75 protein-coding genes are annotated in these 95621 nt (G+C 57.6%); 42 read left to right on the forward strand and 33 right to left on the reverse strand.

Annotated features, from left to right (window positions below; translation table 11 throughout):
• Positions 1–705: 705 nt before the first annotated feature.
• The 3 genes from AC2FIR_RS20315 to AC2FIR_RS20325 are packed head-to-tail and all read left to right on the forward strand — an operon-like array spanning position 706 to position 4209.
• The gene (locus tag AC2FIR_RS20315) at positions 706–1668 is read left to right on the forward strand and encodes a UDP-glucuronic acid decarboxylase family protein (protein WP_170617067.1); all 963 of its coding nucleotides are present in this window, start codon (positions 706–708) and stop codon (positions 1666–1668) included.
• 7 nt (positions 1669–1675) lie between these two features.
• A complete protein-coding gene (locus AC2FIR_RS20320) occupies positions 1676–3187 on the forward strand; it encodes a hypothetical protein (RefSeq protein ID WP_496716810.1) in 1512 nt (503 codons plus the stop codon).
• Entirely contained in the window at positions 3184–4209 is a 1026-nt protein-coding gene (locus AC2FIR_RS20325) for a glycosyltransferase family 2 protein (protein ID WP_170617042.1), read from the forward strand. Before AC2FIR_RS20320 ends, AC2FIR_RS20325 begins: the two co-directional genes overlap by 4 nt.
• Before the next feature lie 36 nt (positions 4210–4245).
• On the opposite strand, the gene AC2FIR_RS20330 is transcribed toward AC2FIR_RS20325, so the two are convergent.
• From AC2FIR_RS20330 to AC2FIR_RS20345, 4 genes are all read right to left on the reverse strand, one after another.
• Positions 4246–5055, reverse strand: a complete 810-nt coding sequence (locus AC2FIR_RS20330) for an FkbM family methyltransferase (protein WP_496716811.1) — start codon at positions 5053–5055, stop codon at positions 4246–4248.
• Between the two features lie 65 nt (positions 5056–5120).
• Entirely contained in the window at positions 5121–7082 is a 1962-nt protein-coding gene (locus AC2FIR_RS20335; protein WP_496716812.1) for a hypothetical protein, read from the reverse strand.
• Positions 7083–7326: 244 nt separating this feature from the next.
• Complete coding sequence (locus AC2FIR_RS20340; RefSeq protein ID WP_496747156.1) at positions 7327–8685, reverse strand: sensor histidine kinase; 1359 nt, start codon at positions 8683–8685, stop codon at positions 7327–7329.
• Complete coding sequence (locus AC2FIR_RS20345; RefSeq protein WP_170682290.1) at positions 8675–9340, reverse strand: response regulator transcription factor; 666 nt, start codon at positions 9338–9340, stop codon at positions 8675–8677. The genes AC2FIR_RS20340 and AC2FIR_RS20345 overlap by 11 nt, the downstream gene beginning before the upstream one ends.
• Positions 9341–9507: 167 nt before the next feature.
• On the opposite strand from AC2FIR_RS20345, the gene AC2FIR_RS20350 reads away from it, so the two are divergent.
• Complete coding sequence (locus AC2FIR_RS20350; protein WP_496716760.1) at positions 9508–11385, forward strand: asparagine synthetase B family protein; 1878 nt, start codon at positions 9508–9510, stop codon at positions 11383–11385.
• A gap of 10 nt (positions 11386–11395) precedes the next feature.
• Here AC2FIR_RS20350 and AC2FIR_RS20355 read toward each other — a convergent pair whose 3' ends face one another.
• On the reverse strand, positions 11396–12895 hold the full coding sequence (locus AC2FIR_RS20355) for an NAD(P)/FAD-dependent oxidoreductase (RefSeq protein WP_496747152.1): 1500 nt from the start codon (positions 12893–12895) through the stop codon (positions 11396–11398).
• A 656-nt stretch (positions 12896–13551) separates the two neighbouring features.
• On the opposite strand from AC2FIR_RS20355, the gene rfbF reads away from it, so the two are divergent.
• The 6 genes from rfbF (at position 13552) to AC2FIR_RS20385 (ending at position 20038) form a co-directional block, all read left to right on the forward strand.
• Positions 13552–14325 carry a glucose-1-phosphate cytidylyltransferase gene (gene rfbF, locus AC2FIR_RS20360; protein ID WP_170617050.1) on the forward strand — a complete coding sequence of 258 codons (774 nt, stop codon included), beginning with the start codon at positions 13552–13554 and terminating at the stop codon, positions 14323–14325.
• Positions 14307–15392: an NAD-dependent epimerase/dehydratase family protein gene (locus AC2FIR_RS20365; protein WP_496716762.1), complete on the forward strand. Its 1086-nt coding sequence runs from the start codon at positions 14307–14309 to the stop codon at positions 15390–15392. The genes rfbF and AC2FIR_RS20365 overlap by 19 nt, the downstream gene beginning before the upstream one ends.
• Positions 15389–16621, forward strand: coding sequence for a methyltransferase domain-containing protein (locus AC2FIR_RS20370; protein ID WP_496716763.1), 1233 nt, complete (start codon positions 15389–15391; stop codon positions 16619–16621). The genes AC2FIR_RS20365 and AC2FIR_RS20370 overlap by 4 nt, the downstream gene beginning before the upstream one ends.
• Positions 16621–17499, forward strand: a complete 879-nt coding sequence (locus AC2FIR_RS20375) for an NAD-dependent epimerase/dehydratase family protein (RefSeq protein ID WP_496716764.1) — start codon at positions 16621–16623, stop codon at positions 17497–17499. The genes AC2FIR_RS20370 and AC2FIR_RS20375 overlap by 1 nt, the downstream gene beginning before the upstream one ends.
• On the forward strand, positions 17496–17897 hold the full coding sequence (locus AC2FIR_RS20380) for a GtrA family protein (RefSeq protein WP_170617056.1): 402 nt from the start codon (positions 17496–17498) through the stop codon (positions 17895–17897). Before AC2FIR_RS20375 ends, AC2FIR_RS20380 begins: the two co-directional genes overlap by 4 nt.
• 104 nt (positions 17898–18001) lie before the next feature.
• The gene (locus tag AC2FIR_RS20385) at positions 18002–20038 is read left to right on the forward strand and encodes a B12-binding domain-containing radical SAM protein (RefSeq protein ID WP_496716765.1); all 2037 of its coding nucleotides are present in this window, start codon (positions 18002–18004) and stop codon (positions 20036–20038) included.
• A gap of 24 nt (positions 20039–20062) precedes the next feature.
• Here the strand turns inward: AC2FIR_RS20385 and AC2FIR_RS20390 are convergent, their stop codons facing one another.
• A complete protein-coding gene (locus tag AC2FIR_RS20390; RefSeq protein ID WP_496716766.1) occupies positions 20063–22114 on the reverse strand; it encodes a glycosyltransferase family 39 protein in 2052 nt (683 codons plus the stop codon).
• A complete protein-coding gene (locus tag AC2FIR_RS20395) occupies positions 22111–23109 on the reverse strand; it encodes a glycosyltransferase (RefSeq protein WP_496716767.1) in 999 nt (332 codons plus the stop codon). Before AC2FIR_RS20395 ends, AC2FIR_RS20390 begins: the two co-directional genes overlap by 4 nt.
• Positions 23110–23336: 227 nt before the next feature.
• On the opposite strand from AC2FIR_RS20395, the gene AC2FIR_RS20400 reads away from it, so the two are divergent.
• Positions 23337–24842, forward strand: a complete 1506-nt coding sequence (locus AC2FIR_RS20400; RefSeq protein WP_496716768.1) for a PepSY-associated TM helix domain-containing protein — start codon at positions 23337–23339, stop codon at positions 24840–24842.
• A 49-nt stretch (positions 24843–24891) separates the two neighbouring features.
• On the opposite strand, the gene AC2FIR_RS20405 is transcribed toward AC2FIR_RS20400, so the two are convergent.
• Positions 24892–26328 carry a lipopolysaccharide biosynthesis protein gene (locus AC2FIR_RS20405; RefSeq protein ID WP_170682298.1) on the reverse strand — a complete coding sequence of 479 codons (1437 nt, stop codon included), beginning with the start codon at positions 26326–26328 and terminating at the stop codon, positions 24892–24894.
• A 305-nt stretch (positions 26329–26633) separates the two neighbouring features.
• On the opposite strand from AC2FIR_RS20405, the gene AC2FIR_RS20410 reads away from it, so the two are divergent.
• The 6 genes from AC2FIR_RS20410 (at position 26634) to AC2FIR_RS20435 (ending at position 33333) form a co-directional block, all read left to right on the forward strand.
• Positions 26634–27560, forward strand: a complete 927-nt coding sequence (locus AC2FIR_RS20410; RefSeq protein ID WP_496716769.1) for a glycosyltransferase family 2 protein — start codon at positions 26634–26636, stop codon at positions 27558–27560.
• Between the two features lies 1 nt (position 27561).
• On the forward strand, positions 27562–28536 hold the full coding sequence (locus tag AC2FIR_RS20415; RefSeq protein ID WP_496716770.1) for a lysylphosphatidylglycerol synthase transmembrane domain-containing protein: 975 nt from the start codon (positions 27562–27564) through the stop codon (positions 28534–28536).
• A complete protein-coding gene (locus AC2FIR_RS20420) occupies positions 28533–29972 on the forward strand; it encodes a protoporphyrinogen/coproporphyrinogen oxidase (RefSeq protein WP_480813993.1) in 1440 nt (479 codons plus the stop codon). Before AC2FIR_RS20415 ends, AC2FIR_RS20420 begins: the two co-directional genes overlap by 4 nt.
• 3 nt (positions 29973–29975) lie before the next feature.
• Positions 29976–30719, forward strand: a complete 744-nt coding sequence (locus tag AC2FIR_RS20425) for a polysaccharide deacetylase family protein (protein ID WP_170808184.1) — start codon at positions 29976–29978, stop codon at positions 30717–30719.
• A gap of 94 nt (positions 30720–30813) precedes the next feature.
• Positions 30814–31785, forward strand: a complete 972-nt coding sequence (locus AC2FIR_RS20430) for an NAD-dependent epimerase/dehydratase family protein (RefSeq protein WP_496716771.1) — start codon at positions 30814–30816, stop codon at positions 31783–31785.
• An 18-nt stretch (positions 31786–31803) separates the two neighbouring features.
• Entirely contained in the window at positions 31804–33333 is a 1530-nt protein-coding gene (locus tag AC2FIR_RS20435; protein ID WP_496716772.1) for a GMC oxidoreductase, read from the forward strand.
• Positions 33334–33349: 16 nt separating this feature from the next.
• Here the strand turns inward: AC2FIR_RS20435 and AC2FIR_RS20440 are convergent, their stop codons facing one another.
• Together AC2FIR_RS20440 and AC2FIR_RS20445 are read right to left on the reverse strand one after the other, a co-directional pair.
• On the reverse strand, positions 33350–34459 hold the full coding sequence (locus AC2FIR_RS20440) for a formylglycine-generating enzyme family protein (RefSeq protein WP_496716773.1): 1110 nt from the start codon (positions 34457–34459) through the stop codon (positions 33350–33352).
• Complete coding sequence (locus AC2FIR_RS20445; RefSeq protein WP_496716774.1) at positions 34446–35768, reverse strand: glycosyltransferase family 4 protein; 1323 nt, start codon at positions 35766–35768, stop codon at positions 34446–34448. The genes AC2FIR_RS20440 and AC2FIR_RS20445 overlap by 14 nt, the downstream gene beginning before the upstream one ends.
• 262 nt (positions 35769–36030) lie before the next feature.
• On the opposite strand from AC2FIR_RS20445, the gene AC2FIR_RS20450 reads away from it, so the two are divergent.
• A complete protein-coding gene (locus tag AC2FIR_RS20450; RefSeq protein WP_496716775.1) occupies positions 36031–37134 on the forward strand; it encodes a glycosyltransferase family 4 protein in 1104 nt (367 codons plus the stop codon).
• 14 nt (positions 37135–37148) lie between these two features.
• On the opposite strand, the gene AC2FIR_RS20455 is transcribed toward AC2FIR_RS20450, so the two are convergent.
• From AC2FIR_RS20455 to AC2FIR_RS20465, 3 genes are all read right to left on the reverse strand, one after another.
• A complete protein-coding gene (locus tag AC2FIR_RS20455; RefSeq protein WP_496716776.1) occupies positions 37149–38780 on the reverse strand; it encodes a GMC oxidoreductase in 1632 nt (543 codons plus the stop codon).
• A 3-nt stretch (positions 38781–38783) separates the two neighbouring features.
• On the reverse strand, positions 38784–39704 hold the full coding sequence (locus AC2FIR_RS20460) for a glycosyltransferase (protein WP_170682248.1): 921 nt from the start codon (positions 39702–39704) through the stop codon (positions 38784–38786).
• 97 nt (positions 39705–39801) lie between these two features.
• Entirely contained in the window at positions 39802–40854 is a 1053-nt protein-coding gene (locus AC2FIR_RS20465) for a Gfo/Idh/MocA family protein (protein ID WP_170682249.1), read from the reverse strand.
• 156 nt (positions 40855–41010) lie between these two features.
• Here AC2FIR_RS20465 and AC2FIR_RS20470 point away from each other — a divergent pair, with 156 nt between their 5' ends.
• The 4 genes from AC2FIR_RS20470 to AC2FIR_RS20485 all read left to right on the forward strand — a co-directional run bounded on the left by AC2FIR_RS20470 (position 41011) and on the right by AC2FIR_RS20485 (position 45534).
• Positions 41011–42099, forward strand: coding sequence for an NAD-dependent epimerase/dehydratase family protein (locus tag AC2FIR_RS20470; RefSeq protein WP_496716777.1), 1089 nt, complete (start codon positions 41011–41013; stop codon positions 42097–42099).
• Between the two features lie 67 nt (positions 42100–42166).
• A complete protein-coding gene (locus AC2FIR_RS20475) occupies positions 42167–43342 on the forward strand; it encodes a glycosyltransferase family 4 protein (protein WP_496716778.1) in 1176 nt (391 codons plus the stop codon).
• Between the two features lie 222 nt (positions 43343–43564).
• A complete protein-coding gene (locus tag AC2FIR_RS20480) occupies positions 43565–44935 on the forward strand; it encodes a nucleotide sugar dehydrogenase (RefSeq protein WP_170816111.1) in 1371 nt (456 codons plus the stop codon).
• A gap of 395 nt (positions 44936–45330) precedes the next feature.
• Positions 45331–45534 (forward strand): hypothetical protein, encoded by a 204-nt coding sequence (locus tag AC2FIR_RS20485; protein WP_170616960.1) that lies wholly within the window; start codon positions 45331–45333, stop codon positions 45532–45534.
• Between the two features lie 84 nt (positions 45535–45618).
• On the opposite strand, the gene AC2FIR_RS20490 is transcribed toward AC2FIR_RS20485, so the two are convergent.
• Complete coding sequence (locus AC2FIR_RS20490; RefSeq protein ID WP_170682253.1) at positions 45619–46626, reverse strand: replication initiator protein A; 1008 nt, start codon at positions 46624–46626, stop codon at positions 45619–45621.
• A gap of 387 nt (positions 46627–47013) precedes the next feature.
• On the opposite strand from AC2FIR_RS20490, the gene AC2FIR_RS20495 reads away from it, so the two are divergent.
• Positions 47014–48441: an AAA family ATPase gene (locus AC2FIR_RS20495; RefSeq protein WP_496716779.1), complete on the forward strand. Its 1428-nt coding sequence runs from the start codon at positions 47014–47016 to the stop codon at positions 48439–48441.
• 77 nt (positions 48442–48518) lie between these two features.
• Positions 48519–49541, forward strand: coding sequence for a ParB/RepB/Spo0J family partition protein (locus AC2FIR_RS20500; RefSeq protein WP_496716780.1), 1023 nt, complete (start codon positions 48519–48521; stop codon positions 49539–49541).
• 22 nt (positions 49542–49563) lie between these two features.
• Here the strand turns inward: AC2FIR_RS20500 and AC2FIR_RS20505 are convergent, their stop codons facing one another.
• From AC2FIR_RS20505 to AC2FIR_RS20515, 3 genes are all read right to left on the reverse strand, one after another.
• Entirely contained in the window at positions 49564–51366 is a 1803-nt protein-coding gene (locus AC2FIR_RS20505; RefSeq protein ID WP_496716781.1) for a hypothetical protein, read from the reverse strand.
• Positions 51367–51820: 454 nt separating this feature from the next.
• Positions 51821–53809, reverse strand: a complete 1989-nt coding sequence (locus tag AC2FIR_RS20510) for an acyltransferase family protein (RefSeq protein WP_496716782.1) — start codon at positions 53807–53809, stop codon at positions 51821–51823.
• A 178-nt stretch (positions 53810–53987) separates the two neighbouring features.
• Complete coding sequence (locus AC2FIR_RS20515; protein WP_496716783.1) at positions 53988–55379, reverse strand: arylsulfotransferase family protein; 1392 nt, start codon at positions 55377–55379, stop codon at positions 53988–53990.
• Between the two features lie 521 nt (positions 55380–55900).
• Between AC2FIR_RS20515 and AC2FIR_RS20520 the strand changes: the two genes are divergently transcribed.
• From AC2FIR_RS20520 to AC2FIR_RS20540, 5 genes are all read left to right on the forward strand, one after another.
• On the forward strand, positions 55901–57364 hold the full coding sequence (locus AC2FIR_RS20520; RefSeq protein WP_496716784.1) for a glycosyltransferase family 39 protein: 1464 nt from the start codon (positions 55901–55903) through the stop codon (positions 57362–57364).
• A gap of 191 nt (positions 57365–57555) precedes the next feature.
• A complete protein-coding gene (locus AC2FIR_RS20525; RefSeq protein ID WP_496716785.1) occupies positions 57556–58233 on the forward strand; it encodes a hypothetical protein in 678 nt (225 codons plus the stop codon).
• On the forward strand, positions 58149–58499 hold the full coding sequence (locus AC2FIR_RS20530) for an arylsulfotransferase family protein (protein WP_496716786.1): 351 nt from the start codon (positions 58149–58151) through the stop codon (positions 58497–58499). The genes AC2FIR_RS20525 and AC2FIR_RS20530 overlap by 85 nt, the downstream gene beginning before the upstream one ends.
• 148 nt (positions 58500–58647) lie before the next feature.
• Positions 58648–59166, forward strand: a complete 519-nt coding sequence (locus AC2FIR_RS20535) for a hypothetical protein (protein ID WP_496747164.1) — start codon at positions 58648–58650, stop codon at positions 59164–59166.
• A gap of 123 nt (positions 59167–59289) precedes the next feature.
• Positions 59290–60657 (forward strand): sulfotransferase, encoded by a 1368-nt coding sequence (locus tag AC2FIR_RS20540; protein WP_496716788.1) that lies wholly within the window; start codon positions 59290–59292, stop codon positions 60655–60657.
• A gap of 155 nt (positions 60658–60812) precedes the next feature.
• Here the strand turns inward: AC2FIR_RS20540 and AC2FIR_RS20545 are convergent, their stop codons facing one another.
• Both AC2FIR_RS20545 and AC2FIR_RS20550 read right to left on the reverse strand, forming a co-directional pair.
• Positions 60813–62066, reverse strand: coding sequence for an arylsulfotransferase family protein (locus AC2FIR_RS20545; RefSeq protein ID WP_496716789.1), 1254 nt, complete (start codon positions 62064–62066; stop codon positions 60813–60815).
• 244 nt (positions 62067–62310) lie between these two features.
• Positions 62311–63318, reverse strand: coding sequence for a glycosyltransferase family 2 protein (locus AC2FIR_RS20550; RefSeq protein ID WP_496716790.1), 1008 nt, complete (start codon positions 63316–63318; stop codon positions 62311–62313).
• A gap of 95 nt (positions 63319–63413) precedes the next feature.
• On the opposite strand from AC2FIR_RS20550, the gene AC2FIR_RS20555 reads away from it, so the two are divergent.
• The 3 genes from AC2FIR_RS20555 (at position 63414) to AC2FIR_RS20565 (ending at position 64532) form a co-directional block, all read left to right on the forward strand.
• Complete coding sequence (locus tag AC2FIR_RS20555) at positions 63414–63662, forward strand: glycosyltransferase (protein ID WP_496716791.1); 249 nt, start codon at positions 63414–63416, stop codon at positions 63660–63662.
• 41 nt (positions 63663–63703) lie between these two features.
• Positions 63704–63982 (forward strand): glycosyltransferase family protein, encoded by a 279-nt coding sequence (locus AC2FIR_RS20560; RefSeq protein ID WP_170825336.1) that lies wholly within the window; start codon positions 63704–63706, stop codon positions 63980–63982.
• Between the two features lie 166 nt (positions 63983–64148).
• A complete protein-coding gene (locus AC2FIR_RS20565) occupies positions 64149–64532 on the forward strand; it encodes a GtrA family protein (protein WP_496716792.1) in 384 nt (127 codons plus the stop codon).
• A gap of 145 nt (positions 64533–64677) precedes the next feature.
• Here the strand turns inward: AC2FIR_RS20565 and AC2FIR_RS20570 are convergent, their stop codons facing one another.
• On the reverse strand, positions 64678–66432 hold the full coding sequence (locus tag AC2FIR_RS20570) for a glycosyltransferase family 39 protein (protein ID WP_496762992.1): 1755 nt from the start codon (positions 66430–66432) through the stop codon (positions 64678–64680).
• Between the two features lie 267 nt (positions 66433–66699).
• Entirely contained in the window at positions 66700–67929 is a 1230-nt protein-coding gene (locus AC2FIR_RS20575) for a right-handed parallel beta-helix repeat-containing protein (RefSeq protein ID WP_496716794.1), read from the reverse strand.
• 499 nt (positions 67930–68428) lie between these two features.
• On the opposite strand from AC2FIR_RS20575, the gene AC2FIR_RS20580 reads away from it, so the two are divergent.
• The gene (locus tag AC2FIR_RS20580; protein ID WP_496716795.1) at positions 68429–70399 is read left to right on the forward strand and encodes a right-handed parallel beta-helix repeat-containing protein; all 1971 of its coding nucleotides are present in this window, start codon (positions 68429–68431) and stop codon (positions 70397–70399) included.
• 142 nt (positions 70400–70541) lie between these two features.
• Positions 70542–71339, forward strand: a complete 798-nt coding sequence (locus tag AC2FIR_RS20585) for a sulfotransferase family 2 domain-containing protein (protein WP_496716796.1) — start codon at positions 70542–70544, stop codon at positions 71337–71339.
• A gap of 6 nt (positions 71340–71345) precedes the next feature.
• On the opposite strand, the gene AC2FIR_RS20590 is transcribed toward AC2FIR_RS20585, so the two are convergent.
• Positions 71346–72206: a capsular polysaccharide synthesis protein gene (locus AC2FIR_RS20590; RefSeq protein WP_496716797.1), complete on the reverse strand. Its 861-nt coding sequence runs from the start codon at positions 72204–72206 to the stop codon at positions 71346–71348.
• 252 nt (positions 72207–72458) lie between these two features.
• On the opposite strand from AC2FIR_RS20590, the gene AC2FIR_RS20595 reads away from it, so the two are divergent.
• Positions 72459–73178: a sulfotransferase family 2 domain-containing protein gene (locus tag AC2FIR_RS20595; protein ID WP_496716798.1), complete on the forward strand. Its 720-nt coding sequence runs from the start codon at positions 72459–72461 to the stop codon at positions 73176–73178.
• 32 nt (positions 73179–73210) lie between these two features.
• Positions 73211–74557 (forward strand): O-antigen ligase family protein, encoded by a 1347-nt coding sequence (locus AC2FIR_RS20600; RefSeq protein WP_496762995.1) that lies wholly within the window; start codon positions 73211–73213, stop codon positions 74555–74557.
• Positions 74558–74571: 14 nt separating this feature from the next.
• Here the strand turns inward: AC2FIR_RS20600 and AC2FIR_RS20605 are convergent, their stop codons facing one another.
• Genes AC2FIR_RS20605 through AC2FIR_RS20625 form a run of 5 tightly spaced genes read right to left on the reverse strand, consistent with a single transcriptional unit; the run spans position 74572 to position 79907 of the window.
• The gene (locus AC2FIR_RS20605) at positions 74572–75252 is read right to left on the reverse strand and encodes a polysaccharide deacetylase family protein (RefSeq protein ID WP_496716800.1); all 681 of its coding nucleotides are present in this window, start codon (positions 75250–75252) and stop codon (positions 74572–74574) included.
• Complete coding sequence (locus AC2FIR_RS20610; RefSeq protein WP_496716801.1) at positions 75249–76292, reverse strand: lipid II:glycine glycyltransferase FemX; 1044 nt, start codon at positions 76290–76292, stop codon at positions 75249–75251. Before AC2FIR_RS20610 ends, AC2FIR_RS20605 begins: the two co-directional genes overlap by 4 nt.
• Entirely contained in the window at positions 76292–77236 is a 945-nt protein-coding gene (locus tag AC2FIR_RS20615) for a sulfotransferase (protein WP_496716802.1), read from the reverse strand. The genes AC2FIR_RS20610 and AC2FIR_RS20615 overlap by 1 nt, the downstream gene beginning before the upstream one ends.
• Entirely contained in the window at positions 77233–78285 is a 1053-nt protein-coding gene (locus tag AC2FIR_RS20620; RefSeq protein ID WP_496716803.1) for a glycosyltransferase family 2 protein, read from the reverse strand. Before AC2FIR_RS20620 ends, AC2FIR_RS20615 begins: the two co-directional genes overlap by 4 nt.
• A gap of 32 nt (positions 78286–78317) precedes the next feature.
• Entirely contained in the window at positions 78318–79907 is a 1590-nt protein-coding gene (locus tag AC2FIR_RS20625) for an oligosaccharide flippase family protein (protein WP_496747160.1), read from the reverse strand.
• A 293-nt stretch (positions 79908–80200) separates the two neighbouring features.
• Between AC2FIR_RS20625 and AC2FIR_RS20630 the strand changes: the two genes are divergently transcribed.
• Complete coding sequence (locus AC2FIR_RS20630) at positions 80201–81463, forward strand: nucleotide sugar dehydrogenase (RefSeq protein WP_170619788.1); 1263 nt, start codon at positions 80201–80203, stop codon at positions 81461–81463.
• Complete coding sequence (locus AC2FIR_RS20635) at positions 81456–82706, forward strand: glycosyltransferase family 4 protein (RefSeq protein ID WP_496747158.1); 1251 nt, start codon at positions 81456–81458, stop codon at positions 82704–82706. Before AC2FIR_RS20630 ends, AC2FIR_RS20635 begins: the two co-directional genes overlap by 8 nt.
• 256 nt (positions 82707–82962) lie before the next feature.
• Here the strand turns inward: AC2FIR_RS20635 and xrtD are convergent, their stop codons facing one another.
• From xrtD to AC2FIR_RS20660, 5 genes are all read right to left on the reverse strand, one after another.
• On the reverse strand, positions 82963–84585 hold the full coding sequence (gene xrtD / locus AC2FIR_RS20640) for a VPLPA-CTERM-specific exosortase XrtD (protein ID WP_496716805.1): 1623 nt from the start codon (positions 84583–84585) through the stop codon (positions 82963–82965).
• A gap of 128 nt (positions 84586–84713) precedes the next feature.
• Complete coding sequence (locus tag AC2FIR_RS20645; protein ID WP_496716806.1) at positions 84714–86291, reverse strand: hypothetical protein; 1578 nt, start codon at positions 86289–86291, stop codon at positions 84714–84716.
• A 12-nt stretch (positions 86292–86303) separates the two neighbouring features.
• A complete protein-coding gene (locus AC2FIR_RS20650; RefSeq protein ID WP_170682281.1) occupies positions 86304–86918 on the reverse strand; it encodes a polysaccharide biosynthesis/export family protein in 615 nt (204 codons plus the stop codon).
• A 112-nt stretch (positions 86919–87030) separates the two neighbouring features.
• Positions 87031–89490, reverse strand: coding sequence for a tetratricopeptide repeat protein (locus AC2FIR_RS20655; protein ID WP_496762997.1), 2460 nt, complete (start codon positions 89488–89490; stop codon positions 87031–87033).
• 67 nt (positions 89491–89557) lie between these two features.
• Positions 89558–90247, reverse strand: a complete 690-nt coding sequence (locus tag AC2FIR_RS20660; protein WP_496716808.1) for a sugar transferase — start codon at positions 90245–90247, stop codon at positions 89558–89560.
• 747 nt (positions 90248–90994) lie between these two features.
• On the opposite strand from AC2FIR_RS20660, the gene AC2FIR_RS20665 reads away from it, so the two are divergent.
• The 4 genes from AC2FIR_RS20665 to AC2FIR_RS20680 all read left to right on the forward strand — a co-directional run bounded on the left by AC2FIR_RS20665 (position 90995) and on the right by AC2FIR_RS20680 (position 95023).
• Positions 90995–91771: an ExeA family protein gene (locus tag AC2FIR_RS20665; protein ID WP_480442077.1), complete on the forward strand. Its 777-nt coding sequence runs from the start codon at positions 90995–90997 to the stop codon at positions 91769–91771.
• 73 nt (positions 91772–91844) lie between these two features.
• On the forward strand, positions 91845–93314 hold the full coding sequence (locus tag AC2FIR_RS20670) for a GumC family protein (protein WP_496763001.1): 1470 nt from the start codon (positions 91845–91847) through the stop codon (positions 93312–93314).
• Between the two features lie 31 nt (positions 93315–93345).
• Positions 93346–94173, forward strand: a complete 828-nt coding sequence (locus AC2FIR_RS20675; RefSeq protein ID WP_170617034.1) for a CpsD/CapB family tyrosine-protein kinase — start codon at positions 93346–93348, stop codon at positions 94171–94173.
• Complete coding sequence (locus tag AC2FIR_RS20680) at positions 94154–95023, forward strand: glycosyltransferase family 2 protein (protein ID WP_170817358.1); 870 nt, start codon at positions 94154–94156, stop codon at positions 95021–95023. Before AC2FIR_RS20675 ends, AC2FIR_RS20680 begins: the two co-directional genes overlap by 20 nt.
• Before the next feature lie 65 nt (positions 95024–95088).
• On the opposite strand, the gene AC2FIR_RS20685 is transcribed toward AC2FIR_RS20680, so the two are convergent.
• Positions 95089–95621 (reverse strand): VPLPA-CTERM sorting domain-containing protein (locus AC2FIR_RS20685; RefSeq protein ID WP_496763007.1); only part of this gene is annotated, 533 nt, incomplete at its 5' end.

Raw genomic sequence — 95621 nt, forward strand, 5'->3', positions numbered from 1 at the left:
TGTCAGCGCGCTGGCTGATCCGGCCATCATTACAGCTGCGATCAGTCCCGCAGCCATCATTTTCAAAGATTTAAGCATTAATTCCCACCCTCGACCTTTGTACACACAATTACACGCATCTTTGGCGTGGCACCTAATTTCAAAATTTTTACCGTAACTTTCGTGGATTGCGAAGGGTTTTCTGAAAAAATGTGTCTTTTTTAGGGCATTAGGGCGCATCGTGTAACATAATGCGACTATTTGATTAGGTTTGTTTCTCTTGTGTGAACGAATATGCGGCGAATCTGGCATTTGCGAGGCGCCGAGTCGGATCGCGCCCGCCGGGTTTCGCAGATGTTCGCGGCACTTTTTTCCGAACCAGAGGATCGTATCCTTTTGGAAAAGTTAGGAAACAATCGCCGCCAGAGCGGCCAATTGTCCACGAAAAAATTCCCTCAGATCGCCTTCGATCACGCCTGACATGGAAAATTCACCCAAGCGCGCGGCCCGCCATATTTCTCCTTCGACGCACGGGAAGTTTCGTGTAGCGTTGAACTGTTATTGTACCAAGTTCAGGCACGCATTCTCGATCGGGATTTCAGTTCGGCCGTTTGTTTAAACAGTGCCTGCCTATTAGCAAGGAGATGATGCGGATGGGTGGTGAGCCAGAGATGGTGAAAGTGACCGGGGACGCTGATGAACGCGCCTGATTTTGATCCCAACGACATGCATCTCGACGCCAAACGGATCCTGGTGACAGGCGGGGCCGGGTTTCTGGGCTCGCACCTTTGCGCCACCCTGCTGGAGCGCGGGTACGAGGTTTTATGTGTCGACAACTTCTTTACCGGGCGGCGCGGGAACCTGCGTCATCTTCTGAGCAATCCCCGGTTCGAGGTCATGCGCCACGATGTGACCTTCCCGCTCTATGTCGAGGTGGACGAGATCTATAATCTGGCCTGTCCCGCCTCGCCGTTTCATTACCAGCACGATCCGGTGCAGACGACCAAGACGGCCGTGCATGGCGCGATCAACATGCTGGGGCTGGCCAAGCGGGTGGGTGCGCGCATCCTGCAGGCCTCGACCTCGGAAGTGTATGGCGATCCGCAAGTCCATCCGCAGACCGAGGATTATGTGGGTCACGTCAATCCGATCGGGCCGCGTTCATGCTATGACGAGGGCAAGCGCTGCGCCGAAACGCTGTTCTTTGACTACAACCGGCAGCACGGCCTGCCGATCAAGGTGGCGCGGATCTTCAACACGTACGGGCCGAACATGCACCCCGATGACGGGCGCGTGGTGTCCAATTTCATCATGCAGGCCCTGGCGGGTGAACCGATCACCATCTATGGCGACGGCAGCCAGACCCGGTCCTTCTGTTTCGTCTCGGATCTGATCGACGGGCTGATAAAGCTGATGGAATCGCCCAAGGACGTGACCGGGCCGATCAACCTGGGCAACCCGGTCGAACTGAGCATCCTCGAACTCGCCGAATCCGTGATCCGCCTGACCGGCTCGAAATCGGAACTGGTGTTCCGCCCGCTGCCGCAGGACGATCCGATCCAGCGCCAGCCCGACATCACCCGGGCCCGCGAACAGCTGGGCTGGGCGCCCCGGGTGCCGCTGGAAGAGGGGCTGAAGGCGACGATCACCTATTTCGAGCGGACCGCCATGGCGGTGAAGAACGTATAGGGCGGCAATGACGGCACAGGACGCCTCAGAAAGATCGTCCCGACGGTTTTGGGCCTTTGTCCTGCTGGCCGTGACGGTGATCGGCTGCCTGTCGGTTCTGGCGATCAACCGGGGGCCGCTCTACTACTTCGACACCGGCAGCTATTTTCGGCAGGGCGATGCGGCGCTGTCCTTGATTTTGCCCGAGCCGAAACAGGATGGCGAGGAGGCCGGAGCTGGCAATGCCGGCACCAAAGGGTCTGGCAAGAAAGACCAGACGACCGGCGGGTCCCGTTCGATGGTCTATGCGCTGCTGGTTGCCGCATTCTGGCGTGCCGATGCATTGGGCGGGGTTGCGATCGTTCATCTGGCGATGCTGCTGCTTGCGGTCTGGCTGACGATGCGGGTGTTGCAGCGCAGCGCACAGACCGGGCGCAGCACGCTTCAACTGGTGAGCCTTCCACTGTTGGCCGCCGCGACGACCGCGCTGCCTTTCTATGTCGCCTATGTCATGCCGGACATTTTCACATCGGTGATGCTGATCCTGATTGCGGCGGTTGTTGTCGCGGGTCGTTACATGCATCCGCTGGAATGGCTGGGGGCGCTGGCGCTGGCCGGCTTTGCCATTGTGCTGCACCCTTCGCATCTGGGGATTGCCGTGCTGATGGTACCCTTTGCCGTACTGGCGGCCCTGCTGCGCCTTGGGCAGGGGCGGTGGCTTGCGGCAGCGTTTGTCGCAGGGCTGGTCGTTCTGGCCATTGCCGAGCGCAAGGCGTTCGAATTCGCGGCCGAGACCGTCACCAAGAAAGAGGTGCTTTACACCCCTCACATCACCGCGCGGCTGATTGTGGATGGTCCCGGGCTGGCCTATCTCAACGATGTGTGCCCCCGGGACGATCTGGCGACCTGCGCCCTGCACGAGGCGCTGTCCTGGTCCGATGACCCTTACCGCCTGACCGCCACCCACATCATTTTCGAACGCTCTGAAAATCTCGGGTCCTTCCGGTTGATGCCGATCGAGGATCAGCAGGCCGTGGCCGCCGAACAGCGTGCCTTCTTCCTGAAGGTTCTGGCGGCGCGCCCCTTTGGCACGATCCTGGCCCTTGGCGGCAATGCGGCAGAGCAGTTGGGCATGAACAGCATCAAGATGACCATCCCGAACGAGGCTGTCATCCGAAATGCGAAATCGCTTTCGGGGCTGCCCGAGGCGCAGCTTGCGGTTCTCGACAATATTGTTCTGACCCGCGATCAGCCCTGGCTGAGCCCGGTCAATTCCATCCACGCGACGATCTACCTGATCTCGGCGATTGTCGTGATCGGGTTGCTGCTGTGGCCCGGACGGGTTGCCCCGCCGCTGAAACTGTTTGCGCTGTTCATCCTGATCGGAATTGCCGTCAATGCGCTGGTTTGCGGCGGTGTTTCACAACCCGCGGACCGCTATGGTGCGCGCGTGATGTGGCTGCTGCCCTTTACGGCGGCCTTTCTTCTTCTTGTTCAGCGGTCAGGACCGCCGCGCGCCACTGCCGGAGACCCCACGTGACTTCAGACCAATCCCTTTCCATCAGCGTGATCATGCCCGCCTACAATGCGGAACATCTGCTGCCCCGTGTCCTGCCCCCCCTGATCGGGATGCTGAACACCGGCCAGGTGCAGGAGGTCCTGGTAGTGGATGACCAGTCCCCCGACGGCACCGCGGCGCTGGCCCGCGAAATGGGGGCGAGCGTTCTGACTACGCCGGTCAATGGCGGGCCGGGGGCGGCGCGCAATCTGGCCGCCGAACATGCCACGGGTGACATCCTGTGGTTCGTCGATTCCGATGTCATCGCCTGGCCGGACGGGGCCGAACATATCCGCAGCGCGATGTCCGAAGACAATGTCGGGGCGGTGTTTGGCTCGTATGACGATGCGCCGGACGGGCAGGCCTGGTTTTCGCGCTACAAGAACCTGCTGCACCGCTATCACCATCAGCGCGCACAGCGCGAGGCCCGCACCTTCTGGGCCGGCTGCGGCGCAATCCGCCGCGATGTGTTCAACGAGGTTGGCGGGTTTGATGTGAAAACCTACGAAGTCCCCTCGATCGAGGATATCGAACTGGGCTACCGGATTGCGGGAACCGGGCGGCGCATCCTTGTCGAGCCCCGGCTGCAGGGCAAGCACCTGAAGGTCTGGACCATGCGCAACAGCCTGAGCACCGATATCTTCTGCCGCGCCCTGCCCTGGTCGCGGCTGATGATTTCACGCGAGGGGCTGACCGATGATCTGAACACCTCGATGGCGGAACGCATCCGGGCCGCGCTGGCCGGGCTGTTGCTGCTGTCGGTTCTGGTGCTGCCCTTCTGGCCGGGGTCGTGGCCCCTGCCCGTGTTGCTGCTGGCCGCTGCTTTTGTCGCCAATTTCGATCTGGTGCGCACGATGGCGGGCCACGGAGGCCCGTGGTTTGCATTCAAATGCCTGCTTTATCATCAGGTCTATTACGTCTACTCGGCCACCGTCTATGTCTGGTGCCTGTTCGAATATCACGTGCTGGGACAAAAGCAGAAGCTGCGCGTCACGCGAAACTGACAGATCGCGTGACATTGCCGATCAATCGGGTTGGGATCAGAACTGTTTGGCGGGCAACTGTTCGAACGGCAGTTTCTCGATCTGATCGAAACGCGAGTTGCTTTCGTGCACGTAGAACGTGTCGTAAAGCGAATTGCGCACGAAATGATAGCCATTGGCAAACAGCAACTCATTCAGTTCGGGCGTCGGGCGTTCGATTGTCATCGCCAGGAAACGGTATTTGTCGAACGGGAAGTTGCGCATGATCCGCGTCTCGGACCCTTCGACATCCAGGCTGAAATAGTCGATGTCCTTGGGGGCGTTGTAACGATCGAACACCTCGTCCAGCGGCACGGCCTCGACCGTGACGACCTTGCCCTTTTCCCGGAACCGGGCCAGCTTTGCGGCGCGGCGCTCGGTCATGTTGTCGGCCTCATCCACCAGCAGGCTGCTACGCTGGCCGTCGATCATGAATTCCAGCTGACCCGGTTCGGGGTCGACCGCCAGCGGGACCGGGGTGGCTGAACGGTGGTGCCAGTTGATGATCTTGTTGTAATTGACTGGATTGGGCTCGATCAGCAGCCCGGTCCAGCCATAGTGTTTTTCCAGAGCGAAAGTGTTTGAATCGGAAAACCCGTCGGCGGCGCCAAGCTCGACAAAGAACCCGTTGCGCTTGCCGTTGAAGACCTCGTTGATCACCCACATGTCCTGTCCCCGGTCCGAGACGCGTTTGGGCAGATAGCCAAGATTGTTCATGGCGAACCGGCGGCTGAAATTCCGGGTGCTGACCACGCCGATATACGCGAAATAGGCTGGTTTCTGGAGGAGCGGATAGGTTTCAACCAGCTTGGTAAGATTCTGCTTCATAAAGTTCTCCACTTAACCGCCCGCTCTTGGCTTTTCGGGCAAAAACATTGTTGCACAGACATCGGCTATCTTAACCCTGCAATTTTCGCGATATCCCACACCGGGTACAGCGTTTCACGCGTTCCGCGTCCGAAAATTGTGTCGAATGGCACGTGATAGACACGCGCAATGCTGACCGGAACGTCGGTGGTCCCAAAGTCGCTTTCGTAAGCCGCGCGATCGCGTACCACCAGGATCCGGCCTTCGACCGGTTCACCTATCATGGTCTCCCCGTCTTGCGGGGGTTCGGATGCGGGGCGTATGAAATAGTCGCTGGCGGTGCCGGCCGGTGCCGGCATTCTGGCATGCACATAAACCGAGAGCCCGCCAGCCATGTAACGGCTTTCTATCTCGGCCTGTGTCCAGATCGGCGGGAAGGCCTCACCAAGCAGCGCCTGCACGACGCGCATCTCGTCCAGATCGGGGAACGGGGCGGCCTCGGTCTCGATGGCGATGCGGTGCCCCAGATCCCGTGTCTGGGTAAACGGGCGCAGAGTTTCCGGCCAGCTGATCCAGGCACTGACCGCCAGCCCGGCCAAAGCACAGGCCAGCGCCTGTGCGGGCGCGGCCTGAACCGGACGCAACCGCCAGAAAATGATCAGCGGAATGACTGCGGCGGGCGCGAAATGGTGCGGCAGAATGCGATAGGCCTGAACATAGAAGAACAGAACATAGGCGATAACGGTCAGGGTCAGGGCTTTGGACAGCTTGTCCTGCCAGCGCCACGCCAGCAGGGCCAGCCCGGGCAATATCCCGCAAGGCAGCAGCCAGAACAGGAACCGTCCGGTGTCAAAGATCGTGACGAAACGCAGGCGGCGCAGAATGCTGCCCGTGTTGAACTCGCTGGACGCACTGGTCAGTCCCGACGACCGCAGAACCATTTCAAGCAGGGATGCCAGGACCACGACGCCAAGGGCGATCACCCCTCCGGTGATCACCTGCCGGAACGGCAGGGGCCGGGTCAGCAGGAAAAAGGAAATCAGGAAGAAGCCAATCAACAAAATGCCGTTCGGCGCGGTCAGCAACGCCAGCGTGGACACAACCGCCATCCAGCCGAATTTCCGTTCGGTAAAGAACAGGATATACCCCAGCACCCCCAGCAGGATCATCGGTTCGCGCGTCATGGGCAGGGCGATATCGGCGAAATAGGGGTTGTAGGACGGATTGAACGCCATCACGAAGGAGAACAGCAGCAGCGCCATTCCCAGCCCCAGAACGGCCCATACATCGGTGCGCCCGTCCGGGCTGCGCACAAACCCCAGCATGACCCCGAACAGGATCGAGATGCCCGGCAGATAGGCAAGGCGGATGGAGGCTTCGTAAGGACCGAAGAACCGCATGAACCCGGTTTGCAGGAAGGTTTCCGTCACCATCTTCGGGGTCGGATATCCGCCGATCCCGCCGGAATCCGGCGGCCAGAACGGCAGCCCGCGGGTAATGAAAAGCATCGCATTCAAGAAGCTGTGGGCCCCGTCATCATTCAGCGCCTCCCAATAGAACTTGGGCGTCATCAGGATCAGCACCGCCAGCGGCAGCAGGATCATCCCGGTGACATCCCATCCCCTGCCCCGAAAAATATCCGGACCGGAGCGGGCCGAGACCAGGCCAATGCCGGGCAGGCAGAGCAGAACGACCAGAAAGCTGAAGGCCGCCCCCGTCATGGAAATGCCGCTGATGGCCTGCACCGCCGCGGCAGCGGCGGGCACACCAAACAGGGAAAACGTAAACCCCTTGAGCAGCCAGTGTTCGAAACGGTCCCCGGGCGCGGCAATTCCCAGCGCCAGAAGCAGACCTGGCGCAACAAATAGCGCTGACGCCGACAGGACGACCAGTGGTATCCAGATATACAAAAACAGAGCGTCACCGGGGATGAAGTATGGCGATGGCCCGTCCGCCAGAGCAGTCTTTGCCGCCAGTACCGCCGCCGCATCCTGACCAGCCAGCACAATGCCAACCGACACAATGAGAAATATTAAAAGGCGCAGCACCATCACGTCTTAATCAAACTCACAAAAATACAACAGTCGATGATTGTTCAATGAAAGGCATATTATGCACTAACTACTCAACTAAATAAAACGCCCTTCAATCAACCAGTTTACTGATAACATGTAACTCTCAGTGCATTGCGAGTTTTGTGTCAATTGGGTCGATTGCACATGCAACTGGACATCAATGCGTCAAATACCGGGGCATTGATAAACTCAGGGAAACAAATGAACTCCGGTCGCGTTACTCCTGTTCCTCAACCCTTCCAGGCAGCATGACCGTCACCCGAGCACCACCCAATGACGATGTCCCTATATGAACTGACCCGCCATAAAGCTCAGCAATATCCTGAACGATCAAAAGACCCAGCCCATGTTCATTGTCACCCTCACTTCTGGACCCGTGTGAAGGCGACTTTGGCATTGTCTGACTGTGTTCCATACCCGGTCCATCATCTTCTACACATAATGCGATCATACCCTGCCCGTTTGTGGGGGCTGATATGCGCACACAGATTTCAGCCCAATAACAAGCGTTTTCAAGCAAATTTCCGAGGATTTCCTGAATGTCCGCCACTTCCCCGAGGAACAGCGTTCCCGCGTTGACGTTGTTTTCGATTTCAGGCATTCGATCCCTGAAAATGACACCAAGCGCATAGATCACGTCTTCGGCGCTGTACCGCACGGACGAAGATTTCCCATAAGGGCGTTCGGTTCGCGCGCGGCTAAGGTTGCGCTTGATGACCCGTGTTATCCGGTCAACAAGGTCAGCTACCTGATCACGCTTGTTGCTGTTCAGACCTTCGGCGACACGTATCAATGCCGCCAGCGGCGTTTTCAGCCCATGCGCCAACTCCGCATTTTTCCTGCGGGTTTTTTCGAGGTTCATATTGTTGCGCCGATGCAGCTCGCGCAATTCCTCGACCACGGGGACAAGGTCAGGCGGCCAGTTCTGCCCATCAATAATCGTATCATTCTCACGCATAGCTTTGACCGACCCGCTGAGCCGCTTGAGTGGTCTGAGACCCCGGTTCACCGTCGAGTAGACCGCAACCGACACCATCAGGGCGAGGCCAATAAATATCAGAGCGATTAGCCTGACCGCATGGTCTATCTCTTCAGTGACGCGTTTCATAGGCGCTGCGATCCGAAAAATCATTCCATCCTCGGGCGCTGTTCCAGGGAACGCCTGCGACAGGCCACGCACAATGCCACCCTCCGGGCTTTCGAAGTTTCCTTTCCCCGCGTTCGGGACGGCCAGAAGCTGGCTGTCTTTATCGACCGGCCCCAGCGAGGGCGACTGCAACAGAATTCTGGGGGGGGCGTCGCCCTGATCCTGCGTCAGTTGCCAAAGCCAGTTTTCACCAGCAACGTCATAAAGCCCGCGCCCAACGGGTCCGGACAGTTTGGTCTGTGCTCCGCTCAGAGTAATCCTTCCGGATTCGATCAACAAATCCTGGGCAAGCAGCAGATCAAGCTCAACAATCTCATATGTCCGGTAAAGCAGAATGCAGATTGTGGCCCCAACCCCAAGGATGGCGCAACAGATTGCGATTGTCGCAAGCGAAACACGTCGCGGAATCGTGGCCCACTCATGTGTCATCTGTGGGTATCCGATAACCGTGCCCGCGTACGGTTTCCACAAGTGACGCGGATATCTTACGACGCAGACGCGAGATGAGAACATCAATCACATTCGAGTTCAGATCCATGTCTTCGGCATAGATATGTTCGATCAGAGCCGCGCGGCTGACAACCGAGCCAGCATGCCGGGCCAGATGCTCCAGAGCGCGGAATTCAAAAGCTGTCAGTAACACGTTGCGCCCTTTATAAAAGGCAGCCCTTTCACCGGGCAAAACGGAAAGATCCCCGAGATCAATCGATGGCGTCCCACGCCCGCTTGCCCGCCGCACCAAAGCTTCGAGACGGGCCAAGAGCTCTTCAGAATGAAACGGTTTTGACAGGTAATCATCCGCACCGCTTCGCAGGCCCGAAACGATGTCATTCCAGCTGTCGCGCGCCGACAGGATCAAAACCGGGGTCGCCATGTTGCGGCTGCGCCATTCGCGCAGGATCGAAAGCCCGTCCAGACCAGGCAATCCCAGATCCAGGACGATGGCATCCCAGTCTTCGGTTTCACCCAGAAACAGTGCGTCACTACCGTTTTCTGCCAGCTTTACGATATCTCCCCGTGTGCGCATCAGACGGTCAAGATCGTTGCGCAGCGTTTCGTCGTCTTCAGCAACTAGTATTTTCATCAAACCCTCACACTGGCACCGGCACTGAACATGAATGGAGAATGACAAGACCGGACATGCACCATTCACGCCCCTCAATTTATATTCGACCAGACCCGTTGTCGAAAGGATCCGTTCGCCGCGAACGGAATTTTACCCGCTAACCCCCTGTGATGCCGGAGTTTCGAATGAGTGGCTTGTTTGGTATCTGTACTGAGGACGGCGCGCGAACCCCTGACAACATACGGGTTCGGAAAAGCGCGTTCTCTATCCGCCACCGTGGCCTGGATGCCTGTAATATTCTCGTGGAACCAGGCCTGGGCTTGGCGCAGCAACCTTTTAGCGATTCAACGGGTCTCTACAGCCTCGTTTATAGCGGCGAAATCCATAACATCAGACCTCTGCGCGCCATGCTCGAGAAATTGGGCATCGCGTTCCGGACAGCCTCGGATACCGAAGTCGTTCTACACAGCCTGATTCAATGGGGAGAAGATGTGCTGATCCGGTTCGAGGGGATGTTTGCGCTGGTTTTCATTGACCGGCGGACCCACCGCCTTTTGCTGGCCCGGGACCGTTTCGGAACAAAGCCCCTCTATTGGATGCAGGGCATGACAGAAGACGGCCCGGCTTTTCTGTTCGCCTCGGAAATAAAAGCATTTGAGCCTTGGATGACCCTCCAGCCTGACTTCGACACGATGGCCGGATACCTGCTGGGCTACAGCAATCCGATCTGCGGTTCGACCTTTTATCAGAAGGTCCAATGCCTAACGCCCGGAGCCCGCCTGTGGTATGATGGATCAGGCGCGATCGACATTGCGCCTTTCTTCCATTTGACCAATTTTCTTAATCCTGACGAGATGGCGCGGCTCGATAATCTGCCAACTGCCGAGATCGTTGATGAATTTGCCGATCTCATGCACCGGTCCTTGGCCGCGAATCTGCATGCTCGTGGACAGAGCGGGGCCTTCTGTTCGGATGGGGTCGAGACCTCTCTGATTGCGGCCATCTCTGCGACCCAACACCACAAAATTCCCTTAATCCACGTCAATACAGGAGGCAATCGGACCGGGACAGAGGCGGCCCGGGAACTTACCAAAAGCCTGAAACTGGACCTACATATCGCCGAAGTCGAAGAACAGGATTTTATCGACATGATTCCGCAGGTCATGCGGCACTGCGAAGCCCCGTTCACTTCGCGCTCCAACGGGGCAGCGCTCATAAAGGCATCCCGGCTTGCCGCTGATGTGGGGATAACGGGATTATTGTCGGACGGTGGATCTGATGAATTATTCATTGGTTCTCAAATGTTTGCGAAGAAATATCTGGTGAATGGTTGCAAACAGAGGATCGACGCACTCATGCCCGGGATAAGACCAATACTGGTGGGTCAGACAGAGGAAACACGCAGTGTTCTGAATAGCCCCATAAAACCCGAGGATACGCTGGCGATAGACCGTAGTCTTGAAGCCTTGCCCAACAGGTTCAGAAATCACGGTAAACAGTGGGTGCTGGAGCACATGCACGAACCTCTGCGCGCGCTTCTGCATCACAATGAAGCAATGTGGATGGCTGCCGGGGTCGAAATGCGGTTTCCGTTTCTAGACACCCGGATTGCCCGTTTCGGGATCAACCTCCCGACGCGCTACAAGCTCAAGGCGTCACCGTTTGCTTTTGACAAAGCCCATCCCTTTATCCGCACGAAATGGGTCGCTCGGGAAGTCGCCAACCGACATATTCCGCACACCCTCAGTCGGCGCATTGGAAATGGGCTCGGGGCCACTGTATTTCAGCGGCTGGAAATCCGCGCCAACTACTTCAGAAACGGCCAGTTGCAGGACCTGTTCAGCCTGACCCTCGCTCAAATGGAAGAAACGATCCGTGGTGCGGACCCCGACCTGAAGCTACGGTTGCTGCTTACCGAAGTCTGGTTGCGGTGCCGGTTGGACCATCAGGACGAAGCGCGGGAAATCGCCAGATTGCGCGATCACGTCAGCATCCTGCCAGACGAATTTCGTCCGGACTCATCAACCGGTGGCAAGCCCGCAAACGCTGTGGTCCCCGGCTAAAGACAGGGACTCAGGTCGCCGTTCTGTTACGGAGGGTTTGGTTTGGTTCCGATTTCTTCTTGCTGTCGGCCTCGAACTCCTCGTGATAGGACCGTTCGACATTCACATCCCAGACATCGTTGTTTTCACCCATGATGTTGCGGGCGGCATACATCGCCGACAGCATCGAGTGATCCTGATTGTTGTACCTGTGCAGGCCATTGCGGCCGACAGTCTGGAAGTTCTCAAGCGTCTTCAGCCAGCCGCTGACCGTGTCCAGGGCATCCTTGTATTCGCTGTCATAGACCGGATAGGCCTTGGGCTGCCGGATGACCGCGCAATCGATGACGTCACCGGCCTTGGCCAGATTGAGTTTTTCAAGCTCTTCGCTGGCGAGATGTTTGAGATCCTCGTCCGCAGATGACCACAGCCCGTCGCCTTTCTGGCAGAAATATTCCATCCCGATCGAAGCGGTGTTCTGGTCGGGCAGCATTTCCTTGGACCAGGCCCGGAAATTCTGGATACGGCCAACCTTCACCTTGGGACTGTGGATATAGATCCAGTTGTCCGGGAACGGGTCGGCGTGATCCAGGATCAGCGTCACAATCAGGAAATCGCGATACCGCAACCGGTCCGCGGCCTCGATCACTTCGGGTGGCGGCGGCGGGTCGAAGGCGTGGATCAGGTCGCGCACCGCCATCGAGTTGATGAACTCTGCGCCTTCAACACGCTCGGTGTGCTTTTCACCATCTTCCGTCCAGTGGCATACTTCGATCGACGTGACGCGATTGCCATCGCGGTTCACCTTGGTCACTTCGGAATGGGTTTCGACCGAACCACCCTTTTCCCGGATCAGGTCGCGGGTTTTTTCCCACATCATGCCGGGCCCCAGACGGGGATACTGGAATTCCTCGATCAGGCTGGCCGTGTCATTGGCGCCCGAAATCGCGTTCCAGACCGCCTTGGGCAGGGACAGGTTCTTGATCCGCTGCGCGGCCCAGTCGGCGCGGATTTCCGAGGGCGGGATACCCCATACCTTTTTGGTATAGCTGTGGAAGAAATGCATGTATAACCGCCCGCCAAAGCGGTTGATCACCCATTCTTCGAACGTATCTTCCTGCGGCTTGGGGCGCAGCTTCCATTTGATGAAGCTGCCTATGATCTTGTAGGTCTCATAGGGACCGATATTGCCCAAAGCGTTGAAAATCCGCAGCGGATAATCATAGAACTTGCCGCGGTAGAAAATGCGGCTGAGGCGCTGCACGGTGATGAAATCATCCCCCATCACCTCGTGCCACATATCCTCGACTTCGCGCACCTTGGTGAAGAACCGATGCCCGCCAATATCGAAGCGGTATCCTTTATGTGTTTCGGTTCGTGAAATACCCCCCACCATATCCGAGGCCTCAAAGACCCGGGGAACATGCGTATCACTCAGTTTCTGGAGTTCGTAGGCAGCCGTCAGACCGGCCGGTCCACCTCCGATGACTACGACTGGAACAATATCTTTTGGCAAATCACTAACATCCATACAAAAACCCTTGTTTCAGGGTACAAGAGGTTACCGTCGATTCACAACAAATTCCTAATGGGCCCAAAAAGGCAAATCCCACTCGCCATGTCTTTCCCTCTCGGACGGGGAAAACGGGGGCATGAATAAGCAGGCGGTGGCGGTGTCCGAACCCAAAGTGCCGGAACACCGGTAAGCCTCGACCACCTCTTGTGAAAGCGGATATCCGGCGTGCGAGGGGCGCAGCCCCAGCCGCCTTTCAGGTAACAGATGAGACACCCAACATATTGAATAGTAATACAGTTATTCACCCCAAAAATTGCTTTCACGCCCTTGGAAACCGCCCTTGCCAATCCCGAAACGCACCTGCGGCGGGCATCACATATCCGACCTGTCCTGCCACCCATTCAGGCCGCGGAATGTGTTGCGATTTGCCCCTGATCCCGGTGCGGAAAGGGGCGTCAACAATACCGCCCGATCCGTCATATTGTGCATGCCCAAGTGCCAGAGTGTCCGGAAATCGGATGCATCATGACTCGGAGCCTTGTGAATCTTGACATGGGCGCAGCGCTCCCGTCCTACTGCTTGCGAGTGTTTGTAGGATCAAGTCACATCTGGTCCGGGTTCGGGGCCTGAAGATTGGTGGCTGGCTTCGTTGTTAACGAGGGAGCAATTTTATGAAGTGCGTTATTCTGGCCGGCGGCTTGGGAACCCGGCTCAGCGAAGAAACCGTCAGGATCCCGAAACCCATGGTCGAGATCGGAGGCAAACCGATCATCTGGCATATCATGAAAATCTATGCCGCCCATGGCATCACCGATTTCATCGTCTGCCTTGGTTACAAGGGTTACGTCATCAAGGAATATTTCGCGAATTTCTTCCTGCACAGTTCAGATGTCACAATCGATCTGGCCAGCGGCGGGCTTGAGATTGCCAACAGCAAGTCGGAACCGTGGCGCGTGACGCTGGTCGACACCGGCGAGGACAGCCAGACCGGGGGGCGGCTGCGCCGCGTCATGCATCTGCTCAAGGATGAAGAGGCCTTTTGCATGACCTACGGGGACGGGGTCGGGAATGTCGACATCAGCTCGCTGGTCGCGTTCCACAAAAGCCACGGCAAACGCGCCACTCTGACAGCGGTCGTGCCGCCAGGGCGTTTTGGAGCACTGGAACTGGCCAGCGACCAGATCGAACGTTTCGCCGAAAAGCCGGGCGGTGACGGTGGCTTTATCAATGGCGGGTTCTTTGTACTGCATCCTTCGGTCGGTGAACTTCTGGACAACGATGGCGCGATCTGGGAACGCGCCCCGCTTGAGACACTGGCCGCAGACGGCGATCTGATGGCGTTCCGCCATAAAGGCTTCTGGCAGCCGATGGATACGCTCCGCGACCGTCGCCAGCTTGAAGCGCGCTGGCAGGAAGGCAATGCTCCATGGAAGGTCTGGGAATGAAGCTGGGTTCCTCTCCGAAAATCATCCTGCTTGGCAATCTGGGTTATATCGGCCCGGTGGTGGCGTCGGCCTTGCGGAAATCTTATCCCAACGCCAACCTGATCGGCCTTGATCCCGGGTTTTTCTCGGACCGGCTGACCACACATGACGCGTGGCCTGAACGGGTTCTGAACCAGCAGATCATCGCGGATATCCGCGACATCGACGCATCGCTGTTCCAGGGGGCCGATGCGGTTGTCGCGCTGGCGGCGATCTCGAACGATCCGATGGGCGCACGGTTTGAAACCGTCACCACGGAAATCAATCAGGACGCCATCGTCCAGGCGGCGCATCTGGCCGCCGAGGCCGGAGTGTCGCGCTTTGTGTTCGCCTCCAGTTGTTCGGTTTACGGGTTCGCCGAAGGTGATGCCCGGTCCGAGGATGCGCCCCTGAACCCGCTGACCGCCTATGCGCGCAGCAAGATCGGAACCGAGCGCGCGCTTGAGGCCATGGATACGCCGGGGATGCTGCGCACCGCATTGCGCTTTGCCACCGCCTGCGGCCCGTCACCCCGGCTGCGGCTTGATCTGGTCCTGAACGATTTTGCCGCCTGCGCCATCACCGCAGGCAAGATCACTGTCTTGAGCGACGGCAGCCCGTGGCGCCCGCTGATCGATGTGCGCGACATGGCGCGGGCCATCGACTGGGCGATCACCCGGACCGAAGATGCCGGGGGCCAGTGGTTGGCGGTCAATGCCGGGTCGGATGTATGGAATTACCAGATCCGCGATCTGGCCCAGGCCGTTGCCGAGGCGGTCCCCGGGGCCAGCTATTCGATCAACCCCGACGCCTCGCCCGACAGCCGTTCCTACCGGGTCGATTTTTCGCTTTATAGGCAGCTCGCGCCTGCGCATCAGCCGGTTCAGACGCTTGAAAGCACCATCCGGGATCTGCTGCAACTGCTGAATGACATCAACTTTGGCGATGCCGATTTCAGATCGTCACCGCTGATGCGGCTGAAGGCGCTTGAAGAGCATATCCGCAATGGCACGCTGAGCGAGGATCTGCGCTGGAGGATGCCGCAATGACACAACCCGTTTGCCGGAGCTGTGGTGCAGCCCTGACCCAGACGCTGGTCGATCTGGGGCTGTCGCCCCTGGCCAATTCCTATGTGCCGCCCGAACGCGCGGACACGGCCTGCCCGCGGTACCCGCTGCATGCCTGGGTCTGCAACGACTGCTATCTGGTGCAGGTCGAAGACGCCGTGCCTGCGGATGAGATTTTCAACGCCGACTATGCCTATTTCTCCAGCTATTCGGACAGCTGGCTGGCCCATGCCAGGGCCTATGTCGAGAAGATGGTCGACCGGCTTGATCTGGGACCGGATGACCTGGTGATCGAGATCGCCTCGAATGACGGGTATCTGCTGCAGTATTTCGTTGAAAAGGGCATTCCGGTTCTGGGGATCGAACCTTCGGGCAGCGTGGCGGCGGCCGCCGAAGAAAAGGGCGTGCGCACGCTGGTTGATTATTTTGGCGAAGCGCTGGCGCAAAAAGTTGCTGAAACCGAGAAACCTCCGGCGCTGATCACTTCGGCCAATGTGCTGGCGCATGTGCCTGACATCAACGATTTCGTTGCGGGCATCGCCACCCTTCTGACGGGTGATGCGGTTTATACGGTCGAGTTTCCGCACCTTCTGAACCTGATCAACGAAGTGCAGTTCGACACGATCTATCACGAACATTACTCCTATCTGTCGCTGCTGGCGGTCGAGAAGATCTTTGCCAAGGCGGGCCTGCGCGTCTTTGACGTCGAAGAACTGCCCACCCATGGCGGGTCGCTACGGGTGTTCGCCTGTCTTGAAGGGGCCAGCCATCCCGAAGGACCCGGTCTGGCCAAGGTCCGTGCGGATGAAGTTGCGGCACAGTTCGACCGCCCGGAAGGCTACATGAACTTCACCACTCAGGTCGAGGCGCTGCGCGACGGGCTGCTTGCCTTCCTGCGCGAGGCCAAGGCCCGGGGCGACACCATCGCCGCCTATGGCGCGGCGGCCAAGGGCAACACGCTGCTGAACTATGCCGGGATCGGCCCCGAGCTGATTTCCTACTGCGTCGACCGCAATCCGGCCAAGCAGAACACATTGCTGCCTGGCAGCCATATTCCCGTGCACGGGGTTGAGGCGCTGCGCGAAGCACCACCCAATTACGTACTGATCCTGCCGTGGAACATTCGGGACGAGGTCACGGACCAACTGGCCGACCTCAAGGCCCATGGCACCCGGTTCGCGACCGCCGTGCCGGAGGTCAGGATCAGCTGATGGCGCGGGTTCTGCTGACTGGGGCGACCGGATTGATCGGTCGCGCGACAGCTTCGGCCCTGGCGGCAGCCGGGCACGAGGTGGTGACGCTGGGCCGGACAGGTTCAAGCGACATCACCTGCGATCTGCTGGACCCCGCAGCGGTCACCACGGCCCTTGAGGGCGCCCACGCCAGCCGCCTGTTGCATCTGGCCTGGCATGACGGCGCCCGCGACCGATGGACGTCTCCGGCCAATCTGGACTGGATGGCCGCCACGTTGCATCTGGTGCGCGAATTCGCCCGCATCGGCGGGCAGCGGGCGCTCTGCGCCGGCAGTTGCGCGGAATATGACTGGTCGGTGCCGGAACTGACCGAGACAACGCCTTTGCGGCCACACACCCTGTACGGGGCGGCCAAGGCCGGGACCGGGCTGGCGCTGTGCGCGGGGCAGGACGCGCTTGGCCTTTCACTGGTCTGGGCACGTATCTTTTTCGTCTATGGGCCGGGTGAACCACCGGGACGCCTGTTCGGCGACCTGATTTCAAACCTCAGGGCGGGTCGGCCGGTGGATTGCACCGACGGCCTGCAAGAGCGGGACTTCCTGCATGTCGGTGATCTGGCGCGCGCGCTGTCACACCTGCTGGAAACCGATGTGACCGGCGCGGTCAATGTCGCCAGCGGCACCGCAATCCCGGTGCGCAAGCTGATTGAAGAGGTCGCCAACCAGATGCATCACCCTGACCTAATCCGGCTGGGGGCCATCGCCCGCGCGGCAAACGACCCTGCCCGGCTGGCGGCGGATGTGACCCGGTTGCGGCATGAGGCCGGTTTTGCGCCGCAACATGACATCGCCTCGGGCGTGGCTGATATTCTCAGATCCGAAGGGGGACAGACGTGAAGAAACTGCTTGTCCCCCGAAAGAAGTCTTTCATGCGCTTCGCCATGGTCGGCGTGCTGAACACGGCGTTCGGCTATGCGCTGTTCACCGTTCTCAGCCTGTCCGGCCTGCCCCCGCAGATCGCGCTGATCATCTCGTTCTCCGGCGGGGTTCTGTGGAATTTCATGACCCATGCCCGGCTTGTGTTCGACACCAGGGGCATGGGACGGTTGCCTTATTACATCCTGTCCTACCTGGTGGTGTACGCCTTCAACGCCCTGTCGCTGGAGGGTCTGCTGTCCATGGGATTGCAACCGATCGTTGCGCAGGGGCTGATCGTTCTGCCCGCCGCCATTCTGGCCTTCATCCTGATTTCCCGGGTGCTGACAGACCGTTTCCCCTGGCAGCCGGAGGTTTGAAAATGCGTGAAAACAATACCCCGGCACCTCTGCCATCAAAGAGCAACCCGACCGTGGAGTCTGAAAATTTGACATAGACACTGTCCCGCAAGGATAATTTACAGATGCGTCTTTATCTCGCCGATCTCGGCCACAACCTCGTTACCGCAACGTCGGACACCTATCCGCTGGGTGTCGGCAATCTTGCGACCTTTGCCAAAGCCTATGCGAAAAGCCCGACCCCGATTGAGGTCGCGATCTTTCGTGACCCTGAGGAGCTCAAGGTCGCGATCGACACGGCCACCCCGGACGTGGTCGGCTTTTCCAGTTACTCCTGGAACCACCATCTGGCCCTGTCCTTCGCCGACTATGTGAAAGCGGTCGATCCCGGCATCCTGACCCTGATGGGCGGACCCAACTTTCCGCTGACCGAGGAAGAGCAGGAAAGCTGGATCCGGACCATGCCGCAGATCGACATGCATGTGCGCGGCCCGACCTATGAAGGCGAGCGCGCTTTCCTGAGCACGCTGCAACGTTTCATCGATGTCGGCGGCCGCCGCGAAGGCATGTGGGAAGAAGCGGTCGACGGCGCGCTTTACGTACATCCCAACACCGGAGAGATCCTGCGCGGCGGCGAACCGCCCCGCATCCGCGATCTGGACGAAATCCCCTCGCCCTATCTTGCCGGGCTGATGGACAAGTTCTTTGACACCGGCCTGTTTGCGCTGATGCAACTGGCGCGGGGCTGCCCGTTTACCTGCGCGTTCTGCAATTCGGCGGTCAAATCGAACTCGAAAGTGTTCCGTCATTCGTTCGAGCGGACCAAAGCCGATCTGGACTACATCGTGGCCCGCATCAACCATGCCAGCCCGCTTTGTTTTGCCGACGACAATTTCGGCATGTACCTGCAGGATGAAGAGGTGGCCGATTATCTGGGCCATCTGATGGAGAAATACGACTGGCCCAAATACATCCGCACGACCACGGGCAAGAACCGGGGTGACCGGATCATCAAGGTGATGCGCAAGGCCAAGGGCCGCTTGCCGATGACCTCGTCGGTGCAATCCCTGAATCCGGAGGTTCTGAAGAACATCAAGCGCGACAACATCAGCCTGGATACCTATACCGAGGTGCAGCAGGAACTGCACGCCAACGGTATGCAATCCTATGGCGAACTGATCCTGTGCATGCCGGGCGAGACCCGGGAATCCTTTATGGACGCGGTGGATCAGCTGATCGAAACCGGTGTTAGCCGGGTGGCCGCGCATCAGCTGATGCTGCTGCATGGCGCACCGCTGGCCAACCCGGACAGCCGCGAGAAATTCGGTTTCAAAACGCTCCATCGCGTGGTTGCCCGGTGCCTTGGCCAGTATACCGGCCCGACGGTCGTCGAAACCGAGGAGATGGTGGTTCAGTCCGAAAACTTCTCGTTCCAGGACTATCTGGACACCCGCGTTTTCCATCTGCTGCTGACGATTTTCTACTACGAGGACAATTTCGAAGAAGCGTTCCGGCTGGCGCGGTCCCGCGGCATCCGGCCCTTCCTGATCGTCAAGCACATGCAAGACATTCTCGATCAGGCCCCGGAACCGTTCCGGGATGCGGTGGCCGGCTATCTGGAAGAGAACCAGCAGGAACTGTTCGAGACCCGCGCCGATTGCGTTGCCTGGGCGCAGGAAAACTACGAGGGTCTGATCAGCGGTGAACTTGGGGGCAATCTGCTCAGCAAGTACTCGATGATTGGCCGGTTCATCGTGCTGGACGAAGCGCTTGCCTTCCTGAAACGGTCCATCAGCGATCTTCTGGACAAGGACGACCACGAAGCGCACGCGATGCTCGACACGATCATCAATTACTACAGCGCCGTGATGCTGCACGTGCCGTTTTCCGAAACCCTGGAACACGAACCCGTCTGGAGTTCGTCCTTCGATGTCGAAGCCTGGCGGAGTTCGGGCTACGAAGGCGTGCTGCAGGATTATCAGTTCGACGCGCCGCGCGAGTTCCAGACACAGGTCGATCCGCGTGTGAAAACGACCCTGTTGTCCCGGATCGAAACCTTTGGCGAACATGCCTCGGGGTTGGGGCGGTTTACGCGGACGATGTTTGCCAATGACTTCAGGCGCAACTTCGTGAATGCCGAAAACCAGCACGCCGCCGAATAGGCCCCGGACAGAACGCTGAACGCGCTACTCGGCATCCGCCAGATAGACGACCTCGCGCCCCGGGAAGGCCGCGATCACGGCTGCGTTCTGATCGGCCCCCAGATCGCGCAGGAAGATCGGCTTGTCCTGCGGCAGGAACGGATCGTTCAGATACAGTGCTGACCCGATATCACCTTTGGTCGAGACGAAGACCAGAGCGTTGCCCAGTTCTGAGGCCTGTGCCAGCCGTCTGATGTCACCGGTAAACCCGCCATATCCGTCATATTTCGAAACGCCGCGCCACGAGGTGAAGCTGACAACCGAGACCGCGCAAAGCAGCAGAACGACACAGTGCAGGCGACCGCGATACCGATCCGGCAGCCGGTCGTTCACCGCCTCGATCCCGGCGGCGGACAGCACCAGAACCGGCAGCAGCGCCGTATGCCAGTAGCGCGGCCCCAGATAGAACGTGCCGGTAAACCAATAGAAGAACAGCACACCCACAAGGGCCACAAAGATCACCAGCATGGCCCGGTCGAACCCGGTCAGGTGCTTGCGCCAGATGAACACGATCCAGATCGGCACCAGCGACCCGAAGGTCCAGCCCAGCAGTTCGAGGTTGAGCGAAGCAATCCCGTTGACCAGGTTCAGCAGGCCCTCGGCCGGGCTGTGGCCAACCCAGATATCCAGCGCGCCCCAGCTTTTGGCGGGTGGCCCCACATTGGGTCCGAAACCGAACGCGTTTTGCGTGTCGGGCCAGAGACGGCTGAGGTAATCGGATTGCGGGGTCAGCAGCGCATCACCGGTGATCCCGTAATTGAGCAGCAAAAAGACGGAGCCCGACAGGACACCGCCCACGGCGCAGGCCAGCACCTGACCGATCCCTGAAGGCAGGCGGCGCAGCAGCCACAGGCCCGTCAGCCCGCCCACGATCAGCCCGTCCAGCGGCCGGGTCACAAAGCCCCATCCCAGCGCAAGCCCGGCCACAAACGCCAACAGGATCGCCCCGCGCGCCGAAGCCTCTCTGGCGCGGATCAGGCACCACCAGGCCAGCAGCACCACGACCAGCATCACGGAATGCGTCATCAGCGTGGCCCCGATGGCCAGCACCCAGGGCGAGGTCGCCATCAGCAGCGCGACCAGATCCGCGCGTTCCCGGCTGACGGCGCGGCGGACAATGTCATGGGCCAGCCAGACCGAAATCCCGGTCAGGATCGGATTGATCACCCAGGGTGCTCCGATCAGAACACCCAGGCTCAGAACAATGGCCCAGCCCTGCGCCGGAACGCTGATCCATTTGCCCTCATGCGCTTCGAGAAGATAATACTCCAGTGCAGGCTGCGCCGCTTCGGGCGGGGCCGGAGCCCAGAGCGTACCCGCCGCAAAGGTCCGCGCCTGAAAAAGATAGGCCAGTTCATCCTCGACATGGGGCACACGGTCGAACGCCGTCCAGGCGAGGATTGCGCTGGCCACCGCGGCAAAGACCGCCAGAGCGGCAACCGGGATACGCGGCATGTGATCGGGGCCCGCCACGGCGAACATGGCGACCAGCGTGGCCATCTGAACAAGGGACAGCGCACCGCCGACACCAACCTGCAGCCCGAAGGCCATGTAATAGCCATAGGCCACGTAAGGCGTTGCGGACAGGCAGAAGACACCGACCAGAACCATCAGAACAAACAGGCGCAAAATGCCCGCCCCGGCGACAAGACCCCTGATAGCCTCGCGGCCGGCAGGGCGCATCAGAACAGCGCCCGTCAGCACCGCCTGCGCGGCCAGTATCATCAGCATGATCAGGTTTTCAGGCGGGTTGGCGGAAATCTCAAGCCGCGGAAACCAAAGCGGCTGGGTCAGCCACAACCGGGCGGAACTGCCCAGAAGAACCAGTGCGGCCAGCGCCCCGAACAGGGGCAGCCCGCGCAACCAGAAGACCCCGATCAGAACCACCGCAGCCGCCGCCATGACCGTAAACCACAGGCGCAACTCGGCCAGCGTGGCATTGGTAACAGGCGCGTCCATGGCCCAGGCGGGACCTGCGCAAATGCAGAACACAAGCGCAAGGCAGCGCCATTGCCACCGGTTTGTCTGCGCGATCATGCCAGATGCTCTTCTTTGGCCAGGGCCGGATCCCGCGCGGGACCTTCGATATTGATACGTTCCTGTTCCGTAACGATGGGACCGCCGCGCACCTGATTATGGATCGAGGTGATGTATTCCCCCAGCATCCCGATGAACAGCATCTGGATACCCGACAGGAAGAACAGGGATACGATGATGGTCGTTGTCCCGCGCGGCGCCTGATCGGGATTGACGAAAAACAGCACCACAGAGATGAGCGAGAACAGGATACAGGCAATCGCGATCACCAGCCCGCTGATCGTGCAGAACCGCATCGGGGCCCGCGTGAAGGAGAAGATCGCATTCAACGCCTGATCGACCAGCGCCATCAGGCTGTGTTTCGACAGCCCCTTTGCACGGGCTTTCCAGACATAAGGCTTGATGATCCGACGGAAACCGCAGCTTGCGATGATGCCGCGGATGTAGGGATAGTGGTCCCTATGCGCCAGCACCGCCTTCAGAACCTTGCGGTCGATCAGTTGGAACTCTCCGACCGACGGTTCCAGCCAGACATCCGACAGACCGTTGACGATCCGGTAGAAAAGCCCACGCGCATTGCGCATCACGAACCCTTCCTCGCGGGTGCTGCGGGCACCGGCCACTACGTCATAGCCGCTTTCCCACAGTTCGACGAATTCCGGGATCAGCTCGGGCGGGTCCTGCAGATCGACCGGCAGCATGACGACGACCCCGTCACCGGTCGCATAGCGCAGCCCGTTGAAGGTTGACCGGAACACCCCGAAATTGCGGGCATTGACCACCACCTTCACATCCTGATCCTTTGCGGCGATCTCGCGCAGGATGTCCACGGTCCGGTCAGAGGAGGCATTGTCGATGAAAATATGCTCGCGCCTGTAGCCCGGCAGTTCCGTGTCGAAAATCGCCTTTACGGTTTCATAACAATTCGCCACGTTGTCTTCTTCGTTGAAGCATGGCGATACAATGGAAATTGTCTTCATAGCTTTATTTAACATCAAACAGCACCGCTTACCCCACCAATACCCAGGTATAATCATAACATCCCGCGAAGTTCGGGATTCGCACAACACCTAACCTGCAGGAATATCGTGAAATAATGTATGCGAACTGCCACATAGAGGGCTAAATCCCCCTTGTCCGGCAACTATTCCGCCCTGCTATTGTTTCTTGTGCATTTACTCCGTTTAGTATGCCCGGGCATTGTAAACCGACAGTTGTTCAGATGAATCGTAAAATCCGTAGTTCGCTCTTCAAATTTCACACCTGGCTGGGCCTGCACCTGTCGCTGTTTTTCCTGTTCATGTTTCTGACCGGTACACTGCTTGTTGCCGCGATCGAGATTGAAAAGATCGGTCGCCCGGACATCTGGACCATGATGGCCAAGGAAGATCGCACCGCCAGTTTCGGCATGATCTATGATGGTATCAAAGAGACCCATCCCGAAAGCAGTATCTTTCTGGTGATCAAACGCCAGACACCATGGTTTGTGGATCACACTCTTGGTCGCACGGGATGGGGCGAAAAGGTGGGGTTCTGGACAGACCCTGCGACAGGAGCGGTTGTAGGAGAAACACGACCCCTGGGCTTTCGCTCAATCCTGCGCGACCTGCATGACACGTTTCTGACGGAACAGCGGATTCTCTTCATGCTGATCTGCGCCACATCGGTCGTGCTGCTGTTTCAGATCATCAGCGGCCTCATCACCTATCGGCGCTTCTGGAAAGGGTTCTTCCGCTGGCCCAACAATTCGGGGGAGGTGCGTTCCTGGGCCGGAAGAGCGCACCGGTTGACAGCCGTCTGGACAGCCCCACTGCTGATCCTGATCTCTGTAACCAGCTTCTATTTTCTACTGGGCAGTCTGGGCTTTGACGGCACACGCCCGAAACCCGAAGCGCCAAGCCCACGCGACGCGGCACTGCCGGCCAATTTCGATTCTGCCCTCATCGCTCAGGCTGAAGCGCGTGCCCGTGCTGCTCTGCCGGGCCTTGAGCCGCTCCTCATGTTCGTGCCCGAAAAGAAAACCGACAGCCTTGGTTTCTCAGGACCAGTAGAGGGCTATTCGGGTTTCTTTGGCCCCGGAAGCGTGTCCATCGATCCGGTAACCCTTGAGGTTCTGGGCGTCTTCACGCCAAATGATGTCAAAGGTTTTGCCTATTGGAAGCCTTTGATGAACATGCTGCATTTCGGAACTTGGGGCGGTGCGTTCTCGATGGCGCTTTGGATTGTACTCGGGCTGATCGCCTCTGGCCTCGCCTATACCGGAGCCTTGATTTTCGCCACCCGCCAGACCCCCGATACGGTGCATCATGGTTCACTCAGGCGCATATGGCACGGTCTGGGGTGGACCAGATGGGCCTATGTGCTGTTGCTCGCGGGTATTTTATTCACTGCCTTTTATCGCTTTGGCCCGGATTCTTACGATAAAACCAGAGCGTTCCCGACCAACGCACCTGGCACGGTTGCTCGATTAATTATGAACGCCCCTCTCAGGCGTGGCGCGCCTCTCGACATCGAGTTGCTGATCGGCGGGCCGGATGTTCAGTCCGCAGAAATCGAGATTAACGGTGAGGTGGCACCAACGGTTGATTTTGTGCAATATGATGACAAGGCTAGAGCCTATTTTCAGCTCAACCCCGCTGAAACAGAAAACAACATTGTTGCTCACCTAAAAAAATCTGATGGAGAGGAAAAGACCGTCAGTTTCCGCTTGGGTGCACCGATTTGGTAGCAGCGCGCGCTCCGCTCATCAACCAGTATGGGCGGCGCATCATTTTGCACTATCCCCTGGCTTCTTGCGTGCCGGTTTCGGGACCTGTTTCCTCTTTCAGGTGCGCCATTGCGATCAGCAGGCGCAACCTGTCGCGCAAGAGCAATACGGCCAACAGGCAATAAACAACAATCCCGGTTATAGTACCGGCTAGAAGGATCAGAAGCTGAGACACACCTTCCATTTGCCAAACAACTCCAAGCACCACCGCTGCCATTCCTGCCGATAGCAGAAGCGGCGCAAGATGCTGCCGCATCAAAGCCATGCCAGACAGCCCCGCTATATGTCCCAGATTGGCGAATTTGAGGGGCCAGATCAGTAGAAAAACCACCACGAAACCGGCTGTGACAACCGGCAACCCATATGGTGCCAGCACCACGATCACTGCCACTGCCAACGCTACTTCGACCCAGGACAGGACCGCAAGACGCCCGGCCTGACCTGCCGCCAGACAAAAGGTCTGCTGCACCTTCTCGACGCACAGATACATGCCAAATACCGACATCAGGCTCAGAACCGGGGCCGCCGGAGCCCATTTCTGACCGAACAGCAGCACCAGCGCCGGTTCCGACAGAACCGCCAGCCCGGCAAAGGCCGGAAAGGCCAGAAACCCGGTCAGGCGCATGACATCCATCAGCAAATCCGCCGCCTGGCCGCCATCGCGTGCCGCCGCGCCAAAGGCGGGCTGCGCGACGGTACGCAGCGGAGTGATCATGAGGAACGAGGCAATCTCGATCACCCGCCAGGCAATCGCGTAATACCCCGCCTGCACCGGCCCCAGCATTGCGCCGATGATCACCGCGGGCGACTGCACCGCAGCCAGTTCCGCCGCGCGCAGTCCCAGGATCCGATGACTGAAATGCAGGATGGCGCGCATGTGATCCCGTGACACGTCAAAGGCCGGCCGCCACGACACCGCGCCCCAGGCCATCACGATATTGGTGGCCGTCATCGCCAGCCGCTGACCGACCAGGCTCCAGACCCCATATCCCGCCAGTGCCATGCCAATGCCCACGACCCCGCCGACCGCCGCCCCCAGCGCCGCGCGGATGGCCAGAACCCGGAACCGCATTTCGCGGCGCAGGATCGCCACCGGCACCGCCGTCAGCGAGATCATCAATATTGTCGGGGACAATCCGATCAACAATCTTCCCGCAACCGGCTCATTGTAGAAATTCGAAACCGGTACCGCGCCCAGATAAAGCACAATTGTCAGAACCACCCCCAACAGCGCCAACAGCCAGAAAACCGAATTCAGCCGCTCGGGTGACAGGGCATCATGGGTCAGCAGAATGTCCGAGATCGTCTCGCGCACCAGGAATTCGGAAAACAGCACGAAGGCCGCAACCATCGCCAGCAAGCCAAAGGCCTCGACCCCTAATATGCGGGCAAGAATGGCAAAAATGATGAAGTTGAACGCCTGCTCGACCCAGATACCGGCCGACATCCAGGCAACTCCGCTGCTGAAACTCTGCCGCCCTGACATCCGTTTCCTTCCTGCTACCCGAGCCCCGCCATGTGCCAGACGATTCATGCCTCAAACACTCACACCTGCTGCGTGCATTATACGTAAATACAAACTTGACGTCTTAACGGTCGAATTTGGTCAAACTTATTGTCTATGTTCAGTCTGTACGTGTTCGAATACTATACGCAATACAGGGCATTATGCCCGTCACGTTCCACGCGCCATGCAAATCTTGCAACGGGGCTGGGGCAGGGACTATTGAGTGAAAAAAGGTTTTCATTTTCATGAATAAAGTCGCAAAGCCGATGGAGACGAACAGCGCCACACCCGAAGAGCTGATCGCATCGGAAACCGTCGGCATGAGCCTGAGTGTGGTCATCCCCGCCTATAACGAGGAAAATGCCGTTCGTCACACGGTCGAGGATGTGCGCGCCCATCTCGAGCCGCTGAATATCCCTTACGAAATTATCGTGGTGGACGACGCAAGCCAGGACAACACCCGCGCCGAGGCCAAGGCCAGCGGCGCCACCGTCACCTATAACGACGTCAATTCCGGCTATGGTGCCAGCCTCAAGCGCGGGGTACGGATGGCGCAGCATGAGTATGTAGCCATTCTCGATGCTGACAGCACTTACCCCGCGCGCTATCTGCCGGGCATGCTGGCCATGTGCCGCGATCAGGATATGGTCGTGGGTGATCGGGGGGCTGCGATGAAGAACGTGCCGCTGTTGCGCAGACCGGCCAAGAAATTCCTGTTCGCCTTCGCCTCGTTTCTGGCCGAGCGCAAGATCAACGACCTCAACTCGGGCCTGCGCGTTTTCCGCAAATCCGAACTGATCCCGTTCCTGCCGCTTCTGCCGCAGAATTTTTCCTTCACCACCACCATCACACTGTGCATGACTTCGAACGGCAAGCGGATGATCTATACGCCGATCGAATATGGCAAACGGGTGGGTAAATCGAAGATCCGGCCGATCGACTTTCTGAACTTCATCATCCTGATCCTGCGCATCAGCACGCTGTTCAACCCGCTGCGCGTTTTCATCCCGCTGGGTCTGGCGTTCTTCACATTGGGTACGGTGAAGCTCATCATCGACATGTTCTACTGGAACCTCAGCGAAACGGCCGTGTTCTCGTTCCTGGCGGCGATCATGATCTGGTCGCTGGGGCTGATCGCCGACATGATCTCGCGGCTGCATCTCAGACCGTGACATGAGCTGCAAACTGCTTTCCGACCCAAGTCAACGGCGCTGGCTGATCCGGCTGACCGGGTCCGCTCTGGTGCTGGCGATCCTGTTCTGGGTTCTCCCGGCCGAGGCGATCGTGGCGGCGCTCAAGGCAATCCCGATCTGGGTTTTCCTGTGCGTGCTGGTCCTGTTCCTGCTGGCCCATGTGGGTGCGGCGCTGAAATGGTGGCTGTTGCTGAACCGCGGGATTTCGCCCCTGCTGGCCATCCGGGCGCATTATGCCGGTCTGGCCGCCAATCTGTGCCTGCCCGGTGCAATCGGCGGCGATGCGGTAAGGGCCGGGATGACACAGGCGGCGATGAAGGACGGGGCGCAGGTCGTCGCGGGCGCAACCGTCGACCGGCTGATCGACATGGTCACGCTGCTGACCCTGTCCTGTCTGGGTCTGGTCCTGACATCGGAAAGAGCGGCGGGTGGCCACATGATCGCGCCGGTGGCACTGGTCCTGCTGGTGGCGCTGGCGGGTATGGTCGCACTGCCGCGCCTGCTGCCCCTGCCCTGGCGCTATGTCCCGTCTCTGCCCGGTAAGGGCTTTGCGCATCGTCTGGCAGACGCGCTGGCCGGACTGGGGCGTAAACCCGGCACATTGGGCATCGCCTTTATCGCCTCGGTGCTGATCCAGCTGTTGCTGGTCCTGCTGGCTTGGTGGCTGGCCATCGCAGCGGGTATCGATGTGGCCGCCGGGCCGTGGATTTTCGCTTGGCCGCTGGCCAAGATCATCGCGGTACTGCCTTTCTCGCTAAACGGGCTGGGCATACGCGAGGCGACGCTGGCAGGTTTTCTGGCCCCCTTTGGCGCCAGCGCCCCGGCGGTCGTGGCCGCCGGGCTGGTCTGGCAGGTCGTGTTGTTTACAGCGGGCGGGTTTGGCGCGCTGGTTCTGACAATGTCCGGAATGCGGTTTGGCGTTCCGAAAAATTCCCAAAAGGAAAAGTGCAAGTGACGGATGTTTCCCGACCCGAAGGGGGCGACAAGCCTCATATCATCATTCTGGGTGCCGGACCCGCCGGTCTGGCCGCAGCCCATGCCCTGACTGGCCAGGCCCGCATCACGGTGATCGAACGCGCCGCCATCGCGGGCGGCAACTCGGCCTCGTTCCCGATCGAAGGCGTGATCTGCGATTATGGCTCGCACCGGTTTCACCCGGCGGCAGAGCCCGAGGTGCTGCAGGACGTGAAAACACTGCTGGGCGATGATCTGCTGCTGCGCCCCCGGCACGGGCGTATCCGGCTGGGCGGCAAATGGATTCACTTCCCGCTGAAACTGACCGATGCGCTGATGCGTCTGCCCAAACCCTTTGCCGCGTCGCTGATCGGGGACATGGTACTGAAGCCGTTTCGCAAGAAAAGCACGGGGCCCGAGACATTCTCGACCGTGCTTTACGACGGGCTGGGGCCGACGATTTCGGACAATTTCTATTTTCCTTACGTGCGCAAGCTCTGGGGGCTGGACCCCGAGAAACTGGCAGTGACACTGGCGGAACGGCGGGTCGGCAGCGGTTCGGTCGGCAAGATCCTGATGAAGATGCTGCGCCTGCTGCCGGGGCTGCGCAGTGAAACTGCGGGGCGGTTCTTTTACCCGCGCAAGGGGTTCGGACAAATCTCGGGCGCGATGCTGGAAAGCGCGCGCGCAAATGGCGCCACCTTCCTGTTCAACACCGAGATCACCGCCATCGACCGGGACGGCAACCGCATCACCGGCCTGACGATCCGCGACGAAGATGGCGAGCGGCACCTGACCGGCGATCTGATCCTGTCGACCATTCCGCTGACCGGGCTGACGCGCCTGATCGACGCCCCTCCGGCGGAAGTGGTCGAGGCTGCCCGCGCGATCCGCTTCAGGGGCATGATCCTGCTGTATCTGGTGCTGGAAACAGACCAGTTCACCGAGTTCGATGCGCATTACTTCCCGGAACTGTCGATCCCGATCAGCCGGATGTCGGAACCCAAGAACTACAACGCCAGTGGCGAGCCGAAGGGCGTCACCGTTCTGTGTGCCGAGCTGCCCTGCGATCCGGATGAAAAATGGTGGTCCATGTCCGATGAAGAGCTGGGGCAGGAGTTCGCCAAATGGCTGGGCCAGCTGGGCTTGCCCGTCACGGTACCGGTGCGCCGCTGCGAAACCCGGCGGCTGAGCCATGCCTATCCGGTTTACGATGTGGGTTACGAGGCGCGGTTCGATACGGTTGATCAGTGGCTCTCGGATCTGGACGGATTGCTCGTATTTGGAAGGCAGGGATTGTTTGCCCACGACAATACGCACCACGCCTTTGCCATGGCCTATGGCGCGGCGGATTGCATCGACGGCAAAGGCAGTGTCGATCGCGCGAAATGGAACCGGTATCGCGAGGTCTTTGCCACCCATGTGGTGGAAGACTGACCCATGTCCGCCTGGCAGGCTGATATCCTGATGTACCATTCGATCTCGGATGCGCCGGGGCCCACCTCGATCGCACCCGACATCTTTGCCGCGCAGATGCAGGCGCTGGCCGCATCGGGCCTGCCGGTGGTGACGCCGGATGCGCTGGCCAACCCGCCTGCCCCCCGCGTGGTCATCATCAGTTTCGATGACGGGTTTGAAGATTTCGCCGATACCGCATGGCCGATCCTGCGCGATCACGGCTTCTGTCCGATCGTCTATCTGCCATCGGGCCTGATGGGCGGCACCGACAGCTGGGCCGGAGGCAACATCCCCGCCCGCCCCCTGATGGGCTGGGACCGGGTTGAAGCCCTGGCCGGTGAAGGCGTCCGTTTTGGCGCGCACAGCATCAACCACCCCAATCTTGCAGCGCTGGATCCGGAAACGCTGGAAGAAGAGATCTCGGGATCGGGACAGGATATCGCCGCCCGGCTGGACCAGCCCATCCGGCATTTCGCGCCGCCTTACGGTGCGACAAGCACAAGCGTGCGCCGGCAAATCGCGCTGCATTACGACACGTCGGTCGGCACAAGGCTGGGCGTTGCCGGGCCGAAGGATGACATCCACGACCTGCCCCGGCTCGAGATGTTTTATTTCACCGACATTGCCCGCTGGCGGGCGCATCTTGACGGGCGCGGCGGGCCGTATCTTGCAGCGCGCAAACTGATGCGGGGCGTGCGCGCGGCAATACGCGGAAACCCGTGGTGAACAGGTCTTTTTCCACCTGCGGCTATGGCCGGATGCGCAGGGCGGGTTGTACGATCCGGCATATCGGTTCTCAACAAGTGACAGGTACGAACATATGCATATTCTGATTACCGGAGGCGCCGGGTTCATCGGCTCTCACCTGACGGAACGGCTGATCGGGGATGGTCATACCGTCACTGTTCTTGATGACCTGTCGACCGGGCTGATGTCCAACCTTGGCGCCGTCGCCGACCACCCGGATTTCACCTTTGTCGAAGGCAGCATCCTTGACCGTCAGCTGGTGGCCGATCTGGTTGGCCCGGCGGATATCGTTTTCCATCTGGCGGCGGCTGTCGGGGTCAAGCTGATCATGGACGAACCCAGCCGGTCGATCCTGACCAATGTTGCAGGCACCGAGAACGTGCTGGATGCCGCGCTGGTGGACAAGACGCATACCTTCATCGCCTCCAGTTCCGAAGTCTACGGCAAAAGCACGAACTTCCCGTTTCAGGAAGAGGGTGATCTGACCATCGGCGCCACCCGCAACCTGCGCTGGTCCTATGCCTGCGCCAAGACACTGGACGAGTTTCTGGCGCTGGCCCATGCACGTGAATCCGGCCTTCCAGTCACGATCCTGCGGTTCTTCAACACCACCGGCCCCCGGCAGACGGGGCGCTATGGCATGGTGCTGCCGAACTTCGTGAAATCCGCGTTGGAAGGCGCGCCGCTGATGGTGCACGGCACCGGCGAGCAGTCACGCTGTTTCGGCCATGTGGCCGATGTGGTCGAGGCCATGTGCCGGCTGATGACGCTTCCCGAAGCGCGCGGCGATGTTTTCAATGTCGGCACCGATCAGGAAGTCACGATCCGCGCTCTGGCCGAACAGGTCATCCAGACAACCGGGTCTGTTTCGGAAATCCAGTGCGTGCCTTACGAAACGGTCTACCCCGAAGGGTTCGAGGACATGCAGCGCCGCCTGCCCGATGTCTCGAAACTGCAGCGGGTCACCGGGTTCCGTCCGATGCGGACGCTGCAGCAGATCATCGATGACATTGTCGCCGAAATGAAGCATCCGGTTTCAGCATGAGCGGTCAGGTCCTGTCCCGTGACTGACCTGGTCATCGGCTCGGGGCCGTCGGGCGTGTCCGTGGCCATGGCCCTGCTGAGCCGGGGCCGTCAGGTTCTGATGCTGGACGGGGGCCGCCGGCTGGACGCCCCCGCCCGGGAACGGCGCGACGGGCTGGCCGCCAAAGACCCGGATACCTGGACCGCTGCCGATGTACAGAGCTGGCAGGCCCCGCAATTCGACACCCCGCCCGGACAGGTGCGCCGGTTCGGATCGGATTTCGCCATGGTTCCGGGGGCAGAGACGCTGGTATCGCCCGAGCGGATCGGGTTGCGCGCCTCACATGCAGCTGGTGGGTTGTCCAACCTCTGGGGCTCGGCGGTTCTGCCCAACCGCGCCGAGGACATCGCCGACTGGCCGATCGGAATTGATGACCTGTCACCGCATTACCGCTCGGTCGCGGAATTCCTTCCCATAAGTGGTCGGGTGGACGCATTGCAGACCCTGTTCCCCGCCCTTTCCATGCAGGAACGCGCGCCCCTGACCCCGTCGCCCCAGGCCGAGCGGCTGCTGGCGCATCTGGATCGGCGCAAAACCCGGTTGACGGAACTGGGTGCCCATGCCGGAGCTGCGCGGCTGGCTGTCGGGACCGGCTGCCGGTATTGCGGCCAGTGTCTGCATGGCTGTCCCTGGGGGCTGATCTATGCATCCGGCCAAACGCTCGACACTCTGCGCCGCCACTCGGCCTTTCAATACCGCACCGGCCTTGTCCGCCACTTCGATGAACACCCCGATCAGGTCACGGTCACGCTGGACGATGGCGAAACCCTGCAAACCGACCGCATCTTTGTCGCCGCCGGGGTTCTTGAAACGGCACGGCTGATGCTGGCGTCGTCTCCGGACCCGGCAGCGCGGCTGCAACTGCAGGATAGCCAGCATTTCTTTCTGCCCAGCCTGCACCGCTGGCGCGCGCCGCGTCGCCCGGACAGAAGGCCCTATCACACCCTGCCGCAGATCTTCATTGAACTTGATGACCACGAAATCTCGCCCCATCTGGTCCATGCGCAGGTCTACACCTGGAACGAGTTCTACGCCCACGATCTGATCAGCACTTATGGCTCTAAACTGCCCGGATCGGCCCCATTATGGCGGCGGCTGGCGCAACGGCTGGTCGTGGCGCAGGCGTTTTTGCATTCCGCCCACTCCGCCCGGATCGACCTGACACTGGCCGCAGACGGACGGCTGGCCCCGACCGTGCAGGGCAATGACGAAACCGAAAAAGTCATGGAACGGGCAACATCCCGGCTGGCCCAAACCCTGAAGCTGGCGGGGCTTGTCCCGCTTGGCTTCGCCCGGCGTCCGGGTGATGTGGGATCAAGCTTTCATGTTGGCGGCTCGGTCCCGATGGCCAAGGCACCCGAGTCCGGACAATCCGACATCCTTGGGCGGCCGCACGGGTTGTCACGGGTGCATCTGGTCGATGCCTCAAGCCTGCCCAGCATCCCGGCCACGACTATCACCTTCTCGGTCATGGCCAACGCCCATCGCATCGGGACACTGGCCCCGTGACGCCCGGCTTCCTCCTCTAATTCAATTCCCGAACGAGGCGGATGGTATGCCCATAGCCACGGTTGTAGTGATGTGGCCCGACACGAAAAGCAGATCGGTTCTGCCAGGCCGGAGAAGCCGGGCCGCCTCCACGAACTGTCCGGAATTCGCAGGCGTCCTGCACATAAGGAGAGCCGTCGATTTTCACGGGATCATGATAGGCTTCGTAGCAATCCTCGACCCACTCAAATCCATTACCATGCATGTCATAAAGCCCGAAATCATTGGGTGGATGCCGACCGACGGGTCCGGGCTTTCGCTCGGGCCATATAGAGGAACAGTTGACGCAGACGGCATTGTTCCTGCCAATGTCGTTGCCCCATGAGAACCGCGTTACCGTGCCGGCCCGAGCGGCGTATTCCCATTCGGCATCCGTTGGCAAACGATAGGTGTGTCCGGTCTTTGCGCTCAGATAAGCAGCGTAAGCTTTTGCGTCGCTCCACTCGACCTCGGTCATAGGCTGATCGTCGCGATAGCCCTTTCCTAAATCGGGAAGGAACGGATCACGCCCGGTTATTGCCGACCATTCCGGGTCTTCCTGCGCCTGCCGCCATTGCGCATACGTGATCTCATAGCGGGAATAGGCCAACGGGCGCGAAATTTGCACCAGACGTCTCGGACCCTCGCGGTTAACTAGCTTCAACTGAGTCCGAAGGGGCGTGTGACTAAATAAATGTGCATGGCGGCCCTCTTCAAAGATCGGAGAACCGAGCAGGAAATACCCCTTGGAAACCTCGACCATCTCCGGGCAGTCTGTGCAGTCGCGAAAGACGCGGCCGGGTGTAACCATCTGAAAACCCGGCTGGTGCAATGGAAGAAATTGGGACGTTATGAAAAGCGCGGTTCGTTGCAACGTTGACAGCTTTGGTTCAGGCAACTGGTCCTGGTCCGTGGTCGCGCGCATAGTGGTCTCGAGATCACGCAGCGCCGTGTTAGCAATAACGATCATTAAGATGACTCCGGCCAGCAGCACAAAGACCATCAGCAATCCCGACAGCATGATCCCGAACAACCGCAGCACCCATCGAGCAATTCGCTCGAAAAAAGAGACCTTCTCCGGGCTGGTCGAAGTTCTATTGAGCGTCATTGAAAAGTCCTTCTTGATTGTCCCGAAGGCTGGCAGGCATTTGGTTCATCACTCCAAGCTCAAACGCACCCGCCTCCAGTGCCTTGAACAGCGCGCGGTCGCCTTTGGCATGCGCTGCGCGGGCCAGTGTGGCGCCATATGCCCCAAGCACTGAAGTTTCGTGCCAGATATCCAGAAACGCCTGGCGCGCGGCCCTGCCCTGCCCCGCGCGCCGGTCGGGTTGGTGTTGCAAATAGCGCATCGCCGCGATCAGATCGTCTTCGGTCTCGAAAAGCGACCCGCCGCCTGCCCGCCCGACGATCTCCGGGAACGGGCCCAGCCGCCGGGCGATCACCGGTGTGCCCAGCCGGAAGCTTTCGATCAGGATGATACCGAAGGTCTCATAGCAGACCGACGGCACGATCAGCCCCAGCGCGCCTCGGTAATAGGCGTTCAGCTCGTCAGGTGTTTTGCGGCCCAGGAATTTAATCCGGTCATTGCCTGCGGCCTGTTGTTTTAGTTCATCCGCGTAATCTCCGTCCCCAAGGATCAGCAAATCAGCATCCGGATAACGATCAAAGGCCGGGAACACGTTCTGCAGCCCTTTGATCTTTTCCAACCGTCCGACGAACAGGAAATAGGGGCGCTCTTGCGCCGCCGGTTCCGGCAGGGCGCTTTGATCCAGGTCGGGTAGGAAATAGGGCAGCACCTGCATCTCCTGCCGCAGGCCAAATTCGCGATGCTTGGCGCGGCTGAATTCGCTTTTGGCGATGATCAGATCCATGTGGTCCAGCGCCCGATCCAACGCGCCGGTATAGCGCCAGAGCTGCGGCGGGCGCTTGTAGTTCAGCACGCAGCGCAGGCATTGGCGATCGTCGCACAGCTCGCGTCCGTGCCGCCACAGAACATGGGTAGGACAGACCAGCCAGTGCTCATGCGCCTCATATATCTTCAGCCCCTCGCCCATCGGCAACAGACCGGGCCCACCGATCAGGGACGTGTTGTTGTGCCAGATGATATCCGGTTGCCGTTCGGCGAGTATCTCGCGGATGTGGGCTGCGTGCACCACCGGACGACCTAGCTGTTGGGTCAGCAGGTTCGACATCATCCCGTTGCGCCCGCGAAGTCCGATCCGCCGCACCCCGTCAGGCGGTCCCTCGGGCTGGGGTGTGCCGCCAAGGATCAGATAGCTGTCTTCGTCATGCACCACCGTCACATCGTGCCCACGCGCCACCAGCGCCCGGGCCATGCGCTGAATACCTACGGCGTCGCCACCGAAGGAAAAGGGCGGGTAAAATGTGGTGAACATCAGAATGCGCAAAGACTGCATGCGAATTGTACCGGATTACCAATAACTTTCCGGTATCAAACACGATCCTCGCCACAATCGAAAGGCACAAGCCACGCGGCTGCCCGGTTCGCGCTAGGTGTTGCGGGCTTGCTGCAGATGAATGCAAGCTGCGGTGGTCCGCCTTCATGACATGGGCAAATACCATGCGCGTGTTATGATTGCCCGATTGTTGAAAAATTTGGCCGATACCTACACAAAAATGCAGACCGCCCCTTCTTCAAATCCCCTTCATGTTGTCGAAATGGGCTCCCAGTTTGGCATGGGCGGTATCACCCGGCATATCCTCGGGCTGAGCGACTGGCTGGAGGCAAGGAACCATCGCATCACGCTGGCGGGCACCGCCGATATCTGGGCGGGTCCGGATCGGGGCGCCGGATTTCTGGACCTGCCCACCCGCTATGTCGCGGGCGACGGCGGCAGCATCATCAACCGGCTGCGTCATACGGCGAGCGCGGCCTGGCGGTTGCGGCGATGGCTGGCGGAAAATCCGGTCGATCTGATCCATTGCCATGAATCCGCGCCTGCACTAGTTGCCAGTTTGGCTTGCACTGGGAGGCGCATTCCGGTTGCCGTCACCTATCACGGATCGGAACCCGAGCGGATTGCCGCCTTTGGCCGGATTGCCGCCAAATGCGACCTGGTAATCACGCCCAGTCATCGCTCGGCCGAGGATCTGGCCACGATCGGGAATGTGCCAAAGGACAAATTGAAGGTGATCGGTCTGGGCGTATCCCCTCCGCCCGAGGACAACGCGGAGGATATTGCCGAATTACGAGCCAAGCTGCTTGGGGATGGCGAGCGGGTGATCCTGACGCTGGCCCGTCTGCAACCGCAGAAGGGGGTCGATATTCTGATCGATTGCGTTACCCGGATGAAGCAGACCCACCCCGGCTATCGCTTTGTCGTCGCCGGTGACGGGCCGGACGAAGCGAAGCTGTATACTCTGGCGCAGGAAAAAGGGGTTGGCAAGCACCTGCAATTCATCGGCCGAACAGACAAACCGATCCGTCATCTGCGCGCGGCGGACCTGTTCCTGCTGACCTCGCGGTGGGAGGCGTTGCCCTTCACGATCGCCGAGGCCTTTCAGGCCGGAACACCCGCCGTGGCCACCGCCTGTTCCGGCGTGGTCGAACTGATCGACGACAGTGTCGGCGCGGTGGTGCCTATCGGCGATATTGATGCGATCTGCACAGCTGTGGCAGATGCCCTGTCGGACGAAGGGCACCGGAAAACCCTTGCGAAAAACGCCCTGAAACGCAGCCGGGAAGATCGCTTCGACCCGGACTGGGTGCATCGCCAGTTCGAAAAAACCTACTACGATCTGGTGGGACGGTCGCGCGGCTGACGCCTGTTCCGCCGTCATATATCGCGCGCGCGTTCTGTTGCTACTTTCTCGGCAATCCGCGCCCCTGCACGAGCTGACAGGGCCATGATGGTCAGGCCAGGGTTCTGGAACGGATTGGTAGGGAACGACGCCGAGTCCGTGACATGAACATTATGACAATCAAACAATTCCAGATCCCGGTTCAGGACGTGCCGGGTAGGGTCATCGCCCATACAAGCCCCTCCGGTTTCGTGGATCGACGACCCCGGCTGCAAAGCCCCATCGGGAGTATAGACCAGCGGTCCGGCCAACTTATACGCCAGTTTCGAGATCAGGCTTTCGCGCGCCAGCAGATCGTCGGGTAGCCCGAAGGTTTGTGAGACATCCTTCAGCGTTTCGTTCATGTCCTGCACCATCGCGCGCTCATTGTCGGAATGGCGCAGCGTGACCTTTGGCGCGGGAATGCCCCACGCATCGTGTTTGTTCGGATCAAGCTCGATCCGGTTTTCGGCACGCGGCAGAATTTCTCCGATCGCCATGAAGAACCAGCCAGGTTCGATCCGCCCTACGGAGCCCAGCAAAGAATAGCTGCGCAAGAATCCACAATCCTCGGGCCCGCCGCGATTGCGGAAACCGGGAATATAGATGCCGGACTGAGCGCCAAAGTCATAAGGATCATGACTTGGTCCCAGCCCTTCGATTTCAGGCATGGTGCCCGCCCGGAAGACCATCAGATGATCCGACAGGTAGCACCCCAGATTACCCGATGAATTGCCCAGCCCCCGCACATGCCCTGGCCCGTGAGAATTCAGCAGAAGCCGCACGGATTCAATGGTCGAGGCGCAAACCGCAATCACCCGCGCCGTCACGACGTGTTCCTGTCCGCTGGCCACGTCGATATAGCGAACTCCGGTCGCCAGACCCGTTTGCGCGTCCGTTTCGATCTTGGACACCACCGCCCCGCTGCGCAGTTCGAAATTCCCGGTTGCCTGTGCCGCTGTCAGGGGCAAAGGCGTTCGCGCGGGCACATGGCGAATGATCCGACAGGTGGTGGCAGGGCGATCCGGCCATTTCTGCGCAAGCTCGGCCATGATCCGGCGTTCCGCTTTGGTCAGCGGGTGCGGTGCGTCGTAGATACCGTCGGGCAGGTTCTCGATCTCCGCCGCCTCGCCTGCAACACCCAGAAACTGTTCAACCCAGCCATACCAATGATCGAGATCGGCATAGGAGATCGGCCAGCTGTCGCCAAAACCGTCCTGTTCGGCAGCCTTGAACTCCTGATCCGAAAGACGCAGCGCATTGCGCCCCCAGAGATGCAACCGCCCACCCACCTGACGGGACCGGAACCAGTTGAAATGAGCACCACCCGGCGTGGTGTAGGGATTCTGCCGGTCATTGACGAACAGATGCCCGGTCAGGGGCGTGAAGGACATGCAGCGGGCCTGCACATGCTGCCCCCGCAAGATCGCCATGACGCGGCTGAGGATGCTGACACGGGATCCGCCTGCGCGATCACTGTCGGGGAAATCTTCCAGGGGGTCCAGCACACGCCCGGCCTCCAGCATCAAAGTCCGGCAGCCGCGTTCGCTTGTTTCTTTCGCAACCCATCCACCGGCTGCGCCAGAGCCAATGACGATGACGTCATATTCTGGTCGGGTTGCCTGCATCGCTCAGGGCCTGCGCGTGATGTAGCCCCAGACCTCGCCGCAGGTCCAGGTTATGGTCAGGATGATGATATACGGCAGCGCTGTCAGGTATCGCAGAAGCCGCCCTTTGCCTGCCTGTGTCAGGCCATGGCGCACCCACAGAACCGGCGGTATCAGTGGGCTGGAAAGGGTATAGGCCAGCCGCTTCGCGCCGCTCATATGCATCGCCCGGATATGACCGAACAGACGCCCCCAATGGAACCGCTCGGGCACCAGCTGGCCCAGCTGGGCCGGAGCACGGACATGATCAACAATCAGCTCATTGGACAAAAGCAGCTCTTCGCCCTGTTCGATCAGGAACCAATGGACGACCGGCTCGCGAAACCGCTCGTTCCACAGATGGCGAGTCGCCTCCAATGCCTTCCGGCTGTAGGTCACGTTCACATCCGAAACCCATTCTGCCGGACCGCTGTCGAACGGCAGGCCGTAGCGACCGAAATCAGTCACATAGAACGCCCAATTCAGCAGCGAAACCGGTTCCTTGCAGTCTATGGCGCCGCCAATGACATTCTGGCCGGTTTGCGCATGCAGGCGCATGACCGTGCGGGCCCAGTCAGGGCGCGGATGCCCGCGGTCTTCGAGAATTGCGATCACGTCACCGGTGGCAGCAGCCAGCCCGGCCGCGCGTCTGCGGTCAAACAGCTCGTGCTGACCTGCCTCGGACGTGATCGGACGGGCAGGCGTGATGCCCCCAAGGTCCAGAAAATTCACATCCGGAAACTCTGCTGCGTAATCGGCGGCCTCTGAGACGCTCGCATCATAAGGCACAATGATTTCCAGCGGCGGTGGGTTTTCAAATGCGGCAACAGAAAGCAAAAAGTCGCGCAGGTAAGAGCCGCCATCGACAATCGTCACGACAATGGAAAGCGTTGGATGATCTGTCACCGCAGGCTCCTGCAACTGGAAAAACCCTGCCTCTTAAAGGCAGATACTGACAAGGCCCGGCCGGGATTCCAATCGCCATCTGGAAACCAATCAGATGTCATGCGGCCATGTCCCCCAACGCATCAAGCCTGACCGGCTGGCCGGTTGCACTGCTTTCGCGCACCGCATCAGCAACCTCGATCGCCCGCAGGGCGGCATGGCCGTCGGAAATGCGCAAACCGGTCTGGCCCGCACAAAGCCCGGCAAATTCCTGCAACTCATCGGCAAAAGACAGCAGTGCCGTGGTTTTCCAGGATTTCAGCTTTTCCCGCAGCATGATCCCGGGATAGCGGCGGTGCTGGCGGGTGGGCTTGCCACCCGGACGATCCATGGTGATCAGCAATGTTTCCATCGGCGCATAAACGCCACGCACCATGCCTTTGCTGCCATAGACTTCGACCTGGCTTTTGTAGCCCTTCCAGTCAGTCCAGGTCGCCTGATAGATCGCCGGAATACCTTCGGGACTTTTGAAAATGGCCATCGCATTGTCTTCGGAACCCGGCTCGTTCCAGACCTTTTCGGTGGCAACGCCGTAAACGCTGGTGATTTCACCCAGCATATGGCGGGCCATGTCGGTCATGTGAATCCCCACATCCCACAGCGCGCCACCGCCAGAAATCTCGGACTTGTATTCCCAGTCATGCACGAATTTCGTCAGACCCTCATGCCCGCCATAGATGCGCACATGATCGACCTCTCCGATCTGGCCCGATCCGATGACATCCTTCACATATGAGAAGGCCGGATAATACCGCATGTTGAACCCACCGCCCAGGGCCATGCCCGCCGCCCGGGCTGCTAAAACGATCCTGCTGCTGGCCTCGGCCGTGGTGGCCAGCGGCTTTTCCGCCAGCACATGCAACCCTCGCTCGAACGCGATCAGGCACAAAGGTTCGCGCACATGCGCCGGGGTCGAAATAATGACCGCATCCATACCGACATCAAAAAACCTGTCCGCGTCGGTAAAGGCCGGCGCACCACTGGCCACAGCTTCGGCCCGGGACATATCCGTATCCATAACGGCGGCAAGCGTGGTGTCGGGATTGTCGATAATGGTCTGCACGCGCATCTGCCCAATCTTGCCGGCTGCGCCGATCACACCGATCCTCATAAAGCTCCTCACTCAAAAACCTTGGGGTGTTACACCCCGGACATCTATAACAGCAGATCATCTGTTAGCGGAGTAGCATGCGCAACCACCCTGCGCTAGGCTCCTGAGGCGCAACGATTTCATGCCTAGATTTGAATTGAAGAAGGATTGGCAACAGTGAACTTCACAGGCTCGGAAAAATTGCAGGGGCAGGCAGTCTTTGTCACAGGCGCGACAGGGTTTCTTGGGGCGCGGCTGGTTCCGGCCCTTCTGAAAAACGGAGCGCGGGTAACGACCCTGTTGCGCAGCCGTCATGGCGCGAAAGACCTTGAGGAAAAGGGCGTCACTGTTGTCACTGCAGCTCTTAGTGATAGGGTGGCGATAGCAGAGACCCTACGCGGCCACGACATACTGATGCATCTGGCCTATGATGTACGGGCCACTTCTGAGAAAAACCTTTCGGATTTTGCCGCATTATTCCGCGCGGCACAGGACGCTGGCATCGGAAGGATCATCCATATCAGTTCCATCGTGGTTTACGATGTCTGGCCCAACGAGGATCTGGATGAAACCAGCCCGGTACAACGCCCAGGCGGCAGCCCATACCGTCAGGCCAAGATAGAGATGGAGAAACAGCTGATGGCCGGCCCCGTCCCGGCAGCCATCCTTCAACCCACTTTGATTTATGGGCCCGGCAGCGCCTTGTGGACCGATCAGCTGACGGAAAATCTTGCTACCGGAACACAGATCCTGCCGCAGCCCGAGGGCCTGTGTAACGGTGTGTTCGTCGATGATGTGGTGCAGGCCATTCTCCGGGCGGCGGTTCTGGAGGATCTGGGTCAGGAACGCTTTGTCATCTCGGGGCTTGAACCGATTGCATGGTCCGACCTTTTGTCGGGCTATTCCCGGATCATCGGCAAAGGTGAGCTGCGATATGAGCCTTATCAGACCCTTTCGGACCGATTAGGGCCTGAGCCCGATCATGATACGGGTCCCGAGACCCTTTCGGCTGCGGCCCGGATCGGAGCGCTTGGCCGTACACTGCTGGGGCGGGACCGGTTCGAAGCACTGGTGCGCGCCATCAAAAGGCGTATGGCGTCCGGCGATGGCGCAGCCTATCCCGACCGGCATCTGCTGGAACTTTTTGCCGCCAAAGGCAGTTGCGGCATTGCACATGCACAGGCGCGGTTGGGTTACCAGCCCGACTACCCGCTTGAAAAAGGCCTGGCAGCAACAGCAGACTATTTGCAAAACCGGTTTGGCTGACGCCATGCCCATTATTTGAAACGCAACCGCATGGCCCGAATTTCAAGGCCGCTATCAAGGCAAAAGCATGCTGCATATCGGTGTAGACGCCAGCTCCTGGGAAAATGAACGTGGCTTTGGACGTTTCACCCGCAATCTGATCCCAGCACTAGCCGCCCGGCAAACAGGATTCTGCTATACGCTGCTGTTCGATCAGGAGCCTACGCGGCCTGTGCCCGAAGGTGTCGATATCCGGATCGCTGGATCGGACAGGCCAATGTCAGAAGCCTCCTCCGGGACCTCGGCCCGGGGCGGTGCCGATCTGCTGACAATGGCCCGGGCGGCCCGGCGTATCGACTGCGACGTGTTCTTCTATCCCGCGGTTTATTCCTATTTCCCCCTGCCCGCCCGGCGCCCCACCGTGGTGTGCTATCACGACACGATCCCCGAACGCTTTCCCGATCTGATCTTTCCCAAACGTCTGAATTTCAGGCTGTGGCAGGCGAAATGCTGGCTGGCCAAGATGCAGGCAACGCGGGTGATGACGATATCGGATGCCTCGGCAGATGATCTGACGCAGATCCTGCGCATTCCCCGTGACCGGATCGATATCATAACGGAAGGGGCCGAACCCGTTTTTCGACCATCTCAGGAAAAATCGGCTCTAACAAAGGCCCGGCAGGCCTATGGCATCCCGTCCGACGCACCCTTGCTGGTCTATCTGGGCGGCTTCAACCGGCACAAGAATGTGCTGCGCCTGATTGAGGCCATGCCTCGGATTCTGGCGCAGGTTCCGGAAACGCGTCTGGCCATCGTCGGGCGCACGACCGGCGCGCGGTTCTGGGACAACATCGAAGACCTGAAAGCCAGCGCCGCGGCCGATGCGGCCCGGTCCGAAAGCATCGTATTCACCGGTGAAATCGACGACCCGGATCTGGCCGCCCTGCTCAATACCGCCGATGCGCTGGTGTTCCCTTCGCTGTGGGAAGGGTTCGGCCTGCCCGCGCTTGAGGCGATGTCCTGCGGCACCCCGGTTCTGTCCTCGGATCGCGGCAGCCTGCCCGAGGTGGTGGGCGATGGCGGGCTGTATTTCGACCCCCTGTCCAGCCAGGCCCTGACGGATCAGGCCATCCGGCTGCTGACCGAACCCGGCCTTCAAGACGACTTGTCACAAAAGGCGCTGGCACAGGCCGCGAACTTCAGCTGGGACAAAGGCGCTGAATTGGCGGAAGAGTCTTTCCGGCGCGCCCGGCGCCCGAAATAATAAAAAATATCGTCCCGATTCACTTTCCCCGGAAAACCTCAACAATTCCCTCCATGGCTGAAAATTAGGCCTGCTTTGGAAACGCAGTGCCGCACTCTTGAACCGGACTGACAAATCTATTGGATTCGCTCTCGTTCCGCCCTATCCGTGGAAAGGGCCGGAATTCCCGGAGGCTTTGCCGCGAATTGATTTCAGTCTGACTTTGCACGACCAGGATAGATTATGAACTGCGAAACCTCACATCATCAGTCCCTCAGACAACGTATTGCGGCGCGCGACGCGCGGGTTGCCGTGGTGGGACTGGGCTATGTCGGCCTGCCGCTGGCGCTGACCGCCTATGACGAAGGGTTCGACACCACCGGCGTCGACCTCAACCCTGACCGGGTTGCGCGGATCAATCAGGGTGATCAGGTCATCTCGTATCTGGCACAGGACCGGATCGCGCAGGCGGTGAACAGCGGGCGCTTCCGCGCAACGCAGGATGCCGCTGCGTTGACCGGGGCCGATATCGTGCTGGTCTGCGTGCCGACCCCGCTGACCGATGCACAGGATCCGGACATGCGCTTTGTCGTGGCGGCCGCGCAGACCATCGCGCAGCATCTGCGCCCCGGTCAGATGGTGGTGCTGGAAAGCAGCGTCTGGCCCGGCGCCACGACCACGCTGGTTCAACCCATCCTCGAGGCGGGCGGTCTGCGGGCAGGGTCCGATTTCTTCCTGGCTTTCTCGCCCGAGCGGGAAGACCCGGGCAATGACAAGTTCGACACGCACAGCATTCCCAAGGTGGTCGGTGCCGACGATCCGCTGTCGCGGCAACTGGTCGAGGATTTCTACCGCGCCATCGTCACCAGCGCGGTGCCGGTCAGTTCAGCCGCCACCGCCGAGGCGGTGAAGCTGGTCGAAAACAGTTTTCGCACCGTCAATATCGCGCTGGTCAACGAGTTGAAGACCGCGCTTGAAGCGATGGACGTGGATGTCTGGGAGGTGATTGAGGCCGCGGCCACCAAACCGTTCGGCTTCATGCCCTTCTATCCCGGCCCCGGCATTGGTGGGGCCTGCATCCCGGTGTCTCCGGCCTATCTGGCCTGGCGCGCCGCGGATGCAGGATCTGATACGCCGCTTATCAATCTGGCCCGCACCAGCAATGACGCGGTGCCCGAGATGCTGGCGGCTCGGATGGCCGCGGAACTGACCGCGCGCAACGGGTCTGCGCTGGCCGAAACCGGGCAGCCCCTGACCGGGCAGCGCATCCTGCTGATGGGCATCGCCTATAAGCGCGATGTCGAGGATACCCGCCGCAGCCCGGCACTGGTGCTGCTGGACGAGTTGGAAAAGCTGGGGGCCGGGGTCGATTATCACGATCCGTATTTCCCCTGCCTGCCGGAAGGCGGCGAATACCCGCAGCTGGCCGGGCGGACCTCGCAGCCGCTGACGGCTGAAACCCTGAAACGCTATGCCGCCGTGGCCGTCATCACCGATCACAGCGCGCCGGATTACGATCTGGTCGCACGCGAGGCGGCATTGGTGTTCGACACCCGCAATGTTTTCGAAAAACAGGGAATCCGGGTGGCGGACGGGCGTCTGGTAAAGATGTGATCAGCCCGGCCATGTCCCGGAAACCGGGATCGCAAAAAAGGCGGGCGGACAGAGAATTAGGCCCCAATACACCCGTTTCGGCGTGTTTCGGACCCATGAAATCGCGCCAATCGGCGGAGCTTTGCACGTTTTGAGGGTTTGGGCGACCACGGATTGCCGCCATAAAATTTTTGCGAAATAGTGCACCCAACATTCCAATGTCTGCAAACAGGCAGTGTCGAACGAGTAGTTGGGGCAAAGCCCCGTCAGGTAAAATAACCAAATTTTAACCCAAGGTGGTTCACAGTTTTGCCATGATTCCGGCGCGGAATCATACCGGGCACTCACCCGGTGGCACAACTACGGCCACTTTGGAAACTGACGCGGCCAAAACCAATGCCGGAGGACCGGATAACATGATGGGAATTCTCGGAATAGCTGTCCTTGTCGGCCTGGGTGCCAGTGGAATTGCTTTGTACTCCGGTATGTCCGTCCTGATGGTGCTGGGGATCTATATGCTGTCAGGCTGGGTGTTCATTCTTGCGGCTGGCCTCGTGATCTTCGCCATCAGGTCTTTCAAGCCGCAGACGCGGGAACAGGATCACGCCTATTCGGGCTGAGCACCTGTGACACCCGGGAAACCGCCGGGACATCTTTCATTGCTGTTGCAAATGCATGGCAAGGCGCCCGTAATTCCGCGCGCCTTAGTCCCGCCCCGCGACCCGCTTGGCCACATATCCCAGAAAGGCCCGCTGCGGATTTCTGATCTGCGGACGCCCCGACGCGGCCCAATAGGCCAGCCAGTCTGCCTCCAGCGCATAGACATCGCGGCCCGGTGCCATCGCCCTGGCCTCCTCCAGCGCCCCAGATGGCAGAACCGGTTTGTCCGGCCCTTCGACAACCTGACCCCGGCGCGAGAAGCGGATCAGGTCTCCGGGCTCTTCGGTCATCTCGTAATCGGGCAGATGATCGGCGGCGATCATGTCCCGGATCATCTTGCGGAACACCCGCCGGGGTGAGGCCGAACCCGACTTCTTCAGCAGCACCTCGACCGATATCCGCCATTCGGGCTGACGCCCGCAATGCTTGCGCGCCAACTCGTAGATCCGCCGCTCCAGCGGTTTGCGCAGGCGGAAGTAATCGCGGCTGAGCGTCAGCACCGATTTTGCCAACACCGCGCGGAACAGCCAGTCGGACAGTTTCACGCTGACGCTGACCATCCGGCCCGCCCGGGTAAGGCGGACGATCTCCCAGCTTTCGATCAGGCCAAAGCCTGTGGTGGTCTCTTTCTCGCCGGTGACGATGTTGGTGGTGATCCGGGTTCCTGCCAGCCGCTCGAACGCCTCGCGCAGGCGCTTGTAGCCGTCGCCGCTGGTCTCGCGGTTGGTGGCCACCAGCAGATCATGCGCCTTCAGATGCAACACCTGGCTGACGGTCCGGCCGGCATTGATCGCCGCCATCAGCTGGCTGATGCAAAAGATCAGGATGTCCTTGTCATGGATCGTCGCCAGACCCCGCACCGAAGGCGTTACCGTGATCTCGACCCCGTTATGTTCGTAATTCAGGATCCGCCGATCCGGTCGGGTCGAGAGCGAAAACATCGGATGCTCCATCGACCCCATATCGGTCTTGGGCAGCGCATCGAAGATATCGCATACAAAAAAATCACCCGTTGGATGCCGGTCAGGCAACAACGCCCCTGACCCGCTCATACTGCCCTGCCCATATGTTCCTGCCCGAATCTTCGTTCGTGGTTTTATTGACGCTTACCGTAAAGTTATCCACAGGAGGCGTAAAGCCGCCGGATCGTGGGTTCAGAGTCACTGCAACGTGGGTTCAGAGTCACCCTTTCGTGGGATCAGATTCACTTGGTGTATCAAAGAACACGAAAAACCTTTTTTTTTCTTATGTTTAAGAACGATGGTCGAACACCGTAACTAATAAAATAACAAGATTCTAACTGAACAATTTTTTGCATCGCGCTTCAAAGCACCGTCTCAACCAGCAATTACCCCTTATTTTTGCTTAGAAAATCCAGTCTTGTACTCATAATGCTTTCGCATGCTGTCTTTTGTGGTATATTGGGGAAAACATAGCACATGGGCAGAATTTCAATGCGAGCAGGCACATCCGAGGGGCTTCCCCCGTATTTCAATATCGACCCGGACCTGGCTTATGAAGAACTTGGGAACCCGACCGGAACCCATGATTTCTCAGCCATTGCCGATGCGTGCGCCCGAGGGCGTGCGGACCTGGCCAGTCGGGGTCTGGAAGAAGGCGGGCACAAAAAACTGCGGCTGTTTTCGACCTGGGAAATCACCAAGTATCTGATCCCCGTTGCCCCTGCTCATTTCCGCCGGGTTCTGAAGGCCAACCCGGATTTGCCTCAGGGGCGATCCGAAACCGAAGGCGGCGCGAAATGGTTCACATTGGACGAGGTGCTGCGCCTGCGGACGCATTTCGCCTCGGAAGGTTCCAAGGCCAAGGAATATCGCCCCTATCGCCCCAAGGGACTGCCGGCAAAGATCGTTTCGGTGGCAAATTTCAAGGGCGGTGTCGGCAAGACCTCGACCTGTGCCCATCTGGCCATGTCCGCCGCTCTGGATGGCTACAGGGTGCTGGTCATCGATCTGGACAGCCAGGGGTCGATGACCTCGATCTTCGGCGGCAAGGTGACCGATGAATGGCAGACGGTGTTCCCCCTGCTGGCGCGCCACTATGCCACCCATCTGCGGCGGGACAATCAGGGACGGCTTGACCGGGGCGAGGCCCCGCATCCGATCGACGACACGCTGTCGGATGCGTTGAAACTGCGCGGCGGCGATCTGATCCAGAAAACCCACTGGCCCAACATTGATCTGATCGGCGCACAGCTGAACCTTTACTGGGCCGAATTCCAGATCCCGGTCTGGCGCATGCAGGGCCGCAGCTGGAAGCTGTGGGATGCGCTGACAGAAACGCTGGAAGAGGATGGTGTGCTGGATGAGTATGACATCGTCTTCATCGATACCCCCCCTGCCCTGGGCTATCTGACGATCAACGGGCTGGCGGCCTCGGATATTCTGCTGGTGCCCATGGGTGCATCGTTCCTGGAATTCGATTCCACCGGCCGGTTCTTCGACATGCTGCATTCCACATTCCAGTCGATTGAAGAGGGGGAGAATATGGCCGCCCGCGCGCTGGGACGGCCCGAGATGGCCTTTCAGTGGGATGCGGTGCGCACGGTCATCACCCGCTATGACGGCAGCCAGCAGGCAGAGCTGGCCGGGCTGATGCAGGCCTATCTGGGCCGCACTCTGTCACCGCACTGGCAAGGCTACACGGCGCTGATCGGGCAAGCCGGGGAACAGGTCAACGGCATCTACGAGGCCGATTACCGCGATTTCAACCGTGAGACCTATGTGCGCGGGCGCGAAACCTTTGACGCCACCTATGCCTCGTTCAAGAAGCTGCTGATCGGCGTCTGGCGGGGCGAGGAGCTGGCTGGGCAGACCGAAGCGGCAGAAACGCCGGAACTGACGCGTTAAGCGGGATGTTTCGCGCGCGAAACACGATCAGCGGTGCCCGGTGCAGAGTCTGATCCGCGCAGGAAAAGGAGAATGTGATGGCAAAACGAAAGCGACTGACCCCTGCCCGGTCGGATTATCTGGACGACACCCGCCCGGCCATCGAGGCGCAATCCATGTTTGCCCCTGAGGCACCACGATCCGCGCCCCCTGTTGCGCAGGTGGCAGGTGCCACGGCGGCACAGGCCGCGCTGGAAGAGCTGTCCGGGGAATTGCGTGCGGCCCGCGCCGAAGGGCGTCTGGTGCAGGACCTGCCGCTGGATACTGTCGAGGAAACCTATCTGGTACGCGACCGCCTGGCCGCCGATGATGCGGATATGGAGGCCTTGAAGGAAAGCCTGAAGGCCCGCGGACAGCAAACCCCGATCGAGGTTGTCGAGCTGGAGGGCGGGCGGTATGGCCTGATTTCCGGCTGGCGTCGGATGACCGCGTTGCGGGCGCTGGCGCAGGAGACGGGCGAGGCGCGGTTTGAAACCGTGCGGGCGTTCCTCAGACAGCCTCAGAGCGCCTCGGACGCCTATGTGGCCATGGTCGAGGAAAACGAGATCCGGGTCGGGCTGAGCTATTATGAACGTGCCCGGATCGTGGCGCGCGCGGCGGAGCAGGGGGTTTACCCGGATGAGGCCGCTGCTTTGCGCGGGCTGTTCGCATCCGCCAGCCGCGCCAAGCGGTCGAAGATCGGCTCGTTCATTGCGATCTATCACGCGCTGGATGAACATCTGCGCTTTGCCTCGGCCATCCCCGAGCGGTTGGGGTTGTCGATTGCGAAGGTCCTGAAGGATGATCCGAAGGCCGCGCGCCAGCTTGCCGGAAAGCTGGATCATACCCGGGCCGAAACATGCGACGCGGAACTGTCGGCTCTGACACGGGCTGTGAACGGTTACGGTTCGGATCGTTCGAAATCAGCTGTATCAGAGTCTGATGCACCGCCCAAAGAGACAATTGGAGACATTCAGTTGAAGCAGAGTCGAAACGGGGCGCAGATCACCCTGTCGGGGCGGGGGATGACCGAGACATTCCTTGCAGACTTGCGAAGCTGGCTGCACGCGCGCGACAACTGATGTTTCGCGCGCGAAACAGGGGTCAGGGGATGGCGCGGGCCTCGTCCGCGTCCCAATCCGTTCCCTTGAAACGTTCGACGATGACGGACTGGTAGTCGAACCTGCCAAGACGTTGCGCATAGTGGCACCGACCGTCGATCGGAACGCCCGGATCTTCGAGCGTGAAGATGGTCAGCTTTTCCCGGCCGTCCGCATCCTTTAGCCGAAAGCGCGTCGGGGCACCGGCAAGGGGCAGAACCTCACAGGCGGGGCGTTGCCAGACAAGCATGTCGTCGGTTCGGCACAGGGCTTCATCGTTGCCAAGATCAATGCACCCGGTCTGCTGCTGCAGCCCGGTTGACGGCTCAAGGCAGACATGGACCATATGACCGTCGTGAAAGACCGCGCCCTGTTCCGGAAATGCGGGGCAGGGGATCGGGCTGGCGGCAACAAATGTCGGTTCCATCGGGCGGTCATAAAGCTCGGTGAAAATACCGGGCACAGGGTTGTTGCGATGAAAGACCGTCCACCCCAGCAGGCCGCCCCAGCTGAGTTCCGGATAGTCGAGCCCACCGGAGATGCGAAAATTGTCGCCGTCAAACCCCGGAGTTTCCGAGACCTGCGCAAAGATCGCGTGCGCTGTTTCCGTATCCCGGCGTCCGGTTTCCACCTGGTCCGACCAAACCGTAATGCTCAGGGCAATGGATAATCCCGCCAAGGCGACCGCACCGCCCTGTACCATGCGTCCAGTGAAAGAACCGCGTTGCCACCAGCCGCATATCTGGCCTGCTGTGATCAGAACCGCGAAGACGGCAAATGGCAGATAAGCCACGACACGCCCCGGCATCCATAGGGTGGCATAAGCAAACCATGCGATCACCGGCAAGATAAACAGCCCGGCAAAAGCGCCAAAGGCCACCCGCACCGCCGAAATCAGGCCAGCCGTCCGCAAGGTGCGGAGCACCGCCCACCCGGACGCCAGCAGTGCCACTGCGAGGGTGGTGGCGTAAATCAGTCGGAACACCCAGGGTGTGTGTTGCAGCCCGCCTGAGTGCAGCCTTTTCCAGAATGTCGGCAGAGCTGCCAGCTTTTGTATAACCTGGTCCGAGCCTGGCTGGCTAAACCGGGTGACTTCTCCGGCATGGGAACTCAGGCCGACGGCGATCCGCCACTCCAGCAGATAGACGAGGATGGCGAAAACAGATCCGATCAGGGCCACGAGGACCGCGCGCGAAACGGTTTTTAGGGAAGATGTGTCGTACCGCATGATCTGAAGTGCGATGAACAGGGCACCGAATGGGGCGAAGGGCTGATAGATCGCGCAGGACAGGGCCAGCATTTGTATGGCGAGAAGGGCACGGGCAAACCACGCCAGACCGATTGGTCGTTCGGCAAGGTTCCAGAACATCCGGTAGGCTTGCAGAGAGAGGGCCAGTGACAGGGGAAACGCGAAGACATGGGATGAGAAGTTCAGCGCATCGATCATGTAGATGTGGCAGATGCTGAGGCTGAATATTGCAGTTGCGGCAAGCGGCGTCTGCCGTTCGTCGGTTGCCGTGCGGGCCAGTGTCCAGGAAATCCAGAACAGGCAGGCAAAGGAAAGGGGCGCCTGAATGGGCGTCAGGAACCGCTCGCCCATTATGAAGACATAAAGCGCCTCCATCGCCCATCTGCCTTCTTCGGTTGTCCAGTTGAGGGGCATGCCGCCAGCAGGTGCCCCGTGAACCTGTCGCCAGTCATCGGGGTTGTATCCATCCAGCAGCAACCCCGGAAGGGTTGCGACGCAAAAGATGGCGGCACTTATCGCCAGAGCCTGCACCAAGGTCAGATTGAAATTCTTTAACACTGAAACACTCCGAACCCGTTCAATCCTTGTGTAGCCTATTGCCGGGACATGCGGTTGAGAAGGTCTGGTTCGTAAGCCCCTTACGCAGCATGAAGCCTGCGATGTTTCCTCTGCTGCTTTGATCAACGTGATCAGGCGTGGTGAATGTAAAATCTGACCTATTTCCCTACAGGTAAAATAAGCATGATAAGAGATACTTATCAGATATAATAGCAAATCTCCGGAGTTGGAAAAGTAACACGCATAAAGTGAGTATATTGCGCGCTAATGCGATTGGGGTTTAAAAATCATGAGTTTACGGGGAACTATCACAGATATATCCGTCGACAACTTAACTCCATGGATGCCTCCGTTTAGGTTGTTTGCAAACCCGCAATGGAACATTGAGGCCAGCAGGGGGCCTACACCTCAGAGCCTAAAGCAGAGGTTCACGGAACGTCAGGCGCCAAGAGCTTCATTTCCGCTCCAGCCCAAGCACCGCGCGTGCGTTCTCAACAACCTGCATCCTCCTTCCAAACCGTTCTTCGCCTATATTGCTGAAGTGGTCGCCATCGGACCAGAAAATCTCATCGCAGGACAGGAAGTCCTCAGGGAAAGACAGTTCGAGCAAGCTGTGCTGTGACAGAAATTCCACCGGTGACTCTGAGAGAGTCTCCGCGATCGTAGCTTCGAGGCTTAAAAAGACCTCTTCCGTTCCGGGGCGAAGCATATACGGGTATTCGCAGCCGGCCTTGCGGATATAAGTTTGTTGAATATGTGGCTCGATCCGGGGGGATAGCCAGACTGTCGGAATCTGGGATGCGATACGTTCCAGATATTCCTTCACGGCCTGGACATAACCCATATGGGGTTCGAAACGGGGTACCGGTTCATTTGGCGACAACCTTTCGAACATACGCCTTCCGCCTAGTTCAAAGCCGGCCCCATGCAACAGATAAAACCCGGCCTGCTCAAAGACAGCGAATTGAAAGGCATTTGGGTGATCTTCAATGAACTCGGCAAGTTCTATGTAAGCGCATCCGGGCAAAAGCGTATGCGGGCGACAGCCGCCTGAGACAACTCCGATTATGAAGGGCTCATTGGCCTGTGATGTGGTTATAACCGCGCCATAAAGATCAATTGCGTGACTGTCGCCTAGAACGAGAATTCCGGGGCCATACTTCTCTGCACAGTCGGCGGCACGCTGGCGTACGGACTCATCAATCGTGCGGATGTCGAAGACGCAGTCGCCATTGTCAAAGCGCGACAACGCATTGGCGAGTTGTTCGTTATATGCATGCTCGATCAGGGTAAGCATGTGTTTTTCTGCTTCAGGCATGCGCGCCAGATAGGCGTTTCGCCAGCCTTTCGTCATCTGCCCCCAAACGCCGAATGCCACAAATAACAATGAGACCGTGACTGCCAGGATGAAAACCGGTCTCCGGGGAATTGAATGCGGCCCCGAAGTGCGGCGAAACGGCGTTTCAACATAACGCCAGCTCAAATACGCGATCACGAATGTCAGAAAGATCAGGCTGATGAGAACGGTTGGCGATGGTGCCCACGGTGTCCAGAGACGGGCGAAGGCAAAGAGTGGCTGGTGCCAAAGATAGGCGCTGTAGCTGATAAGCCCGAAGCCGACGAATACGGGCTTTGCCAAAAGTTTGCCAGTTACTGTTGTCGGTCCGGCAAACAGGATTACGCAGACCGTGCCTCCAACCGGAAGTAGGGCATAGATCGATGGAAACGGCGTCGTCTCGTCCAGAATGAGAACGGATACTCCGATCATCACTACACCCAATGCCGCCAACAAATCATGGGCGGCAATGCCACGCCGCCCGATCATTGTGCAGAACGATCCGACCAACAATTCCCAAGCACGCATCGGCGCAAGAAAGAACGTGGCGCTCGGCGCATTTCGCCAACCCCATTCGCACAGCGCAAGGCTGAGCAGGGCTAAAAGCACCAAAATGGGAACAAGCAGCTTTCTCCTGTAGGTCCATAACAACAACAGGAGCAGCGGGAATACGATATAAAACTGCTCTTCAACCGCTAGGCTCCAAGTATGAAGGAGCGGTTTCTCTTCCGAGGCGAGATCGAAATAGCCGCTCTCGACCCAGAACAAAACGTTCGAAGCAAAAAGGCCGACGGCCGCGACACTCTGCGCAAAATTCTTTGCTTCTGTCGGCGTCATTAAGAAAATTGCCGCCGGTATGCAGGCGGCGACCATAACTGCTAGGGCGGGCAGTATGCGCCGTGCGCGACGCTCATAGAATTTCAGGAGAGAAAAAGAACCAGCTTCGAGTTCCTTGAGAAGGATTGAGGTAATCAGATAACCCGAAATCACAAAAAAAACATCGACGCCGACGAAACCGCCTTTAAAGAGTGAAAAACCAGCGTGGAAGAACACAACTGGCACCACTGCAATAGCACGTAGTCCATCTACTTCGGGTCGGTATTTCATTTTTGGAAACTGGAAACCGATTACTGACGACGAAGGGTCAGGAGGAATATAAAAAGAGGAGATGAACGTGGCCTGTCCGGTGTTGTCATGCCACGTTCATGTTCGGGGCGGCCCAAAAAACCTCATGTGGTCTGCTGGTGCGCGCGCAGGCGTCTGCGCCTTCAGAACCCTACGCAGCTTAGCATCCGCTTTTGGCAATGGCCTTTAGGGCTTTGTCTCCAAGAGATTGTGATACATAGCGTGACCATCCCAAGAAGTACGTTTCACCGTTTTCTGCTCTGTTGACAAATGTTGCCACCATCTTACCGGTGTCATCGAGCACGAATATACGACCACGGTTTGCTTCTTCGAAAATCAAGTGCCCAGATGGTGTGAAATCCTGTAAGCCTTCGGAAACAGTTGCGGCCTTCACTCTCTCCAGTGCTTCTCTAAACGGGCTTTCCACTGAACCTGTCTCAAAATCGTAAATCAAAGTTTCACTGATACCTTCCACCCGCGCGCCAAACCCGCGATCGTAGGCGTTATTGTTGAATACGGCGATCCGGTGATCGTCGAGGACGTCAACATCATGCTGTGACAACCAAGGCCCTGCCTTTGACCAGATGATTTTTCGGGTTGATGGGCGGTAAAGTGCAATGAGTGACGGAGTGCGAAAACTCAGAAACAGGTCGCCCTTTTGCCAGTGTGGCCCGCTGGTCAGAACCGGTTCAATATCGTTCAAGTGCATTGGGTCGTTGTAGAAATGAGCGACAGGAAACAGCAGATGACGCAAACCGTTCTTGACGAAAACCTCATCCAGGGGCTCTTCAAAAATCACATCACCTTCGGAGTTCACCCGCACCAAAGTGTCGCGCACAAATTTCGGCGATAGGTCGTCGGGCCGCCCGTCTAGCTTAAAGCTTGGAATCCAGAAACCGCCTTCACCGTCTGAACTCGTCGAATGATGAAACAGATATTCACTCAGCGACCATCGGATATCACCGCAAGGTGACAGCATAAACAATGGCGCGTTATGGTTTTTGACCAGAAGGCCGCCCTCTTCGGTCAAATAGGGGTGAATATAGCGAAAATAGGCATTATTCCAGTTTTCATAGCGCGCAAATCCATCAAATTCCGGAAGCCGGTCAACAGTTGCCAATAGCGTTTCGGGTTCTGGCGACCAGGTGCGGTGAACTTCACCGGTCTCTAGCGACATCAATTCGATTACGTGCTGTGTCTGATCGCCATTATACCGACTCAGCAGCAAATACCCTGTTAGTCCACCAGAACCGGGAGGCTGTATCCAAGACCACCCATCGGGCAAATCAGCATCAGCCGAAAAACGAAGAAAGGGCATCATTTTGGTGTCCGGTTGCCCGATTTTCTTAAATGCTTGCCGTGTGTTTTCGGGTATTTCGGCAAGCGTCAGTGCCGCCGCTCCTATCACCCCGAAACGATCACCGCCCAGTTCTTTTCTTCCGCGCTCTTCATCGAGAACGATAGCGCCAAACAAAAGCATGCATAGAAAGCCCGCGACCAGGACCAGCCCCAGGATCCAAATCTCGACTTCTTTAAAAAACAACCTTTCCATCACAGGATCTATCCTTGGGACGTTGAGGTGCTGGCAACAAAAGTGGCATAATTGCGGATTTGGGCCGTATGTTAATACAATAATCTCTCTGCTAAAAGCGGAATGGCGTTGACTTTAACACCTGCCAGTCAAACGATCAGCTCGTTTCCTTAGTGACTTTAGTTCGAGTGATGTATTGATGATGGGTGATATTCCCGAATTTAAGGAAAGTTATAGCCGGGTACGCTCTGGAGAACCCGATGCGAATGGAACCATCCGGTTTGCAGGCCTGTGGTGTTTCCCATCGATGCGAAGAAGGGCAGTCAGTGCTGGTTTCTCAACAATCCAAAGAAAATGGACGAAACGTCAGGGTTTGGGGAACATTTTCCAGATGAGATTGCCTGCGCTGGTATTTTGTTTCATTGAACTGCCTAAGTGCGGAGCGCTTTTGCAAGACGTTCGGCGAACAGTCGCGACGTGCCCTGATATTGATGGTCTTGATCGATGCCCCGGATCGAGGCAAATGTAACCGGAGACGCCCTATGACCCAACACTCCCCAGCGATTGGCCGTCATGATCTGGCAGTGCTTCTGTTCATCCTGCTCTTTGCCGCAGTGCTCAGAACCGCTGGGCTGAACGCGCCGTTGTGGTATGACGAGATCTGGACCGTCGATACACATGTTCGTCTGCCCTGGGACGAGATGATGGGCGAATATTCAATGAACCATCATTACTTCTTCAGCATGAAGGCCAAGCTGTTTTCCCAGATCTTTGGAGAAGAAGCCTGGGCCTATCGCTTTCCGGCTGTTCTGTTTGGTGTCGGCACCGTCGGTGCGATCTGGTGGCTGGCAAAAGACGTGGCCGGAACCCGGATCTCTCATATATCAGCCTTACTGGTAGCACTTTCCTACCACCAGGTCTGGTTTTCACAGAATGCTCGCGGATACACCGAGCTGGCGTTCTGGAGTGTGCTGGGCCTCATTCTCTTTCTACGGGGTGTGCAGCGCCCGGTCACGGGCACTTGGGTCGGCTTTGGGCTGACGGCGGCGGCGGCGGTTTTCACCCATCTGACTGGTGCGTTTCTCTTTGTCGCTCTGGGGATTGTCTGGCTGCTGTCTCTGACGACCGGGTTTGGCCGGGGCAACCTGACCCGGGCATGGGTGGTGCGGCCGCTGATCGGTGTGGCCATCGCAGTGGTTCTGATCCTGCTGGCCTATGCGCCGGTCCTGCCAAGCCTCGTGGGCACCATGAGCGAGGTTTCGGCGACCTCCGCCGTTGATCCGATGCAGGAATATCAAAACCCGCTCTGGACTGCCATCGAAGGCCTGCGGACCGCCTTTGGAAACACCGGGGCACTGACTCTGATCGGCGCCATTTGCGGGTTGGTGGCCATTGCGCTTGGTGCGGCAGGCACACATGTGAGGCAACCGTTGTTCTTCCCGTCCATCTTGGCGCATATCGTGGTGACGCTGGTCATCCTGTTGTCGCTTGATATGCGGATTTGGCCGCGGTTTTTCTTCGTCGATATTGCGCCCGTCATCGTTCTTGTCGTCGTCGGTTGCGGGGTCGGCGCGCACGGCGTGGCGGGGGCGCTCAGGCGCCCCGGGTTCGAGCGACTGGTGTTTGCCATTGGTGTTCTGGTGATGGTTGCCCTGTCCGTGGTTCTGGTACTGCGGAACTATGTGGCCCCCAAGCAGGATCTGGCTGGGGCGTTTGCACTGGTCGAGAACACACGAGGTCCGTCCGAGCGGGTCTATGCCATCAATCCGGGCGGCCCGATCTTCGAAAACCATTTCGACGCGGACTGGACGACCATCGGCGATCCCGCACAGTATAGTCGGGCGATGGCCCAGCCCGGACCTGTAGCGCTGGTCGTTCTATTCCCCAATCGGATGTTCCGAACCATCCCGGAGCTGGCCCGCGATGCCGAAGGGCGGCTGGATTTCGTACACGGTTTTGCCGGAACACTCGGGGATGGCGACGTGCTGGTCTATCGTCGCAGGTAAGTGGCACATGAGGGATTCAGGCCGCATCCCTGTCATGGCATCCTTCTTTTCCGTTGCTATGAACATGTTGCGTTAAAGTGGGTTTAGAGGCACGTTTTTTTGAACGTGTACTTTTAGGGTAAATGTCTATGAGGTTCTCCAAGAGTCGCTCTTGCTAAAGCCGGGGTGAATTTTGGCCAAGTGAGACAGGCTTGTCGCATGGTATGAAGCGTTTTTTTAAAGAGTTACCCGAGCGCCTTTTTTGGTTTTGCCTGATCTTCACCGTTCTGTTCAGTGCCGTTTTGTACGGCATCATTGCTCAGAGAAAGCACTGGCCGCCTGTGCCGCAATTGCGGGCTGCGTATAATGTGCTGTTTATCGAGAAAACGCTGACCAGCTCGGATGATCAGGAGTATATTCAGCCGTCCCGCGAGCGAGGCGAAGGCGTTACCGTCAACGCAAAGCCCGATAGTTCCGACACCATCTTGATGCTTCGTTTTTTTGAGGGCGAGAACCAGGCGCGACTGGTTGATCGCAACGGCGATGTCATCCGGAAGTGGTTGCTGAACTACCACGAACATTTTCTGGATGCCGAGTCACGCTCTTGCGCAAGGTTGACACCGTTGTTGACGGATGTGCATGTCGTCGTGCTGACCCCGCAGGGAGAGTTGACCTTCAATTATGAATATTGCGGCACGGTCAAGCTGGATCAGTGCAGCAACATAAGCTGGACGATCAATGAGAAAACACATTATTCGCTGATCGAAGCCGAAGGTGGGGATATCTGCTTCTCAGCCGCGAAGAATTGCATGCGGCGGACGGACTTGAACGTTTTCCGCCCTGTTCCACCCCTGCGACCAATCAGCTTATTTCGGAGGATTTTATCCTGAGGATCAACGAACAGGGAGAAACCCTTGAGAGGTCATCGACTCCTGAGACTATTTTCGACAGCGGCTTGTCTGCCTTGCTGACGGCGTCTGGGCAGACGTTCAAATCGTCTAAAGTCGCGCGAGGTGAGCTTGTCCATGCCAACAAGATCGCCGAGTTGTCAGCCGAATTGGCAGGGAAATTTCCCCAGTTCAATCCCGGGGATTGGGCAATTTCGATGCGCGGTCTGAACCTGATCATCGTTGTGGATTCCAAACGAAGGCTGTGAAATGGCACCAGGCTGGCCCCTGGACACGCCAGCACGAACCGGAGTTTCGCCCGGATGGCAAGATATCCGTTTTCAATAACAACGCTTATCTGACGTCTTACGATGACTGAAAAAGACGCGGCTGAGTGCTCCGCGTGACATCAACATCATGGTGATCTACCCTATCAGCCGCAAAACGGAAATTGTCTACGGCAGCAGATCTGGTCAGGATATGCTGTCGATTGTTCGCAGTCAGCATGAAACTCTGAGTGACGGTGGTATGCTGATAACAGAATTTGACGCCGGACGGGTGTTGGAGGTGACCGCTGTGGGCGGTATCGTGTGGGAATATATCAATCGTTTCGACGACGATTTTGTCGGAGAGATAACCAACTCGAAATTATATTGGTCAGAATTTTTTAAACAGAATGGGGAGAATGCGAGTCATGAACCGATCTTCAAAACATCACGTCGGGCGCAGTCCGGCCATGCTATTTCGATATCTCGGGATGTTGTTGCTTGTTCTGCCGAGCCCGGCCTTTGCGTATATCGGTCCTGGCGCGGGTTTGGGTGCGATTGCCGTTACGATTGCGGTTCTTCTGGGCATTCTCTTTCTTATTGTCGGACTCGTGTGGTTTCCGCTCAAACGGCTGATCAAGGGCCGGAAAGAGAGAGCCAACCAGGATAACGAGCTTGATCCGACGCAATGATACTTATTGTTACCATTTCATTGTTTGCTGTAGGCGGGTTTGCGCTTGTTCTTTGGCGCACAAATATTTTTGAGGCCGCAAACGACGTTGTGAGCACCAGCATGGCAGGTGTGACATCTTTGGTGAACAGCCAGCTTTCCGATCAAGCCAAGGAACAGGCGGTGCGGCGCGCCGGGTTAAAGCTGATCGTTGGCGGTTTCAACATTGCCTGGCGTGTCGTCCTGGCGCTGGCCGCTGCAGCCTTACCTGTATTCTTGGCTGAGTATTTTGGGCTGACGAGCAGCAGTGCAGTTTTCGATGTCATGCTGCGGCTCGATTATATTGTCATCGTGTCGATTGTTGCGATTACGGCGGTGAAGATCGTTCAGTGGTTGCGCCCCGGCGCGGCAGTGCATGAGGTCGACGAAACGCTGTATTCACCGATTGAACAATTCGTTCATAGCGTGGCGTTTTCCAGCCCTGCAGTTCTGAAAGCAGCTGCTTGGGCCGAAGAAAAACTGCCCTCCCAATCACAAGCTGAAGAAGCCGTGCGGCCTGTTTTTGTAACATCGCTGGCCCGCGCTGGTACCACAGCGGTTCTGAATGCGCTGCACGACGCGCCCGAAATCGCAACACATACATACCGGGATATGCCTTTTCTGACGGCCCCCCTTCTCTGGGACCGGCTGGCCGGTGGGCGGCGAAGAGGGGTGCGCCGCCGCCAGCGCGCGCATGGGGATGGTCTTGAAATTGATTTGGACAGTCCGGAGGCTTTTGAGGAAATCATCTGGAAAATGTTCTGGCCGCAGAATTATCAGGCCTCTTCAATCCCACTCTGGACGGCAGAGAACACAAACCTCGAAGCAGATAAGTTTCTCCGCTGCCACATGTCCAAAATCGTCCGCGCGCGGACTGTTCAGGCCGGTTCGAAAGTGGCACCCAAAACGCGCTATTGCTCGAAGAACAACGCCAATATCGCCCGGCTTCCGTATCTGTTGAATGCTTTTCCCGAATGTAGGATCGTTGTGCCGGTCCGGCGTCCGGAAAGCCATGCCCATTCCCTGTTACGCCAGCACAGGAATTTCTGCACTCAGCAGTCCGAAGATGCCTTCATCGCACGTTATATGGCGGATATCGGCCATTATGAGTTCGGAAAGATCCACAAACCCTTTCTGTTTCCGGGGGTCACTGCCGAAGGGCAAAACACGGATACGGCGGATTATTGGCTCGATTACTGGACGCATGCGTTTAGCCATGTACTCAGACACAGGGATAAATGCATTATTCTTCTTCAGGACAATCTGCGGTCGTCTCCGGGCAGGACAATGACTGAGCTATACCGTGCTCTTGAACTTGAACCGGGCGAGCAGGCTTTCGAGCGTTACTTCCACGCGAAACAGGATTTGGCTGATACAGAAATATTTGACCAAAACAAGTTTCACGATGCGCTGGACGTGTATCGCGAACTGGAGAACTGTGCTCTCAGGTAATCCCGATCGTTGTCGGCAGGGAAACCTTTAATCGTCGGGTTTCAGAGAACAACTCTGAAACCCTGATCCGGTAGCTGACCGGCGATGCCTAGTAAAACCTCAAAGCGACACCGGATGACGCCGCGGAACAACAGCTGATGGCCCTTTTCGCGGTTCTACTGTTCGCAGGATGGCATGGTGTTAAAGTAATCAGGCGGAACGTGAACTGCCGTTGTGATGATAGAATTATATGTGTCGGTCAGGATATTCGATATTTCGCGCACGAGCTCACCATCCACCGTCACCTCAATGACTCTGCCTTCCATCGGCGACGCAATCAGCCAGTTTCCATTTGGCAACCGTTCCTGCTGCCCCATGATATGACTATCGAAAACCATTTCAGTCGCACCAAACTTGTCTCGTACTTTGCCGGTGGTCATGTCCATTTCGATAATAGAAGACCGACGGCGTTCGGTGTTATTCGAGTATACAGTAATCGTGCCGTCAGGATGGAAATCCGCATCATGCTGATGCTCCCATGGACCCGCCTGAAACCACTTCAGACGTTTTGTCTCGCGGTCAACAACCCCAACAAGATCAATTGATCTATGTGACATAATAAGATCGCCTGCAGAGAACTCAGGGAAGGCGTCGGCCCATGCCGCAGGTAGAACTTCCACATCATTGGGGTGAATGATGTCGGGGATTTCATCTACACCAGCGTCCCAACGCCATTTGAAACCGTGCGGAATTCGAAAGGCCAGTTGTGCGTTGGGGTCAGGAAGAATAACGTCTTTTGCCAAGTCGATGCTCTCAAGCGTTTCACCGGTTTCCTCATCGATCCGAGTCATTTGCTGATCATGGCCGCCATCCCAGAATTTGGATGTCCAGGTCCAGAACCCGCCAAGGTCGGGATCTTCAGTCAGAGAATGGTGAAACACCATATCTGTACGCCGCCAGACGATGCCTCCGCAGGCGTCAAACCTTGCCATCCCCATGTTGTCATCGAAATTGGCAAGGATCGAACCATCAGGCAGAGGGCGAATGGCATGAACGAATTCGCCTTCGTTTCCACCATCGATAACCTTGGAATGATCGATCTTCCACGTATGCAGCACGTTGCCTTTGGTATCAATGAGTTCAGTAATATAGCCTGGATCAGGATTCGCGATCCGATTGATCAACACAAATCCGGGTGCGATTTTGTCGGGTCGGTGGGCGACGTATGCATCCGATGGCATTCGATTTGGGCGGCGGATATAGGTCCCGTCAGGGACGACATATCCGGTGGATCTCCAAGACTTTAGGGCTTCCCGGGATTGATTGAGGATTTTCCAGGGTGCCCACTCCTTGTGGGTCGTCCACATGCCCACAGCGAATGAAAAGATGGCAACCAGTAAGACCGCTGAGATGTATGAAACAATACGCATTCGCAAAACCCGACTTTAAATAGCCTTTGTACTTGTCCTCTGCTGTTTGGACCAAGTCAACGCAGGAGTCCCGGTGTGATGGGATTGTTTCGATACATTGCATTTTTGGGGCTAAATGTCTCAAATTGTTCGCGTCTCGGAGTTCTTTTTAATGGGATAAAAACCGGTGCCATCAATCAGGCGCATGCGTTATATGCCCCATGAAAACCGGGGTGGTAACTAGCCATGGGAAACACCCGTATGTTTATTTGTTTTCATCGGATTTCAGGCCAAGGCTGCTTTCAACGACGTAAAGCGGGCGCTTTCGGGCTTCCTCATACAGGCGGCCCAAATACTCTCCGATTATACCAAGCACGACAAGTTGGAGGCCGCCAATGAGCAGCACCGCGACCATCAACGAGGCATAGCCGGGCACGTCCACTCCCTGGATCAGGGTGCGCATGATCAGAAAGAAGCCATAAATGATCGCCCCCAATGCTGTCAGCATTCCGATATAGCCCGCCACCCGCAAAGGAACAGTGCTAAATCCGGTGATGCCGTCCAATGCGAAATTCCACAGGCGCCAATAGTTGAACTTGGTTTGCCCGGCTGCTCGCTCGGGCCGATCGTAAGTGACTTCGGCATGTCGAAATCCGACCCAGGCAAAAAGACCCTTCATAAAACGGTTCTGTTCGCGCAACTGCACGATAGCGCGCACCACGCGCTGATCCATAAGGCGAAAATCACCGGTATTGGCGGGGATAGGTACACCCGAAAGTCGGTTGATGACCTGATAGAACTTGGCCGCCGACCAGCGCTTCATCGGGCTATCGGTGTCGCGGCGGCGGCGGACGGCGTAAACGACATCAAACCCTTCACGCCATTTTCTGAGAAACGTTTCAATAAGTTCGGGTGGATCCTGTAAATCCGCGTCTATAGGGACAACAGCTTTTCCCGAGGCGACATCAAGGCCTGCTGTTAACGCGATTTCTTTGCCGAAATTTCGCGAAAAGTTCAGGATCTTGATACGATCGTCATGCGCGTGCGCATCCGCCAAAAGTCGGGCTGTTCCATCCGTGCTGCCGTCATTCACACAGATGATCTCATAACTTTCCTGCATGTGTTCGAGAATACGGCTCAAACGATCAAACAAGACCGGCAGGACATCTTCTTCATTGAACACCGGTACAACGAGGCTGAGTGTGGGGACGTCCTGATCCGCAACGTTCGCCTGAGGCGGAGATATGGGGGTGTTCTTGTTCAGCGGCTCCATGGCGAGAGTCTTTTCTGTTGGGTCGGGTTTAGGTGATCATGGTTTTGCCGCAGGCTCAAAGAGTTCCGTGCCGTGCCTTGATTTTTTAAGCGTCAGTGTCTGTTTACAATCACGGTCATCAGAAGGCGCTGTCTGCCGGTCTTGACTATGTGCGAGGTAAGCTGATTCAGGTGCTGGACGTGGACGTGCAGGATCCGGTTGAGCTTTTGCCCGAGATGCTGACCCGGATCAAGAACGGAGCTGATGTAGTTTACGGTCAGCGGCGGCAGCGCAGGGGTGAGACCGCAACCAAACGCGTGATAGCTGCATCGTTTTATCGCTTGCTTGACCGGCTGATCGGCTGACCGATGTCGATATCCCGCTGGACACCAGGGACTTTCGCCTGATGTCCCGTACGGTGGTCGATTATCTGAACGCCATGCCTGAAGAAGATCGTTTTATTCTCGGCATGTTCAACTGGCTCGGTTTCCGCCAAGTGCCTTTACTGTATGACCGAGCCGAGCGCTTCACCGGGGAAACCAAATATCCGTTCAAAAGGATGCTGCGGTTGGCCGTCGATGCCATTATCGGAATCTCAATCTTTCCACTACGACTGGCGACATGGCTGGCGCTTCTTACAACCCTTCCAGGGGCTGTGCTAATTGTCTGGGTTCTGTTTCAGTAGTTTACCAGCGATGTGGTCTCGGGCTGGTTTTCGGTCATGGTGGTGAGCTCGTTCAGATTCTGACGATTGGAATTCTTGGCGAACCTATTGGCAGGTTGTATTTACAGAGCAAACGCCGCCTCCGCTTTTTTGTGGAGCGCGTCATTTCAGGTCCGGAAGAGTTATTATGGGATTCATTGATTTAAGAAGCATTGTGATCTTTGGGATTGTTGGTGTTCTTGCCACGATTACCCACGCCACGGTTGCGATTGCACTGATAGAAATAGGGTTTCTGCACCCGTTTTCGGCCAATGCATTTGGTTTCGGGGCTGGGTTTCTTGTGTCCTATTTCGGGCATCACCGGTTCAGCTTTCAGACCGGGGCGGATCATCGGCAGGCCATGCCACGGTTTCTGACGATTGCGGGGTTTGGTCTGTTTTTCAATCAGGCAATTGTTTACGCCTTGGTCAATCTGGCCGGGTTCAGTTATTTTCTGGCCCTCGCGGTGATCATAGCGACAGTTCCGGCGTTCACCTATCTAGCATCCCGTCGGTGGGCCTTTGCTGCATAGCGCTCGAAAAGTGTGGGGCCTGCATTCATCTGATTGATCATATTGCGTGATGCATTTCGGGAAACACCTGAGATAGAGATACGGGGGGTAATCATGCTCTGCTGCGGCAAGGCCAGGGTGTCTATTGTCAGTCAGGTATCAGTGATCATGGTTGTATCCTAGGTTCGAAGAGCTCTGCGCTGGCCCTCAGTTTTTGGATTTTCAGTGTCGGCTTATAGTCACTAAGTGCTTCGCGCCGAGCGTCGGATACAGGGTGTTTCCCTTTATCAGGCCATGTGACCAGCCAGACGCGGGCATCGGGGTGGGCGCGCAAGGTGGCCTCATGTTCTGATACGACAAAATTAGCGTCGTTGATGTAATAGAACAGAGGTGTATCAGTCCAATCGCGTGCCTGCCGCATAAACACAAGGTCATCAGGGCGCATTTCAGGCAGCATCGCCTGCGCAATTCCCTGGTAATCGTTCGGAGCACCGGGTTTTTGGGCGGCATAAGGTACACTGAGCGCAAACACAGTGACGCATATCCATATTGACATCAGCTTGAGGGGCGGGCGCCGGAATATCCAGACGACACCTGCTGCACAAAGGATCAGAAGATAAGGTGTGAAGAGCAAGAAGGCCCGGTCTGCCAGAACATATACCTTGTAGGACGCCACAAAAATGATCAAGGGAGACGCCACTGCAAGAAGCCATAGGAGCAAGGTTCTTTCCTGTGGGTAGTGTAGGGTTTTTGACGGCAGGCTGGGGATAAGCGCGCGCCAAGCCGTGCCCATGGCAGGGATAAGGAGCGCCAGAAAGGGCAAAACGGACATCGCCATCAGCACTTCGGTCCGGCGGTGGGCGATTGAGGCAAGCCAAAGCATGAAACAGGCCGAACAAATGGCAGCAAAACCTAAAACCCCAAAAGGGATGTTTCGCTCCGTGCTTGCGACCGGCGCTTCGCGCTTTGGCGCTCTCAGACTGGCTGCCAGCAGCACAAGGGCAAAGATCAGAACAATCCACGTCCAGACTGGCCCGATCTGCAGCATTGGAATGATGCGATGATCCTTCGCATACAGAAATCCGAAGGAGAAGTATTCTACCAGAAATTCGGGGTTCGGATCGCGTGCCGCGACTTTGCGCGCGCGATAAACCGCATGCGTCAGCGCTGGTGCGGACAGGATAAAGGCAAGGGCCTGTATTTGAAATTGCCTGGGTGTCCTCCATTGATCATACCGATGCGAAAGACGCCCGGACTCCACCTTAGGCCGAGGCAGAACCAATATTGTCCAGAACAGATGAAGCATGATCAATGGCCAGAAGAATTCGACTGTCAGAATTCCGGCCACGACCGAAGTGATATAAGCAATCTCGATTCCAGGTCTTGGCTTGCGTGTCCTTACAAGGGATATCAAAAGCCAGGTCGCCAAGAGTGACAGGAAGGTGCCTGCGACATACATGCGAGCCATCTGGCTCCATGCGATATGAAAGCCGTGGAGCGCCAGTAATAACGCAGCCAGGCACGCCACGGTCGACCCGAAAACGCTTCGTGCGATCAGGAAAATCAGCGGGATGGAGCCCAAGGCAAACAGGACACCCGGAAACCGTAGCGCGAGATGAGAGGTTCCGAACGTTTTGGTCCAGCCCAACATGGCCACATACCACCCCATGGGATGCGGCTCGTCATGAAAGTGCCACCAGATCGTTTCCGTAAGCCCAAGCCGTGGAGGTGGTTCGGAGATGTCGGGAACAAGAGGGATACCGGGAACGTAGATTTCCGGATGAGAAAGACTACGGGATTCAATTCCCCATAACCGTAAAATCATCGTAAGTATAATTATGGTCGCCAGCGCAATGAAGACGATCAAGTTTCGACGCTCACGTCTAATTGGGAAAACGCTATCTTTTTCGAATACGTTCATGATTTCTATCTGACAAAAACCAATGGTGCCCGCTGGTGAAAAGGTCGAAGATATTTGAGCAATAGTACAATAAGTGTCCCTGTACGGGAAAATATTAGCGGCAGGGGCACATGGAAAACAGTCACCTGTATTTATGAGTTGTCCTGCCAGGAATGTGCGCAGACGGGGATGTCTTTTTGTCACTTCCGGCGGCAGGTTTGAATAGCCTGAATTCAGGTAGCCCACTCTTCAAACTGGCATAAACAGTACACTGTTCAAAACTGGGGCTTATTTGCGGGTTGGGTATTTCTTTGCCAACGACGAACCAGCATTGAGACGGTCAACTTCACTACCGGGGCGCACACCATATTCATGAAAGCCGTTTGCCTGTCCGGTTGCGTAATAGATGAATTCACGGTCGTAATACCCTGGTGCCGAAGGAGACTGGTCCTGAATGATGACGTTGTTGAGCACCACCCAGTCCTTTTGGTTATTATAGCCGATGATGCCTCCGACCGCGTTCTGTTCAATGACTACATATGTCGAGCCAGAGACATTGATACGTGGTACCGTGACATTTCCCGTTTTGGCCCGGCGAACCCGGATGACCGAATTCCTGCGGATCGAAAGATTGTCTATTCCATGAACGGAAATCCCGTGTGTCTGAGCATTGTAGATGACGTTGTTTTCGATCAGCACGTTCTGGTGGCGTAACATCGGATTGCTCAGGTCCTTCTTGTCACCGCCCATCCAGATGGTCTGCGTATAATCCCCCGCGCCCATATCAAGGATATTGTTCCGGATGGTAATATCGGTGCTGCGCCGGTTCGAACTACGCATGATCTGTATCATGTCAGCATGATCTTTGTTGCTCTTCGGCCTGCGGAAATTGTGCATATGATTGGCCTCGATCAACAGCCCGTCAATCGCGCCGAGTCCAATACCATCTGAGCGGATGTTGTGGAAATTGTTGCCGCGGATTTCGAGATCGACAACGCTATCTCCGGTCAAACCTTTCCACCAGGACCGGAATATCGAGCTTTGGATGGTGATTTTGGCGCTGTCCCGGATACGCAACCCGCGCCCGTGCCCAATTCCCGACCGATGACCGCCATCAAATACCGAATTGGCAATTATGATGCCCCGGCTATTCAGAATACTGAACCGATTGGTCGTGTCCTTGTCGCCGTTGGAGTAGGTATAGTCGAAATATAACCCGTCCAGTGTGAGATTTCCGGATTTGTTCAGGCGCAATTCGGTGAAGCACGCCGGTGATGCCGGGTTCGCCGAGCGGATTGCGACAGGTTTTTTGAAAGCCTTTTTGATTTTAAGAGCGCCGTAGTTTCCGCCTTCCAGAATGAACGTTTCACCGCCCTTTGCATTTTGAATCGCAGTGGAAAGTTCAGAGGCATTGTGAATGGTCTGCCCGCTTTCCGTGCCGGAGGTATTCGTTGTGATCTTCCCCCCGGTACAGGCGAGTGCAGCAGATGACAGCGTTGAAAAGGCTAACAGCAACATACTGACGCATGTCAGTATCTTGATAGAGTTGTATCCGTTCCTCATAGGAGGCTTGCCACTCGTTATACCCATCGCAACGGAAGGCTACGGGTATGGATGAGTCGAGTCCACAGAGCCGTGTTGCGCGGGTCACTGAAGGTTTAGGTGGGGGATCGTACAAGTTTACGTTACGGCACCGGGCAATTCGTTGCCTACTCCAAGGAGAGATACGCAAGGACACGCCGGAAAAAAGGCTTTTCTGTGTCTATTGTTGCAGCATGGGAATCAATCCATAAAATCCAAGATAACCGCCAAGGGAAGGGGAACAATTCCCGGTATCGAGTATCGAGTTCACTCGGAAATGAAGGCAATGGGGCAATATTGTCCCAATACAGGCAACAGTTTCCAAACATAGCCATATTCCGGCCAATCTGTCGCCCTTGTGCGACTGTTCAATCCGTCCTGGGTGAGCGGGATCAATAGCGCTTTGGGTAAGCGCGTTTGGAAACACAGGTGAAAGATGTCAACGACAATCATAGTAACTTCCGCTACAGAGCTGAACCTGGCTCTGTCACAGGCAACTGGAGGGGAGACCATCCTTCTTGCCTCAGGCGATTATGGCAAACTCAGCCTCATAAACACTCAATACGCGTCTAACGTGACGATCAAATCTGCTGATCCGAATGCGATGGCAAGTTTTTCCGAAATGAAGCTTCAAAATGTTTCGAATATTTCGTTTGACGAAATCGAGTTCGATTACACCTACAGTTCAGGAGATTCGAATTCCACGAACAAGTTTCTGATTGAAAACAGTAGCAACATCAGCATCGACAATTCGGTCTTTGACGGCGACTTTGCCAGTGGCACCGGCACAAGCGCCGACGGCACAGGTTTCGGAAAAGGTCTTGTAATTCGGGGATCGACCGGTGTCGACGTGACCAACACCGAATTTCATTCCTGGTGGAAGGCGTTGGGGGCATCCAAGTCGAGCGATATCAACTTTGTTGGAAACAACATCCACACGATCCGCTCTGACGGTATTTCGCTCGGAGAAGTTCAGAATGTTCTGATCGAGAACAACTATATCCATGATTTCGGCGGTGCTGCGGGGTCTGGTGACCACCGCGACATGATCCAGATCCAGCGCTCCAACGGAACCGGCAGCAGCGATATCACCATTCGCAACAACGTTCTCGATATGGGGGCCGGCGATCTGACCCAGAGTATCTGGGCCGGTGGCGATAAAGCAAACTACTCCGACCCGACGCACTGGAACTATAACATCGTCATTGAGAACAATGTTATCTACAACGCCCAGGCCAACGGTATCGGCATGCATATGGTGGATGGTTTGACGATCAATAACAACACGCTGGTTGCGGTGCCCTCTTCTCAAACCGGCGGCGTTGCCGTTCCGAAAATCATCGCGTCTGGTTCCAAGAATGTGACGATCGAATACAATGCGGTATCCGCTATCATAGGAGATAATGGACAGCCGGACTGGAACGTTCAGAACAACGTCTATATCCAGAATACTGATCCAAATGCGCCCGGCTATTACGACACTCAGTTCGTCTATCACGCAACCGCTGCGTCGGATGGGTATAACCAGTATGGTGTCGTTCCCGGCAGTGCGCTGGATAACATGGATGCTGGATCGAGCTTGGCTGACAGCTATCCATTTGACTATAACAGTTGGGTTGGCGGTTCCAGCACGTCCGTTACGAACCCGGGTGGTTCGAGCACTGGTTCCTCGACCCCGACGGCGCCAGATCCGGACACCTCGACCCCAACAGCGCCTGACAGTGGTACGTCGACCCCGACGGCGCCAGATCCGGACACCTCGACCCCAACAGCACCTGACAGTAGCGCATCGACCTCGTCTCCGATGGTCTTCGATGATTTTGTTTTGGATATTGCCGGATTGCCGCACAATGATCAGGCAGAACTGAGAGACGATGCCCAAATCGTCGATACGGTAGATGGCCCTGTCGTTCACCTCGACGGTCATAAGGATCAGGTAAAGATCGGGCGGCTGCAGGAGTTCGAGAATTCCGACCAGCTTGCCTTTACCGTTGAATTCGCTCGTGATGAAGCTGATGGTTCCGAACAGAGATTGGTCTGGAATAAGGGCCATGTGGGGCTGACTTTGCATAAAGATGGCTTGAAGGCGCATGTAAAGAACAACGATGGCAAGTTTCATGAAGGCTTCCACGTCGCTGATCTGGGACTGAATGACACTGAGACACATGAAATTACTTTGATGGTGGATCAGGTTGAGGACCGCTTGCAGGTTCTTGTTGACGGTCAGGTTGTGCTCGACAAAACGGATGTCGATTTCGATTTCACCGGAGGCCGGGAATGGGGGTGGGACATTGGTTTCAGCCACGGCCGTTATGCTGATGGCAACCTCAGTGCTTTTGCGATCGATGACGACGTGCAGTTTGTCGATGATGTAGGGGCGTTTGCCGATACTGTCTGGCTCGGATGACCAGATCATGGCTTCTTGCCAAAACATATAGGAAAAGGATGGATGGATTGAGGCTTCTCGATCCGTCCTTTCGGTTTTAGTTGTATTGCCAATCTCGGATGGCGTTCCGCATACGAGTTCTGTTGAAACAAGAGTTTTTGTAATGATTGTCTCGGACCAACACAAATTTGTATTTATTCACATCCCCAAATGTGCCGGAACATCGGTCAGAACTGCAATTTTGCCCTATCATGATGCAGACAAGCGATTTCTGAGAACGGTCGAACCGCACCCTGAGCTGGGTTCAATCGATTTCAGGCATCTTCCGTTGTCGCTGTTGCGCGATTTTGATCCCGAGGTTTTCGGGAAACTGAAAACCTATGACAGCTATGCCTTGCTGCGCGATCCGTTTCAGCGGTTTCGGTCTGCGATGTCACAACGGGCAAAGATGTATCTGGGCAGGGAATTCGCCCAGCTTGGCACAGCAGAACTGCGGACCGAGATCGGCCGCGTACAGGATTATCTGTTGTCAGCGCCTTCGGTGATTAAGCCGGAATTCGTTCATTTTACGCGCCAGTCGGATTTTGTGGAGATTGACGGTGAACGCATGGTGCAGAACATATTTCCGGTCGAACATCTTGACCGGTTTGCTCGTGCGATTGCCCGGCGGATCGGGATTGATGAACTGCCGATGGGACACGCCAATAAAACAACAGTGTTTCGTTACCCACAGCTAAAACATGTGGCACAAACAGGTAGTGCTGTTGCCCGCCGGGTTCTTCCTGGGACGCTGCATGACACACTGCGGCGGTCGGCGCGAAAGATGCTCATGAAATCAGGGGCCAGTACTGAACAGCCGGTTTTCGCTGAGACGCAGGTTCGTGATTTTATTGCCAACTACTACAAAGCTGATATTGCGCTCTATAAAGAGGTTGTGTCGGATGTGGTCGTGCACTCGTGAAGCCGCTCAGGTCCTGTCTTCTTTGATCCCCAGCAGTACTCTGGCGGTTGTAATCTGATCCTTGTCCCAGTTCCAGCGTAGCTTCTGCACCGGAACTGAGCCGGATTGCAGCAATTTGGCGATCTCACCGTTATGTTTTCCGTTTGTTACTGCATCATGCACCAGATGCGGTCCGAAACAGCCGATCCGGGGGACTTCATCGAAAGCGCGTCGAAAAGACCGGCTGGTCAGAAACAGATAGTCGAGCATGATATGGGGCCAGAAATAATTATGCGGTCTGACCCTGTCTTTCCAATAGGCAAAGCTGGCTTCTTCCCAGCGTGATATGAACTGGCCCGCCGGTTCGGAGGCAAGAAACCAGTTCGTCATTGTGCGGCGAATACCTGGCCAGATAAACCAGGCGTCGTTTTTGGTCCAGGTGAAGGCAAAAAAGCCCCGTTGCGCCACAACAGGAAGCCAGTTGTCCAGAGGCGCAAGACAATATGTAGTTGCATCCACCCAGACACCCCCATACTGCCTTAGAAGCCTCAGGCGCAGCAGATCGGCATAGGACTGGACCGGCAGTTTCGACGGATCGTGGGGCAAATCGACTATCTGTGATGCGCTTTGGGCATGCAGGACACGGATGTCCCAACCCGGGTTCTGCATGCGCCACGAGGCGATACAGTCCTGGACGAGTTCGGGGGCGTTTTCTTCTCCGCGATCCCAGTAGATCCATATTGTTTTGGGAATCAGACGTGGTGCGGAGCGCGCAAAGTGATTGGGTTTTCCGTTCAGCCTTCTGCGGGCACGCCGCATAATTGTCGGCAGCATCCGGGCCCACACAATCAGAACGAACAGCCAAGTCCAGAGCTTAACAGCGCGCATACATACTCCACTACACTTTGTACCAATCTTCTAATCGCCACCTGAATTTTGCACCAGCCATGCGTGGCATATCCTCGGATTTCCGGCGAAGGCTTCGACTCATAGTGATAGGGTGGCAACAATAAGGGTTAAAGCGGGCCATTGTTGGTCGGTAGATCTCAAGATACCACCGTACCTGTAGATCTATTGTAAACAGCGATCAGAAACGTATGATTCTGAGGGATTGGGTTCTGAGCCCGAAAGGTAAATATTATGGCGGTGGTTTCGCAGGTTTTAAATGCCGTATATTTCGATATCACAAAGGTTGGTAGTAGCAGTCTGAAGGAAACATTGTGGGAATTGGAGCATGGCGAGCCCTTCAAGGGTCGCGGGATTATGCGCGTCGTTAACAACCTGCGCTGGCGGCTCGCGCGCGCCAAACTGATTCAGCCACGCAATATTCATGAACAGGACGGCTACCGCACACAGATTTTTTCCAAGGCCGTTGTACCTGAAGACTATGTGACGTTCACACTGGTCCGCGACCCCGTTGCCAGAATCAAATCGGCTTGGCGGGACAAGGTGCATCGCAATCAGTTTCGGTGGCGCAACGAAGAGATGGATATTGAAAACGAAGGTTTGCCCCTCGACCCGACATTTGGCGAGTTCATCGATCATTTCTATGAGTATCGTGCGGTTAGCCGCCCGGTGCGCGTGCATACGACGCCCTATTCATGGCATCTGGGGGACGACATCCACCTGTTCGATCATGTGTTCCGACTGGAGGCGGTGGAAGAGATGAACGCGTTTCTGAGCGAGCGGCTGGGAAAACCACTTCCGATTCATCATGTAAACAAATCGGAGCTGGGCCAGCGGGATGGTAAGCTGACACACCGGCAGATTGATGCTTTGCTGAACATTGCTCAGGCGGATTATGATCTGCTTGGGGGTATGTATGACATCAAGGCGGCAGAGGAGCGCCTGGCCGCCTGACTATTCAGGGGTAGACGAGGAGCAGTGATGCAATGACGCTTACAATGCGATCCAATACCAAAGCCGTAGGGGCCGCGAGCGCAGCATTGCCAAATCAATTTCTGATTATTCTTTTGATTTTTTCGCTTGTGATGCCCTTTTTCTTTTTCGTGGGCGGCCTGCGACTGAGCATGTATCGGCTCTATCTGATCGTCATGGCGCTTCCCTTGCTGGTCCGCTGGCTTAACGGATCTGCGGGGAACGTACGCCTCCCGGATATTCTGGTGCTCACGGCCAGCTTTTGGATGACGGGTTCGCTGATCAAAAATCACGGGTTGGCGGCCCAGTGGCAGTTCACCGGCATCCTGATGGTGGAGACATTGATTCCTTATTTTACGGCGCGCGTACTGATCAGGAACCTCGCGTCTTTCCGGGTCTTTGCGCGGTGGTATTTCGGGATCATACTGGTGATGCTACCCTTTGCACTTATCGAAAACCAAACCGGAGACCCGGTCCTGACGGAACTTTTTCGTGGGGTGCTCAACGTCTATCGTAATGTCGCACAGGAACCCCGACTGGGGTTGGAACGTGCTCAGGTAACCATGCAGCACCCGATCCTGTTCGGAGTGTTTTGCGCCCCTGCCTTTGCCCTGTCGTGGTATGTCCTCAACCCCGAGGGGTCTCTCTTCAAAAAAGCACAACGCCCGTTTGTTGTTGGCGTTGCGGTTTTCAGCTCACTCTCTTCAGGTGCGTTCCTGAGCATTCTGTTGCAATCGTTCCTGATTGCCTGGGACGAGGTGCTGAAGACCATCAAAAACCGCTGGAAGATTTTTGCGTTTATCTTTGGCTCCCTTTATCTCGTGCTGGAGCTCGCGTCGAACCGGAATGCCTTTCAGATCATTGCCAGTGAGTTGACCTTTTCAGCCGGTTCTGCCTGGAACCGTATTAATATTTTCAGAAATGCAATTGACGATATTTTCAGGAACCCTGTATTCGGTCTTGGTCTCAGAGACTGGACTCGCCCGGGTTGGCTGAGATCAAGCGTCGACAATTTCTGGCTGCTCGTTGCATTGCGCTATGGCATCCCAACTTGGTTTTTATTGACATTGTCCACCCTGATCATTTGCTGGAAAGCGGCGACCGCTCCTTTGACTAACGAAGTTTCCCGGGCCCGGCGCGGGTATCTAATTGCTTTCATCGGCATGGGCATCTCGGCTTTTACTGTCCATCTGTGGGACGCCACGTATTGTATATTTATGTTCCTTCTGGGGGCTGGGGTCTGGTTTTCAGATCCGACCTGTACACAGAACGACGCAGAGGAAAGCGGCCCGCATCAGACAAAAAGGAGAGCAGTCAGGTATACAAGATTTGCTAACTACCCTGCTGAAACGCAATCCTGAAACCGGGTGCTGACTTAACCGGTCACCATCCACCGTCGTCGGGTCATTCCGATCATACGGCGCAGCTTCTGCGGTCGGGACATCCGTCCGGCTAAAATCGCCCGTATGTCGTTCTGGGTCATATCGCCACGAAGTGAGGTGCGTGGCCGAAGGAAAGCCTGATGCCGGAACAACCCGCCATCGCTGGACCATGCCGCAGTATATCCGGCCGCCCGCAAGGCTCGCAGAACCCGCGCATCATACCTGCCAAAGGGTATGCCGGCCTCGGTGATCTGATATCCGCAGATATCCTCGAGCCGGGCGCGCGAACTGCGCAGTTCCTTTTCCAGATCGGCATCGCTGAGGCCGGGCCAGGCGATATGGTTGATCCCATGACTGCCGATCGTCATGCCGGCATCCGACAGGGCGCGTAAATGCGGCGCATCCAGCGAGCCGGGTTGTCCTATCCGCCCGGTCAGCACGAAAAACCGCGCCTGCAGCCCACGTGCCGCCAGCGCGGGCAGGGCGATATCGTGATCCGATAGATTGCTGTCGTCAAAAGTGATTGTAAAACCGGCCGGGTCGGGCGCCACCGCGATCTGGCCGATGACATACTGGAACTGGTCGGCTGACAGCCAATAAGGCGCCTCACCGGGTTCCAGATCGCGGTCAGGTGCCCCGATGCCGTGAAAGTTGATACCGATCAAGCCTGTCATCCCAGTGCTTTCTTTAACTGCGAATGCACTGTTTCCGCGGCGCTAATCAGGGCAGATGTCACGCCGGGGGGACGGAATTCATACGGGCCTGCAGCCATGAGATCGCTTCCGCCAGTGCGCAGCTTGAATTGTGCAACGGTGGGATTGCTGTCGGGATCCACACCGTTCAGATCGTACCACTTCAAGCCCAGTTCACGGCAGCGTAGTATAGTCTGCCACATCAGGAAATGACCTGCATTGGGACGCCGACCTGCTTGTGAGGTGGCACCAAAGATATAGACGGCACGGCGCCCCGTACGTCCAATGGTCATCGCGGCAATGTCGGCACCGCCCTGTTGTGCAAACAGAACCTCGTGGGGAAAATCAGGCCCTTCAAGCGCATAATAAAATTCAGGAGAAATGTCCGTCTGAAAGCCCTTGACCGATTGAACCTCTTGATAGAGCGTCTGAAACCGTTCGAAGGCTTCGGCAATCGGCGCAATATCGAGCATCAGACCGGCTTTCAGGGATTTGCGCAGGCTGTTTCGCCACTTTCCATGCAAGCCGCGCATCAGGGCGTCTTCGTCCTGAGCACAGTCGATAATAACGGTTCGGTGGGCTGCAGAGCGTTCTGTTGGTTGAAAGCCCGCTTCCTGCGCCACGGGGTCCAGTTTGGCAGGGTCATGGGCTGCTGCGGCAGGTAGGCGCAAACGCAGAATATGACCGGTATCCTGCGCGTAACTGCTCAGCGCGGCAAAAACCGCGCGTTGTAATTCCGGTGCGGGAGCCACGCCGTCCACAGGTACCATCATCGGCCCGGCGGCGATCCACGCGATCCCCCGGTTTAGCAGCGGCAGCCGTTTGATCCTCAGGCAGGCTGCGGCAACCGGGGTGTTCTGTGCGTCATGCAGGCTAATGAATTCAGCATCGGCACCTATCCGCCCGGCCGCAGCTTGCGCATAGGTGAGGGACTGTTCATAGGTCAGATCATCGAACGCGGCGCAGAGTTCGGTCCAGTCTTCGGGCGCAACTCTGCGCAGGGTGAGTATGCAGTCCGCCATCAGGATGCGGTCGTTTTTGAACGGGGTAGCAGCATCTGTTCCAGAAAGGTTTCTTCCTTGTCAGTGAGCGGCCTTGATGCCTGAAGGGTAAAGCGTTCGGGGACAGGGGGGCGAGGGTGCTCCAGCACCGAGACACCATGCGAAATCAGGAATTGGGCCACGTCGGACAGAACCTGTTTCGGGTTGGCGCACAGGGCCTCGTAACCGACTCGAAAATGCCGCCCATTCCCGATATGTGCGCAATCGCGTTCGATGTCCCGGGCCACGCCGGTCACTTGCCTGCAGGCGCGTTCGATATCGGTATCGCCGCCAGCATTTGAGGGACGGACCGACCACCAATCCTTGTGATCCCGCGTGGGTCCTTTGTTGCGCCGCTGCGCCCGTATAATGGACCGGGCGGTGTCGCTTGCGTCGCGGCGTACTTCAAGAAACAAGCAGCCGGGAAACAGCGCGTCAAGCAGCCGCACACGATTGGAATGCATCACATTCTTGTTAATGAAGGGCGCATGCGCCAGTGCCGCCATTCCGGCCAGTGTGGCCCGGATCTCTTGGGCGGGCAACTCGGGCAGAATACGCTCATCCGTCCAAGGACCATCTTCAAGCCATCGCTGCCAGATCCATCCGCCTTCATTCGGTGCCGCCCAGCCCGAAATATGGCCGTAATCGCTTTGATAGGCGGGTGTATGTGCTGCAATCAGTCGCCCGCCTACGCGGGTCGCGGCCAGAGGGGTCTTGTAGAACCGGTGCGCCAGATTCGAAAAATAGGAAAAATCGAACCCGGTTACCATGAGCTCATAAAACAGTGAGGTTCCTGAGCGTGGCGCCCCCAGTATGAATACATGGGGCCATTGGGCCTTTGGTTGTTGCGCAAGCATTCTGGCCTCTAAAGGAGCGAGGGCCGTATGGACTGTTCCACGCATGATCGCTTTGGCAAGGTTTTTCATACCGCCATATCCGAGTTGGGCTGCGGGGGTGTCTGCCCACACGGTGGCTTGAACAGGGCACCGAGCAGAAAGGAAGATCGTGCCCGCCAAGCCTTGGCACTTTCATGCCCGGGCCGTATCAGGCCGATCGGCAGAAACCAGACGGCTCGCAACAAATCACCTAAAGCCATCAGCAAGGTTGCGATCCAGGCAACTAAGGGCCCGCGTGTGAAGCGCAGAAAAAGAATATGGCCTTTGGCGATTTCGACGGCTTTCCACGGGGCCACTTTTCCGGTAGATACGGCTCCGTAATGCATGAGCCGGATTTCAGGGTTATAGCGAACTTTCAGACCGGCCTGCCTGATCCGCCAGCACCATTCCGATTCCTCACTGTACATGAAAAACCGGTCATCCATCATGCCTACCTCGTCAATAACATGCCTTGGGACCATCATGAAACACCCTGCAACGGTATCGACATCCATTACGGAATCGCGCGCGAGTGAAGCATAGCGTTGATCTCCGAAAAGCCGGGTTATACGGATGATGCGGTTCGGGATCAGCGTGTTCCAGAAAACGTTGCTGAGAGAGAGCTGGCGGAACAACGTGGGTTGCTGCCTGCCATTTTCCAGCAATACACGTCCGGCCAGAACCCCAACTTCGGGATGGGTGTCCATATAGGCGACGGCGCATTCCAATGTGCCATCGTAAACTTGTGCATCGGGATTAAAAACCAGAACATAGCGGCCCCGTGACCGCCGGATGCCAACATTGTTGCCCCAAGCATACCCGCCATTCTTACCGGTTGCCAGGACGCTTACCTGCGGAAATGCCGCGCGCAGCGCCGCAACGCTGTCGTCACTTGAGGCGTTGTCGACCACGATGACTTCCAGCCGCAGGTCTCCATGATGGTCCAGCAGCGATTGTATTGCCTCGGAGGTCACATCGCGGGTGTTGTAGTTCACGATGATGACGCTCAGATCAAGCGGATATTCCGGGTCCGCTTCTGAGTCGTCCTGATTTATTTCAGGCGTATCTTCGATGACATAATCCACAGATATATGCTTCAATGATTCATGGTCCTGCATTGAATTATGCCTGTTCACACCTGTTGCCGTCGCAATTGGCGGTGCAGGTGTCTAATTAAAGAAAAAATCAGGGTTTCAAAACCATCCGGCCGACCGGCCATGACCCACAGGACGATATGGCTCGCCGTGTAGACAACGGCTCCAACAAGGACTTTTGTTGAGACAATGATCAGAAGGCGAGGAACATGTACGCCAGACCTTAATGCGAAATCGGTAGCTAGAACTGCAGCCGCCATGATAGCGCAGGCCAAAAAGCTGCGCCAGCCGACAGTAAGCGGTTCAAAGAAACCACCGTTTCCAAAGCGTTGGGCTATGATCAGGGTTGCAATCAGTGCTGCCAGATTGGCCAGCCCGGCCGAGACCAGCGCGCTGGTGAAGCCGTATTGCACACCGATCCACATCAGAACGCAGACGACGACCAGCAAAATTGAGTTTCTTATAAACAGGATTGAAGTTGAACCTTCTACATAGACGGCAGAGCGGACATTAGCTTGCAACCCATTTAGTGCGTATAGGGGGGCTAGGATCCAGACGACCTGAGCGGCGGCGATCCATTTATACCCTAACCCAAACAGGATCACATCTTCGGCGACCAGTGCAAACCCGACGCTGACCGGTAGCAAAATGGCCAGAAAACCGGCATTGATCTTACGGAACCCTTCTCTGCTTTGGTTGGTATTTCGGGACAGGTCGGCAAGGCCCGGATACATGACACGCAAAAGCGGCGTGAACATTTGATGCGTGACGACATTGACCAACCGGGTTCCCACTCGAAACAGACCGGCATCCGCCAGACCCAATGTGCCGCCGATGATAAGCTGTGGCGCATTGGCGGACAGAAACTGGGCGAATTGGGCTCCGCTTGACCAAGATGAAAACGACAGGCTGTCGCGCCACCGTGAAAGTGAAAACCTTGGGACCATGGGTGCCGCGAAATACGTGCAAGCCCCGCGCGCAGCCTGACCTGCAAAGCTTGCGACGACAACTGCCCAGTAATCTCGCCATAGCCAAGCTAAAATGATGGCTGAAACTGCATAGACAGTACGGCTAACCGTTTCTTCAATAGCAACGTAACCGAACCGCAGGCCGCGCTCGAACAGCAAAAAACGGGGACTTCTGATTGCGATAACCAGTGAAAGCGCTGAAAGGACCGGCATCAAATCTGACAGGGCCGGAATATCAAAAAGTGCGACAAGGGGCTGAAGGGCCCAGAACAGTGCTGCAGCAACAAGTCCGAAGATGATCTGAAATGAGAATACCGTATCCAGATGATCGATTGTCACATTTTCAAGCCGGATGAGAACCAGTCCGATTTGCCGTTGAAACATCTCCAGTAGTGCGGTTGCGATCAGGAAATACGCGATGATGCCAAAATCTTCGGGCGTCAGAAGACGCGCCGTGACGGCAAGTGTAACAACTCCCAAACCTTGCCGGAACACACCGGACGCCAGTAGGATCGTTGCTCCCACAGCAAGCGCAGAGCGGCGGGTGAGTGCGCTGGGGGTTGGATCGAGATTAGGGAGTTGGTGCACGTGATTAATATTTCCCAAAATAGAACAACGCTTCGGTTTTTTCGTCAGTGTTTCCTTTTTTGCAATCTCCAAAGCAGTGTTTTGAATTACAGAATCCCGGCCGTGGAAAGTTGGTCGGCCGGCTGATAGTCAACTCACAAAAGGCGCATTCATATAGAGATTGCATACTTTTTTCTTTAGAGTTCGAAGGTTGCGTGATGTCCTAGCGAATATTTTCAATCCGTGTCAGAAAATAGCATCACATATCAAGGTGAATTTCCGCCTCAGTGTCTCAGATAGGACTCGGTTCGTGCAAGTGTACCAACTAAGTGTTGTAGTTGTCTGATTTGACAAAGGGTATTGCGTTTCGAAATGGTAATAACAGTATGAAGATTGCGATTTTTGGCCTGGGGTATGTGGGGTTCACGGCAGCCTGCTGTCTGGCCCGCGAAGGGCATGAGGTGGTCGGCGTCGATGTGAATGCCGACAAGGTTTCCGAAATCAACGCCGGGCAGCCTCCGATCAAGGAACCCAAAGTGGCCGATCTGCTGACGGATGCGCTTGGCCGGAACCTGATCCGCGCGGTGGTTGAAATGCCGGATCTGTCCGATGTCGATCTGGCCATCGTCTGTGTCGGCACGCCCAGCTCGACCGACGGCTCGCACAACATGAATTTCGTGGCCGAGGTGACACGCCAGATCGCCAGGGCCGTCTCGCCCGACCGCGCGCGGCCCCTGACGGTGGCTTATCGCTCTACCTTCCGTCCCGGTACCGTCCGCCAGTTGATCGAGCCGATTTTCCGCAGCACTCTGGGCGACCGGACCGCGCAGGCGGTCGAGATCGTCTATAACCCGGAATTCCTGCGCGAGGCGTCAGCGGTGGATGATTTCTTCAGCCCGCCCAAGATCGTTGTCGGCACAAGTGACGGCGGCCGGTCCGACGTGATGGATGAGATGCATGAAGGTCTGGATGCGCCGGTTTTCTACACCGCCTATGAAGAGGCCGAGATCACCAAGTTCGTCGACAACACCTGGCACGCGACCAAGGTGGCCTTTGCCAACGAGGTTGGCCGCATCTGCCAGCAGATGGGGGTTTCGGCGAAGACCATGCACGAGATTTTCGTCTCGGACACCAAGCTGAACATCTCGGCCTATTACACGCGGCCCGGGGGGGCGTTTGGGGGGTCCTGCCTGCCCAAGGACGTCCGCGCGCTGCAGCATATCGCGGGCGAGGTGGGCGCGCATACGCATCTGATCGACAGCCTGCTGCGCACCAACGAGGCGCACAAGACCCATCAGGTGCAGAACATCATGGCACGGTTGCCCGAAGGGGGCCGGGTCCTGATGGCGGGGCTGGCCTTCAAGGCCGAGACCGACGATCTGCGTGAAAGCCCGAATGTCGACATCGCCCGCCGGTTGCTGCAGGGGGGGTATCAGTTGTCGGTCTACGACCCCGCCATCAGGCCCGCCGATCTGCGCGGTCAGAACCTGGGCTATACCTTTACCCACCTGCCGACGGTGGGCAGCCTGCTGGTCGATCGCGCCACAGCCGAGGCCGGGCCATGGGACCTGGTGATCGGCTCGAACCGGATCATCAACGAGCTGAACCTGGGTGATACAGAGGTGGTGCGAACCTATGAATATGACTAGCCCCCCGCCCGCCATTCAGCCGGTTTCGTTCGAGGAGCTGCGCCAGAGCCAGCCTCTGAAAGGGCTGAAGGTTCTGATCGTGGTCGAGAACCTGCCGGTGCCCTTCGACCGCCGCGTCTGGATGGAGGCGCGCACGCTGGCCGCCGCAGGCGCGCTGGTCTCGGTCATCTGTCCCACCGGCAAGGGGCATGAGGAACGTGTGTGGGAAGACGAGGGCGTCAAGGTCTATCGTCACCCGCTGCCGTTGGATGCCAGTGGCGCGCTGGGGTATCTGCTGGAATATGGCGCGGCGCTGTTCTGGGAAAGCTGGCTGGCGCTGAAGATCAAGTTCACGCGCGGCTTTCACGTCATCCATGGCTGCAACCCGCCCGATCTGATCTTTCTGGTGGCGCTGCCCTTCAAGCTGTTTGGCGTGCGCTATCTGTTCGATCACCACGACATCAACCCCGAGCTGTATGAGGCCAAGTTCAACAAGCGCGGGTTCTTTTGGAAGCTGATGAAGACGTTCGAGCGGCTGACCTTCGCCTCGGCCCGGGTGTCGATTGCCACCAATGAAAGCTATCGCAAGATTGCCATCGAACGCGGCGGCATGGCGCCCGAGGATGTCTTTGTCGTCCGTTCCGGCCCCGACCTCAGCCGGTTGCAGCACCTGCCGCCGAACCCCGCCTGGCGCAATGGTCGGAAGTATATGGTGGGTTATGTCGGTGTGATGGGGGATCAGGAGGGTATCGACCTGCTGCTGGAATCCGTGGCGCATCTGGTGCAGGTGCAGGGCCGCGACGATATCCAGTTCTGCCTTGTCGGCGGTGGCCCCAGCCTTGAGAAGCTGCAACAGCAATCGGTCGATATGGGCCTGTCGGACTACGTCACCTTCACTGGCCGGGCCCCGGACCATGATCTGTTCGAGATCCTGTCGACCGCCGATGTCTGCGTGAACCCGGACCGGGTGAACGAGATGAACGACAAGTCCACCATGAACAAGATCCTCGAATACATGGCGTTCGAAAAGCCCATCGTTCAGTTCGACGTGACCGAAGGGCGGTTTTCGGCGCAGGAGGCTTCGCTTTATGCAAAGGCCAACGATCCGGTGGATATGGCGGACAGGATCGCCGAATTGCTGGCGGATGATGAACGGCGCGCCGTCATGGGCGGCTATGGCCGCGTCCGGGTCGAATCCGAGATGGCGTGGCCGCATCAGGTGCCCGCGCTGATCGCGGCCTACAAACGTATTTGGAAGGGATAAAAACCCAAAAATAGCTTGTTGGCGGCTCTTTCGCTTGGGTGCCCTTATCCAAGTTCAGGTCTCCGACAACCGAGCCTTTCCAGTCGAGCTTGGTGATTGTGACAGGATAAGGTGGTTGTGTTACAAATTATTTCGGCCATGGATTGATTTGGCTTGAGCCTCGAGCGTCTCTTTTTATGTCTGCCTTTGAACGGCCGGAGCGTTTGTAGATTACAATCTAGATAAATCTAGTCTGAGTTTTACCTTTTACCTTAAATCAAAACGGTACGAATTGCGGCAGACGGTTCAGGCTGGGTTCCATGAACCGTTGCAGCCTTGCGTCCGCGGCCGCTTCGGTTTCGCCGGGCAGGATCGGAGTTACAAAACGCACCAGCGCGCCATCGGTGCGCCCCATGGTAAAGCCGTCCTGAACCACGCTCATCTTGGCGCGGAAATCGTTGACCATGCGTTTGCCGCGCTGTTCGAACCAGTAATAGACCAGTTGCTTTGAAAGCTCTTTCTGGATCACCGCGCGGTTGACGGTGAAGCTGCCATAAGGCGTGTCGCCCGGGTTGATCTCATAAGGTTCAAGGCTGAAGATTTCCCAGCCGCCCACCGGCAGGCAGACCTCGGGCGAATGGATGCCGTCACCATCGGTCTGCTTGTTGTAGAAGGCCACGAACATGTTCACGAAATCACCCGATCCGCTGTCGATATAAGTGGCATGGAGATAGTCGCTGGCACCCAGCGTCCGTTCGACATTGGGATCAAGGCTGGTGGTCGAGCCGGACCACTCGCCCAGCTGGCGCGGATAAAGAACAAAGGGATCCCGCTCGATCGGTTTTACCTCAGAGGCGGGCCGCAGGGTCCATGCGGTCGAAACCGCAAGCGTCAGCAGGGCGGCGATGGCCAGTGCCACCGAGGCGCGGATGCCCAAAACCCGCAATGCGACGGTGCCCAGCCCCTGGGTGTCCAGATCGATTGTCTCTGCAAAGGGCTGCGGGTTCGGGGCCAGGCGCTGCAGCCCGATGGCCATCAGGAACAGAATGGCCACGCACAGCAGGAAGATGATCCAGCCTTCGAAGAAATGCATGAACCCTTCGGCCTGCTCGATGCCATGCTGATTGACCAGAACGCCAATCACGCCGATGCGGACCGAGTTCATCAGCACGGTCAATGGCGCGGCGGAAACCAGCAGAACCACCTTGTGCCAGATCGGGCCACGGTAAAGCAGCGCAAAGAGGTAAGAGAAGCTGAGGATCGGGAACAGGTAGCGCAGTCCGGAACAGGCCTCGGCCACCTGCAGCTTGTAGACCCCCAGATCGATGATATTGCCTTCGATAAAGACCGAAACGCCCGCCAGCTGCACGAACCAGACGCCAAGCTCGGACGATATCCATTGCAGGAAGATCGTGAGCTTCCAATAGACGAACTGCGGCAGGGGCAGCATGAACACCAGATGCAGCACAGGCAGCTGATGATATTTGCCCCGCTGCCAGCCGAACACGGTCAGCATGACGCCACCGGTCCAGATGATCATGGCATAGGTGACAATATCGGGGATACGGGCCAGATTGCCCAGAACGGCGATGATCAGTGCGGCCGCGATCACCAGCACACCGGGCCAGCGGTCATGAACAACCGGATTGGGTGGCGGCATGTCCCGCAATTCGCGCAGGAACAGATACAGCGAAATGATCGGGATCAGAGGGCCATGGCTGTATTCCGGGGTGCTCCACGCAGCCCCCAGCGAGACGATCCCGATCCAGAAGATGGGCATTGATCCAAGCAGCAACAGGGCAAACCAGAACAGCCCGGTAGAGCTTATGGCCGGCAGTCCGCCCCGGGCCGCCTCAAGGAGATTGCCGCGGCTGTCTTTCGAATCAAAACGATGCATCATGGATTATCATGCATAATAAAACATGCCCCGAAATCATGACGGCCCGGGCTCCCGCGATTTTGATCCGGAGCCTAAACAATAAGTGATGGCCGGGGCCTTTGTTGACGGTACGAACCCAGCCCAGGAAATCAGGGTCTGAGGGTGAACCGCCGCCCAAGTGTCAGGAAGACCGAATTCGAGGTCGCCTTAAAGCCGTTCTGGTCGTCCATCTCGTATTGATAACCCAGATTGACCGCCCAGTCCCTTGAGATCGCGCGGGTATAGGAGGCATTGAACGTGCCGCGCTGTCTTGGATTGGCCGAACCCGTCCCTTCGTCTTCCTGATCGATGAAATTGACGCTGAAAGACAGGCCGGATACCGGGTTGATGAAATAGTCATAGGTCAGGAAAGCCAGGGTCTGCCGGGTTTCCACACTTTGCGTGCTGGTGCCGACCCGGCGCTGAAGCGTCGCGCCGATCCGGGAACTGGCCAGCTGATAGCTGTAGTCGATCTGACCGATCGGTGTCACCTCGTCAAACGGTCCCCGGGTGAAGCCGGCATTGAAACCGAATACCCCGCCGGCGCGCCGGAACGTTCGGCCGGCGGTTGCGTTGATCCTCGAACCGTTCACGCCGAATGTCTGGTCAAATAGAATATCTGCGTTTCCGTCCGGCAGTATCTTGTTCCAGGCAAAGCTCCAGACGTAATCTTCGGTCACGTCATTTGTGCCGTTCGCGCGTTGCGTGTCGTCAACCTGGCTGTAGCCGATATTGGCACTGACACTGGTGATGGCGGAAATGTTGTAGGTTCCACCAACCGATACAACGGTTGTTTGCCGGTCGGTCCGGACGTTATCGTCAGCCACGAAATCCCTGTAATCAAGGGTCAGGTTCCCCTGCAAAGTCGGAGAAAACCGAAACAGAACCGCTGCCGTGTAGTCGTCGGATTTGTTGTTGAACAGGTTCGGATCGATTGTGTTCGAATAGCTGCGTTCGCGGTGATTATAGGTGAACCGGAATCCCAGGGGATCGGTCAGACCGGTCTCCCAATCCAGGTTCCCGCGTGTGTTGACCTGATCGCCGATGGTACCGATGACGTCGGAGGCATCGATGACACCGTCCAGGTTGGTATCGGTCAGCGAACGGTTGAAGGCCAGATCCCTCTCGCGGTATTCAGCCTGCAGGCCAAGCCGGCTGTTGGCGCGGGTGCGCTGATAGACCAGCCGTGCGAGCGGATCCGAAAAACTGGATTCCGTTCCGATGATCGGCTCATTGGCGATCCGGTACAATCCCGACAGATCGAATCTCAGCGTTGAATCCGATGTCTGGTTCAGGACCCCCAGCGCCAATGTGTTTTCCCACCAAGTGGTGGACCCAAGCGACGGATCGGTCAGGCGCAGGTTGTCGTCATGCTTGAGCGAGGACAGGTAATCCAGTGTGACGGTCAGGCCGGATCCGGTACCAGTCTGTTGACCCGCTGTCGGCAGGCCAACCTGCCGCGCGGGGTTTCTCAGCGCCTGCTGTGAAATAAGCTGCTGGCTGGGCGATTGCTGTGCAAGTGTCGAAGCGACCGTCGACTGTTGCGTGGTCGTTTGCAGCGTCGAGGCCTGCGTCTGCTGTGTTGTCTGTTGTGTTGAGGCCTGTTGCCCGACCGCTGGTGTAAGTGAAATTATAAGGGCCGTCCCGCCCCCCAGCATGGTGGACAGCCTGAATTTCGATTTCCCCACCTGTATCAGCCCCTATTCGAACAAGCGGCGTGCTGGCACGACAACAACGTCTCCGGGTCTGAGCACTGTACTGCCTTGGATGCCACTGCCCGAGCCATTGTAGTTATAAGTATACTTGTTCATCACGCCTGTTTTACTGTCAGCCCGGCGCAATTCGATGCGTTTGCGGGCCGCGAAATTTGTCAGGCCGCCGGCCTGCGCCAAAACCTGAAGAATGGTTGTGCCTTCGGTCGCCAGATGTTTGCCGGGTATGTTGACTTCACCCATGATGAAAACATCAATGGTCGGTCCGGTTGCGGCCAGCCCGCCCAGAAGCGGAGGGGGCGCCAGCGACGCGACCGAAACGAAGACGGTTGGCGGTGTATTGAAATTTGAGGACAACGCCGATGCGAGAGAGGAGCTGAGCCCGCTGGTCGAACGACCGGCTGCCCGAAGCGAGCCGGCAAGCGGGAAATTGATGGAACCATCCGGCAGCACCAGAACGGTTCGGTTCAGCGTGGGATCTTCAAGAACTTCAACCTGCAGCGCATCGCCGGCTTTGATCTGATACGAGCCCTGCGCCCACGCCCCGGTCGCCACAATCATGGCGGCGATGAAAGCGATCAATGGTCCTATTACTGTCCGCATATTCAAATCTCTCGTTTTTTCTTTTATGCCTGTTCGCGGGGCCTGAAACAATCCTTTACGAGTCCGACGGTTATGAGATGCGGCAGAAATGCAGCGAAGCTGCCGCGGGCTACTATTGCCCCGGATTGTCGGTAACGCTGATCTGCTCAATCTCAGTCTCAAGCGAGGGTGAAACGTCCAGTGGAATCCCCGTTTCCAGAGCGGCCCGATACGCCCGCAAGGCGTCTTCTTTCCGGTCAACGGCAGCATATGCCTTGCCTAGGTGGTAAAGCACCAGGGGATGGTCGGGAAACGCGCGTGCTGCAGGTTCAAGATAGGTCAGCGCTTCGTCGTAGTTCCCCAGCCGATAGGACAGCCAGCCGTAGGTTTCCTGGAACACGGGATTGCGGGTGCCGCGAAGGCGCCGCGCCAGCATATGGGCGCGTTGCAGGCTTTCCTGATCGCTGCGATGGGTTGTCAGCAGGCTTGCCAGATTGTTGGCGACGACCAGAGACTGGTTGCTGAGGGGATATAGGGTTTCATAAACCGAAATGGCCTGGTCCAGATCGCCGGCGCGTTCATGAACGGCTGCCTGCAGCATCAGCAGATCGGGATTTTCGGGCTGCGCGGCCAGCGCCTGGGTCAGAACGCTCTGGGCCGTGTCCGGGGTGCCGTGTTCGGATTCCAGCGCATGCAGCGAAATCCATGCCCGGGTAATGTCGGGGCGTTCCCCGAGAACGGCACGGTAAATCTGTGCGGCCTCGTCATATTCTCCGTTGCTGGTCAGGGCATGGGCCTTGATCATCCGGACCGGTAACGAATCAGGATCATCTTCGAGTAACTGATCAAGCCGGGCGAATGCTTCTGCGATTTCACCCTGCACCAGCATCAGGCGGATCAGGGCGATATCGGCGGGCAGGCCGAATTCGGGATCCTCGGCCAGTTCGTTCAGAAACACTGTCAGGTCATCGGTCTGCTGCCGGGCAGCCAGCCTCTGTGCCTTCAGCTCATTTGCCAGACGCCGCGCTTCTGGGGTATCAAGCTCGCTGATGGACTGCTGTACCGTTTCCAGACGGTCCCAGTCCTGTGTTCCAAGGTAAATCTCACCCAGCAGGAACAGCAGTTCCGGCTGGTTCGTATCCTGACGCAGGGAATCGACCAGAACGCGTTCGGCGATTTCCAGATCGCCATCCGCGATCAGAAACTGCGCATAGCGAAGCGTCTCTTCCGGTGCATTTCGGGACACCTCGACCGCCAGGGCCAGCATTTCGCCCATCAGTTCCCGGTTGCCGTTGCGCTCATGAGCCTGCGCCAGAAGCGTCATCAGCTGAGGGTCGCGGGGCGCCTGACCAAGGGCTTCACGCAACAGCACGATGGCATCGCCGATATTGTCCTCATCAATCAGCCAGGACGCCTTGAACTTGATCGCATCCACCTGGGTGGCGTCCTCGGAAAGGACCTTTTCGATCAGGGTCCGGGCTTCCTCGGACTGGCCGGCCTGGAACAGAATCCGGGCAAACTCTATCTCGTTCTCACGAGTCTGTTCTGTCCGTTCAGCGCCCTTGAGCAGATCCCGCATGTCGGCAATGGCAGCCTCTTCATTGCCCGAGCGGAATTTCAGTGACGCACGCACGGTCTTGAACCGCGAGGCATTGGGTCCGTCCTGCGCGATGATCCCGTCCAGTTCGGCAATTGCGGCCGCGGTGTCGCGGTGCTGGTCCAGAAAGGCGACCAGCCTCTGGGCCGGCATGTGATCTTCGGCCTGTGGTTCCACTTCGGCGCGCAGCATCCGTTCTGCGGCGTCCAGGTTGTTCTGATCGATGTAATGCTGAATCAGCACCTGCTCGATTCCCTGATCGTCAGGGAAGACCTGCGCCATCTGCTTGAGCAATGCCTCGATTTCAGCGGGCTGATCCAGTTCCTGAAACGCCCGCAGCCGGGTTGAATAGAGATTTGGATGTTCGGGCGCAAATTCCATGGCCGCGGCTGTCTGTTCCAGCACCCCGGTCCAGTCACGCTGACGGATCAGGTGGTCGATCAGGGCCTGCCGGGCAGTCAGAAGCTCGGGGTGGGTGACCAGCATCTCCTGGGCCGCGATCACGGCAAGCTCAAGGCCTGCGGCGTCGCCATTTCTGACCGCATCCGTATAGGCCAGCGTATTGTTGATGGACCTGATCTCGATATCGTCCGGGGCCAGTGCGGCGGCCGCGGCGCCGTGACGCCGCACACCATCCCAGTTACCCGTCTCAAGCGCAATTTCGGCTAGGCTGCGCTGCCCTTCGAGGTTGTCCGGATACTGCTCCACCAGCCGCAGATACTGACCATAGGCAAGAGACAGATTGCCCTGCTCGCGCTCCAGCCGCGCAAAGGTCAGGCGGGCCTCCTTGTGCTGACCGTTGAGCTTGAAGACATTCTTGAATTCGACGCGCGCGCGGTCGATATCCCCTTTTTCAAGATGCTCCAGCCCGGCCTGGAAATGCGCCTCGGCGCGTTCCTCGGCTGTGTCGCAGGCGCTCAGGAACAGCGAAAGGCTCAGAAAGGCAATCACCAGACGATTGCCGATCAGAAAGCGGGATTTACTAGATGCGGTCATGACTCGGGCTTCCGGCGGCGAAAGATACAGGGTTCTGATCAACTACATTCGGGGGCAGCCCCCGGTGTCAACAGCCTGTGCCGCGCAGAACGACCGAAACCGTTCGCATCAGGATCGAAAGATCGGAGGAAAAAGACATGTTTTTCCAGTATTCGGCGTCGTGATGGGCCCGCTCGGCGAACGAAGAATTGTTGCGCTTGGAAACCTGCCACTGTCCCGTGATGCCGGGCAGCATCGAATAATACTGTTTGCCGGGATACAGTTCCTGCTGGTTCACCATCATCGGGCGGGGGCCGACCATGGACATCTCGCCGATAAGCACGTTCCAGAACTGCGGCAGTTCATCCATCGATGATTTCCGCAGGAAAGTGCCGAATTTGATGATGCGCGGGTCATTGCGCAGTTTCTGGTTCCGGTTCCACTCCTCGCGCGCCGCGGGATCGTTGGCGAGGTGCTTTTTCAGCACCGCTTCGGCATCGTGGACCATCGTGCGCAGTTTGAGCAGCCTGAACACCTTGCCGTTCCGGCCAACCCGTTCCTGCCAGTAAAACGGTGCAACCCCCTGGCAGGCCAGGAAGATCGCGAGAAAAAGAATCAGCGGCACGACAAAGGGCGCGGTCAGCAGCACGAACGCGATGTCAAAAATGCGCTTGCCCGTGCTTCTGTAGAACCCCGGACTATTTGTCGGGGCCGACATAACTGTAATATTGTGGTAGCCCGCGCCAGCGTTGGCCACCTCTTTCGAATGACTTGTCACTATTTAAACCCCCAGTACACACGAATACCCAAGAACCACCTACACAACTCAGGAACTAACTACGCTCGACCTCAACTTATATACAAAAACTTTATATTTTTATGTCGGTTGCGGTTCCGCCTTCACACACTCATCAGGCAGGCACCCGCAACCAAGTGTTAACAAATTCCAGTCAGCTTGCAAAACATTAATCTCGCGCATCAGCTCCCTTGCCGCGCGATCATAAGTGGCTGAAAGGGGTGTCCGGCGCCAGAATTTTTCTGCAATCCGGCGCAGAGAATGGAAGATTTGTTCGCGAACGCAGAACAATGCGAAGGTTTGAGGGGTTTTGGTCTGGAATCGGGTCAATCAGAGGTCGCGGAACGGCTCAGATCATCAGTTTTTAGGGGGCTGCCGCGCCGTTTGTTTTGAGCAGGTTTTCAAGGGTTTCAGGGAAACAATCGCCCTATATGTGACGAATTGGATCAGCAGGTGGGTTAATTTACGGCAAGTAGGTATTAGTGGTGCCCCCTGTCTTGATTTTGTGGCAGGGTAAAAGCCAAGTATTATTTGTTCATGTGATTATGTGTGTTGCGTAAAGGTTTGCCGGTGGTTCAGAGTGCGTATTGGATTGTTCTCCAGGGGGGCCGTATTAGTTTTGACAAGGCAGAAGGCAACCGTGGTGCAATGGCGTCCAGCGATGGATTTTATCTAGATTTCTTTGGGCTTGACCGGCGGCCGTTCACGTTGCTTCCGGACCCGGGATTCATGTATTGGTCGCCCCTGCACAAACGGGGCTACTCGATCCTGCAGTTCGGCGTCATGAGCTGTGCGCCCATTACCGTGCTGACCGGAGAGATCGGTGCCGGCAAAACGACGCTGGTCCAGCATCTGCTCAGCGAAATGGAGCAATCCATCACGGTCGGGCTGATCTCGAATGCGCAGGGCGGCCGGGGAGAGTTGCTGCAATGGGTGCTGCACGCGCTGGGACTGCCGATCGAGGAAAACGCGACCTATGTGCAGATGTTCCGCGAGATACAGGACTTCCTGGTCTCGGAATATGCCGAAGGGCGGCGCGTGGTTCTGATCTTCGACGAGGCGCAGAACCTGACGGTCGAAGGGCTGGAAGAGATACGCATGCTGACCAATATCAATGCAAACACGGATGAGCTGATCCAGCTTGTGCTGGTCGGGCAGCCCGAGTTGCGCGATATGGTTCTGGACCCCAAAATGCGACAGCTGACACAGCGGGTGGCGGCCAGTTTTCATCTGGAGCGCATGGATCAAGCCTCGGTCGAGCGCTATATCAGGCACAGGATGAAGATTGCCGGCGGGTCAGGCGAGGAATTCACGGAAGAAGCGTGCAGGATCGTTTTTGAACAGACCCGCGGCGTCCCGCGTCTTGTGAATCAGTTCTGTGATTTCGCCTTGCTTTATGCCTGGACCAATGAAACGGACAAGGTGAGCGAAGACGTAGTCAATCAGGTGATCCAGGACGGTGTTTTCTTTGGTGGCAATTCGCTTGAGAAGGAGCTGACAGTCTGAGATGGGCCCGGTTCGCTATTATTCATCTATTTTTCTGAGACGGTTTCAGTATTTCCTCGTTGTGGCGACGATCGTGTCCGCGGTTTCTGTCACAGTCGCGATGATCCTGCCGCCGACTTATGTCTCGCAGATGCGGCTGATCGTGGAATCGCCGCAGATTCCGGGAAGTCTGGCCGCCAGTACCGTCACCACACCGGCGTTCGAGCAGCTGCAGATCGTCGAACAGCGCCTGCTTACACGGCCGGTTCTTCTGGACATATCACGCAAGTTCCAGGTGTTGGCAGATCAGGAAGACGCCAGCCCGGATCAGATCGTCGATGAGCTGCGGGCAAAAACCGATGTCCGTATTGTGGCCGGTCGCAATCAGGCGAACCTGATGACCATCACATTCGAAGGCAGAACCGGGCAGATTGCAGCCGGGGTGCTGAACGAATACCTGACCGAAATCCAGAAACTTGACGTGACCTACCGCAAGGAACGGGCGTCGGATACGCTGGAATTCTTTGAACAGGAGGTCGAGCGCCTGAGTGACGAGCTCGACAAGCGCAGTGCGCGAATTCTCCAGTTTCAGCAGGAAAACTCGGGTGCTCTGCCCGCAAGCCTGCAATTCCGGATGGCACAGCAGGCATCATTGCAGACGAATTTGCAGCAAACCGATCAGCAGGTTTTCTCGCTTCGGGATCAGCGTGAAAAACTGCTGGAAATCTACAGCACGACCGGTCAGATCACCCCCGTCGGGCAACAGCCGCAGACACAGGCGCAGCAGCAGCTCAGCCAGTTGCGCAACCAGCTGGACAACCAGTTGGGGATCTATTCCGAAAGCAGCCCGCAGATTAAGATATTGCGCGCCCGGATCAACCGCCTTGAAGAGGTTGTTGCAGCGGAACAGACCACCACTGCCGCATCGTCTGGCCAGCAGACGGGAAATACGACGCTCGACCTTCAGCTGGCTCAGCTTGATTCACAAATTGCCACGCTTGAAGACCAGCGGGTTGTGACCGAAGAGAACCTTAAGAAGGTGACTCTGACAATCGATCAGACTCCGGCCAATGCGATCACGCTGGCAGAGCTGCAGCGCGACCACAGCAACATCCAGGCCCAGTATAATTCCGCGGTCAGCCGCCTGGCGTCGGCCTCGACCGGTGAGCGCATCGAAGTTACCTCGCAGGGGCAGCGTATTTCGGTGATCGAACATCCCGCCGTGCCAAGTTCGCCAACCAAACCCAAACGGCTGATGATTGCGGGAGGGGGGACAATGTTCGGCATTGCGCTGGGGCTGGGGCTGGTTGTCCTGCTCGAGCTGCTGAACAAGGCCGCGCGCCGGCCCGAGGATCTGATCAACAAGCTGGATGTCTGGCCGATCGCCACCATCCCTTATGTGCGCTCCAAGAGCGAAGTGATGATACAGCGGGCAACCTGGGTGAGTATCATCCTGGCGATCCTGGTGAGCGTATCCGCAGGGGTCTGGGCCGTACATACCTACTATCTGCCCCTGGATCTGATTACCGAAAGGGTGATCGAAAAGTTGGAGGTTTATTGGTGATTTCTGTCCTGACTAAATTGGGGGGTGCGTGATGGAACGTCTTCAACAGGCGATTCAGAAAGCCCGTGAGGAACGTGAAAGCCGCCAGTATCAACCGCAGCTGCCGCACGAAGATCATGGTCCTGATCCGGATGAAAGCAGCGGAGACAATATCTGGCTAACCGTGCCCGAGATCAGAATTGATCCACGTTCCGTATCCCGGAAACGCCTGATGTCCTATCGTGGTGGCCCTGATGCCACGCCTTATGACATGCTGCGGACCAAGATGCTGCAGCAGATCCGGTCCAATGGCTGGCGCCGGGTGGCCATCACCTCGCCCTACAGCGGATGTGGTAAAAGCACGACGGCGGCCAATCTGGCCTTCAGCCTGGGGCGGCAGGACGATCTGCGGACGATCGTGATCGATTTTGACATGCGGCGGCGGGGGCTGGCCGAGATCCTGGCCCAGACCGGCAATCACAGCATGGCGGACGTCATTCAGGGGAAGGTGTCCTTTCACGATCATGCTCTGCGCCACGGGGAAAACGTGATTTTTGGCCTGAACTACACGCCGACAAACAACCCGGCGGAAATCCTGCAAAGCAAGCGAATGATCGAAACGCTGGAGCAGATCGAGGCGGAATACCAGCCCGATATCATGTTGTTCGATACGCCGCCGCTGATGGCAAGCGATGACAGCCACGGGTTCCTGAGAAATGTCGATTGCGCCTTGCTTTTGGCGGCTGCCGAAGAGACCAGCATCGACCACATCGATGTTGCCGAGCAGCAACTGGCGGAGCTGACGAAAGTCATGGGGATCGTGTTGAACAAATGCCGGTATATCAGCGGGGCATTCGGCAATGAGTACGGCAGCTACTGACGCGGTCATTATCCCCCATTACAACGATCTGCCTAGGCTGGAGAGATGCCTTCAGGCCCTCAGAGAGAATGATCTGACGGGGACAGAAATTATTGTCGTCGACAATGCGTCCCCCGTTTCACTGAATGACATGCAGCAGGCCTTTCCCGAGGTGCGCTTTGTGGTGGAGCCGCAAAAAGGCGCGGCCCATGCCCGAAATCGTGGTGTGGCCGAGACCACCGCGTCACGGCTGTTTTTCATCGATGCCGACTGTGTTCCCGCGCCGGACTGGCTGGCGGTGGGACGTCAGATCGCCGACCGGGCTGATCTGATTGGCGGCCGGGTCGATGTCTTTGACGAAACCCCGCCGCCGCGCAATGGCGCCGAGGCGTTTGAGGCAGTGTTTGCCTTCAACTTTCGCCGGTATATCGAAGTTCAGGGATTTTCCGGCGCGGGGAACCTACTGACCCGGCGCGACGTGTTCGACGCAATCGGCGGGTTCATCAATGGCGTGTCGGAAGACCGGGAATGGACCATGCGTGCGGTCGCCCGCGGTTACAGCCTGATCTACGAAGACAGGTTTCAGGTCAGTCACCCGTCCCGGCAGAACTGGCCTGCGCTCAGGGCGAAATGGCGCCGGACAACGCAAGAGGCTTATCAGCTGAACGGAACGGGGGCTGGTGCGCGTCTGCGATGGGCGCTTCGCGGACTGGCCATGCCCGCCAGTGCGGTCGCGCATACGCCGAAAGTCCTGTCCAGCGACAAGCTGGCGTCATCTGGTGAGGTTTTGCGGGCAATATCCACGTTGTTCCGCCTCAGATGCCAGCGGATGCTCTGGATGCTGCGTCAGGCCGCAGGCGGCAACATCTGAACAGACCAAAGAGAAAAGGGACCGCGCTGCGGCCCCTTCCCATAAGGTCAAGTCGTTTACCTTATTCAGGCTGTCTTGCGACGGCGTGTCAGCGCCAGACCACCAAGTGCGGTCAACAGCAGCAGACCACCGGCCGGCAGCGGAACTGCGGCCACGTCAAAGTCAAACGTGATCGGGCCGCCATTTGCCGTCTGCGAATTCGCCCAGCTGAAAACCAGGTTCTGGCTCAGAGAGCTCGGGCTCACGCTGCTGAAGAGTGTGCTAAGCGTTGTCTGCACGCCACCCAGGATCGATGTTGTCGCCAGAACGTTGGCAGGGTTTGCTGCGTCGACCCAGCTCATCGTCAGGCCGGTAAATGTACCCAGAACATTGACCGTCACCGAGGCGTTTGCGATCCCTTTCAACGGATCGATCGGCGATGTGAAGGTCACCGAGTACATACCGGGGCCGCCACTGGACGCGACAGTGCCGATAAAGAGTTGATCGGACGTAATGTCGTAGCTGTTACCAGCTGACACCACTGTCAGCGCGCTGGCTGATCCGGCCATCATTACAGCTGCGATCAGTCCCGCAGCCATCATTTTCAAAGATTTAAGCA

This window comes from Ruegeria sp. CDSB136 (genome assembly GCF_059610965.1).

Coding starts and splice junctions, on each gene's coding strand:
- AC2FIR_RS20315 (WP_170617067.1), top strand. CDS start 706: ATGCATCTCGACGCCAAACGGATCCTGGTGACAGGCGGGGCCGGGTTT.
- AC2FIR_RS20320 (WP_496716810.1), top strand. CDS start 1,676: ATGACGGCACAGGACGCCTCAGAAAGATCGTCCCGACGGTTTTGGGCC.
- AC2FIR_RS20330 (WP_496716811.1), bottom strand. CDS start 5,055: ATGAAGCAGAATCTTACCAAGCTGGTTGAAACCTATCCGCTCCTCCAG.
- AC2FIR_RS20340 (WP_496747156.1), bottom strand. CDS start 8,685: ATGACACATGAGTGGGCCACGATTCCGCGACGTGTTTCGCTTGCGACA.
- AC2FIR_RS20345 (WP_170682290.1), bottom strand. CDS start 9,340: ATGAAAATACTAGTTGCTGAAGACGACGAAACGCTGCGCAACGATCTT.
- AC2FIR_RS20350 (WP_496716760.1), top strand. CDS start 9,508: ATGAGTGGCTTGTTTGGTATCTGTACTGAGGACGGCGCGCGAACCCCT.
- AC2FIR_RS20355 (WP_496747152.1), bottom strand. CDS start 12,895: ATGGATGTTAGTGATTTGCCAAAAGATATTGTTCCAGTCGTAGTCATC.
- rfbF (WP_170617050.1), top strand. CDS start 13,552: ATGAAGTGCGTTATTCTGGCCGGCGGCTTGGGAACCCGGCTCAGCGAA.
- AC2FIR_RS20365 (WP_496716762.1), top strand. CDS start 14,307: ATGGAAGGTCTGGGAATGAAGCTGGGTTCCTCTCCGAAAATCATCCTG.
- AC2FIR_RS20370 (WP_496716763.1), top strand. CDS start 15,389: ATGACACAACCCGTTTGCCGGAGCTGTGGTGCAGCCCTGACCCAGACG.
- AC2FIR_RS20375 (WP_496716764.1), top strand. CDS start 16,621: ATGGCGCGGGTTCTGCTGACTGGGGCGACCGGATTGATCGGTCGCGCG.
- AC2FIR_RS20385 (WP_496716765.1), top strand. CDS start 18,002: ATGCGTCTTTATCTCGCCGATCTCGGCCACAACCTCGTTACCGCAACG.
- AC2FIR_RS20390 (WP_496716766.1), bottom strand. CDS start 22,114: ATGATCGCGCAGACAAACCGGTGGCAATGGCGCTGCCTTGCGCTTGTG.
- AC2FIR_RS20395 (WP_496716767.1), bottom strand. CDS start 23,109: ATGTTAAATAAAGCTATGAAGACAATTTCCATTGTATCGCCATGCTTC.
- AC2FIR_RS20400 (WP_496716768.1), top strand. CDS start 23,337: ATGAATCGTAAAATCCGTAGTTCGCTCTTCAAATTTCACACCTGGCTG.
- AC2FIR_RS20405 (WP_170682298.1), bottom strand. CDS start 26,328: ATGTCGGCCGGTATCTGGGTCGAGCAGGCGTTCAACTTCATCATTTTT.
- AC2FIR_RS20410 (WP_496716769.1), top strand. CDS start 26,634: ATGAATAAAGTCGCAAAGCCGATGGAGACGAACAGCGCCACACCCGAA.
- AC2FIR_RS20415 (WP_496716770.1), top strand. CDS start 27,562: ATGAGCTGCAAACTGCTTTCCGACCCAAGTCAACGGCGCTGGCTGATC.
- AC2FIR_RS20425 (WP_170808184.1), top strand. CDS start 29,976: ATGTCCGCCTGGCAGGCTGATATCCTGATGTACCATTCGATCTCGGAT.
- AC2FIR_RS20430 (WP_496716771.1), top strand. CDS start 30,814: ATGCATATTCTGATTACCGGAGGCGCCGGGTTCATCGGCTCTCACCTG.
- AC2FIR_RS20440 (WP_496716773.1), bottom strand. CDS start 34,459: ATGACGCTCAATAGAACTTCGACCAGCCCGGAGAAGGTCTCTTTTTTC.
- AC2FIR_RS20445 (WP_496716774.1), bottom strand. CDS start 35,768: ATGCAGTCTTTGCGCATTCTGATGTTCACCACATTTTACCCGCCCTTT.
- AC2FIR_RS20450 (WP_496716775.1), top strand. CDS start 36,031: ATGGGCTCCCAGTTTGGCATGGGCGGTATCACCCGGCATATCCTCGGG.
- AC2FIR_RS20455 (WP_496716776.1), bottom strand. CDS start 38,780: ATGCAGGCAACCCGACCAGAATATGACGTCATCGTCATTGGCTCTGGC.
- AC2FIR_RS20465 (WP_170682249.1), bottom strand. CDS start 40,854: ATGAGGATCGGTGTGATCGGCGCAGCCGGCAAGATTGGGCAGATGCGC.
- AC2FIR_RS20475 (WP_496716778.1), top strand. CDS start 42,167: ATGCTGCATATCGGTGTAGACGCCAGCTCCTGGGAAAATGAACGTGGC.
- AC2FIR_RS20480 (WP_170816111.1), top strand. CDS start 43,565: ATGAACTGCGAAACCTCACATCATCAGTCCCTCAGACAACGTATTGCG.
- AC2FIR_RS20485 (WP_170616960.1), top strand. CDS start 45,331: ATGATGGGAATTCTCGGAATAGCTGTCCTTGTCGGCCTGGGTGCCAGT.
- AC2FIR_RS20490 (WP_170682253.1), bottom strand. CDS start 46,626: ATGAGCGGGTCAGGGGCGTTGTTGCCTGACCGGCATCCAACGGGTGAT.
- AC2FIR_RS20495 (WP_496716779.1), top strand. CDS start 47,014: ATGGGCAGAATTTCAATGCGAGCAGGCACATCCGAGGGGCTTCCCCCG.
- AC2FIR_RS20500 (WP_496716780.1), top strand. CDS start 48,519: ATGGCAAAACGAAAGCGACTGACCCCTGCCCGGTCGGATTATCTGGAC.
- AC2FIR_RS20510 (WP_496716782.1), bottom strand. CDS start 53,809: ATGAAATACCGACCCGAAGTAGATGGACTACGTGCTATTGCAGTGGTG.
- AC2FIR_RS20515 (WP_496716783.1), bottom strand. CDS start 55,379: ATGGAAAGGTTGTTTTTTAAAGAAGTCGAGATTTGGATCCTGGGGCTG.
- AC2FIR_RS20520 (WP_496716784.1), top strand. CDS start 55,901: ATGACCCAACACTCCCCAGCGATTGGCCGTCATGATCTGGCAGTGCTT.
- AC2FIR_RS20535 (WP_496747164.1), top strand. CDS start 58,648: ATGGTGATCTACCCTATCAGCCGCAAAACGGAAATTGTCTACGGCAGC.
- AC2FIR_RS20540 (WP_496716788.1), top strand. CDS start 59,290: ATGGCAGGTGTGACATCTTTGGTGAACAGCCAGCTTTCCGATCAAGCC.
- AC2FIR_RS20545 (WP_496716789.1), bottom strand. CDS start 62,066: ATGCGTATTGTTTCATACATCTCAGCGGTCTTACTGGTTGCCATCTTT.
- AC2FIR_RS20550 (WP_496716790.1), bottom strand. CDS start 63,318: ATGGAGCCGCTGAACAAGAACACCCCCATATCTCCGCCTCAGGCGAAC.
- AC2FIR_RS20560 (WP_170825336.1), top strand. CDS start 63,704: ATGTCCCGTACGGTGGTCGATTATCTGAACGCCATGCCTGAAGAAGAT.
- AC2FIR_RS20565 (WP_496716792.1), top strand. CDS start 64,149: ATGGGATTCATTGATTTAAGAAGCATTGTGATCTTTGGGATTGTTGGT.
- AC2FIR_RS20570 (WP_496762992.1), bottom strand. CDS start 66,432: ATGAACGTATTCGAAAAAGATAGCGTTTTCCCAATTAGACGTGAGCGT.
- AC2FIR_RS20575 (WP_496716794.1), bottom strand. CDS start 67,929: ATGTTGCTGTTAGCCTTTTCAACGCTGTCATCTGCTGCACTCGCCTGT.
- AC2FIR_RS20580 (WP_496716795.1), top strand. CDS start 68,429: ATGTCAACGACAATCATAGTAACTTCCGCTACAGAGCTGAACCTGGCT.
- AC2FIR_RS20585 (WP_496716796.1), top strand. CDS start 70,542: ATGATTGTCTCGGACCAACACAAATTTGTATTTATTCACATCCCCAAA.
- AC2FIR_RS20590 (WP_496716797.1), bottom strand. CDS start 72,206: ATGCGCGCTGTTAAGCTCTGGACTTGGCTGTTCGTTCTGATTGTGTGG.
- AC2FIR_RS20595 (WP_496716798.1), top strand. CDS start 72,459: ATGGCGGTGGTTTCGCAGGTTTTAAATGCCGTATATTTCGATATCACA.
- AC2FIR_RS20600 (WP_496762995.1), top strand. CDS start 73,211: ATGACGCTTACAATGCGATCCAATACCAAAGCCGTAGGGGCCGCGAGC.
- AC2FIR_RS20605 (WP_496716800.1), bottom strand. CDS start 75,252: ATGACAGGCTTGATCGGTATCAACTTTCACGGCATCGGGGCACCTGAC.
- AC2FIR_RS20610 (WP_496716801.1), bottom strand. CDS start 76,292: ATGGCGGACTGCATACTCACCCTGCGCAGAGTTGCGCCCGAAGACTGG.
- AC2FIR_RS20615 (WP_496716802.1), bottom strand. CDS start 77,236: ATGAAAAACCTTGCCAAAGCGATCATGCGTGGAACAGTCCATACGGCC.
- AC2FIR_RS20630 (WP_170619788.1), top strand. CDS start 80,201: ATGAAGATTGCGATTTTTGGCCTGGGGTATGTGGGGTTCACGGCAGCC.
- AC2FIR_RS20635 (WP_496747158.1), top strand. CDS start 81,456: ATGACTAGCCCCCCGCCCGCCATTCAGCCGGTTTCGTTCGAGGAGCTG.
- xrtD (WP_496716805.1), bottom strand. CDS start 84,585: ATGATGCATCGTTTTGATTCGAAAGACAGCCGCGGCAATCTCCTTGAG.
- AC2FIR_RS20650 (WP_170682281.1), bottom strand. CDS start 86,918: ATGCGGACAGTAATAGGACCATTGATCGCTTTCATCGCCGCCATGATT.
- AC2FIR_RS20655 (WP_496762997.1), bottom strand. CDS start 89,490: ATGACCGCATCTAGTAAATCCCGCTTTCTGATCGGCAATCGTCTGGTG.
- AC2FIR_RS20665 (WP_480442077.1), top strand. CDS start 90,995: ATGTATTGGTCGCCCCTGCACAAACGGGGCTACTCGATCCTGCAGTTC.
- AC2FIR_RS20675 (WP_170617034.1), top strand. CDS start 93,346: ATGGAACGTCTTCAACAGGCGATTCAGAAAGCCCGTGAGGAACGTGAA.
- AC2FIR_RS20680 (WP_170817358.1), top strand. CDS start 94,154: ATGAGTACGGCAGCTACTGACGCGGTCATTATCCCCCATTACAACGAT.